The 93,566-nt window shown below is 67.4% G+C and carries 88 protein-coding genes, 1 tRNA gene, 1 other RNA gene and 1 pseudogene; 54 read left to right on the forward strand and 37 right to left on the reverse strand.

Annotation, left to right across the window (positions count from 1 at the left end):
* Positions 1 to 212: 212 nt before the first annotated feature.
* A complete protein-coding gene (gene aceE, locus A5756_RS09985) occupies positions 213 to 3,002 on the reverse strand; it encodes a pyruvate dehydrogenase (acetyl-transferring), homodimeric type (RefSeq protein WP_066951592.1) in 2,790 nt (929 codons plus the stop codon).
* Between the two features lie 185 nt (positions 3,003 to 3,187).
* Here aceE and A5756_RS09990 point away from each other — a divergent pair, with 185 nt between their 5' ends.
* The 5 genes from A5756_RS09990 to A5756_RS10010 all read left to right on the forward strand — a co-directional run bounded on the left by A5756_RS09990 (position 3,188) and on the right by A5756_RS10010 (position 6,428).
* Positions 3,188 to 3,769 carry a hypothetical protein gene (locus A5756_RS09990; RefSeq protein WP_082948295.1) on the forward strand — a complete coding sequence of 194 codons (582 nt, stop codon included), beginning with the start codon at positions 3,188 to 3,190 and terminating at the stop codon, positions 3,767 to 3,769.
* Between the two features lie 92 nt (positions 3,770 to 3,861).
* On the forward strand, positions 3,862 to 4,284 hold the full coding sequence (locus tag A5756_RS09995) for a DUF3052 domain-containing protein (RefSeq protein ID WP_066951594.1): 423 nt from the start codon (positions 3,862 to 3,864) through the stop codon (positions 4,282 to 4,284).
* A complete protein-coding gene (locus A5756_RS10000; protein WP_066951596.1) occupies positions 4,284 to 4,745 on the forward strand; it encodes a peroxiredoxin in 462 nt (153 codons plus the stop codon). The genes A5756_RS09995 and A5756_RS10000 overlap by 1 nt, the downstream gene beginning before the upstream one ends.
* A 46-nt stretch (positions 4,746 to 4,791) precedes the next feature.
* Positions 4,792 to 4,863, forward strand: a tRNA-Val gene (locus tag A5756_RS10005).
* Positions 4,864 to 5,003: 140 nt separating this feature from the next.
* Complete coding sequence (locus A5756_RS10010; protein ID WP_156659384.1) at positions 5,004 to 6,428, forward strand: HEPN domain-containing protein; 1,425 nt, start codon at positions 5,004 to 5,006, stop codon at positions 6,426 to 6,428.
* Position 6,429: 1 nt separating this feature from the next.
* On the opposite strand, the gene A5756_RS10015 is transcribed toward A5756_RS10010, so the two are convergent.
* Positions 6,430 to 7,836, reverse strand: coding sequence for a site-specific integrase (locus A5756_RS10015; RefSeq protein ID WP_066951603.1), 1,407 nt, complete (start codon positions 7,834 to 7,836; stop codon positions 6,430 to 6,432).
* On the reverse strand, positions 7,833 to 8,411 hold the full coding sequence (locus A5756_RS10020) for a hypothetical protein (RefSeq protein WP_156659387.1): 579 nt from the start codon (positions 8,409 to 8,411) through the stop codon (positions 7,833 to 7,835). The genes A5756_RS10015 and A5756_RS10020 overlap by 4 nt, the downstream gene beginning before the upstream one ends.
* A gap of 69 nt (positions 8,412 to 8,480) precedes the next feature.
* Here A5756_RS10020 and A5756_RS10025 point away from each other — a divergent pair, with 69 nt between their 5' ends.
* The 10 genes and pseudogenes from A5756_RS10025 (at position 8,481) to A5756_RS25855 (ending at position 14,531) form a co-directional block, all read left to right on the forward strand.
* On the forward strand, positions 8,481 to 8,711 hold the full coding sequence (locus A5756_RS10025; protein ID WP_066951609.1) for a helix-turn-helix domain-containing protein: 231 nt from the start codon (positions 8,481 to 8,483) through the stop codon (positions 8,709 to 8,711).
* A gap of 231 nt (positions 8,712 to 8,942) precedes the next feature.
* The gene (locus tag A5756_RS10030) at positions 8,943 to 9,215 is read left to right on the forward strand and encodes a hypothetical protein (protein WP_066951612.1); all 273 of its coding nucleotides are present in this window, start codon (positions 8,943 to 8,945) and stop codon (positions 9,213 to 9,215) included.
* 174 nt (positions 9,216 to 9,389) lie between these two features.
* Positions 9,390 to 9,614, forward strand: a complete 225-nt coding sequence (locus tag A5756_RS10035; protein ID WP_066951615.1) for an AlpA family transcriptional regulator — start codon at positions 9,390 to 9,392, stop codon at positions 9,612 to 9,614.
* Positions 9,615 to 9,702: 88 nt separating this feature from the next.
* Positions 9,703 to 11,640 carry an AAA family ATPase gene (locus tag A5756_RS10040; RefSeq protein ID WP_066951618.1) on the forward strand — a complete coding sequence of 646 codons (1,938 nt, stop codon included), beginning with the start codon at positions 9,703 to 9,705 and terminating at the stop codon, positions 11,638 to 11,640.
* 349 nt (positions 11,641 to 11,989) lie between these two features.
* On the forward strand, positions 11,990 to 12,481 hold the full coding sequence (locus A5756_RS10045) for a hypothetical protein (protein WP_066951621.1): 492 nt from the start codon (positions 11,990 to 11,992) through the stop codon (positions 12,479 to 12,481).
* On the forward strand, positions 12,478 to 12,936 hold the full coding sequence (locus tag A5756_RS10050) for a flagellar hook-length control protein (RefSeq protein WP_066951627.1): 459 nt from the start codon (positions 12,478 to 12,480) through the stop codon (positions 12,934 to 12,936). The genes A5756_RS10045 and A5756_RS10050 overlap by 4 nt, the downstream gene beginning before the upstream one ends.
* A 139-nt stretch (positions 12,937 to 13,075) precedes the next feature.
* Positions 13,076 to 13,624 (forward strand): annotated as a pseudogene (locus A5756_RS10055) (recombinase family protein); the annotation flags it as partial.
* Positions 13,625 to 13,863: 239 nt separating this feature from the next.
* Positions 13,864 to 14,025, forward strand: coding sequence for a hypothetical protein (locus tag A5756_RS25850; RefSeq protein ID WP_156659391.1), 162 nt, complete (start codon positions 13,864 to 13,866; stop codon positions 14,023 to 14,025).
* Positions 14,022 to 14,315 (forward strand): hypothetical protein, encoded by a 294-nt coding sequence (locus A5756_RS10060; RefSeq protein WP_156659393.1) that lies wholly within the window; start codon positions 14,022 to 14,024, stop codon positions 14,313 to 14,315. Before A5756_RS25850 ends, A5756_RS10060 begins: the two co-directional genes overlap by 4 nt.
* 45 nt (positions 14,316 to 14,360) lie before the next feature.
* Positions 14,361 to 14,531, forward strand: a complete 171-nt coding sequence (locus tag A5756_RS25855; RefSeq protein ID WP_156659395.1) for a hypothetical protein — start codon at positions 14,361 to 14,363, stop codon at positions 14,529 to 14,531.
* Here A5756_RS25855 and A5756_RS10065 read toward each other — a convergent pair.
* Positions 14,528 to 15,343: an HNH endonuclease gene (locus A5756_RS10065; protein ID WP_197505758.1), complete on the reverse strand. Its 816-nt coding sequence runs from the start codon at positions 15,341 to 15,343 to the stop codon at positions 14,528 to 14,530. The genes A5756_RS25855 and A5756_RS10065 overlap by 4 nt on opposite strands.
* Before the next feature lie 99 nt (positions 15,344 to 15,442).
* Here A5756_RS10065 and A5756_RS10070 point away from each other — a divergent pair, with 99 nt between their 5' ends.
* Positions 15,443 to 15,889 (forward strand): very short patch repair endonuclease, encoded by a 447-nt coding sequence (locus tag A5756_RS10070; protein WP_232005339.1) that lies wholly within the window; start codon positions 15,443 to 15,445, stop codon positions 15,887 to 15,889.
* On the opposite strand, the gene A5756_RS10075 is transcribed toward A5756_RS10070, so the two are convergent.
* Positions 15,878 to 16,840 (reverse strand): DNA cytosine methyltransferase, encoded by a 963-nt coding sequence (locus A5756_RS10075; protein ID WP_066951633.1) that lies wholly within the window; start codon positions 16,838 to 16,840, stop codon positions 15,878 to 15,880. The genes A5756_RS10070 and A5756_RS10075 overlap by 12 nt on opposite strands.
* A 428-nt stretch (positions 16,841 to 17,268) precedes the next feature.
* Between A5756_RS10075 and A5756_RS10080 the strand changes: the two genes are divergently transcribed.
* From A5756_RS10080 to A5756_RS10090, 3 genes are read left to right on the forward strand one after another with little or no spacing between them, the layout of a single operon-like run.
* Positions 17,269 to 20,268: a hypothetical protein gene (locus A5756_RS10080; RefSeq protein ID WP_066951634.1), complete on the forward strand. Its 3,000-nt coding sequence runs from the start codon at positions 17,269 to 17,271 to the stop codon at positions 20,266 to 20,268.
* Positions 20,269 to 20,286: 18 nt separating this feature from the next.
* Positions 20,287 to 25,551: a DEAD/DEAH box helicase gene (locus tag A5756_RS10085; protein WP_232005340.1), complete on the forward strand. Its 5,265-nt coding sequence runs from the start codon at positions 20,287 to 20,289 to the stop codon at positions 25,549 to 25,551.
* 47 nt (positions 25,552 to 25,598) lie between these two features.
* Complete coding sequence (locus A5756_RS10090) at positions 25,599 to 26,516, forward strand: hypothetical protein (protein ID WP_232005341.1); 918 nt, start codon at positions 25,599 to 25,601, stop codon at positions 26,514 to 26,516.
* A 189-nt stretch (positions 26,517 to 26,705) separates the two neighbouring features.
* Here the strand turns inward: A5756_RS10090 and A5756_RS10095 are convergent, their stop codons facing one another.
* The 3 genes from A5756_RS10095 to A5756_RS10105 all read right to left on the reverse strand — a co-directional run bounded on the left by A5756_RS10095 (position 26,706) and on the right by A5756_RS10105 (position 27,994).
* A complete protein-coding gene (locus tag A5756_RS10095) occupies positions 26,706 to 27,347 on the reverse strand; it encodes a hypothetical protein (protein WP_066951636.1) in 642 nt (213 codons plus the stop codon).
* An 84-nt stretch (positions 27,348 to 27,431) separates the two neighbouring features.
* A complete protein-coding gene (locus tag A5756_RS10100) occupies positions 27,432 to 27,728 on the reverse strand; it encodes a hypothetical protein (RefSeq protein ID WP_066951637.1) in 297 nt (98 codons plus the stop codon).
* Positions 27,725 to 27,994, reverse strand: a complete 270-nt coding sequence (locus tag A5756_RS10105; protein WP_156659398.1) for a hypothetical protein — start codon at positions 27,992 to 27,994, stop codon at positions 27,725 to 27,727. The genes A5756_RS10100 and A5756_RS10105 overlap by 4 nt, the downstream gene beginning before the upstream one ends.
* A 407-nt stretch (positions 27,995 to 28,401) precedes the next feature.
* Here A5756_RS10105 and A5756_RS10110 point away from each other — a divergent pair, with 407 nt between their 5' ends.
* A complete protein-coding gene (locus A5756_RS10110; protein WP_066951639.1) occupies positions 28,402 to 28,695 on the forward strand; it encodes a hypothetical protein in 294 nt (97 codons plus the stop codon).
* Positions 28,696 to 28,712: 17 nt separating this feature from the next.
* Entirely contained in the window at positions 28,713 to 30,200 is a 1,488-nt protein-coding gene (locus A5756_RS10115; RefSeq protein WP_066951642.1) for a terminase large subunit domain-containing protein, read from the forward strand.
* A 223-nt stretch (positions 30,201 to 30,423) separates the two neighbouring features.
* Here the strand turns inward: A5756_RS10115 and A5756_RS10120 are convergent, their stop codons facing one another.
* Positions 30,424 to 30,864: a DUF6884 domain-containing protein gene (locus A5756_RS10120; protein ID WP_066951644.1), complete on the reverse strand. Its 441-nt coding sequence runs from the start codon at positions 30,862 to 30,864 to the stop codon at positions 30,424 to 30,426.
* Between the two features lie 185 nt (positions 30,865 to 31,049).
* Here A5756_RS10120 and A5756_RS10125 point away from each other — a divergent pair, with 185 nt between their 5' ends.
* The 3 genes from A5756_RS10125 (at position 31,050) to A5756_RS10135 (ending at position 33,873) form a co-directional block, all read left to right on the forward strand.
* Complete coding sequence (locus tag A5756_RS10125; RefSeq protein ID WP_066951646.1) at positions 31,050 to 32,051, forward strand: HNH endonuclease; 1,002 nt, start codon at positions 31,050 to 31,052, stop codon at positions 32,049 to 32,051.
* Positions 32,052 to 32,244: 193 nt separating this feature from the next.
* Positions 32,245 to 33,063: a hypothetical protein gene (locus A5756_RS10130; RefSeq protein ID WP_066951648.1), complete on the forward strand. Its 819-nt coding sequence runs from the start codon at positions 32,245 to 32,247 to the stop codon at positions 33,061 to 33,063.
* 195 nt (positions 33,064 to 33,258) lie between these two features.
* Positions 33,259 to 33,873, forward strand: coding sequence for a hypothetical protein (locus A5756_RS10135; protein ID WP_156659400.1), 615 nt, complete (start codon positions 33,259 to 33,261; stop codon positions 33,871 to 33,873).
* A gap of 240 nt (positions 33,874 to 34,113) precedes the next feature.
* On the opposite strand, the gene A5756_RS10140 is transcribed toward A5756_RS10135, so the two are convergent.
* On the reverse strand, positions 34,114 to 35,394 hold the full coding sequence (locus A5756_RS10140; protein WP_197505759.1) for an NRAMP family divalent metal transporter: 1,281 nt from the start codon (positions 35,392 to 35,394) through the stop codon (positions 34,114 to 34,116).
* An 88-nt stretch (positions 35,395 to 35,482) separates the two neighbouring features.
* Here A5756_RS10140 and A5756_RS10145 point away from each other — a divergent pair, with 88 nt between their 5' ends.
* Entirely contained in the window at positions 35,483 to 36,604 is a 1,122-nt protein-coding gene (locus A5756_RS10145) for an epoxide hydrolase family protein (RefSeq protein ID WP_066951655.1), read from the forward strand.
* On the opposite strand, the gene A5756_RS10150 is transcribed toward A5756_RS10145, so the two are convergent.
* Positions 36,601 to 37,416: an oxygenase MpaB family protein gene (locus A5756_RS10150; protein WP_066951658.1), complete on the reverse strand. Its 816-nt coding sequence runs from the start codon at positions 37,414 to 37,416 to the stop codon at positions 36,601 to 36,603. The two genes, A5756_RS10145 and A5756_RS10150, sit on opposite strands and share 4 nt — an antisense overlap.
* Positions 37,417 to 37,499: 83 nt before the next feature.
* Here A5756_RS10150 and A5756_RS25860 point away from each other — a divergent pair, with 83 nt between their 5' ends.
* Positions 37,500 to 37,652, forward strand: coding sequence for a hypothetical protein (locus A5756_RS25860; RefSeq protein WP_156659402.1), 153 nt, complete (start codon positions 37,500 to 37,502; stop codon positions 37,650 to 37,652).
* A gap of 51 nt (positions 37,653 to 37,703) precedes the next feature.
* Positions 37,704 to 38,648, forward strand: coding sequence for a cobalamin biosynthesis protein (locus A5756_RS10155; protein ID WP_066951661.1), 945 nt, complete (start codon positions 37,704 to 37,706; stop codon positions 38,646 to 38,648).
* On the opposite strand, the gene A5756_RS10160 is transcribed toward A5756_RS10155, so the two are convergent.
* The 3 genes from A5756_RS10160 to A5756_RS10170 are packed head-to-tail and all read right to left on the reverse strand — an operon-like array spanning position 38,630 to position 40,642.
* Positions 38,630 to 39,463 carry an SURF1 family protein gene (locus A5756_RS10160; RefSeq protein ID WP_156659413.1) on the reverse strand — a complete coding sequence of 278 codons (834 nt, stop codon included), beginning with the start codon at positions 39,461 to 39,463 and terminating at the stop codon, positions 38,630 to 38,632. The genes A5756_RS10155 and A5756_RS10160 overlap by 19 nt on opposite strands.
* 11 nt (positions 39,464 to 39,474) lie before the next feature.
* A complete protein-coding gene (locus tag A5756_RS10165; protein ID WP_066951667.1) occupies positions 39,475 to 39,966 on the reverse strand; it encodes a low molecular weight protein-tyrosine-phosphatase in 492 nt (163 codons plus the stop codon).
* A complete protein-coding gene (locus tag A5756_RS10170) occupies positions 39,959 to 40,642 on the reverse strand; it encodes an HAD-IA family hydrolase (RefSeq protein ID WP_197505760.1) in 684 nt (227 codons plus the stop codon). The genes A5756_RS10165 and A5756_RS10170 overlap by 8 nt, the downstream gene beginning before the upstream one ends.
* A gap of 81 nt (positions 40,643 to 40,723) precedes the next feature.
* On the opposite strand from A5756_RS10170, the gene cobC reads away from it, so the two are divergent.
* Genes cobC through A5756_RS10200 form a run of 6 tightly spaced genes read left to right on the forward strand, consistent with a single transcriptional unit; the run spans position 40,724 to position 45,548 of the window.
* Complete coding sequence (gene cobC / locus A5756_RS10175) at positions 40,724 to 41,752, forward strand: Rv2231c family pyridoxal phosphate-dependent protein CobC (RefSeq protein WP_066951670.1); 1,029 nt, start codon at positions 40,724 to 40,726, stop codon at positions 41,750 to 41,752.
* Entirely contained in the window at positions 41,749 to 42,882 is a 1,134-nt protein-coding gene (locus A5756_RS10180; protein WP_066951673.1) for a Nif3-like dinuclear metal center hexameric protein, read from the forward strand. The genes cobC and A5756_RS10180 overlap by 4 nt, the downstream gene beginning before the upstream one ends.
* Positions 42,882 to 43,619 carry a zinc ribbon domain-containing protein gene (locus tag A5756_RS10185; protein ID WP_066951676.1) on the forward strand — a complete coding sequence of 246 codons (738 nt, stop codon included), beginning with the start codon at positions 42,882 to 42,884 and terminating at the stop codon, positions 43,617 to 43,619. The genes A5756_RS10180 and A5756_RS10185 overlap by 1 nt, the downstream gene beginning before the upstream one ends.
* The gene (locus A5756_RS10190) at positions 43,616 to 44,728 is read left to right on the forward strand and encodes a bifunctional RNase H/acid phosphatase (RefSeq protein ID WP_066951679.1); all 1,113 of its coding nucleotides are present in this window, start codon (positions 43,616 to 43,618) and stop codon (positions 44,726 to 44,728) included. The genes A5756_RS10185 and A5756_RS10190 overlap by 4 nt, the downstream gene beginning before the upstream one ends.
* 16 nt (positions 44,729 to 44,744) lie before the next feature.
* A complete protein-coding gene (locus tag A5756_RS10195) occupies positions 44,745 to 45,326 on the forward strand; it encodes a TetR-like C-terminal domain-containing protein (protein WP_066951686.1) in 582 nt (193 codons plus the stop codon).
* 21 nt (positions 45,327 to 45,347) lie between these two features.
* Entirely contained in the window at positions 45,348 to 45,548 is a 201-nt protein-coding gene (locus tag A5756_RS10200) for a hypothetical protein (RefSeq protein WP_066951689.1), read from the forward strand.
* Positions 45,549 to 45,552: 4 nt separating this feature from the next.
* Here A5756_RS10200 and A5756_RS10205 read toward each other — a convergent pair whose 3' ends face one another.
* From A5756_RS10205 to A5756_RS10220, 4 genes are all read right to left on the reverse strand, one after another.
* Complete coding sequence (locus tag A5756_RS10205) at positions 45,553 to 47,064, reverse strand: molybdopterin-dependent oxidoreductase (protein WP_066951811.1); 1,512 nt, start codon at positions 47,062 to 47,064, stop codon at positions 45,553 to 45,555.
* Between the two features lie 44 nt (positions 47,065 to 47,108).
* Entirely contained in the window at positions 47,109 to 47,303 is a 195-nt protein-coding gene (locus tag A5756_RS10210; RefSeq protein WP_066951691.1) for a ferredoxin, read from the reverse strand.
* Positions 47,300 to 48,469, reverse strand: coding sequence for a cytochrome P450 (locus tag A5756_RS10215; RefSeq protein ID WP_066951692.1), 1,170 nt, complete (start codon positions 48,467 to 48,469; stop codon positions 47,300 to 47,302). The genes A5756_RS10210 and A5756_RS10215 overlap by 4 nt, the downstream gene beginning before the upstream one ends.
* Before the next feature lie 78 nt (positions 48,470 to 48,547).
* Entirely contained in the window at positions 48,548 to 49,258 is a 711-nt protein-coding gene (locus A5756_RS10220; RefSeq protein WP_066951693.1) for a 2OG-Fe(II) oxygenase, read from the reverse strand.
* A 101-nt stretch (positions 49,259 to 49,359) separates the two neighbouring features.
* Here A5756_RS10220 and rnpB point away from each other — a divergent pair.
* Positions 49,360 to 49,760, forward strand: an RNA gene (gene rnpB / locus A5756_RS10225) — RNase P RNA component class A.
* A 6-nt stretch (positions 49,761 to 49,766) separates the two neighbouring features.
* Here the strand turns inward: rnpB and A5756_RS10230 are convergent.
* From A5756_RS10230 to panB, 3 genes are all read right to left on the reverse strand, one after another.
* A complete protein-coding gene (locus tag A5756_RS10230) occupies positions 49,767 to 51,299 on the reverse strand; it encodes a CYTH and CHAD domain-containing protein (protein WP_066951695.1) in 1,533 nt (510 codons plus the stop codon).
* 130 nt (positions 51,300 to 51,429) lie between these two features.
* Positions 51,430 to 52,617, reverse strand: a complete 1,188-nt coding sequence (locus tag A5756_RS10235) for a 1,4-beta-xylanase (RefSeq protein ID WP_082948293.1) — start codon at positions 52,615 to 52,617, stop codon at positions 51,430 to 51,432.
* A gap of 154 nt (positions 52,618 to 52,771) precedes the next feature.
* The gene (gene panB / locus A5756_RS10240) at positions 52,772 to 53,617 is read right to left on the reverse strand and encodes a 3-methyl-2-oxobutanoate hydroxymethyltransferase (RefSeq protein ID WP_066951816.1); all 846 of its coding nucleotides are present in this window, start codon (positions 53,615 to 53,617) and stop codon (positions 52,772 to 52,774) included.
* 131 nt (positions 53,618 to 53,748) lie between these two features.
* Between panB and A5756_RS10245 the strand changes: the two genes are divergently transcribed.
* The 8 genes from A5756_RS10245 to A5756_RS10280 all read left to right on the forward strand — a co-directional run bounded on the left by A5756_RS10245 (position 53,749) and on the right by A5756_RS10280 (position 65,049).
* Positions 53,749 to 55,143 carry a wax ester/triacylglycerol synthase family O-acyltransferase gene (locus tag A5756_RS10245; protein ID WP_066951696.1) on the forward strand — a complete coding sequence of 465 codons (1,395 nt, stop codon included), beginning with the start codon at positions 53,749 to 53,751 and terminating at the stop codon, positions 55,141 to 55,143.
* A gap of 56 nt (positions 55,144 to 55,199) precedes the next feature.
* On the forward strand, positions 55,200 to 56,756 hold the full coding sequence (locus A5756_RS10250) for an alpha/beta hydrolase (RefSeq protein ID WP_066951698.1): 1,557 nt from the start codon (positions 55,200 to 55,202) through the stop codon (positions 56,754 to 56,756).
* Between the two features lie 99 nt (positions 56,757 to 56,855).
* The gene (locus A5756_RS10255; protein ID WP_156659404.1) at positions 56,856 to 58,418 is read left to right on the forward strand and encodes an alpha/beta hydrolase; all 1,563 of its coding nucleotides are present in this window, start codon (positions 56,856 to 56,858) and stop codon (positions 58,416 to 58,418) included.
* Positions 58,419 to 58,509: 91 nt separating this feature from the next.
* Entirely contained in the window at positions 58,510 to 59,847 is a 1,338-nt protein-coding gene (locus A5756_RS10260) for a glutamine synthetase family protein (RefSeq protein WP_066951717.1), read from the forward strand.
* A gap of 64 nt (positions 59,848 to 59,911) precedes the next feature.
* Positions 59,912 to 62,896 carry a bifunctional [glutamine synthetase] adenylyltransferase/[glutamine synthetase]-adenylyl-L-tyrosine phosphorylase gene (locus tag A5756_RS10265; protein WP_066951729.1) on the forward strand — a complete coding sequence of 995 codons (2,985 nt, stop codon included), beginning with the start codon at positions 59,912 to 59,914 and terminating at the stop codon, positions 62,894 to 62,896.
* Positions 62,893 to 63,537, forward strand: a complete 645-nt coding sequence (locus A5756_RS10270) for a PaaI family thioesterase (RefSeq protein WP_066951742.1) — start codon at positions 62,893 to 62,895, stop codon at positions 63,535 to 63,537. The genes A5756_RS10265 and A5756_RS10270 overlap by 4 nt, the downstream gene beginning before the upstream one ends.
* Positions 63,534 to 64,394 carry a TIGR03619 family F420-dependent LLM class oxidoreductase gene (locus tag A5756_RS10275; RefSeq protein ID WP_066951744.1) on the forward strand — a complete coding sequence of 287 codons (861 nt, stop codon included), beginning with the start codon at positions 63,534 to 63,536 and terminating at the stop codon, positions 64,392 to 64,394. The genes A5756_RS10270 and A5756_RS10275 overlap by 4 nt, the downstream gene beginning before the upstream one ends.
* Positions 64,395 to 64,515: 121 nt before the next feature.
* Positions 64,516 to 65,049: a GNAT family N-acetyltransferase gene (locus tag A5756_RS10280; protein ID WP_066951818.1), complete on the forward strand. Its 534-nt coding sequence runs from the start codon at positions 64,516 to 64,518 to the stop codon at positions 65,047 to 65,049.
* 4 nt (positions 65,050 to 65,053) lie between these two features.
* Here the strand turns inward: A5756_RS10280 and A5756_RS25865 are convergent, their stop codons facing one another.
* Positions 65,054 to 65,212: a hypothetical protein gene (locus A5756_RS25865; RefSeq protein ID WP_156659406.1), complete on the reverse strand. Its 159-nt coding sequence runs from the start codon at positions 65,210 to 65,212 to the stop codon at positions 65,054 to 65,056.
* A 163-nt stretch (positions 65,213 to 65,375) separates the two neighbouring features.
* A complete protein-coding gene (gene glnA / locus A5756_RS10285; RefSeq protein WP_066951746.1) occupies positions 65,376 to 66,812 on the reverse strand; it encodes a type I glutamate--ammonia ligase in 1,437 nt (478 codons plus the stop codon).
* Between the two features lie 244 nt (positions 66,813 to 67,056).
* On the opposite strand from glnA, the gene A5756_RS10290 reads away from it, so the two are divergent.
* Complete coding sequence (locus tag A5756_RS10290) at positions 67,057 to 67,479, forward strand: RDD family protein (protein ID WP_066951748.1); 423 nt, start codon at positions 67,057 to 67,059, stop codon at positions 67,477 to 67,479.
* Between the two features lie 47 nt (positions 67,480 to 67,526).
* Here A5756_RS10290 and A5756_RS10295 read toward each other — a convergent pair whose 3' ends face one another.
* From A5756_RS10295 to sucB, 5 genes are all read right to left on the reverse strand, one after another.
* Positions 67,527 to 68,279: a DUF4191 domain-containing protein gene (locus A5756_RS10295; protein WP_066951750.1), complete on the reverse strand. Its 753-nt coding sequence runs from the start codon at positions 68,277 to 68,279 to the stop codon at positions 67,527 to 67,529.
* Positions 68,280 to 68,327: 48 nt separating this feature from the next.
* Complete coding sequence (gene lipA, locus A5756_RS10300; protein WP_066951753.1) at positions 68,328 to 69,251, reverse strand: lipoyl synthase; 924 nt, start codon at positions 69,249 to 69,251, stop codon at positions 68,328 to 68,330.
* Positions 69,248 to 69,946 carry a lipoyl(octanoyl) transferase LipB gene (lipB, locus tag A5756_RS10305; RefSeq protein WP_066951755.1) on the reverse strand — a complete coding sequence of 233 codons (699 nt, stop codon included), beginning with the start codon at positions 69,944 to 69,946 and terminating at the stop codon, positions 69,248 to 69,250. The genes lipA and lipB overlap by 4 nt, the downstream gene beginning before the upstream one ends.
* A gap of 105 nt (positions 69,947 to 70,051) precedes the next feature.
* Positions 70,052 to 70,963: a TIGR01777 family oxidoreductase gene (locus tag A5756_RS10310; protein WP_066951758.1), complete on the reverse strand. Its 912-nt coding sequence runs from the start codon at positions 70,961 to 70,963 to the stop codon at positions 70,052 to 70,054.
* Positions 70,964 to 70,977: 14 nt separating this feature from the next.
* Positions 70,978 to 72,801, reverse strand: coding sequence for a 2-oxoglutarate dehydrogenase, E2 component, dihydrolipoamide succinyltransferase (sucB, locus tag A5756_RS10315; protein WP_066951760.1), 1,824 nt, complete (start codon positions 72,799 to 72,801; stop codon positions 70,978 to 70,980).
* 197 nt (positions 72,802 to 72,998) lie between these two features.
* Between sucB and A5756_RS10320 the strand changes: the two genes are divergently transcribed.
* Positions 72,999 to 74,774, forward strand: coding sequence for an SDR family oxidoreductase (locus A5756_RS10320; protein WP_066951762.1), 1,776 nt, complete (start codon positions 72,999 to 73,001; stop codon positions 74,772 to 74,774).
* Between the two features lie 8 nt (positions 74,775 to 74,782).
* Here the strand turns inward: A5756_RS10320 and A5756_RS10325 are convergent, their stop codons facing one another.
* Complete coding sequence (locus A5756_RS10325; RefSeq protein WP_066951764.1) at positions 74,783 to 75,127, reverse strand: aminopeptidase; 345 nt, start codon at positions 75,125 to 75,127, stop codon at positions 74,783 to 74,785.
* 136 nt (positions 75,128 to 75,263) lie between these two features.
* Between A5756_RS10325 and A5756_RS10330 the strand changes: the two genes are divergently transcribed.
* Entirely contained in the window at positions 75,264 to 75,713 is a 450-nt protein-coding gene (locus A5756_RS10330; RefSeq protein ID WP_066951820.1) for an SRPBCC domain-containing protein, read from the forward strand.
* Entirely contained in the window at positions 75,710 to 77,305 is a 1,596-nt protein-coding gene (locus A5756_RS10335) for an NAD(P)/FAD-dependent oxidoreductase (RefSeq protein WP_066951766.1), read from the forward strand. Before A5756_RS10330 ends, A5756_RS10335 begins: the two co-directional genes overlap by 4 nt.
* Positions 77,306 to 77,396: 91 nt before the next feature.
* On the opposite strand, the gene A5756_RS10340 is transcribed toward A5756_RS10335, so the two are convergent.
* Complete coding sequence (locus A5756_RS10340; protein ID WP_197505761.1) at positions 77,397 to 78,944, reverse strand: leucyl aminopeptidase; 1,548 nt, start codon at positions 78,942 to 78,944, stop codon at positions 77,397 to 77,399.
* Between the two features lie 11 nt (positions 78,945 to 78,955).
* Positions 78,956 to 80,080 (reverse strand): adenylate/guanylate cyclase domain-containing protein, encoded by a 1,125-nt coding sequence (locus A5756_RS10345; RefSeq protein ID WP_066951771.1) that lies wholly within the window; start codon positions 80,078 to 80,080, stop codon positions 78,956 to 78,958.
* A 41-nt stretch (positions 80,081 to 80,121) separates the two neighbouring features.
* Between A5756_RS10345 and gcvT the strand changes: the two genes are divergently transcribed.
* Together gcvT and A5756_RS10355 are read left to right on the forward strand one after the other, a co-directional pair.
* Positions 80,122 to 81,219 (forward strand): glycine cleavage system aminomethyltransferase GcvT, encoded by a 1,098-nt coding sequence (gene gcvT / locus A5756_RS10350; protein ID WP_066951772.1) that lies wholly within the window; start codon positions 80,122 to 80,124, stop codon positions 81,217 to 81,219.
* Positions 81,220 to 81,272: 53 nt separating this feature from the next.
* The gene (locus A5756_RS10355; protein ID WP_066951822.1) at positions 81,273 to 82,379 is read left to right on the forward strand and encodes a branched-chain amino acid aminotransferase; all 1,107 of its coding nucleotides are present in this window, start codon (positions 81,273 to 81,275) and stop codon (positions 82,377 to 82,379) included.
* On the opposite strand, the gene A5756_RS10360 is transcribed toward A5756_RS10355, so the two are convergent.
* The 4 genes from A5756_RS10360 to A5756_RS10375 are packed head-to-tail and all read right to left on the reverse strand — an operon-like array spanning position 82,376 to position 85,430.
* The gene (locus tag A5756_RS10360) at positions 82,376 to 83,134 is read right to left on the reverse strand and encodes an adenosylcobinamide-GDP ribazoletransferase (protein ID WP_066951774.1); all 759 of its coding nucleotides are present in this window, start codon (positions 83,132 to 83,134) and stop codon (positions 82,376 to 82,378) included. The genes A5756_RS10355 and A5756_RS10360 overlap by 4 nt on opposite strands.
* Positions 83,131 to 84,186, reverse strand: coding sequence for a nicotinate-nucleotide--dimethylbenzimidazole phosphoribosyltransferase (gene cobT / locus A5756_RS10365; RefSeq protein WP_156659415.1), 1,056 nt, complete (start codon positions 84,184 to 84,186; stop codon positions 83,131 to 83,133). The genes A5756_RS10360 and cobT overlap by 4 nt, the downstream gene beginning before the upstream one ends.
* Entirely contained in the window at positions 84,183 to 84,731 is a 549-nt protein-coding gene (locus tag A5756_RS10370) for a bifunctional adenosylcobinamide kinase/adenosylcobinamide-phosphate guanylyltransferase (RefSeq protein WP_066951779.1), read from the reverse strand. Before A5756_RS10370 ends, cobT begins: the two co-directional genes overlap by 4 nt.
* A gap of 24 nt (positions 84,732 to 84,755) precedes the next feature.
* On the reverse strand, positions 84,756 to 85,430 hold the full coding sequence (locus tag A5756_RS10375) for a DUF3043 domain-containing protein (RefSeq protein ID WP_066951781.1): 675 nt from the start codon (positions 85,428 to 85,430) through the stop codon (positions 84,756 to 84,758).
* A 191-nt stretch (positions 85,431 to 85,621) separates the two neighbouring features.
* Between A5756_RS10375 and A5756_RS10380 the strand changes: the two genes are divergently transcribed.
* Together A5756_RS10380 and A5756_RS10385 are read left to right on the forward strand one after the other, a co-directional pair.
* A complete protein-coding gene (locus tag A5756_RS10380; protein ID WP_066951824.1) occupies positions 85,622 to 86,698 on the forward strand; it encodes a glycerate kinase in 1,077 nt (358 codons plus the stop codon).
* A 100-nt stretch (positions 86,699 to 86,798) separates the two neighbouring features.
* On the forward strand, positions 86,799 to 87,155 hold the full coding sequence (locus A5756_RS10385) for an iron-sulfur cluster assembly accessory protein (RefSeq protein ID WP_066951784.1): 357 nt from the start codon (positions 86,799 to 86,801) through the stop codon (positions 87,153 to 87,155).
* Positions 87,156 to 87,171: 16 nt separating this feature from the next.
* On the opposite strand, the gene A5756_RS10390 is transcribed toward A5756_RS10385, so the two are convergent.
* A complete protein-coding gene (locus A5756_RS10390) occupies positions 87,172 to 87,831 on the reverse strand; it encodes a hypothetical protein (protein ID WP_066951786.1) in 660 nt (219 codons plus the stop codon).
* A gap of 186 nt (positions 87,832 to 88,017) precedes the next feature.
* On the opposite strand from A5756_RS10390, the gene A5756_RS10395 reads away from it, so the two are divergent.
* Positions 88,018 to 88,992 carry a carbohydrate kinase family protein gene (locus A5756_RS10395; RefSeq protein WP_066951791.1) on the forward strand — a complete coding sequence of 325 codons (975 nt, stop codon included), beginning with the start codon at positions 88,018 to 88,020 and terminating at the stop codon, positions 88,990 to 88,992.
* Between the two features lie 80 nt (positions 88,993 to 89,072).
* Here A5756_RS10395 and asnB read toward each other — a convergent pair whose 3' ends face one another.
* Positions 89,073 to 91,016, reverse strand: coding sequence for an asparagine synthase (glutamine-hydrolyzing) (gene asnB, locus A5756_RS10400; protein ID WP_066951799.1), 1,944 nt, complete (start codon positions 91,014 to 91,016; stop codon positions 89,073 to 89,075).
* Between the two features lie 156 nt (positions 91,017 to 91,172).
* On the opposite strand from asnB, the gene A5756_RS10405 reads away from it, so the two are divergent.
* The 3 genes from A5756_RS10405 to A5756_RS10415 form a co-directional block, all read left to right on the forward strand.
* Positions 91,173 to 92,249 carry a cytochrome c oxidase subunit II gene (locus A5756_RS10405; protein WP_066951801.1) on the forward strand — a complete coding sequence of 359 codons (1,077 nt, stop codon included), beginning with the start codon at positions 91,173 to 91,175 and terminating at the stop codon, positions 92,247 to 92,249.
* A gap of 13 nt (positions 92,250 to 92,262) precedes the next feature.
* The gene (locus tag A5756_RS10410; protein WP_066951803.1) at positions 92,263 to 92,682 is read left to right on the forward strand and encodes a cytochrome c oxidase subunit 4; all 420 of its coding nucleotides are present in this window, start codon (positions 92,263 to 92,265) and stop codon (positions 92,680 to 92,682) included.
* A gap of 180 nt (positions 92,683 to 92,862) precedes the next feature.
* Positions 92,863 to 93,566: hypothetical protein (locus A5756_RS10415; RefSeq protein ID WP_369828610.1), on the forward strand; the 704-nt coding region annotated here is incomplete at its 3' end.

Here is a 93,566-nt window from a genome sequence, read left to right on the forward strand (position 1 = left end):
CTCCCCCGCCCGCCCCCCCCCGCGGCGCCCCGCCCCCCCGCCGCCCCGGCGCCGCCCCCCGCCCCCCCCCCCCGCCCCCCCCCCCCCCCCCCCCCCCCCCCCCCCGCCCGCGGCGGGGGCCCGGCGGGGGCGCCCCCCCCCCCCCCCACGCCCAATGTGCGGCTGGCCGCACGCTCGACGGGGAGCGGGGCTCGCGGGGGCGTGGGCAGCGCTCAGGCCACCCCGGGGTCGGACGTCTGCTCGGGCGCGGCCTGGACGTCGTCGATCCTGTACTGGCGGGCGGCCGCGACCGGCACCGAGGGGTCGATTTCGCCGTCGCGCGCCAACGCCTCCAGCACGGCGACCACCTGCGACTCGGCGTCGGTGTTGAAGTAGCGGCGCGCGGCGGGCCGGGTGTCCGAGAAACCGAAGCCGTCGGTGCCCAGGGTGACGAAGGTGCCGGGCACCCATGGCCGGATCTGCTCGGGCACGGCGCGCATCCAGTCCGACACCGCGATCACGGGGCCGCCGGCGCTCGACAGCGCCTGGGTCACGTAGGCGGTCCCGGCCGGCCGGTCCGGGTGACGCAGCTTTGCCTTTTCGACGGCCACGCCATCGCGGTTGAGCTCGCCCCAGCTGGTCACCGACCAGACGTCGGCGGCGACGTCCCACTCGGCCGCCAACATCTCGGCCGCCTGCAGTGCCGACGGCATCGCCACCCCGGAGGCCAGGATCTGGGCCGTGTTCGCGCGCTGCTCGGTCGCGGCGCGGTAGCGGTAGATGCCCCGCAGCACGCCCTCGGGATCGAAGTTCTCCGGCTCCGGCGGCTGCACGTACGGCTCGTTGTAGATGGTGATGTAGAAGTACACGTCCTCGGGGTTGTCCCCGAACATCCGCGCCAGCCCGCTTTCCACGATGTAGGCGATCTCGTAGGCGAACGCCGGGTCGTAGGCGACCACCGCCGAGTTGGTGCTGGCCAGCAGCAGCGAGTGGCCGTCGGCGTGCTGCAGGCCCTCGCCGGTCAGCGTGGTGCGCCCCGCGGTGGCCCCGAGCAGGAAGCCGCGGGTCATCTGGTCGGCGGCGGCCCACAACCCGTCGCCGGTGCGCTGGAACCCGAACATCGAATAGAAGATGTAGATCGGGATCATCGGCTCGTTGTGCGTCGCATACGACGTGCCCGCCGCGATGAACGAGCCCACCGAGCCCGCCTCGTTGATGCCCTCGTGCAGGATCTGCCCGACTTCGCTTTCCTTGTAGGCCAGCATCAGTTCGGCGTCGACGGCGGTGTACAGCTGGCCGAGGCGGTTGTAGATCTTCAGCGACGGGAACCACGAGTCCATGCCGAACGTGCGCGCCTCGTCGGGAATGATCGGCACGATTCGCGGGCCAACCTCCTTGTCCCGCAACACTTCCTTGAAGGTGCGCACGGTCGCCATGGTGGTGGCGACCTCCTGGGTGCCCGAGCCCTTCTTCAGCGCGGAGTAGATCTCGCGGCCGGGCAGCTTGAGCGCCTTGGCCTTGGTGCGGCGCTCGGGCAGGAAGCCGCCGAGGGTGCGGCGACGGTCGAGCATGTAGCGGATCTCCGGAGCGTCCGGGCCGGGGTGATAGTAGGGCGGCAGGTAGGGGTCCTCGTCCAGCTGCGCGTCGCTGATCGGTATTCGCATGGAGTCCCGGAACCACTTAAGGTCTGCCAGCGCAAGCTTTTTCATCTGGTGCGTGGCGTTGCGGCCCTGGAAGTGCGCACCCAGCGAGTAGCCCTTGATGGTCTTGGCCAGGATCACCGTCGGCTGGCCCTTGTGATCGACGGCGGCGCGGTAGGCGGCGTACACCTTGCGGTAGTCGTGACCGCCGCGCTTGAGATTCCAGATCTCGGAATCGGTCATGTTCTCGACGAGCGCCTTGGTGCGCGGGTCGCGGCCGAAGAAGTGGTCGCGCACGTAGGCGCCGTCGTTGGCCTTGTACGTCTGGTAGTCGCCGTCCGGGGTGGTGTTCATCAGGTTCACCAGCGCGCCGTCGCGGTCGGCGTGCAGCAGGGCGTCCCACTCGCGTCCCCAGACCACCTTGATGACGTTCCAGCCCGCCCCGCGGAAGAACGACTCCAGTTCCTGGATGATCTTGCCGTTCCCGCGCACCGGGCCGTCGAGGCGCTGCAGGTTGCAGTTGATGACGAACGTCAGGTTGTCCAGGCCCTCGAGCGCCCCGACGTGCGCCAGCCCGCGGCTCTCCGGCTCGTCCATCTCGCCGTCGCCCAAGAAGCACCACACGTGCTGGTCGGAGGTGTCCTTGATGCCCCGGTCATGCAGGTAGTGGTTGAACCGCGCCTGGTAGATGGCGTTGAGCGGGCCCAGGCCCATGGACACCGTGGGGAATTCCCAGAAGTCGGGCATCAGCCGCGGGTGCGGGTAGGACGGCAGCCCGCCGCCGGCATGGCTGTGTTCCTGGCGGAAGCCGTCGAGCCGATCCTCGCTGAGCCGGCCTTCGAGGAAGGCGCGCGCATAAATCCCCGGGGACGCGTGGCCCTGGATGAAAATCTGGTCGCCGCCGCCGGGATGCGATTTGCCGCGGAAGAAGTGGTTGAAGCCGACCTCGTACAGCGCGGCCGACGACGCGTAGGTCGAAATGTGGCCGCCGACGCCGACTCCCGGGCGCTGGGCGCGGTGCACCATGATGGCGGCGTTCCACCTGATCCACGCCCGGAAGCGCCGTTCGACGTCCTCGTCGCCGGGGAACCAGGGCTCCAGTTCCGTCGGGATCGTGTTGACGTAATCGGTTGACGTGAGCGACGGGATGGCGACGCGCTGCTCGCCGGCCCGTTCCAGCAGCCGCAGCATCAGGTACCGCGCCCGCGCCGGCCCGGAGCGCTCCAGCAGTTCGTCGAACGACTCCAGCCACTCCGAGGTCTCTTCGGGGTCGATGTCGGGCAGGTACGACGCCACGCCTTCCCGGATCACCCGAACGCGGTCGGGTTCGCTTGCGCTGCTAGGGGTTTTGGCCAGATCGTGGCGTGCGAACTCGGTTGTCAACGCACTGCTCCTGTAGTTGGCGGGGCTTGTGCCCTCGGGGTGCTGTGCACCGTCTCCCTCTATCGTGCCGCACCGGCGTCGGCCGGGGCCAGCCGACGTCGGATAGGTGGCGCGGGTTCACCCGGGGGACACGAACTCGCGCGTAGCGGGACGATCGGCAAAGCCAACCGGTAACGTCAGGAGCCGTGCTCATCGGATGGCGTGCCGTCCTTGCGGGGGGCTTTCCCAGGCGAGGCGCTCTGGCGCTCGGGTGTATTGCGGCGACGCTGATGGGGATCGTGGGGTGTACCACCGTCACCAACGGCACGGCCGCACCCGACACCCAGGTGGCCCCGGCCTATCGGCAGTCGGTGTCCGCGTCGGTGTCCGCGTCGTCGGCGACGTCGCGGGTCCGCGAGTCGCAGCGGCAGCAGTCGCTGACCACCCGGGCGGTGCGCACCTCGTGCGACACGCTGGCCACTACGAGCAAGGACGCGATCGACAAGGTGAACGTCTTCGTCGGCGCGTTCAACGCGGGCCGCGGCACCGGTCCCACGGAGGGCCCGGCCATCGACGCGCTGAACAACAGCGCCGACACGGTGAGCAACAGCTTCAACGATGCGCTGTCCCAGCAGCTGAAGGACGCGTTCAACTCGTATATCGACGCGGCACGCGGGGTGGCCAACGCGATCGGCACCCACGCGGCGACGGGGGAATTCAACCGGCGGGTGGACCGGCTCAACGACGCCAAGACGAAGGCACTCAAACTTTGCCTGGCGTCCTTCTGAGGTGCCTCGTGAGGCGCGAGTGTCGACGCGGTTGCGGCTGTGCGACGATAATCCCCATCGCACGGCGCTGGACGGATTAAGGAGGCTCCACGGTGGTCGCGGCGGATAACGCCTCGAGCTACGCTCGCAAACTGGGCATCCAACGAGACCAAGTTGTCCAGGAATGGGGCTGGGACGAGGACGCCGACGACGAAATCCGCGCTGACGTCGAGGAAGCGTGCGGCGCCGAGTTGCTCGACGAGGACACCGACGAGGTGGTCGACGTCGTCCTGCTGTGGTGGCGCGACGGGGACGGCGACCTGGTGGACACCCTGATGGACGCGATCGGCCCGCTGGCCGAGGACGGCGTGATCTGGGTGCTGACCCCCAAGACCGGCAAGCCCGGCCACGTGCTGCCCGCCGAGATCGCCGAGGCCGCCCCCACCGCCGGCCTGATGCCGACCTCCTCGGTCAACCTGGGCGACTGGAGCGCCAGCCGGCTGGTGCAGCCGAAGTCCCGAGCCGGGAAGCGTTGATGCTGCCCGTCGGCGCCACCGCCCCGGACTTCACACTGCGCGACCAGAACCAACAGCGTGTCAGCCTGAGCGCCTACCGCGGCGCCAAGAACGTGCTGTTGGTGTTCTTCCCGCTGGCCTTCACCGGCATCTGCCAGGGCGAGCTGGATCAGCTGCGCGATCACCTGCCGGACTTCGAGAACGACGACAGCGCGGCACTGGCCATCTCGGTGGGACCGCCGCCCACGCACCGGATCTGGTCGCTGGAGAGCGGATTCACGTTCCCGGTGCTGTCGGATTTCTGGCCGCACGGCGAGGTCAGCCAGGCTTACGGCGTATTCAACGACGAGGCCGGCTACCCCAACCGCGGCACCTTCGTCATCGACCGCTCCGGCGTGATCCGGTTCGCGGAGATGAAACAACCCGGCGAATCCCGCAACCAGCGGCTCTGGACCGACGCGCTGGCTGCTTTGCAGGGCTGAGAGTTTTGGGTACTCGGGCGTGGTGCGTGTAGCCTGCCTCGGGCACGGGCGCGTAGCTCAGTGGTAGAGCTCTGGTTTTACACACCAGCGGTCGGCGGTTCGATACCGTCCGCGCCCACTACCCAAAACACCTGCTAGAGGCTGGGTTCCGTCCTCGCGGTGCGGTCTTGCCGGAACCCCCGCTGGGCCACAAATGGGCCAACAGGGTCGCGTCAGCCGGGCCGACTCTTCGGGTGAGCACGCGCGATACTGAATCTCGTGGAAGCAAAACGGTATGTGGGCAAGTGGTGGTTGCCGGGTAACACGGCGCAGGCCGTCGGAGGAGTTCTTGAGGTGGATTCTCAATCGTCTCGACTGCGCCTGGAGCTGACCGATCAGCTTCTTCCGGAGGGCCGTGCAGCAGAGCCGACCATGTTGATCCACGGCGCGGCGGCAGGTCGTCACATCACACTCATTGAGTCCATGCCCGCCAATGGCGGGCGGACGACCATAGCGCAGGTGATTAGCACCACCCAGGTTGTTCGACCGCGAGTTGCGTTGATTGGCGTTCACCTCGACGACCCCAACCAGCCAGTCTTCGACGGCATGTTCGCGAGTTTGACCGGCCTGACCGCATGGGCTGACCGCACCGGGCTGGCTTTTGAACAGTGGATCGGAAACGTCCAGAACAACGACCGATGGCGGCTGACGGTCCGATGGACTGATCCGCTGGAAGCTGATTTAGACGATCCCCCGGAGAAGTTGGAACTGCATTGGAACCTGTCGTCGAAGGGGCCAAGGGCCACCCAGTCGGAGCGCGTTTACCAGACAACAGAACGAGTGGTCCTCAAGGTGGAAGCAAAGTCATCGCGGCGATGGAACGGATTCCTGGGCCGGAGCCGCGCCGTGCAGGATCTTCTAACCGTTGCTACTCAATCGCCCTCGCGCCCTATGGAATACAAGTTGTTGATCAACACCGACAGCCCGATACCGACGCCCTATGAAGTGGATCTATTTTTTCAGGGGATCCAGCTATCTGTTGATGACGACGACGAGGGACCCGACCTCTTGTTTACGCTGGCCGATTTCGACTTCGCCACGGTCATGCGTGACTGGCTACGGCTGCGTGAGTCCATCGGGTTGCCGCTTGACGTCCTCCTCGGCCTGGATTACGAGCGCGGTGGCTACTACCAAAATCGGCTATTCAACGCCGCATCAGCGGCGGAAGGCTTCCACACCGCTTTGTTTCCCGATTCAACGGGACTTCCTCCGGACGACCACGCATCCGTCGTGCGACAGGTGACGAGCGCCTTGTTCTACTTCCTCAAAAAGGACAAGGAATGGGCGCTGAGCCGGATCAAAGATAATCGGCCTGGGTTGAAGGACCGGTTGGTTGAACTCGTGACTAGGGCGGATGCCGGGGCGGTCGAGAGTTTGCTCACCGACGTTGAGACCTGGGCAAGGTGGTTGAAGAACGCACGAAACGCTATCGGACACTTGAATACCGGCGAGCTAGAGAAAAAGGTGCCGCTCGAAGACGCGCGTTTTCGGCTTGAGTATGTCACGCGAGCCTTGCTCCATTTGGTAATCCTGGCTGAACTCGGGCTGACCGCCGAGAGGCAGCGTCAAATTGTGAACGAACACTGGGACTATTCCGCTGAGCGGTTTGGTGAGGCCGTCAAGGCCTCGCAATCTCAGCAGTGATTCAACCTCGAACCGGCGCGGCGATCGAGTCTCCGCTGCTCCGTGACCGGCCAAGCAGCGCATCACCCGCTGAGGCCAGCGCGTCGTCGTAGACGTGGCCGTATACGCGCAGCGTGATGGCCGGGTCGTGGCCCAGCCACTTGGCCGTCGCCGATGGCGTGGTGCCGCCGTCGAGCAGCATTGTGGCGGCGGTGTGCCGGACGTCATGCAGCCGGATCAGCGGCACCCCCGCCGCCGCGCAGTGGGCGGCGAACGCCTTGGAGTACGTCTCGGGCCGGATGGGGGAGCCGTCGGCGTTGACGGCGACCAGGCCGGTGTCGGGCCAGCCGCCGCCGAGGGCCAGGTGCTCCTCTGCCTGGCGCGTCTTGAACGCTCGCAGCGCGGCCAGCACGTCGGGCGGCATCGGCAGCGTCCGCGCTGAGCGGGTGGACTTCGGCGCGCCGGTCACGGTGCCGCCGCCGACGACCACCCGGCCCTGGGACACGGTGATGGTTCCGGCGTCGTGGTCCACGTCGGCCCACCGCAGGCCCAGCACCTCCGAGCGCCGGAGCCCGGCCAGCGTCAGCAGCCAGCACGCCGCCAGACGGTCACTATTTATATGCACGCGGAATCGCACCGCCTCCTCCGGCGACCATGTGGCCATTTCGGCGGCGGTGATCTTGGGCCGCTTGACCAGCCGGGCGACGTTGCGGGCGACGAGGCCCTGGGCCATCGCGTCATCGAGCGCCGACGACAGCACCACCAGCATCGTGACGATCGTGCGCGCGCTGACGCCACCGGCCACCTTCGGGCGCTCGGGATCGGCTGACCGAGCGGCGGCGTAGCGTCCGCGCGCGGGCCGGATCACCTCACCGGCGACCATCAACCGGGCTAGCGCCTTGTCCCCGGCGTTGCCGAACTCGGCGTACAGCTCGCCGTAGCTGACATCCTCGGGGCGCGCCCGCAGCCAGGCCAGCACCTCGGCTGACCGACGACCGCGCTTGTCGCGCTGGGCGACCGGCTGGCCCGCCATCCGCAGCGTCACCAGGGCGTCGAGGTCGGCGGTTCGCAAGTGCTGCAAGGGGATAGCGCCCAGGTGCTCGATCACCGGCTTGAGGGCGAAGCGGTAACCGGCCAACGTCACCGGGCGCACATCGCGGCGTCCGTCCAGCCACTCGGCCAGGAACACCCCGACGGTCGTCTTGTCGCGCCTGACGAAGGTGCCCGCCGCCACCTCGGTGCTGATCCGGCGGTACTCGCGGCGCGCCTCGGCCAGCGTGCTGTAGGTGAACCATTGCCTCTCGCGGCTGCCGTCGGGCCGGGTGCCGACATCAACGCGGAACCGATAGCTGACCGCGCCGTTGCGGGCGATGTGCTTGGTAATCGGCTCGGCCCGGCGGGTGCGCTTGAGCTGTGCGTCGGTGCTCATCTGTCGGTCTCCTCGGTGTCGACGGTGATGGTGCTCCAGTCGCGGCGCAGAAACCCGCGCTTCTTGGCCTCGGCTATCCAGCGATCCAGGGTGGGCCGGGCCACCACGAAGTAGTCGGCCACGTAATCTCTTGGCGGAACCCCGATCTCGCGCGCCCAATTCAGCAGCGCGGCGACCTGGCGGTAATGCTCGTCGCCGAGGTTGCGGCGTCGGCGGCCTGGTGGGAGGTCGGGTCGGGCCGAGCCGGTCGGGTCGAACAGGTCACCAACGTCGGTCACACCGTGCTCGGTCATGGAGATGAACTGAGCCGCCGCCTTGGCCAGTCGGCGCACCGGCACGTTGCGCACGGCAGCGGGGTCGATATCCCCACCCTCGTCGGCGCAGACCATCCGTAGCTCGGTCAGGCGCGGCGCCCCCACGCTGCGGTCGATGCGGACCTGATAACGGAAATCGTGTCCGTACAGGGCAATTTCGATCAACCCGTTGTCGCTGCCGCGCCTGCCGCTCAGACGCCGAATTTCGCTGGCGATCACGTCGCCAACGATGGGCGTGAAAGCGGGGTTATCACTAGTCACAAAAAGATGATAGCCACAAAGATAGCTAACTGCCTAGACGGTTATCACTATTCACGCCAATCTAGACACATGGCTCAACTAACCGACACCAAAGACAACACCCCGTCTCTGGACCGCCTGCGCGAGGGTCCGCCAACGGTCAGCATCGACACCGCTGCCGAATACCTCGGCGTCTCGCGCGGATTCGCCTACAGGATGGTCAAGAGCGGCCATCTGCCGGTGATCCGGCTTAGCACCACGCGGATGCGTGTGCCCACCGCCAAGCTGCTGCGGCTGCTGGAGGGTGGTGGCGCGGCGTGAGCGCCTCGGCACAGCCCTTCATCACGCCACACCAGCAGGCTTGCGCCGCTTGTCCGCGTATGGAGGCTCCTCTGCTTGTCCGCGTATGGAGGCTCTTCTGCCCGGGACGGTCGCTGTGTGTGGGGTTCGATTCCCTACCCGGGTGCTGACAGCCGAAAACCTCGGCTGACAAAGGGAACGGGGCAGGTGGCTGTAGCCACCGAACCCCGACATCGAAAGGGTACCAACATCATGCTCAATCTGATCGCCGAGACCAACGGCACGCGCGCCGCCTACCAGGTCATGAATGAGGACTGCACGATCGACGACATGCACGACGACAACGTGATCACTCTGCCCGTCATCGCTTGGGATAAGGAGGGCTTCGCGCTCGTCGCCGACGCCGAGCTCGGCAGGCTCGTCCGTGCCGGGGACGCGATTGTGCACGAGGACGGTGTGACCAAGCCTTGCACGTTTGTCGGGTTCGAGAGACATTCCTCTGCCACTGGCCCCCTGGCCTGGTAGCGCGGTGATACCGGCCACCGGCACCTGCTGGCCTCGCGGGTGCCGGTGGTACCGGCATCGAAATCGCCACCGGGAGTAGCCCTCCCCACTTCGGGCAACTGCCGGCGACGCACCGGGCGTCTGCACCATGCCCGTCTAGCCTCCGATCTACCCGCATCACCCGAGAGGATCACCATGACAGTCGGCTCTCCGGCGCCCAGCGCCTCGGTCGAGTCCGCCGTGGCCGCGCCCATGATCGGTGTCGAGCCGCAGACGCTAAAGCTGTGGCGGCGCAAAGGCATCGGCCCGCGTTACGTCAAGTTCGGCAACCGCATTCGATACCGCGTAAGCGACATCGAGGCGTGGCTGGCCGCTCACACAGTCGAGCCCAACCGGCTGCAGCTCAACGAATTGACCTGACTTAGAACGGCGAACGCCGCCCGGTACTTGGCCTCGACCGGGCGGCGTTGCCACCGAATGAACAACCCCGAGAAGGGATGAACACCACATGTCCCCGAGAAAGGACAACCCGAATCATAGCGCCGAGGGCGGCAGCCGCGCCGCCGACGCTGAGGCCGCTGTCGAGGCCAGCGCCAACGGCCACAACGGGCACGATCTGTTCAACCCCGCCGACCCGAGGGGCGATGATCCGAGCGACGACGGCAAGACCGACCTGAACGGTCGGCGGCCTGGCGACGAGGGCTACAACCTGTTCAACACCAAGCGCGCCAACGCCAAACACGCCGAGGACGCGCAGTACGGCTCAGCGCAGGCAGCCACCGTCGTGGGCGGGCTGTATGCCGCCGAGCACGGCAGGAACCGGGGCAAATTCCGCGAGGACAAGGGCGGGTACGACGCGGTGGCTGGGCTGCGCTCGGTCTCGGTGGCTGACGCCAAGGCGCTCGGGCTGATCGACCAAAGTCCCTCGATGGCCGACGTGGCACGGTGGTACAGCGAGCGCGGCCAGACGTGGGAGCCCACAGAGGCCAGCGTCACTCGGGCCGGGCTGAAGGCCGCGACCAAGGGCCTGGAACCCCGTTGCGAGATCGCGCTGACGACCATCGACGCGCTCGCCGCCGAGGGCAAGCCGTGGGCGGAGCGCGCCGTCGCGAAGGCTGCCGCCGACAACCTGGACGCGGCGGTGGCGCTGAAGAACAAGCCTTACGCGTTCACCCTGAGCGAGCTGTACCGCGACCCCGACACGACAGTGGACGATCTGATCGGGCTACCGCCGATGACCACCGAGACGCGCCTGGCCAGCCTGCGCCTGCTACGGGAATGGGCGGCGGTCGAGAACCAGCGCGCCCAGGCCGACGCCCGCAAGCGTCTGGCTGCCACCGAGGCCGCCGAGATCACGCTGCCGCCGGTCATCGGCCTGGACGCCCTGCTGGCCACGCCAGACGACCCGGTGCGGATGCGCATCGAGGGCCTGTGGCCCTCGGGCGGCGCGAAGGTGTTGTGCGCCGCTCCGGCGGGCGCGGGCAAGACCACCTTGAGCGGCAACCTGGTCCGGTCGCTGGCCGACGGGGATCCGTTCCTCGGCGCGTTCGAGGTCCGCCAGCGCGCCGAGCGCATCGTAATCATCGACAACGAGATGACCACCGAGGTGCTGAAGCGGTGGCTTCGCCGCCAGGGCATCGACAACACCGCCGCCGTGGTGGACGTGGTATGCCTGCGCGGGCAGGCGGGACTGTTCGACCTCGGCAACGACCGGCTGCGCGACATGTGGACGCGGCGGCTGGCCGACCTGGGCTGCGACTTCGTGATCTTCGACTGCCTCAGCCCGGTCATCAACGCGATGGGCGTCAAGGAGAGCAACGAGATGGGCAAGCTCCTGTACCCGCTGACCGACATGCTGACGGCGGCGGGCGTGGCCGACGCACTGGTGCACCACCACATGGGCCATGAGAAGGAGCGCGCCCGAGGTGATTCGACGGCGCTCGGGTGGTCGGACGCCAACTGGAAGATCGTGCGGGAGGCCGGCAAAGAAGACCGCTACTTCGCCGCCGACAAGGTGCGTGACGCCGACAATCCGGTGCCCGAGGGCCTTCTGTCGTGGGATCAGGCCACCGGGCGGCTCACCTACGCCGGAGGCAACCGCGCCGACACCGGGAAGAGGGAGACCGTGGAGACGCGGGTCATCGAGGTTCGGAACGTGTTGGCCGACCGCCACGCCGAGTGCCGCAAAGACGACAAGGGAATGACCACGACCGACCTGAAGAAAGCGGTCGGCGGCAACAAGAGGATCACCGACGAGGCGATCCGCCTCGCCGAGAAGCGGGGTCTGGTGACCTTTACGAGGACTGGTGTCGCCAAGCTGTACCAGATCACGCCCGAGGCGATGGACCCGCTGTTCGACGGAGGTGACCCGCCTGACGCCGATAACGGCATTGCACCGGTCATCGACCCGCGCGCGCCGGGCGCTGAGGGGCCAAGTGGGCGGTGACGCGGAAAGTGTCTCTGACTCTGACCTGGGCTTTCTATTGGCCCCTTGCCGAGGGGCCAATGGCCAATTTCTATAGGCCCCGTGGCGCAGGGCCGGCCGGGGCCGATCGGCCTGAAAACAACCTTCTACCTGCGGTTTCTATTGGCCCCCTTCGAGGGGCCGATAGGGGCCTGTCACTAATCAGCCCTCGGCCCCTCCCTATAGAAGAGGGGCCGATGGGGGCCGGAAAGGGTCAAGGACCCACAGCCCACTCGACAGCTGACACCACTAGTCGAGCGCGAAGGAGAGTTGCGGCATCCCTCTCAGCTGGCGCGGCGGCGTCTGCACCCCATCAGGACACAATCAGGACATGCCGCCGACGATGAATCGCCAAGACTCCCGAGCCCGCGCCGAGGAGGCGTTCCGGCTGCGCGCGGTCGGGCGCACCTGGTCCGAGATCGCCAATACTTTGGGCTACCGTGGCCGCCAGTCAGCCCAGGACGCCGTGCGCCGACACCTGGACCGGACCGCGCCCGAGTCACCCGAGGCCGCCCGCCGGTCGGCCAGCGAGGGCCTGCGCATCACGAAGTCCGTGTTGTTCGCCGAGATGGCGTCGGCCAGGCAGCGCGGCGACTTCCAGGGCGTGGTGTCGGCGGCGAAGGCCATCGCCGACATGATTGAGAAGGACGCCCGGCTCAACGGGCTGCACGCACCCCAGCGGACCGAAGTGGACGTGAACGTGAGCACCGACCCGCGCGCCGTCATCGACCGGCTGGAAACCGAACTGTTGGCGCTTGTCGCTCAGCGTGAACCCCGAGCCGCCATTGGCGGCAACGTGATTGAAACGGAGGTAGTGGAGTGAGCATCACCGGTGAGGACGCCATCAGGGCGGCGGCGTCGGTCGCCCGCGACGTGGCCGACGGCAAGCTGAACCCAGCGGACCTGGAAGCCCAGACCGCCGCCGAGCTACGGCAGCTGTTCGGCGCCGTGATCGGTGAGGATGACGTGGCCTGGCCGGTACAGCTCGACGTCTGCCGCCAGGTGCTTGCCCTCGGCGGTGTGCCCGCCGACGAACTGAGCGAGTGGCTGGCCGTGGCCCGCCACCGTGCGGGGCAACCCGAACAACCGGGTGTTGCCGATGCCGAACAACACGTTGTTGCCGACGCCGAACAACACGTTGTTTCCGACGCCGAACAAGACGTTGTGTCCGAGCCTGAACAACCGGCTGTTGCCGAGCCGACGCCGCCGCGACGGGCCGACCGCTACGACCCGCTGGCGGCGTGGCCGCCGAGCCGGAGCCTGCGCCGACCGCTCTAGCTGGGCCGTCTATCTGGGCTAGAGCCATACGAGGCGGTCAGCCTGGCGGCATTCGCAGTCTAATTAGGGTCGGTGGCGGATTGATAGACAGTGGTCTAAGATGACTCTAGACATCACCTAGACACCCGAGAGGACCACCGTGACCAAGGGCCAAACCGTCGGCTACGTGCGCGTCAGCACCGTCGATCAGAACACTGAGCGCCAGCTAGACGGGCTTCAAGTGGACAAGGTATTCACGGACCACGCCAGCGGCAAAGACACCAACCGCCCCGCGCTGACCGAGTGCCTGGCCTACCTCCGCGACGGCGACGAGCTGGTCGTCCACAGCATGGACCGCCTGGCCCGGTCGCTGGTCGATCTTCGCCAGACCGTCGATCGGCTCACCGCCAAGGGCGTGCGCGTCCGATTCCTTAAGGAGGGCCTGACGTTTGGCGACACCAGCGACCCATGCGCGGTGCTGATGCTGTCGGTCATGGGTGCGGTGGCCGAGTTCGAGCGCTCGCTGCTGCTCGAACGCCAGCGCGAGGGCATCGCCATCGCCAAGGACAAGGGCGTCTATAAGGGCCGGGTGCCGTCGCTGTCGGCAGACCAGGCGTTTGAAGTCGACCGGCGGATGGCCGAGGGCGAGTCCGCGTCTGCGATCGCCAGCGAGTACAAAATAAGCCGCGCAACGGTGTACAACACGCGCTGGACCGAGGCCGACATCATTGCCGTTGACGACGTGTACCGCGAGCACGGCCTGCCAGCCGACGAGAAGCACCCCACGGTGCAGACGCTCGCCGCCGACCTCGGGCGCACACCGTCGGCGGTGTACATGAGGATGGTCCAGCTTGATTACGCACATAAGGAGCCGGGCGTTTACCCCGGGGTTGTCTGGCACTGGACCAAGCTGGATCGCAAGGTGGCCGACCGGGTGCTGGCCGACCGATGATCCCGGCGCAGCTGGTCGAGCAACTGTCCACCGCCCTGGCGCGGTGGGACGGGCGCGGCCCGACCGACGACGACACGCTCCACGCGCGCAAGGAACTGGCCAGTGCCGCGATGGCGGTGCTGACGTGGGACGCGCAACAGGGAGAGGCGGAGTGGTGACCGGCATCGACGGAATCGACTGGACGGGCGATAGCGTCCGCTCAGACATCGCGGGCGACCCTGACGCCTGGCTGCTCGCGGTGGGCTTCCTGGGTGATGTCCCGGTTGTCACGGCTGAGGCGTTCCGGCGCTACGTCGAGAACTGGACGATGGGACCGGGCACCGTCATCGAGGGCGACGGCGCGCTGATCCACGACTCCTACACCGAGCGGTTCATGTTTCCCGCCGTCGGCGTGGTCGGCGGCGTGGCCGTCTACGCCATCGAAAGTTTCGGGCACTTCTCGCGCTGACCGTGTATCTGCGCCGTGTCGGTGCTCCGGCGTAGCTTGAGCGGTATGGAGCTGCTCAAGGTCGGTGACCGCGTGATCACCGTCTCGGGCTCCCCAGGCAGCGTGGTGGAAGTCAACGACACCAATGCTCGGGTGGAGTTCGATGACGGCAAGCCATCGGGCTGGTACGGGCGCGACGAACACCACTTCGACGGCGGCGTACTCAAGCTGCTCTAGCCGGGCTGCGAGCCTCCCGTCGTTCCTCGCGACTGCTGCCCGCCCATGCCCTTAGTCGCAGACCGAAGGAACTCCATCACCTGTTCTTTCTCGGACACTGCCAGCTTGCGGGTGCGGTCATACGCGAAGTCAACCTTGCTCCGGTGCCGGTAGCCGCTCTCAAGCCATGCCAAGAGCGCCGCCTTGTCTGCCGCGCCAAGCTGCTTAACGGAAGCCATCACCTCACCGAGAACCTCTGGATTGGGCGGGGTGTCGCCGACGGGCTCGTTGCAGCGAGCGCACTCCGTCTGCAAATTGTCGACGCTTGCTCCGCCGTGCCGGGCTCCCGCCGTCCTATGGCCAACAGTTAACCGGGCTGCCGTACCAGGTTCTCCTGGGTACGGCTCGCCCGCACCCACACCGCAAATCACGCAACGGTTGAGGTCCCGTTCGTAGACCTGTCGCTTGAGAGCATTGGAGATAGTCGGGCGCTTTGTCCGTTCACCCAGCCACAGCTTGTTCCCCTTTTCCTGGAGCACATACTCATCCATCGCTTGGCCGTACTGGTCCTTATAGGACGTGAACCGCCAGCCCTGTGGCTTGAGATTCCGGAGACGGCGGTTCAGATGTTCCGCTTGCTCAGGCGTGTCTTCCTCGCCGAGGGCCTCTCGCAGTTGGCGCATCGTGAACGTCCCGCCGACGTCTACGTTGAAGTACAGATACGCCGCTAGCCGTTTCTCGCCTCCAAAGGGCCTGTTGGTTCCAGGTGCGATCCGCAGCTTCCACCAGGCGATGTCGCCATAGAAGCGAGACGGCTCTGCGTCGTCTGCCATGCCGGCGAGCGTAGCCATGCAGTTGGTAGCCGTTCGACGGAGGATGCGATTCCGGCAGCGCCGCTCCGGTTACCGGGGACGGTCGGGCAGACTCATGGCGTGGCAGACCATCTGTCGCCTAAGGGCCGGTCGCGGAACATGGCCGCGATCCGATCGAAGAACACTAAACCCGAACTCGCGCTGCGTAAGGCGCTCCGCGAGGCGGGAGCGACCGGCTACCGGCTTCACCGCAAGGACATCCCGGGTCGGCCTGACCTTGTCTTTATACGTTGGCGGGTCGCCGTCTTCGTTGACGGTGTGTTCTGGCATGGCCATCCTGACCACTGGAATCCGGACAAGGCATCCTCGGACTACTGGCGCATGAAGATCGCCCGGAACATCGAGCGCGACCGCGCGGCTGACGCGGCGTTGCGCAACTTGGGCTGGCGCGTCGTGCGGATGTGGGACCAAGACGTCAAGGCCGACATCGGTGCGTGCGTCGAGCGAGTGCAGCAGGCCCTCACCGCGAGCGGCTGGGAGTCGCCGCCCCGACTCTCACGCGACTGACGGTAGTCGCTTCTTCCTCGGTGCCCTGATCGCCTTTTTGATCTGCTCGCCGACAGTCTGAGCGACCGGCGGCGGAAACGCGTTGCCGACCTGCCGGTAGGTGTTGGTCTTCCGCCCTACGAACTCCCAGTCATCGGGGAAGCCCTGGAGCCGAGCGGCCATACGGACAGTCAGCCGGGGAACGCCCGTGTAGCCCGGCTCGGGAGCTTCCTCGGCGACGGTCTTCCCGTCAACACCGAGGGCGAGCCACGCCTGCCGGGCGCGGGTCGGTCCCAAATCCGGCCCGCCGTGTTTCTTCGAGCCGCCGACAAGTGTGGGCGCGACGGTGTTCGCTCTGCGCGCCCAGTCGTCGGCACCCTCCCAGCCGTTGGCTGCCATCAGGTCTTTGAGCGCCTCTCCGACCGTCGGCGCGGGCACTTTGGACGGCTCCGGCCACTCGAACGCCCGCAGCCCCTTCCGAATGGCCACCATGATCACGCGCGGGCGCAGCTGCGGGACGCCGTAGTCCGATGCGTTGAGCAGTCGCCAGTACGGCTCATAGTCCATGCCGCGCAGGCGCTGGTTGACGTCTTCCCTGTAGTCGGCGAACACCGGATCGAGCAGGCCGCGCACATTTTCGAGCATCACGGCTTTGGGCTGGAGGAACTCGGCGAGGTCGAGCGCGCGTGGGAATAGGTCGCGTTCGTCGTCGGCGCCCAGCTGGCGTCCGGCCTTGGAGAACGGCGGGCAAGGGACGCCTCCGGCCAGGAGATCAACACCAGCAAAATCCGAGGGGTCCCAATCCTCGAACAGATCCTGCTGAATTACGTTCCATTCTGAGCGATTAGCTCGCAGTGTTGCGCACGCGTGAGGGTCGATCTCTACGACAGCGCGGTGGGTAAACCCCGCGTTATGCAACCCCAGCGCCTGACCGCCCGCGCCCGTGCATATCTCGACCGAAGTCAGCGCCACACTTGTCCCTTCCACCACCCGGCACAATATCGGCGAGGTCCGACAGGCTGACTCTAACGTCGTGCTGCCGTGCTCCGACGCAACGACGCGCCTAGCCGAATCACCGCGCGATTGCGCGTAGCTGACGGACGTCGTCCGGCGGCCCGAATCGGTCCGAAGTCGCCGGTCGCACGACCGCTCCGCACGTCACTCTGGTTTAACGTCTGCCTTCCAGGCCGCAACCGCGTCGGGGGCAGGTTACTTGCCTCGTCACGCAGCCAAACGGCGTCGGCTGTCGGTCGGCTTGACTACTGTCGGTGACAGACGTCACGAATTGTTTGCCAGGGGGAGACGTGACCGACACCACTTTGCGAGGCGGGAACCGAGTGACCGGACTTGCCCCCGAACGATCCAATCGGTGGGTTGAGTACCGAGCGTGGAATCGTGCGGTGGCGGACGTCATCTATCCGATGAACGTGGACGCACTGCCTGCGTACATGGACCTTGAGGAGGAAGAACTCCAAAAGATAGCTACCGCGGCGGGCTACCACGGCTCTGACGCTGGGCGAGCTTTGGCCGATGCGGTACGCGGCGTGACGATCATGACGGATGGCCGGTTTGGTCTGTCTGCATTGTCCGCCGAAACCCGTCGCTGGGCCGCTCAGAAGAAAGCCGTGGATCCGCCGCCGTGCCTTGCGTTTCTTGCAGTCAGCGTCTTGGCGGCCGAGGAGATGGGCGATAACCAGGAAGACCTTGCTTCGAATGCCTACTATGCGCGTCTGGCGCGTCTGCTAAGGCTGCCCGACGATGACAGATCCCTGCGCCAGCAGTACCCGCGGAACGCGGAGTACCTCTGGCGTTGCCTTAACATTTGGCTGGAGAATCTCGATGGCCAGCGTGGGTTGCCGACCGCTTACGCGCTGACGTACCGCTTCGTCGGGTTGCCAATGTCGCAGGCGCTGGTCCGCGAAGGCGACCGGCGCAAGTTCCCCTTGATGTTTGCTCACTTCGGCCTGAGTCCCGGTATGCGATTGGCGCCGGAGGATCTTGTCAGGTATCTCGATACCTGGTTAACCACTGAAGGATCGTCGGCGACGGCGAATCTTCGCCGACTGTGGCGGCGATCCGACAGCCATGAGCGAATCGCGTCCGTCGCGGCAGTTGAACTCGCGAACTGGGACGGTGTCGTCGGGGACGAAACGCCAGGAACGGCAGCGGTTGAGTCGCGCGCCGTCGCAGTCGCCAACCTGCGCACCGGGTTCATGGGCTCATCACTTGACCTGTCGTTGGGATTGCGGCCCTTGACTGCCGAGATGGACGGCGCAATGGAAGTCTTGGCGACTGATGGCACTTGGTTATCGCTCGGCTTCTCCCCGGGAACCGCCGGCCTGTGGCGTACCGCGTACTCAGAGGCGATCGACTTCCGTTCGATGCTGGAAGGTGTTGTGCGTATCCGACACGCTGGCGTCGACGGCGCCCCGGTTTACAAGCATTTCCCGAGGATGGTGGTTCCGCTCATCTATGACGAACTGCAGTCGGCCTATCTCGAGTCGGAGCGTTTGCAGCTGGGGGTCGACGCGTTGGTCTTGGTTCGCAGTTCTGGTACGACGAAGGCTGCGGCCGGTGCGGTGGCCGAGGTCGAGCAAATACTGCAGGAGGCTGCGCGGCCCGGCTTTCAGAAGCTCGACAAACTCACCGGCCTGCCGGAAGGCTGGGTGTTGTTCACCGATGTCCAGCTGTTCGGGGCCCCGTCGACCAGCACCAAATACAACGAGCTGGTTCCGTTGGCCCGAAACCAGCTGACAATCGCTGGAGGCCTGCGAATCCCATCTCGGATCCGCAAGTGGTCGACGTCGAGCCGACCGGAGATCAGAGCAACGGTTCAAAGTGAGACGCACCTACGCGTGACGCTGAGCGGCTCCATGGAGGACGACACGCTCTTTGAGTGGGACTCTGATTCCGGTGCCCTAGTCGTATCGCTCGACGATGTTCCACTTGGTGACGGCGATTATCAGGTCGCGCTCTTCACCCGTGGTAAAACACCAATCCAGCAGGCGTCGCTGCGTTTACGGTCCAGCGACGACGTTGACATTGGGTGGCACGATGCGCCACGGCTAACCTATTCGCTCGACCGACCCCTCGGCGCACTGTCCGCCTCAGCCGACAGCGCAGACGCGGCGCTCATCGACGGCTTGCTAGCGGAGGGAGTATCCGGCGTCGCGCCGACCGAGAAGGCTACGGGCAAGGTCATCTGGGCAGGGCAAAAAACGGTGACAGTGCCCACGACGATCAAGATTGGCAACCCAGACCCGAAGTCGTGCGTCGTCACGGGCGCGCACCACATTCAACTGCCGCCCGCCCTCGGTGGACATGCGCCACGGTTCATTCAAGGAGAGTGCAAATCGTGCGGGCTGGTCAAACGGTATCCCGGCTGGTTGCCCCGTGGTGGTTGGCGACAGAACGCTGGCAAGCAAACGACCTCATCGGCCACCGCGTCGACCGTGACCGTTGAGGAGCTCACGGCGGTTCAGGAGCATGAAGTCAACTGGGATGCGGCCCTCGATGCCCTGATGCACCTGGGGGGAGGTTCCATCAGTTCGTTGGAGTCGATTGCGATGCAGTTGGAGGGATCGGCCCTCTTCGTTGACACCTTCATTCGGGCGCTGGAATCTTTGGGGCACTTGTCTATTGAGCGCGACGAATGCTGGCGGCCGATTCGGTGGGAGATTTCTCCTTCGTGCCTCGGCCAGGTCAGCGACGGCTATTTCAAGCTGGCTGGATTCTGGCCATCGTCGTTGCGGGAGGGCCTCGAGGGGATGGCGGCCGCGCATGGTGGCAAGCTTGCTGTCAAGAAGACAAACGCGGGTCCCACTGGCATCTTCGTCACTGGCGTCAGCGATGATGACGCCCTAATGCTTGGCGGTGATGATGAGGTTCCGATAGCCATTGCGCCTGAAGCCGGTTTGCGGATGCTTGAGGCACTTCCGCGACTCTCAGACATCGCGTTGGCGCTACCACGCACGCCAATGCTTGGATTTCAGACAGCCGAAAGGTTTGATCTGGCTTCGGCAAGCTGGGTATCGACTGGCGATCCAAACGCGCAGGGCGCGTACAAGATTCGGCGCGGTTTCGAAACAACCTACGTCTATCGCTCGAAGTCTGATGTTGCCGAAGGCTGCGCTGCCACGGCTACGGTTCACCTCGCGAAGCACCTTGCCGCAAACGGCCGTGGAAAGACCCTGGCCTGCTACCACAAAGAATCACACGCTGTCCTGCTACCTCAAGGATGCGACATGCCAGGGCTTTACGGACGGGCGGTCGTCGCCATGTCGGGCCAGCTTCCCGCGGTTAGGAAGATCGCGGTGAAGGGCTACAAACGAAAGTGTTTGTCCTATAGCGATATCGATCAGGACAGCGCCGACCTGCTGTTCACCCTTCTCACTACCTAGGATGCAGCCTTGGACACAATGACACCGCTGTCGCTCGCTGAAGGCTTGAGGGATGCGTACCTGCGGTACTTCGATACGGCATTTTGGCTCAGCGACGAGTCAATGATGGCCGAACGCCGATCGCTGCTGGAGAAGCCGGGAGCACTGATCGGACAGGTGATGATCGAGCCGGTTGTGCCGTATGCGAATACGGCCAAGTTGAGGGAGATCGCGGAGCAGGCGAGAGTCCTGCCAGCAATAGCCGATCGTGTTGGGGCTGCGCTATTTCCCGGCGTCGACCCGAAGCAGCTGGCCCTCCGCGAACATCAGGCCGAAGCAATTCTGAATCACTTCCGAGGAGGTTCAGCACCCGGCCGGAACGTCGTCGTGACGTCGGGGACGGGATCGGGTAAGACGGAGTCCTTCCTACTGCCCCTGTTGTTGCGGCTTTCAGAAGAAGCGGCAACGTGGCCAGCCCAACCGGAAGCCGACTGGTGGTGGGAAGGTGCCGACCCTAAGTGGCAACCGCTGCGCGGTCCAGAAACCCGCGAGCCTGGGGTCCGTGCGCTGGTTCTGTATCCCACGAACGCGCTCGTCGAGGATCAGATGACGCGCTTACGGCGCGCGGTCCGAGCGCTGCGTGAGAACGATCCGCAACACCCGATCTGGTTCGGTAGGTACACCGGCAACACCATGGGGTCGGGCAAGATGTCGGGTACCGCCGTCGCAGAAGTGGCGGCCGACCTGCTCGCGTATCAGCGTGAGTACGAAGCCCTGCAGAAAGCTCGCAACTCCGGTCGCCCGGATATCGATCTCAGCCAGTTTCCCGATCCCCGGTCCGGCGAGATGCTCACCCGCTGGGACATGATCGGCCACGCACCAGATCTGCTGGTGACAAACTACTCGATGCTGAACACGATGATGATGCGGCAGATCGAGGCGCCGATGTTCCAGCAGACCGCTAAGTGGCTGAATAGCAATCCCGGACATGTCTTTTCGCTTGTTGTCGACGAGTTGCATCTGTACCGCGGGACTCAGGGCAGCGAGGTAGCGATGATCCTGCGGGCCCTTCTCCGCAGGCTCGGCATATCGCCGGACAGCCCGCAGCTTCGGCTGATCGCGACGTCTGCGTCGTTGACTGACTCGGTCGACGGCAGGAAGTACCTTCAGGAGTTCTTCGGCGTTTCCGCCGATAGCTTCAGCATCCAGCCTGGACTGCAGATCCCTCTCGACCCACCAAACGCGCTTGACCCCAGCGATATTCGTAATAATGCGGTTAGTCCCGTAAAGGGATCCCATGCGATCGCGGCGGCATGTCAGGACCCCACCGAAGACCGCCTTCGCGCTACCGCCGTCGAGGTCATCGCCGATCGACTGTTCCCTGCCAACGATGACGCAGACGAGCTGATTGCAACGTTATTTGAGCAGCTTGCGAGTGCCGATACCAGCGCATCGTCAGAATCGATGATTCCGCTGCGGGCTCATTTGTTTGTACGGGTTCCGCGTGGCATGTGGGCATGCAGTAATCCGGAATGCTCCGGTGTGAGTGAGCGACCGCCGAATCGGCGTGTCGGCCGTATCTACAACACGCCGGTTGGCGCGTGCCTTGACTGCGGCGCGCGGGTCCTTGAGTTGCTGTACTGCTACGAGTGCGGCGATGTGAGCCTCGGCGGGTACGAGGTAGGCCGCATGGGCAATGAGGTCTTGCTGTCGCCGACTGCGGTGAACGAGGAACAAAGCGGAAAGCCCGTCTTTCTTCGTCCTGCCAAAGAGTTTGTTTGGTACCGGCCTGGTATGCCGACCGACCTTGCGAAGTGGTCAAAAGACAAGGTGGAGTTGGCATTCGCGCCCACCGAGTGGAACCCATTTCTAGGCAAGGCGGATGTCAACAACTATACAAGCCCCACTGGCGTGACCTTGGTCTACAAGGGAGCCGGCCCCGATGACCGCATTCCAGGATTACCTGATCGGTGTCCAGCGTGCGGCTACGCGCCAAGAAAGCCCCTACCCCAAGGAGCGTTCCGGGCAGGCCAAATCGCATCTGCGATTAGGGCACACACCTCGGGTGCCGCAGCGGCAACACAGCTTTACTTGTCGCAGCTGATCCGCGCGCTAGCACAAGGCGGATCGGGATCGGCAGGGGTTGCCGATGCGAAGACAATCGTGTTCACCGACAGTCGTGATGACGCCGCGCGTACCGCTGCTGGAGTCGCGCGGAACCATCATCGAGATCTGGTCCGTCAAGTCCTTCGCCGTGAAATCGCCGCAGGCACAGACGTCTACGACAAATTGGATGCGATCGTGTTCGATGCAGGCGGAGGTGCCGCCGCGAAAGGGTTCGGCGCAGCTGCCGTCGCAAGAATCAAACAAATCAACGGACTGCCCCTTGATCAAGCGGATGAGGCGGCCTTGGCGGATGCCCTCTCGAAGCTCGGGGGCGTCAAAGCGGTGGGCTTCACGGAGATGTGCCGCAGAATCACCGACGTCTTTGTGTCGCTCGGGTCCAACCCAGGTGGACCTGATCCCTTGAATCAGTACCTTGAAGACTCGGCTCAAGGAGAGACGCCGTGGTACCGGGCATTTGAGCCACCCGTGCCTGAATTGTGGCCAGTCCCGCCCCTTATCCAGGGGCAGACAAAGCTGGTGTCGGCGCTCCGTGACTCAGTGGTAGAGGCCACTTTCGACCGGGCACGGCGCGACCTCGAGTCGGTGGGTATTGCATTCGTTCACGTCGACGGATGGGAGCCGGTAGCCGGTCCCCTGAACGACACCGAGCAATTTCAACTCCTCGGCAGCGTGTTACGAATCCTCGGTCTGATGGGAAGAACGGACGGCAGTCGTCGCGCTGGCGTACAAGCGACCGCCGTGATTCCACCGCCGGTGCGAAAGTACGTCGAAGCGGTAGCCGCGAAGCGAGGGGTCAATCCGATTGTGCTGCAGCAGCAGCTCAACGGCCTCATGAGCGGCGGCGCGGTGGCCCGCGCTGTCGGGGGATGGCTGCTACGAACCGCGGCCGCCGACGCAACGCTGGTGTTCCAGCCGGGTGACGGAGAGGTGTGGCGATGCAATCGCTGCAACTTCGCCCATCTTCACCCGAGTCTCGGTATATGTGCCAACCGGCAGTGCTACAGCCCCGATCTCACCGACGCACTGGCGGTTGAAGAACTCGACTATTACGCGTGGCTCGCGTATCAGGAGCCACGCCGCCTATCGATAGCCGAGTTGACTGGCCAGACAAGACCGCTTGCCGTGCAACGCGATCGGCAACGGTGGTTCAAAGGAGCGTTCACCCCTGCAGAGAATTACTTGACCGACGAGCTCGATGTGCTGTCTGTGACGACCACCATGGAGGTCGGCGTCGACATTGGGTCGTTGCGCTCAACGATGATGGCCAACATGCCGCCCCAGCGCTTCAACTATCAACAGCGTGTCGGCCGTGCAGGCCGGACAGGACAAGCGTTGAGCTACGCCGTGACAATCTGCCGCGACCGGACACACGACGAGTACTACTTCAACCGGGCCGAACGCATCACGGGAGACATCCCACCGCAGCCTTTCCTGGATCTGGGTCGACGCCGAATTGTCGAGCGCGTCGCTGCAAGCGAATGCCTCTTCGAAGCGTTCGCCTCGCCTGGCGCAGGTCCGAGTTGGACACCGAACAGCAACCATGGGACTTTTGGCCAGACCTACGAATGGCAAGGGTTCCGTGACGAAATCAGCAATTGGCTCGCCAGCTCGAACCAGGTAGACGCGATCGTCGACCGATTAGCGGCAAATACTCCTCTTGCCGACTCTGAGGTGGCTGCGGTGAAGGCCGGCATCAGGGGGGCGTTGGCAGGCCGCATCGACGAGGTCGTCGCGAGTGAGGCCGATTCGCCCGATACCGAGCTCAGCGCCGCCTTGGCCCGGTATGGGATCGTTCCGATGTTCGGTTTCCCGACACGGGTGCGCAGTCTTTGGGGCCAACCAGTCAGCAGCAGAATCGGAATGCAGAAGGAGGCAGTCAGCGACCGGTCGCTCGAACTGGCCATCAGGAACTTTGCGCCCGCGGCGGAGGTCGTCAAAGACGGGCTGGTACACACCGTCGCGGGATTCGCAGCCTATGTGCCCAAGGGGAACCTCGCGAAGCCAATCGACCCGCTCGGTCAGCCGCGAACCGTCGGCCGCTGCGGTGACTGTGGCCGAACGGAATTGACGTCCGACCCGATTTGTTCCGCATGCGGGAATGCGGTCGAACGCATCGAAGTGTATGAACCGCGCGGGTTTAGGACCGACTACAAGCCACGGGCGTATGACGACGACCAAGAAGTCTTAAGCAGCGTATCGGTCCCGGCCCTTATTCCGGGGGCAGCACCTACCGGCAGCGATGAGGCAGGAAACCTGAAGCTTGACCTCTTCTCCCAAAGTAGGCTCGTCTCAATCAATGACAACTTTGGCCGTGGGTATCTGTTCCGGCCGCAGTCCGACAAAACGGTTCTGGCGGAAACCGCCCCTCCGGGATCGACTCCTCTAAAGACCATCGGCGAGGTTCGCGTAACCGACGCGCTGCTGATAACGCCGAAGCAGTTAGACGTGGGGACCGGAGCCGTAGCGCTGTACGACCTGCTGTCCGGTCGGGCCGCCTACACCTCGTTCGCGGAAATCCTGCGGCGGGCCGCTCAGGTATATCTGGACCTTGATCCGATTGAACTCACCGCGGGTGTTATGCCCTTGCAGGCGCCGGTTTTTGGGTCGGACGGACGTCAGGACGGCATGCAGGTCTGCGCGGCTGTATTCCTGGCCGATACGGCGGAGAATGGCGCCGGCTATGCGGTCGAACTTGGCCGCCGCGAGCTCTTCACCAGCATGCTGCAACAGGCACTAGCCGAATTGCGTTCAACTTGGGAAGCGGATGGGCACCGAGAAAAATGCGATACGTCGTGCCCGGACTGCCTTCGGTCGTACAACAACTCGCGCCGCCATGCTTTGCTCGACTGGCGGTTGGCGCTCGACATCCTTGAACTCGCCATAGGACAACCATTTGACGTGTCCCGGTCGCTGCCGACAGAAGGAGAATGGATGGATGCTGCGGCCGCTGCGTTGGGTGGCTCGTCAAGATCGGTAATCGAGGGCATTCCTGCGATCACTCGTGATGACAAGTGTGTCCTGCTCCGCCACCCGCTTTGGCGTCCGGAACCCTCGTACTTCACCGACCAGCAGAAAGCAGCGGTCCGCCAGGCCGAGAGCCGATTTCGTTACGTTTCAACGCAGGACATTCGTGAGTTCCGCCGGAACCCAATCTCTGTGTGGCAGTACCTTCAGTGACTTGGTAGCGGGATGACCAACCAACCGCCGCGATCGGAAATGACGCCGTGAACATCGGCGACGAGTGGATCTATCGGCAGCGACATTACAGCCCCTCTGAGCGGGTCAAAATTGTGGGCATTGAGAAGCGCAAGCAGACGACGCGCGTCGATATTGAGTTCCTCGACGGAGATAAGGCTGGCCAGCCCGACAACGTGCCCGCCACCCGCCTCCACGGACCATGGAGCGACGTCGCGCAGTACGACGAGCTGATAGCGAATTGGCAGCGGCTTGACCGAGGTCTGCTGGACGACGCAGAGGACTGGGCGGTCACCGAGGTATTTGATCTTCTGGTCCCGGAAGACGTTGCAGCGTATGACCGCTCGCTCATCAGGCACGGCACATCGGTGTATCGGCGCGACGCAGTTGACCAGCTCATGCGCAGGTCTCTCGGTGATGTACTCGAGGAGGTTGAGTGGTTCGAACATGACGGGGTTATCGAACTGTCTGCCGACGGCACGCTGCTGATCGCCGAGCAGGTTTGCCATGCCAATCCGCCTCCCGTGCTCGACAAAGTCATGGCGAGCGAAGCCGAGGCGCGGGAACACTGCAAACGCGGTAAAACGTACAAGTCTTTCGATGGTGAAGACCAAACAACTACACCTGAGTGGGAGTACGAGTGGTACCGGAAGCGACTGCGCCCTTACCACGAGCTGCTGCGCCAATGGTGCGGCCATCGGTCAATTTCGTTCTATGAGCGATTGACCGCTGCCGAGGCAGAGGTTCGGCGGTTGGACATTTTGATCGCCAGAGTGATTGATACAGTCAAGCAGCACAACGCGATTCACGCCGATATCTATGAGCGTGAGCACACTCATGAGCGCATCACGCCGGAAACCGTCCGACCGGTTGTTGACCGGCCCCTGGCGCCATGGGAGATGCCCGTTCGCGAAGTGCCGGCACGGCGCCGGGGTCGATGGTGGTAGCCAATTCGCGCTCGCGGCCAGCGCATCGGTCGGCCCAAGGCCTAGACACTGAGAAGGCGGATTTGGCGCGTCGGATGCACGCAAGTGCGAATCGGCCAGCGTCATCGCAACACTCTTGGCGTCAGCCGCGCCACCGTATACCGGATACTCACCGGATAGCCCGACCCCCCAGTAAGCACAGCTGGCTGCTTAGCTGAATGTCGGGTTTAGCTCGTATAGACACTGATTGATGATGTAGCGGTCGCCCGTCGATTGGTCATCGGCTGGGCGAAGCGCCCCAGGCTTGGCGATCCGACCTTCATTGACGTCCTCAATGACCTTCGTTGCAAGAGGACGGATTCTGAGCTCGTACATTGAGTCACGCATCATCTTGACGTGCTTTTGAAATGCACGCGCGAACTTGCTGCCAGCAGCTGGCCCGGCATCTACCGCCAACACGGAGTGCAACGAAGTCGGCGTCACTGAGTTCGCGTACGCGAACACGGTCTTGATCGCCTCAAACTCAGCTCGCTTTCGGTGCGCGACGTGACCGTGCCGCCAATCCATGATCCTTTCGTGTAAAACGACCCCGTCTTCGCCCGCTACCTCGCTAATCAGATCTTTGAAAGCGATCTCGCGCTTTTGGTCGCTGACGGCAAGACGTCCGTATGCGACGACTGCGGCTTCCCACAGTGATCGACGGTGAGTGATCGTCGATCCCTTGCCTAAGCTGCGGTGTTCTAGCAGTGCCATGTCGGCAAGCAGCAAGTCGGCCCAGGCTGAGCACCAGCGTTGAAGATAGGTGACGTTGAGCCCGGAAAGGGTTCCCCACAGTACGTTTTCCTTGACCATGTGGCCGACAGTACGCACGGATCGAGACATGCACCTGAACGGTTTGGCGTCCGCGCGTACGGCCAGCGCAGAGATGATTAAGCTTTACGGGCCGTCGTCGCTTTCCCGGCGGATGCCGTACTTCATTAGTCCTTGCGCCACCGCCTGCAGCTGTTCCGGAACGGGAAGACGCGTGATAATGGACAAGTCCCGCGCGAGTGCCGTGCAAAGCATCGCAAGGCCGGTGATAACCCTCCGGGGGTCAGTCTCGCTTAGTGCGTCTGCGACGACTGCGTCGAATGTTGGACGGTCTTCGGTGTCAAGCTCGCCGTAGAACGCGGTCACTATCGCTATTGCGTTGTACGTGTCCTCTGTACGACGGTTGATCTCGTCATCGTTCATCGTTTTCCGCCCTCGGGCGCAGCCTGCGCCTGGATGGCGTCCCAGAGTAGGTCCAGAGATGCTTGTCTCGGCACACCCTGGGTCGACTCAATATGGAGCAGCAACGTGCTTAGGAGAGTGGTCAAGCCGCTGAGTAGGCGGTAGGCGTCCTCGGTGTCGTCACCGACCATTTGCTTGGTGACGTAGTCAACGAGCGTTGTGTCGGGGTCGGAGACCAATTGGCCAGTCGCTTCCGCACGCTCGTATGCCTCGATGACTGCGTTCATCACTTCGATGGCATTCTTCGCATTGTCAACGTGTCGCTTTTCCAACATGTAGGGAGTCTTTCACGGTGGCGCGCCCAAAAAGGGTAGAGCCGCTGCTCGGCCTCACGAAGCTCTGCAAGCCACCGACTTTCGCGTCGCCGACCGCGACTAGGGGGCTAGAAGAACGTTCAATCCGGCGTCCGCAGTCCGTCCGCAGCAATCTCAACAACGGTCATCACTCGCCAACGTTACAACCGCATTGACCTCCTGGTTCCCAACGCAATCAGCAAAGTAAGCGTCGCCAAACGCCCAGTTCGACTCGTCCGCATCGAGTAGGTCAGAGCCTCGACCGCCGGTGCACCCTTCGCATCTAAGGTCGCCAGTGTGCAGAGCACACCGACCCAATGGCGACACCGCCGAGGAGAACCATGACCATCGCGAGCACAGCGACCGTTCGGACCGATGACGAGATCGGCCGCATGATTCTTGGCGCGCTAGCGGAGAGCGGCGAGCAACTCATGGCATGGGCCGCGCTCCGGCGGCGCATTCCCGGCGGCCATTGGCGCGCTGGGGAATCTCTGACTCGGCTCTGGCTGGCCGGATGCGTTTACCTCGTCAAAGTGAAGGGCCGCAACTACGTCGGCCTGGGCGACGAGCAGGACGCCCAGATCGCGGCGAAGACGAAGACCGAAGGCCGTGTGCCGGAACTGCGGTGCCTGTGACGATTGATCCGATAAGCATGGTTGCCTCCGCCCGCGGCATCCGCGCGGCCCGACGTCGGCAAAGACCCTGTACGCCCGCCGAGCTGGCGCGGCGGCTGGACCCCAACTTCGTTGTCACGCCGACCATTCGGCTGTTATCTGATCTGGCGGTAAGGTCGGTCACCGGTCAGGATCAGCGCGACGTCGTGACCACGCCGCCGCGTACCGGCAAGTCCCAGCTCCTGGCGGTATGGACGGTGGTCTGGGCGCTGGCCCGTAATCCCGACCTCCGGATTGTCCTGGTCAGCTACTCCGATGAGCTGGCCCAGGCGCACAGCCGGGAAGCCCGGCAGCTGATCGCCGAGCACCACGAATACCTCGGCATCCGCCTGTCCCAGGACAAGACGGCGGTGGGCCGATGGCGCGTGGACGGGCGCGCGGGCGGGCTGCTGGCGACTGGCATCAATTCCGGTGTAACCGGCTTCGGCGCGGACCTGTTAGTGATTGACGACCCGGTGAAGGACGCCCAGGAGGGCGATAGCGCCGCGCACCGCCGTCGGGTGATCACCGAGTACCGCTCCACCTTGGCGACCCGCGTGCATCCCGGCGGCAGCGTGCTGCTGGTAATGACCCGATGGCATCCCAACGACCTGGCCGGAGAGTTGCTCGACAGCGAGCCGGACATCTGGCGGCATACCAACATCCCCGCCGTCACCGAGGCTGGCGTGCCCGACGCTCTGGACCGGGAGCCTGGCGTAGCGATGACGTCGGCACTCGGGTTCACCGCCGAGCACTTCGCCGCCGCCCGCCGGGCCTCTGGCGAGCGGGTCTGGTACGCGCTCTACGAGGGTGTACCCGCCGCGCCGGAGGGTGGGCTGGTCAAGCGCGAATGGCTCGACCAGTGGCGGCTCCCCAGCGCCCCGCTGGGCGCCGTCAAGACCGTCGTCGGGGTAGATCCAGCCGACTCGGGCTCGGGTGACAGCTGCGGCGTAATTGCGGCGTCACTGACCTCCGAGGGCGTGGTGGCGGTGATCGCTGATGTGTCGGCACCGATGACCAGTGACCAATGGGCCAGGGCGGCGGTCGACCTAGCCGTAGACGTTGAAGCCTCGGAGATCGCCGTCGAGGGCTTCGCCGCCCGCGAGACGTACCGCAGGGTGGTCAACGACGCGCTCCGCCGGACCAAGATCAACCGGCCCGTCCGTGTCACCACCTGGCCGCCGAAGGGCAGCGGGCGCGGCGGCGGAGATGCATTGTCCCGGTCGGCGGCACTGCTTCAGGGCCTCGAAACTGGCACCACCCGCATCGCCGGGCACCTGCCCACCTTGGAAGGCGCGGCCGTCACCTGGCAGGTCGGTCAGCACCAGCCCGACGCCTTGGCAGCGCTGGTAGTAGCTCACGATGTTTTGATCCACTCAGCCGGGCAGCACATCCACTTCGTCAGCCCGCTCGACGTGGCGCGCCGCGCCCGCGAAGGCACGCTGCCCCCGCCACCCGACTGGATGACCCGCCGGATTGGCGGGTAGCCAACATCACGCCGAGGTTACGTCTCTAAGTTGCTTCCCTCATGCTGCTCTGCGAAGGCAGGAAGTCTGGAATCAAGCTGCGAGTATCTCGGGAGTATGACGCCGTTGCGTGAAACCCGGGGCCGTCCGGAGGGCATACAGCCCACGTCGCCTGTTGAATCGCCCGATCAGTTCTCGCACCTTAGAGGGTCTTCCGGCCACTTCTGCAGGATCGGAGGAACAGTCATCGCCTCGGCTCGTCGGCGCGCTGCTTGTAGAACGAAAGCTGCTTTCCAAGCGGAAGCCCAGCGACCGGGACCTCAACCTGGGCACCTTCTGCGATCAGCCCGTCGACGAGGCCGTAAGTGCGGTACTCATTCCCGGCGTGGATCTCAGCGACGGTGCCGTTGAGCGATCCGACGCGCTGCCGCAAAGCGCTGACTACCTGTCGGCTCCATTCCCGGCGGGCTTGGCGCGACACGCTCTTGAGCGTCTGCTCGTAGGGCTCGAGGATGCGGCCAGGCTCGACGAGGCCGTATTTAGCAGACAAGACGTACCAGGCATCACAGGTCCGTTCGACATATTCCCGCCGGCCTCGAAATAGCGCCGAGGTGTAGAGCTCCCACGCTGGTGCTGGTGTTGCGGATTTGCCCTTCACGCAGCCGACGAGGCCAATCCTTGTCATCGAACCATTATCGATGGCCCGGCTCGGCAGCTCGCAAAAACATCGGTAGCCAGCTGGTAGGGGCCCTCTGACGACCAAGGCAGTCGTGTAATCGACATGGCGGGTCAGCCGTAGTCGGCATTCTGATCGTCGGACGGCGGGCGACAGCTTATTGGCGGTCGGTCCTGAGCATTATCGTCAGCGACATGGGCCTGGGGGATCTGACCGCAGCAGCGGTGAACGCAGCCATCGATGAGTATGACCGCATTGACGGCGAGGCTTTCCGCGCCAAATACGGTTTCGGTTCAGCCAAGGACTATTTCGTGATCCGTAACGGCAAGGCGTATGACTCTAAGGCGATCGCAGGGGCGGCTCATGGCTACCTACCAGGTGGTCAACCGCTCCATCCAAATGAGTTCAGCGGTGGAGAAGCAACCGTCGTGCGCCGCCTCCGTCAACTCGGGTTTCACGTTCCGCCCAAACGCTCGCCGCCCTGGGTCCGGGACGAGGTCATCCTCGCGTGCGATCTCGTTGCTCGGAACGGCTGGCAATACATGACGGCCGAAGACCCGCGGGTTATCGAGTTATCGGCTCTTCTGCAACGGTTGCCGTTTCACCCGTTCGAGGTGCGGAGTGACACCTTCCGCAATCCCAACGGAGTCGCCAGGAAGACCGTTGATATTGCCACCCACCACCCCGACTACACCGGGCAACGGACCAAGGGCGGCGCTATTGACGAGGAAGTGCTCCAAGAGTTCCTTGAAGATCCGGATTACATGCATGAGGTCGCCGAGGAGCTGTGGCGGGCGATCGCCAACGACAGCATTGTTGAGCAGCTCGAAGTACCGATAGACGAGGAGGACGACGAGGCGCACGAGGGACGCTTGCTTCAGCGGCGGCACTTCGTCCGCGAGCGCGACAGGAAAATACGGCGCAAGAAGATCACCGACTTCCTGAAGACGCATCCGTGCGTCCACTGCGAAGTATGTGGATTCGACTTCGAGGCCACCTACGGTGAGCGCGGTCGCGAGTACATCGAGGTCCACCACACCTTGCCGCTGCATGCGTCAGGCGAGACGAAAACTAAGCTGAGCGATCTCATTCTGCTCTGCGCCAATTGCCACCGGATGATCCATCGCAGCGCGCCTTGGCTCACGCCCGACGGTCTACGCGAACTGCTGAAGAATCAGACTGCAGCCACGATCTAGCGCTGCCGTCCCCTTAACGCCGCCATCTGACTCAAGGTCGCCCCGTAGATGACCTTGCGTTGGTCACAAGGTGACACTTCAACCGGTCCCTCAGCTGGCGGTCGGGCGGCGGGTGGACAGCGCGTTGATCACCGTACTCTTCCATCAGTGACGCCTCGCGGCACTGTCGGTGGGCGGTCGTACAGTGCGGGTCATGGCCTCGACCCAGACACCTCAGACCGTCATCGAGGGGTTTCTGCTGCGAACCCGGCGCGTGATGGCGCATTCTCTGATTCGTGAGCAAGCGGCCCTGATGAGCAAGCTCCACACGGGCAAGGTGACCATCTGGGTCACCGTCAACACCAAGACCGGCGAGGAGAGCCACCGGTTGCAAGCCGAGTACCCGCCCGAGGAGGCGCTGGAGTCGCTGGCCAGCCGGGTCCGTCCGCTGATTCTCAGCTCCGAGCCGATCTACTACGCCAAGGCGCTCGACGCGCTGGAGCAGTTGGTAGGGACCGAGACGCTGAACGCGGAGATTGACCTGGGCTGGTGGCGCGACTATTGGCGCGCGGTCATCGACGCCAATCTGGCGGCACAGGCGTATTGGGTCGCCACGCCCAGCGGCACCACCACCGACCGCAAGCTGATGTATTCCTGGCTCTATGGCGACGTCATCCACGCCAAGTCGCCGAGGTCACGGGCCATTCGCGATCTGGACATCGACCAGCGGTACTACGCCGCCGCGCCGGGCATCGCCCGAATCTGCGACCGTGTGATCTACACCCAGATCATGCTCAAGGGCCTGATCGACAAGGGCCTGTTGACCGTGGACCCCGAGGTGCAGAGCGTTGCCGTGGTGGTCACCACCACAAGCATCGACAAGGCGGTGACCGTGCGCGTCTCGGACGTCGGCGCGCCGGTCCCCGATGACCTGACGACCGTCGGCCCGGCAGCACTTGATCCGGCAGTCTGGAGAACACCGCACCAAGACTTGGCCGCGCTGCATGGCGGCGCTGATAGGCAGGACACCTAGTTGCTGTCTTTCTCCGTCGATCGCGCTGCATCGGACCGGCGAAAGGAGTGCCTTAAGTCGTACCTGTCGGCCAATGTCTGGAACTCCCGTGACGGGTTCATCTGCACGTCGGCGTCTGTGTGTCGATCGTCTGCCGAACGGCGCGGAGCCGCCTTTTATGAGGCTCAAGGACACGTGGTCGGACCGTGCTATGACTTGCACGCCGACGGCAAGCCCTATCGCGTCGTAGTTCTGCCAATGGAAACGGGCGAACCGAAGCAACACCGGACGCTCGACCAGCGCACAAAGGACGTGCTCGATTCCGGCAAAGAAGCCTTCCGCCAGCGCAACCAGCACATGCAGGGCGTGACCTTCGGGCTGCGCCTGGCGTTTGGCTTAGCGGTGGACGCGAACATCGAGCGCATCCAGTTCGAGGACGGATCAAGCGCCCATCTGTTCGAGGCGTACGCGATGACCAACCTGCTGCTGTGCTCGGCGGTCGACGAGGGGACCTTCAAATCGCGCGCGACCGGACCGATGCGTAGGTCGTGCTCACGGCACACGCGCGCGACTCTCGGCATCCTCCAACCAACTCTTGTGATCTCGCAGGGCAAAGGCGAACTCGAAAAGTCGCTCGAAGCGAACCTGGGCGTCACCGAGTGGAAGTCGCCCGACATCGCGATGTGCGACCTAGACGGCAACCGATTCATATGGGTGTCGCTGCGGCACCCGTCGCGCGGGAACTGGCACTCACTCAAGTGCGCGTACTTGCATGACGTCGTGGTCCCGGCCATCACTCAGGGACGGGAGCTGGCGCTCAGCGGATTGTGACGCCTCGAACGCCTGATCGAAACGACCCCCCGCTGGGCCGAAAATAGGCCAAGATAGGAAATAACGGGCCGAGACAAGACGACACGACGACTCACGAAAAGCCTTGCGCGCCTGGGTACGTTAGGTCACAGCGCGACACAGGACGACACGCCCTAGACATACCGAGATAGATTTACACACCAGCGGTCGGCGGTTCGATACCGTCCGCGCCCACCATCGAACCCGTCGGCTTCCACCCGCTCACGGCCCGACGATCAGCGAAGCGAGCAGGGCCAGGGCGCACACGCCCATGATCGCGACGATCGCCCACCCCATGACGTTGGCGAACCAGTTGTTGGTGTGCCGGCCCATGATCGCCCGGTTGTTGCCGACCAGGGTGATCATCGCCATCAGGGGCGGGGCGAGCACGCCGTTGACCGCGGCCGCGTAGTAGAGCATCCGGAACGGCGGAATCCCGATGAAGTTCAGTCCCACGCCCACGAGCGTCGCCAGGGCGATCACCAAGTAAAAGGCGCGCGCCTCGCGGAATGTGTAACCCAGGCCCGCTTTCCAGCCCAGCGCTTCCGATAGCGCGTAGGAGGCCGAGCCGCTCAGCGTGGGCACGGCCAGGAAGCCGACGCCGATGATCCCGGCCGCGAAGAGCAGATAGGTCAGATCGCCGGCCAGCGGCCGCAGGGCCAGTGCCGCCTGGTCGGGGGTGTCCACCGACGTCACGCCCGCCGTGTGAAGTACGGACGCGCAGGTCAGGATGATGAAGAACTGCACGATGTTCGAGAAGCCCATTCCCACGGCGGTGTCGGCGCGCATGCCGCGGATGTCGCTTTCGAGCACGACCGGCACGCCCTTGCCGTAGAACTTCATCCGCCCGCGGGCGAAGTCCTCCTCGGCCTCCTGGTCAGCCTCCCAGAAAAAGCAGTAGGGCGTGATCGTGGTCCCCAGCACGGCCACGATATTCAGCGCGTAGTCGCGTGACCATTCGACGTGCGGGGTGAACGCGCTGAGCGCCACCGTGGGCCACCACGGATGGTGGACGACGAACGCTGCTACGACGTAGGCCAACAGGCTCAGGCACACATACTTGAGGAACCGCGCGTAAGCCGGGTAGGGCACTGAGATCTGTAGTGCCAGCGAAATCCCGACGATCACCGCCAACCAGGCCAACAACGGGGCGTGAACGAGCAACTGACCGGTTGCCGCCATCGCGCCGAGGTCAGCCCCGACATTGACGGTGTTGGCGACCAGCAGTAGCGACACGGCCACGTAGAGCACGCGGCGCGAATAGTGCTCGCGCAGCACCGCCGCCAGTCCGCGGCCGGTGACCATGCCGATCCGTCCGCAAATCTCTTGGATCGCACCCATGAACGGGTAGGTCCATGCGGCGACCCACAGCTGGGCATAGCCGAACTGGGCACCCGTTTGGCTGTAGGTCTGAATGCCCGAGGGGTCATCGTCAGACGATCCGGTGACGAACCCCGGCCCGAGAATGTGCCAGGCGGCCGCGGCGCGGGCACGAAGGGACACGCCCGAATGATGGCACATGGCTCGGCTGTCGATGGACTTCTGTGGCCCGCGCCGGTGTGGCAGCCTCAGGGGCGTGAATAGCGAACCCGTGGAACCGTTTCGCATCGACGTCCCCGACGACGTCCTGGAAGACCTGCAATCGCGGCTGGCCCGCACCCGCTGGCCGGAAGCCGAATGCGTGGACGACTGGAGCCAGGGCATACCGCTGGCCTACACCCGCGACCTGGCCGGGTATTGGGCCGACGAATACGACTGGCGGTCACGCGAGGCGGCGCTGAACCGCTTCGACCAGTTCATCACCGAAATCGACGGGCTCGACATCCATTTCATCCACCAGCGCTCCCCGCACGACGACGCGTTCCCGCTGCTGATCACCCACGGCTGGCCCGGCTCGATCGTGGAGTTCCACAAGGTGATCGAGCCGCTGACCAACCCGGCGTCCGGGCGCGCCGAGGACGCCTTCCACGTGGTCTGCCCGTCGCTGCCCGGATATGGGTTCTCCGGCAAGCCGACGCGCACGGGCTGGGGCGTGGAGAAGATCGCCGAGGCCTGGGAGACGTTGATGCTGCGCCTGGGCTATGACCGCTACGGCGCGCAGGGCGGCGACTGGGGCGCCGCCGTGACCACGCAGATCGGCCGAAACGGCGGCCACTGCGCGGGCATCCACCTCAACATGCCGATCGGTCGGCCCACGCCGGAGTCGCTGAAGAACCCGACCGAAGAGGAGCAGCGGGCCATGGCCGCACTGGCCGACCACCGCAAGTGGGGCACCGGCTATTCCAAGCAGCAGTCCACCCGGCCGCAGACGCTGGGTTACGGGTTGGCCGATTCGCCGGTGGGGCAGTTGGCGTGGATCGTCGAGAAGTTCTGGGCGTGGGCCGATTGCGGCGGCCATCCGGAGAATGTGTTCACCCGTGACGAGCTGCTGGACAACGTGATGGTCTATTGGGTGACCGATACCGGCGCGTCATCGGCCCGTCTGTACTGGGAGAGCTTCCGGGTGTGGGGGCAGCTGGATCGCGTCGAAATGCCCACGGGCGTAGCGGCTTTCCCGGGCGAGCTGCTGAAGGCGCCTAGAAGCTGGTGCGAGCCGGTCTACAACATCACGCACTGGACGACGATGGAGCGCGGCGGGCACTTCGCCGCGTTCGAACAACCGGAGCTGTTCGTCGACGACGTCCGCGCGTTCTTCGCGACGGTGCGGGCTTAGACGATCCGCCAACCCCGCCGCACACGAAATCGCATGTCCCACAGGTAGATCTGGTATTCGAGGAGCCAGACCCCGTGCGGCAGGAAGAGGTCTGCCAGCCGCAGTGCGGACAGCAGCCACTCGAACCGGCGCTGCCGGCCCCGCGACCAGTCCAGCCGCATCAGCGCGCGAAACTCCGGAGCCAGAAACCCCGTCGTCGCAAACAGGTTGAACGGGCCGGCCAAGACGCGCAACGGCCACGGCAGGAACGCCAGCGCCGCCACGCCGCGCAGATGCTCTCGTACCGGAGGGTCGATGCGCAGCTCGTCGAGCGAGCGCTTCCAGTACTCGTCAAACGCCGCCCGGTCCGGCGGCCACATGCGCTCGGGCACCTGCAGCGTGGTGCCCAGACGCTTGGCGTCGAGGTAGACCGCGTCGGCGGCGTCGTCGTCGAGCGGGCCGTGCAGAAACTCGTGCTGATCGACGAAATAGCGGTACAGGCACGACGCCACCCACAACTGCAGCTTGGGGTCGAAAGCGTTGTAGGACACCGGGCTTGACGACTTGGATCGGACCTGTCGGTGTGCGATGTCCACGGCGCCGCGGATCAAGGCGCGGTCGGACTCGGTTCCGATGGTGGCGACCGCGAGGTAGGTGCCGGTGGTGCGGGCCCGCTTGAACGGATGCTTGTAGACGTTGCCGCTGTCCACCGGGCTTTCCAGCACGCCGTACCCGACGCCGGGCAGGGACAACTGCATGATCACGTTCGCGGCCGGGAGCAACAGTGCCGCCGGGTTCAACAGGTCGGCGACCCGGGTCGCGGGCCGCTTCATCGCGGACGATGCCATGTCGTCGAGTGAACCACGTACCGCGGCCGGGGCGTTAGAACCGGCGGAAAACGGGCACGCCTGAGCAGATGAGTACCCAATTCGGCGTCCCGGCTTCCGGGCCGCCGCGCCACCGGGCGGCCCTGCCGACGGGCGCCCTCGAATCATCCCTACTGATGTGGTGGGTGATCGGCCTGCTGATCGCCGTCGTGATCGTCGCGGCCATCTTCGCGATGGCGTAGGCCGCGCTGAGGCTCGTCTAGCCGGCGCGCGCCGTGTGAGACGCTGCCAGGGTGTTGGCGAGGCGGACCCGGCTAGCCGGCGTGCTGGCCGGCTATCTGGCCGACGTCGCGCTGGGCGACCCGGCGCGGGGGCATCCGGTCGCCGCCTTCGGGCGGGCCGCCGCCGGGTTGGAGCGGGTGACCTACCGCGACAGCAGGGTCGCGGGGGTGGTGCACGTCGGTGTGCTGGTCGGGGCCGTCAGCTTGCTCGGCGCCGCGCTGCAACGGACCGCGGACCGCGGCGGCCCGCCCTGGTCGATCGCGGCCACCGCAGCGGCCACCTGGGTATCGGTGGGCGGAACCTCGTTGGCGCGCACCGGCTTGGCGATGTCGGAACTGCTGGAGCGCGGGGACATCGAGGCCGCGCGCCGGCTGCTGCCGTCGCTGTGCGGGCGCGATCCGGCCTGGCTGGACGGCGCCGGCCTGACGCGGGCGTCGCTGGAATCGGTTGCGGAAAACACGTCCGACGCCCAGGTGGCGCCGCTGCTGTGCGCGGCGATGGGCGGGGTGCCCGCGGTGCTGGCGTACCGCGCCGTCAACACGCTGGACTCGATGGTCGGCTACCGATCGGCTCGCTACGCCCGATTCGGTTGGGCCGCAGCGAGATTGGATGATGCGGCCAACTACGTCGGCGCGCGGGCGACGGCGGCGTTGGTGGTGATGTTCGCGCCTTTCGTCAGCGGGTCACCCGCGGGCGCGGTGCGGGCCTGGCGCCGTGATGCCGCCCGTCACCCCAGCCCCAACGCCGGTGTTGTCGAGGCGGCCTTCGCCGGGGCGCTGGGGGTGCGACTCGGCGGGCCCACCCAGTACCGCCACGAGCTGCAAATCCGGCCGACCCTGGGCGACGGCCACCAGCCGACGGTGGCCGACCTGCGCCGGGCGGTGGCGCTGTCGCGGACGGTGCAAGCGGGCGCCGCGCTGCTGGCGGTGCTGCTGTGTTACCGGCGGCGGCCGTAGCGGTCGGCGAGTTTCGCCTCCACGGTCTGCGGCGCCTCCGGGGCCGGCGCGGCCTCGGCCGCGGGTTGCTGTTGTTTTTCCCGGCGGCGCGCGCGGATCTCGGAAAAGATGAAGTAGCCCAACCCGAGTGGCGCGACGATGCCGAAGGAAATCCACTGGATGCCGTAGGACAGGAAGGGCCCGGCGTCCAGGTGGGGCACGTCGATCACGCCGAGCCCGCCGGGCTGGTCCTCGGTCAACTGAAGATACGAGCCCGCCAGCGGGATCTTCGTCAGCGCCGCGACCTGTTGGGTGCTGATCGAGTACACCTGCTGCACGCCGTCTTGGGTGAAAGGGTCTTTGCCCGGCGCGACGGCCTCGGAGTCGCGCAGCCGCGCGGTGATGGTGACGGTGTCCCGGGGCGGGCGGGGGATCGGCGGGACATGGGATCCCTGTTCGGGCCGCACGTAGCCCCGGTCGACGAGCACGGTGGGTCCGGCGTCGACGACGAACGGCGCCAGCACCTCGAACGCCGGCTTGCCCTCGATCACCCGCAACCGGGCGAGCACCTGGACGTCGGGCAGGTAGTGCCCGGTGGCCGTCACGCGGCGCCATTGCGCGTTCGGTGCCGACGAATCCTGTTGCGGTAACAGCGTTTTGAGAGGAACGGGTTCGGTGTTGAGGGAATACTCGATCTGACGGTTCTCCCGCGACGTCCGGTTGTGCTTGCCCAGCTGCCAGGGCGCCAGCACCGTGAAGCACAGGTAAGTGAAGGCGATGACCACCAGCGCCAGCGCGATCCAGCCGGGTCGCAGCAGGAACGCCAGTCGGCGCAACACCCTGGACATCAGGGCGATCCGTTCCCGCCGAGCCGGTCGTCCACCCAGGCGTGCAGGCCGGGCAGTGCGGCCTCGATGACGGCGAAGACATCCTCGAAGTCCTGCGCGTCGCCGTAGTAGGGGTCCTCGACGTCGGGGGCGTGGGCACTCGAACGCGGGTCGAAGGACCGCAACATCCGCACCCGCTCGTCGTCGACACCCAGCTCGCGCAACATCCGGAGATGGTTGCGGCCCAGCGCCACCACCAGGTCGGCGGCCAGATGGTCGGCGTCGACCTGAGCGGCGCGATGGTCGGTGGAGTAACCGTGCGCGCGCAGCACATCGGTCGCCCGGTCGTCGGCGCACTGGCCGACATGCCAGTTGCCGGTGCCCGCGCTGGTCACCCGAACGGCGTCGGCCAGGCCGCGGCGGCGCAGCTGGTCGGCGAACATCTTCTCGGCCATTACCGACCGGCAGATGTTCCCCGTGCAGACGAAGGTGACGTGCAGCGGCTCAGACACCGAGCGCCGCCCGCAGTTCGTCGATGGTCGCGGCGTGCGTCACGCCGGTGAGGCTGAACCCGTCGGCGAAATCGTCTCGCCCGTAGCCCCAGCCGACCACCACCGTGTCGATGCCGTGCGCGGCCGCGCCGTGCACGTCGTGGCTGCGGTCGCCGACCATGAGCACCCGCTCGGGCAGGGGCTGCAGCTGCTCCAACGCGTGCGCCAGGACGTCGACCTTGGTCTTGCGGGAGCCGTCGGGGCTCGCCCCGGCGATCACCTCGAAATGCCGGTCAAGCCCGAAATGGGCGAGGATGCGCCGCGCCGTCGTTTCCAGCTTCGAGGTGGCCACGGCGAGCCGGATACCGGCGGCGCTCAGATCGGCCAACAGCGGCTCGATGCCCTCGAACAGCGTGTTCATCGCCCAGCCCCGGCTGCCGTATTCGGCGCGGAAGGCGGTGATCGCCCGCTCGGCGTCCTCGCCCAGCATGGACCGGAAGGTGTCGTCCATCGGGGGGCCCACGATCTGCGCCACCAGGTCGCCGTCGGGCACCGCGACGCCGACGTGCTCGAGCGCATGCAGAAAGCTGGCCACGATGCCCTCCGCGGAGTCGGTGAGGGTGCCGTCGAGGTCGAAGATCACCAGCTCGGTGGTGCGGCCCGGCGAGGGGCGATCGGTGGACGTTGTGCCTGTCACCTCACCATTGTCCTCGATCGTCTCCTCCGGGTGTGACGGTGTCGGTGCCACCCGCCCAAGCGGCCCACTAGTGTTTCTCGGATGGCGAGTCTGAACTTGAGCCCGCCTGCGACGCGCTATCACGGTGATCAGGCCGTCGCACCCGGGATGCTGGATTTCGCCGTCAACGTCCGTCACGCCCAACCGCCCGACTGGCTGGTGCGGCGGCTGGCTGCGCGGCTGCCCGATCTTGGGCGCTACCCGAGCGCCCAGGACGTGCGCTCGGCGCAGGACGCGGTCGCGGAGCGGCACGGCCGACCACGCGACGAGGTGCTGCCGCTGGCCGGGGCCGCGGAGGGGTTCGCGTTGCTGAGCAACCTGCGTCCGGCGCGGGCGGCGATCGTCGCGCCCTCGTTCACCGAGCCGGCGGACGCGCTCGGCGCGGCCGGGGTGCCCGTGCACCACGTGGTGCTCGAGCCGCCCTTCGGCCTGGACGCGGTGACCGTTCCCGACGACGCCGACCTGGTCGTGGTGGGCAATCCGACCAACCCAACCTCGGTGCTGCACACCCGCGAGCAGCTCCTCGCGTTGCGCCGGCCCGGCCGGATCCTGGTGGTCGACGAGGCGTTCGCCGATTCGATCCCGGGCGAACCGGAGTCGCTGGCCGCCGATTCGCTGCCCGATGTCCTGGTGTTGCGCAGCCTGACCAAGACGTGGGCGCTGGCGGGATTGCGGGTGGGCTACGCCCTGGGCTCCCCGGAAGTGTTGGCCCGGTTGGCCTCTCGGCGTGCCCACTGGCCGGTGGGGACGCTGCAGCTGGCGGCCATCGCGGCATGTTGCGGCCGGCAGGCCGTCGCAGAGGCGGCGGCCGGCGCCGCGCGCCTGGCGGAGTTGCGCGCCGAGATGGTGGCCGGCCTGACGTCGGTGGGCGCCGAGGTGGTCGACGGCCGCGCGCCGTTCGTGCTGTTCCGCGGGGCGGACGCCGTTGATATTCGAAAGAAGTTGCAGGACAGGGGGATTGCCATCCGTCGCTGTGATACGTTCGTCGGCTTGGACGAGCGTTACCTGCGGGCCACGGTGCGCCGGGAGTGGCCGCTGCTGGTTGCGGCCATCGCGGAGGTGCGCCGGTGAGCGTGCGGCTGGCCGACGTCATCGACGTGCTGGACGAGGCCTACCCGCCGCGGCTCGCCGAATCGTGGGACTCGGTGGGCCTGGTGTGCGGCGACCCCGACGATGCGATCGAGTCGGTGACCGTCGCGGTGGACGCGACGGCCGCGGTCGTCGACGAAGTTCCGGCGGGCGACCTGCTGCTGGCCCATCACCCCTTGCTGCTGCGCGGGGTCGACACCGTGGCGGCCAGCACGCCCAAGGGCGCGCTGGTACACCGCCTGATCCGAACGGGGCGTTCGCTGTTCACCGCGCACACCAACGCCGACTCGGCCTCACCGGGCGTGTCCGATGCGCTGGCCCAGGCCCTCGGCCTCACCGTCGAAGCTGCCCTGGAGCCGCGAACGGCCGCTCCCGACCTGGACAAGTGGGTCATCTATGTGCCGCGTGACAACGCGGAGGCGGTGCGGGCGGCGGTGTTCGAGGCGGGCGCCGGGCACATCGGCGACTATTCGCACTGCAGCTGGAGCGTCAGCGGCATCGGGCAGTTCCTGCCGCACGAAGGGGCGTCGCCGGCGGTGGGCAGCGTCGGAGCCGTCGAGAAGGTGGCCGAGGACCGGTTCGAGGTCGTCGCGCCCGCTGGGATCCGGGCCGCCGTGCTGGCGGCCATGCGCGCCGCCCACCCCTACGAGGAGCCCGCGTTCGACGTCTTCGCGTTGCTGCCCCCGCCCGGTGACGCCGGGTTGGGCCGCATCGGCGCCCTGCCCCGGGCCGAACCGCTGCGCGACTTCGTGGCCCGCGTCGAAGCCGCCCTGCCGCGCACGGCGTGGGGCGTGCGCGCGGCCGGCGATCCCGACCTGCCGGTATCCCGGGTCGCCGTTTGCGGCGGCGCCGGGGACTCGCTGCTCGATGCCGCGGCCGGCGCGCGTGTGCAGGCCTACGTGACGGCCGACCTGCGGCACCATCCGGCCGACGAGCATCGCCGGGCCTCCGGCGTGGCGCTGATCGACGTGGCGCACTGGGCGAGTGAATTTCCGTGGTGCCACCAGGCCGCCGACCTGTTGCGGTCCCGTTTCGGTGCCGCGCTGCCGGTGCGGGTATGCACCATTCGCACCGACCCATGGAATATGGGGCAAATGGAGGGTGACCACTGATGAAGGCCGAAGTCGCTCAGCAGCGTTCGCTGCTCGAGCTGTCGAAGCTGGACGCCGAGCTGTCCCGCATCACGCACCGGGCCAGCCATCTGGCGGAGCAACAGGCCTGCGAGCGGCTGCAGGAGGAACTCAGCGCCGCCGGTGACCGCGTGGGCGCCATTCGGATCGCGTTGGAGGACATTGACGTTCAGGTGTCGCGGTTCGAGTCCGAAATCGAGGCGGTCCGGCAGCGCGAGGACCGCGATCGGTCGTTGCTGCAGTCCGGTGCCACCGACGCGAAGCAACTGTCGGATCTACAGCACGAGCTGGAGACCCTGACGCGCCGCCAGGCCAGTCTGGAAGATTCGCTGCTCGATGTGATGGAGCGCCGCGAGGAGCTGCAGTCCCAGCTGGATGACGGGCAGGGCAAGGTCGAAGCGCTGGAGGCCGAATTGGCCGAAGCCCAGCGGGCTCTCGACGCCGCGCTCGCCGAAATCAGCGAGACCCGACAGACGCATTCGTCGCGGCGCGAAACGCTGAGCGCGACGCTGGACCCCGCCCTGTCCGCGTTGTACGAACGCCAGCGCGCCGGGGGAGGCCCGGGCGCCGGGCCGCTGCTCGGGCGCCGGTGCGGCGCCTGCCGCCTCGAGATCGACCGCGGCGAGATGTCGCGGATCTCCGCCGCCGCCGAAGACGAGGTGGTGCGGTGCCCGGAGTGTGGCGCGATCCTGTTGCGGGTCAACGGGTTCGACCAGTGAAGGTGGTGATCGAGGCCGACGGCGGGTCGCGCGGCAATCCCGGCCCGGCCGGATACGGCGCCGTGGTGTGGACCCAGGACCGCTCCACGGTGCTCGCGGAGAACAAGCAGGCCATCGGCAGGGCCACGAACAACGTGGCCGAATACCGTGGCCTGCTAGCCGGTTTGGACGACGCCTTGCGGGTCGGCGCGACCGAGGCCGCCGTCTTCCTGGATTCCAAGCTGCTGGTGGAGCAGATGTCGGGGCGCTGGAAGGTCAAGCATCCCGACCTGATCGAGCTGCACGGCCAGGCCCGAGAGCTGGCGGCGCGGTTCGATCGGGTCAGCTACACCTGGATTCCGCGGGACCGCAACTCGTACGCAGATCGGCTGGCCAACGAGGCGATGGATGCGGCCGCCGCCGGCGGCCCCGGGGAAGATCCCGGGCAGGCCGAGGCCGAGCCCGCGAAAACCGCTGCGCCGCAATCCCCGCAGGCGCCCGGATGGACCGGTGCGCGCGGTACGCCGACCAGGCTGCTGTTGCTCCGACACGGCCAGACCGAATTGTCGGCGCAGCGCCGTTACTCGGGGCGCGGCAACCCGGCCCTGACCGAAGTGGGGCGCCGGCAGGCCGACGCCGCGGCCCGTTATCTGGCGCAGCGCGGCGGAATCTCGGCCGTGTTCGCCTCACCGCTGCAGCGGGCCTACGACACGGCGGCCAGGGCCGCCAAGGCGCTCGGCCTGGACGTGACCGTCGACGACGACCTGATCGAGACCGACTTCGGCGCCTGGGAGGGGTTGACGTTCGCCGAGGCCGCCGAGCGTGACCCGGAGCTGCACGGGCGCTGGCTGCGGGATACCGGCACCACCCCGCCGGGCGGTGAAAGCTTCGACGACGTGCTCGACCGGGTGCTGAAGGCCCGCGGACGCATCATCGCAGCGCACCAGGGCACAACGGTGCTGGTGGTGTCCCACGTGACGCCGATCAAGATGCTGCTGCGGCTCGCGCTGGAGGCCGGTCCGGGCATCCTGTACCGGCTGCATCTCGATCTGGCATCGCTGAGCATTGCGGAGTTCTATTCTGACGGGGCGTCTTCCGTGCGTTTGGTGAACCAGACGGGCTACCTGTAGGCGCCAAGGAGAACTCATGCGGCCGCCCCAACCATCAGGAGATCCGATTCCGGCGGACATTCGGGCGCTGGTGATGCCGGCCGTGCTCGACGAGTTGACCCGATGGGGCGTCGAGCGGTTCAGCATCGAGGCGTTGGCCGAGCGGCATCACTTCGACCCCGCGATGGTGTACCGGTATTGGGCGGATCGGCGCCAACTCATCGTCGACGCGGTTCTTTCCGACGTCGAGACGGTGAGCTCGGGAACCGACACCGGCTCATTGCGGGGAGACCTGGAGGCCCTGGCCCGCAATGTGACCAATCGGATCAACACCGAAGTCGGCTGCACACTATTGCGCGCGCTGGTGATGGACGGCCGTCGGGGGCACGATGAAGTCACCCGCGTGCGGTTCTGGCGGGCACATTTCAGTGCGATGCGCGCGGTCGTGGACCGGGCCAGGGAGCGGGGCGAATTGCGCGACGGCGTCAACACCCTGGCCGCGGTTCAGATCCTGCTGGCGCCGCTCAACATTCGGGCCCTGTACTCCGACGTTCCCGTCGACGACGACTACCGCGCCGCCATCGTCGACATGGCCTGGCACGCGCTCGCCCGCCGGTGAGCCTGGTCGTACCATCCGCCTATGAGAAGGACATTCGTCGCGACCTTAGCCCTCGGTTTGATCGTCGCCTTGTTCGGTCTGATCTGGGCACTTCAGGGATTCGGGGTGCTCGGCGGTAGCCCGATGAGCAACACCACCACCTGGTCGGTCATCGGTCCGATCACGGCGGTGATCGGCATCGTGATCGCGGTAGTCAGCTGGCGGAAACTCTCGTCGAAATAGGGCCTCACGTCCCCGTCACGGTGAAGTCCACCGTGTGCCAGCCGGTGGCGCCGTCGGGGACCGTAGCGACCCGATCCGCAGTCTGGGTGGCCCCGGTGTTGTCGGTGGCACGCACCGTGATGCTGTGCCGCCCAGGACTCTTCGCCTGCCAGGGAAAGCTCCACAGCCGCCAGGTCTCGTTGGAGTAGCTGGCGCCCTGTTCGGCGGCCTGCCACGCGCCGTCGTCGATGCGGACTTCCACGGACCGCACGCCGCGATTCTGCGCCCAAGCGACACCACCGAAAACCACGGGGCCCGCCGGCACCCGCTGACCGCTTTTCGGCACGTCGATCCGCGACTCGGTCTTGACGGGTGCGCGCGGTGCCCAGCCCTGCCGCGTCCAGTACGCCTCCGCCTTGTCGAAGCGGGTCAGCTCCATGTCGACCACCCATTTGGTGGCCGACACATACCCGTAGAGCCCGGGCACCACCAGCCGGGCCGGATAGCCGTGCTCGATCGGCAGGGGCTCACCGTTGAGGGCGACCGCCAGCAGCGCGTCGCGGCCATCGGTGAGCGCATCCACCGGAGTGCCGGCAGTGAAGCCGTCGATCGACGTCGACAGCACCATGTCGGCCTCCGGACGCACACCGGCCGCGGCCAACAGATCGGCCACTCGATAGCCCGTCCAAAGCCCGGTCGAAACGAGCTTGCCGCCAACGGGATTGGACACGCAGGTAAGCGTCGCCACCTTTTCGACGACGTCAAAACCGGCGAGGTCGGCGAAGGTGTAGGTGGCTTCCCGGTTCACCATGCCGTGAATGCGCAGCCGCCAGTCGGAGTGGCTGAGTTGGGGAACGGTGAGCGCGGTGTCCACCCGGTAGAAGTCGGCGCTGGGGGTGACGAAGCTGGGCAGCGCAATGCCTTTCGGCTGCACATCGGCGGGTATCGGGGGCGCCGGGGTGCGCGGTGTGGGCAGCGTGAAGCTGGTGCGGTCGGCGGCCACCGAATGCACCAACCGCGTGATGATCGCGCCCGCCACGCCGCTCACGACTCCGAATCCGAGCACGCCGAGCACCACCAACCTGCGCCTGCCGGCATCGGGCTCGTCGTGGTCGCCGGTGTCTTCGGGGACCGGCCGAAAACGACGGGTGAGCAGGCGCAGGGCGGCGACGCCGCAGGCCGCGCCCGCGATGGTCGGGATCGTGTCGAGCGCCGTCGCGCCCGGCCGCGTCAACACCGCGACGCATCCGAGCGCGCCCGCCGCGGCGATAACGGCGCTACCGATTGGGCGGCGGAGGGTCTCGAACGTCCCGGCAATGGCGGCGATTGCGGCGATCACCACCAGTACGGCCACGGTTAGGAAGAGTTTGTCCAGCGAGCCCAGGGTCTGAATCGCCCACTCTTTGACCGGGCCCGGTGTCAGGTCGACGACGGCCGCGCCGATCGCGGCCCGCGAGTCGGCCCGCGCACCGAACGGTATGCCCACCAGCTGGGCCACCCCGAGCGCGACGGCCGCGGCGGCGACCCCGGCGATCATCCGCTCGTTCGACGGTGCGGCAGCCACCGGAGTCACGTTCTGCTTCAACGGGTTAGGGAGATGGCGCCTTCGGGGCAATTCTGCTCCGCGGTGACGGCCTGCGCCTCGAGCTCGCCGGACACCTCATCGACGAGCACGACGGAGTGGCCGACCTCGTCGGCGTCGAAGACGTCGGGCGCCAGGGTGTAGCAGCGCCCGTGCCCGGTGCAAAGGTCGGCGTCGACGACTATCCCGGTCATGGTGCCGAGAACACCAGCGGCAGCGACTCCACCGAACGCAGCGCGGCGGTGTAGGTCAGCTGGGTGCCGGGCTTGATCTCGTAATCCGGTATGCGCCGGTGGAATTCGCGTAACGCCACCCGCAACTCCATGCGGGCGAGGTGCGAGCCGAGGCAGCGGTGCGGGCCGCCGCCGAAGGCGCGGTGCCGATTCGGGTTGCGGGTGAAGTCCACCAGCTCCGGGTCGGCGAACTCGGCGGGGTCGGTGTTGGCGGCGCCCAATAGCGGGCTGACCCGTTCGCCCTTGCTGATCGGACACCCGCCCACCTCGACGTCTTGAATGGCGACCCGAGCGACGCCGGGCACCGGTGTCTCCCAGCGCAGCAACTCCTCGACGGCCCCGGGCAACACGTCGGGCTGCTCGACCAGCTGACGGCGGTGGTCGGGGTGGCGCGCGAGGTACACGAAGAAACAGTCGAGCGAGTCGGTCACCGTGTCCAGCCCGGCGATCAGGAACAGGAAGCAGATGTCCAGGAGTTCTTCGCGCGACAGCGGCTGCCCGGCGATGTCGGCGGCGATCATCGCCGACAGCACGTCGTCGCGGGGGTTGGCGATGTGCTCGTCGATGGCACGGTCGAAGTAGTCGTAGATCTGTTGTGCCACTGCTGCGGAGCTGTCGTGGCGGCGGTCGAAGCCGGAATCCCCCTCCGGGCGGATCACGCCGTCCTTCCACTCCAGGAACTTGTCGAGGTCCTCCAGCGGCAGCCCGAGCACCTGTAGGAAGACGGTGCACGGCAGGGGCACCGCGAACTCGGCGTGAAAGTCGCAATGGCCCCGATCGGCGAAGCGGTCGATCATCTCGTTCACCAATTCGGCGACGCGCGGCTCGCGCCTGGCCATCTCCCGCGGAGTGAACAGCGGGTCGAGGACCCGGCGGTACTTCGCGTGTTCGGGCGGGTCGATCTGCAGGGGGATCAGCGGCCGCACGTTGCCCAGGTCGACGGCGTCCATGTTCGATGAGAACAGCTCGGTGTGTTTGAGCGCCATCTCGATGTCGGCCAGGCGACTGAGAACCACCGCCTGCGGCGACCGGAACACCGGACTCGTTTCGCGCAGCGCCTTATACATCGGCTGCGGCTCCGCGAGACCAGTCATGGTCTGGTCGACGAACCCTTCGGTTTCTGTCATCTGGTCAGACTGGCACCAACATCCCCGCTGGGCAATGGTCAATGCTAAGCGGTCGCACAATCGGTGTGCGGCGAGCTTTCAGGCCGCGTCGTGAAAGATCAGCCCCATCGCGTAACGCTCACCGGAGCGCACCACCGACACCCCGTGCCGCACCGGTGCCACGGACCAGCCGCGGCTGGAGGGCACCGGCCGCTCCCGCGTGGTGAACACGAATCCATGGCCCTGCGGCAATTGCGTTGCGGTGCCGCGGGACTGTGCGCGCGGCCGCTGTTCGACGAGCAGGAACTCGCCGCCGGTGTAATCGGTGTCGGGTTCGCTCAGGTTGATCACCACCTGTAGCGGAAAAACCAAGTCGCCGTAGAGGTCTCGGTGCAAGGCGTTCCAGTCGCCCGGGCCGTACCTGAGCATCAGCGCGGTGGATCGGGTCTGGCCCGCCGCGTGGCAGGTGGCCAGCCAATCGTCGAGGCTGTCCGGCCAGGGCGCATCGCGGCCCAGCCTTGCCCACCAGTCGCGGGCGATCGGCAACAGGCGGGGGTACAGCGCCTGTTTGAGCTCCTCGATCGGGTCGGGATAGGGCGCGTGGAAGTAGCGGTACTGCCCGGCGCCGTACCGCTTGGGCGCCATGTCGATGGTCGAGCGGAACAGGTCGTCGTCGCCGTAGAGCTTGCGGAGCCGGGCCGCCTCGCTGGTGGTGACCAGCCGCGGCAGCAGCGCCCCGCCGTACTCGTCGACCGCGCTGGCGATGGCGTCCCAGTCGCCGGAGTCGACGCGCTTCGTCCACCGGGACATTCGCGTCCTTCCCGTGTTCCTGCCTGCGAGGTCCACGATAGAGCCGAGCCGATAGTTGCTGGCCCCGGCATCACGAAGGTAGTACCGTGAATCGTCGCGGACGAGTTGGCCGGGCGGCCGCGGACCGTCGCAAGGCGGTTCGAGGAAAGTCCGGACTTCACAGAGCAGGGTGATTGCTAACGGCAATCCGAGGTGACTCGCGGGACAGTGCCACAGAAAACAGACCGCCACCCTCGCGGTGGTAAGGGTGAAACGGTGCGGTAAGAGCGCACCAGCATCCCGGGTGACCGGGGTGGCTAGGCAAACCCCACCCGAAGCAAGGCCAAGAAGGCCGCACCGAAAGGTGCGGCCGCGCAGGCGTCCAAGGGTTGCTCGCCCGAGCCTGCGGGTAGGCCGCTCGAGGCACCCGGCGACGGTGTGCCCAGATGGATGGTCGCCGCTGTGCGTCTCCGGCTGCCGGAGGTGCACAGAACAGAATCCGGCTTACAGGCCAACTCGTCCGCCCCGCTCAGTGCCGGGCCTTGCGCACCGCCTTGGCGAGTTTGCGCAGCGCGTCGTCGAGCTGCTGTTCGCACCGCTCGGCCAAGTCGGCCTCCTGCTGGTACAGCAGGCCGTAGGTGAAGGTGTCCTCGCCGGCGGTGTGCGCGGCTTCGGATTCGTGTCGCAGGTGTTCGCGGCTGACCACGCTGTCCTGGTGGTCACCGAGCAGCGACTGGACGGCCTTCGACTGCTCGGAAACCTTGTCCTCGCCGGTGGCCGCCGCGGTGTAGCGAAGTCGCTTGGCCCGCTTGCGGATCCGGTGCACTGCCTCGTCGCGCTGATGCTGGTCGTCCGGGTGGTCCCGGTAAACCTGGGCGGCGGCCTTGGCGGCCTTGCGGACCTTCTTGTAGGCGGCGTCGATGGTGACCGGCGCGTGTTCCTCGTCCGAGGCGCTGCCCGGCGGTTGGACCGCTATCGCGTCGAGGGCGTTGAGCAGGCGGAAATAGCGCTGCGAACGCATGGCCATCAAGGACCGGCGCAGCCCGGTCTGGTAACGGCGCTGGGCGCCCCCGACCAGCCGCTCGTGCACCGGCCCGCGCACCAAATCCGGTGTCAGCCTGTCCAATTGACGCTCGTAACGTTCCGCGAGGACCTCGGCGTCGCGCGCGATGCCGAGGATGCCGGCCAGCTCGCGCAGCTCGTCGAGAACCCAGCCGTCGTCGGGCAATCCGAACGATTCCTGGTAGTCGCGCAGCAGGCTGCGCAGCTTGCGGGTGGTGACACGCATCTGGTGGATGGAATCGAAGGCATCGGCCCGCACGGCGCGATCCCACACCAACAGTTCGCGAATCTGCTCGGCCACCGCGCGCTGCAAAGGGTGCTCGGCGGGCTGCGCGCTGTCAGGCTGTGGCGTGGTGCCGAGTACGCGTGCCAACTTGGAGGCATGACCGGCGGGTGCGGCGCCGGCGTCGAGCAGCCGATTACCCAAGCGGTTCAACAGCTCGGTGTCCGGGGCCCCGTTCTTCTCGGCAAGTTCGAGCTCCCATTCGCGCCACTCCTGCTGCGTGGGCTCCAGGTCGGCGTCCTCGGACGTACGGGCCGACCACGCGGTGACGTGGTCATTGCTGAACTCCGCCAGCGGCGCGCCGTCGGCGGAGTACAACACCTGGCTTTCGCGTTGCGTGGTGATCCGCGCGACCGGTACGAGGGGGCTGTCGCGGACGATCGCCAGCACGACGTCCACCAACTCCTCCGGCACGGTGTCGGTGCCCGACGCGTCCAGCGGCACCCGGACCTCGGTGCGGGCCTCGGGACCGGTCGGCAGCTTGAGATGCCACCCGGCATCCGAGCCGCCCGTACGGCGGCGCAAGGTGATCTTGTTGCGCGCGAGGTCTTGTGCCGGGGTGTCGAAGTACGTCGCGTCCAATGTCTGGGTCGGTGACTTGTCGACGTGCGCCACGGCGGCGATGCCTTCGAACGAAGGTGACACGGTGGATTCGCCAACGTCGAACTTGCGCTCCACCTCTCGATGGCGCGAAGCTTGCGGCGCTTTTGCAGGCATGTTCGGCTCCGTTGCGGCGCGTCGCCGCGGCCTTGAACGTCGTGGACGGTGGTGCTGGGCTCTCATAGCCTGCCATACCGCGGTGACGCGGATCGCGGCGATGGCCCGCGGGTTGTTGCCCGCCTCGGCGCTACGGCGGTGGCGGCGGGGGATCTTCGCGGAGATGCATCGCCAGGCCGCCCACCTCGCGGATCGTCTGAATCTCGGGATCGCGGAACGGCCGCCCGTCGGGCGCGAGCAGGTCGTGAAACCATTCAGCCGGCATAGCTGGGTTGGGGTGTTCCCATGAGTCCCAGGGGAAGAAGGTCTGCGTTTTCCCGGCGACCAGGCCCCAGTTGAATGCGCCGACGTTGTAGCGCTTCGCGATGGGCAGCACACCCTGGACCGTGCTGCCCAAGGGCCGGGCCATGTATTCGGTGCACAGGATCGGTCGCCCCATGGGTGTGAGCTCGGCGATCCGGCTCTCGAACTTCGCGGGCGGGTCATAGGAATGGAAGGTGATCACGTCGGAGTTGTCCAGCTGAATGCCGCTGATCGCGCTGCGGCGGCCGGGGTCCGCCCACTCGCCGTCCCAGACGGCGCTCGTCAGCGGTTGGCATGGATCGACCGAACGGGCCCAGCCGAACACCTGCGGCAGCAGGTCGGCGACCAGATCCAGCTTGTCGGGCCGCTCGACCGAGCGGTAGTACTTCGACGGATTGTCGGGTTCGTTCCACAGATCCCAGCCCAAAACGCGCTCGTCGGTGCGGAACTGAGCCAGCACCCCGGTGACGTAGTCGCGCAGCGTCGGGATGTAGGTATGCTCCCCGAGGCGTTGCGCGCCCGGGCTCTGCACCCAGCCCGAATTGTGCACGCCGGGCGTCGGCGCGCGCTGCGGACCGGATTGGGGGTGAGGATCCCAACAGGAGTCGAACAAGACGAACAGCGGCTTGATGTCGTGGCGCGCCGCGATGTCGACGAACTGGGCGAGGCGGACTTGGAACTCCCGAGGGCCCTGCTCCCACAGCAGATCGTGCAGGAAGACGCGCACGGCGTTGAGCCCGCTGGCGCGGGCCCAGCCCAGTTCGGTGTCGATCCGCCGGGGATCGAACGTATCGGCCTGAAACATCTCCAGCTGGTTGATGGCGTTCGAGGTGATGTAGTTCACCCCAACCGGCCATTGCTGCGTCTGATACCACCGGTTGGCGCGCTCGGGCGACCAGCGGCTTGCCTGCGGCGAGGTGCCAGGCGCGGGTTCCGCGGCCGCGCGAGGTGCTCGGGTCAGTGCAGCCCCTCCTGCCAGTAGCAGCGGAAGCTTGAGCACCGTTCGACGGTGCACGAAGTCACCGCAAATTCCCCGGTCGATGTGTTCACCCTTGCTCTCGGAGTAGAGAATTTGTCCAAGAGCAATCGTACCCGCCTGCCACACAAGGATTTTCGGTAATTGACAGGATCGGGGGGTTGCGGTGGGCGGAAACCCCTGGTGGCGTCCGTCAGAAGCAGTGCTCGTCGGCCGGGAAGGCTCCCTCGGCCACTTCTTGCGCATATTGCGTTGCGGCCCGGCGCAATTCCCCGCCGATGTCGGCGAACCGCTTGACGAAGCGGGCGGCCTTGCCGCTGCTGACGCCGGCCATGTCCTGCCACACCAGGACCTGGCCGTCGCAGTTCGGGCCGGCTCCGATGCCGATGGTCGGGATGGTCAGCTTGCCGGTGATCTGGGTGGCCAGGTCGGCCGGCACCATCTCCATGACGACGGAGAAGGCCCCGGCTTCGGCGACGGCGATCGCGTCGGCGACGGTCTGTTCCGCGGCGTCGCCGCGGCCCTGGACACGGAAGCCGCCCAAGCTGTTCACGCTCTGCGGCGTGAACCCGATGTGCGCCATCACGGGGATGCCGGCCGCGGTCAGGCAGGCGATCTGCTCGGCGACCCGCTCGCCACCCTCAAGCTTGACGGCGTGTGCGCCGCCCTCCTTCATGAATCGGGTGGCCGACGTCAGGGCCGCGGCCGGTCCCGCCTCGTAGCTGCCGAACGGCAGGTCCGCGACGACCAGTGCGTGGCGGGCGCCCCGCACGACCCCGCGCACCAGCGGGATCATCTCGTCGATCGAGACGGGCACCGTGGTGTCGTAGCCGTACACGACGTTGGCGGCCGAGTCGCCGACCAGCAGGACCGGAATGCCCGCCTCGTCGAAAATGCGGGCGGTCGAATAGTCATAGGCCGTGAGCATGGCCCACTTGTGCCCTTCGGCCTTCATCTTCTGCAGGTGGTGCGTGCGAATTTTGGTGAGCGGCTGCGCGTGCTCGGACGTGCCTGCACCGTAAACGTTTTGCTCAGACATCATTGTCCCTATAGGTGGTCGGTTCGATCCTCGTGGCCGGATAAGGTCCCCGGGTTCGTCTGACGGTGCCATTCTGCCATTTCTTCTGCGCGGTTGCACCGTCACTGTGATGTGAGACATACCATGCTCGGATGCAGCGGCTCAGCGGACTCGACGCCAGCTTCCTCTACCTGGAGACCTCGTCGCAGCCCATGCACGTGTGCTCGATCATGGAGTTGGACACCTCGACGATGCCCGGCGGCTACACCTTCGACCGGCTGCGCGACGCGTTGTCACTGCGCATCAAAGCGATCCCGGAATTCCGCGAGAAGCTGGCCGACAACCTGCTGAATCTCGATCATCCGGTCTGGGTGGACGACGAGAACTTCGAGCTCGACCGTCATCTGCACCGGATCGCGCTACCCGCGCCGGGTGGCCGCGCCGAGCTCGCCGAGATCTGCGGGCATATCGCGGAGTCGCCGTTGGACCGGCGCCGGCCGCTGTGGGAGATGTGGGTTGTCGAGGGCGTGGCGGGCACCGATTGCCATCGTGACGGGAGGCTGGCGGTGATGACCAAGGTGCATCACGCCGGAGTCGACGGCGTGACCGGCGCCAACCTGATGTCACAGCTTTGCGGCACCGAGCCCGACGCCCCGCCCCCGGACCCGGCCCGCGGGGTGGGCGGGGCCAGTGGGTGGCAGATCGCCGCGGGCGGGCTCGTCCGATTCGCCGCCCGGCCGCTGCAGCTGGCCAATGTGGTGCCCGACACCGTCTCCTCGGTGGTCGCCACGCTGCGGCGGGCGCGCGAGGGCCAAGCGATGGCGCGACCGTTCGCCGCGCCGGCCACCGCATTCAACGCCCGGATCACGGACCGCCGAAACATCGCGTACGCCGAATTGAATCTCGACGACATCACAGCGGTTAAGAATCGATTCGACGGCGTCAAAGTCAACGACGTGGTGATGGCATTGGTGTCCGCTGTGCTGCGCCAATACCTGGCCGACCGAAACGCTTTGCCGGACTCGCCGTTGGTGGCGTCGGTGCCGGTTTCCGTGCACGGAAAATCCGACCGGCCCGGCCGCAACCAGGTGTCGGCGATGTTCTCCAGCCTGCATACCGAAATCGCGGATCCGGTGGAGCGCCTGAAGGTCATCGCCCATGCGAATTCGGTTGCCAAGGAACACAGTTCCGCCATCGGCGCGTCGCTGTTACAGGATTGGACACAGTTCGCCGCGCCGGCGGTTTTCGGTATCGCGATGCGGCTCTATGCCAGGACGCGGTTCACCGACACCATGCCGGTGCACAACCTGGTGGTGTCCAATGTGCCGGGTCCGCAGGTGCCGCTGTACATGCTGGGCTGCGAGGTCAAAGCGATGTATCCGCTGGGGCCGATCTTCCACGGGTCGGGACTCAACATCACCGCGATGTCGCTGCGGGGCAAGTTGGACGTCGGGCTGCTCTCATGCCCCGATCTGTTGCCGGACTTGTGGGAGATGGCCGACGAGTTCGCGGTGGCGATGGAGGAGTTGCTCGCGGCCACCCGATAGCCGGCGGTGGTGCCGCTCATGAGGATCTCAGGTTTCCTCTGGCAGCATATGTTGGCATGGGTCTGTCTCGCCGCGACAAGATTGCGCGCACGCTGCTGGTTTCGACAACGGTCGCGGCCGTGGCGCTCCTTCTCGCGGGCTGCGTGCGCGTCGTCGGCGGCCGCGCCCTGCTGGCGGAGCCGAAGCTCGGACAGGCGGTGGAGTGGACACCCTGTCGGACGGCGAACCCGAAGGTCAAGATTCCCGCCGGAGCGCTGTGCGGCAAGCTGGCGGTGCCCGTCGACTACGACCACCTCGACGGTGACGTGGCGACGCTGGCGATGATTCGCTTCCCCGCCACCGGGGACAAGATCGGCTCGCTGGTGATCAACCCCGGCGGTCCCGGCGAGTCAGGTATGGAGGCCGCGCTGGGTGTCGTTCAGTCGCTGCCGAAACGCGTCCGCGAACGGTTCGATCTGGTGGGCTTCGACCCCCGTGGAGTGGGGTCGTCGCGGCCGTCCATCTGGTGCAATTCCGACGCCGACAACGACCGGCTGCGCACGGAGCCGAACGTCGACTACAGCCCGGCCGGCGTGGCCCACATCGAGGACGAAACCAAGGACTTCGTCGGCCGCTGCGTCGGCAAGATGGGCAAGAACTTTCTGGCCAACGTCGGCACGGTCAACGTGGCCAGAGACCTGGACGCGATCCGCGCGGCGCTGGGCGACGACAAGCTGACCTACCTCGGCTACTCCTACGGCACCCGGATCGGCTCCGCCTACGCCGAGGCCTACCCCGACAAAGTGCGGGCGATGATCCTCGACGGCGCCGTCGACCCCAACGCCGACCCCATCGAAGCAGACCTGCGTCAGGCCAAGGGTTTTCAGGACGCGTTCAACGACTTCGCCACCGATTGCGCGAAGCAATCCAGCTGCCCGCTGGGGACCGACCCGGCCAAGGCCGTCGACGTCTACCACAGCCTGGTCGACCCGTTGGTCGACCCCAACAACCCGATGGTCGGCAGGCCCGTCCCCACCAACGACCCGCGCGGACTGAGCTATAGCGACGCCATCGTCGGCACGATCATGGCGCTGTACTCGCCGACGTTGTGGCACCACCTGACCGACGGACTGGGCGAACTGGTCAACCACCGCGGCGACACCCTGCTCGCCCTTGCCGACATGTACATGCGTCGCGACGCGCACGGTCACTACACCAACGCCACCGACGCGCGGGTGGCGATCAACTGCGTCGACCAGCCGCCAATCACCGACCGCGCCAAGGTGATTGACGAGGACCGTCGCTCGCGGGAGATCGCGCCGTTCATGAGCTACGGCACTTTTACCGGTGACGCCCCGCTGGGCACCTGCGCGTTCTGGCCGGTGCCGCCGACGAGCAAGCCGCACACCATCTCCGCGCCCGGCCTGGCGCCGACCGTGGTGGTGTCGACCACCCATGATCCGGCGACCCCTTACAAGGCCGGCGTCGACCTGGCCAACCAGCTGCGCAGTTCGCTGCTGACCTACGACGGAACCCAGCACACGGTGGTGTTCCAGGGCGACGGTTGCGTCGACAACTACGTCACGGCGTATCTGGTCGGCGGCGCCACGCCGCCCAGCGGCGCGAAGTGCTAGTGCGCGTGGAGGTCTGACGCGCCCGCACGCTCGGACGGCCGCCAGACGAGACCAAGGCGTAACCGTTTCGCGCCACTTCGGGTACCCGGGGCTGACACGATGACTGCCATGTCGCGCCTGAGATCATTGAGCTCGGCGCTGCTGTCATTCGGGCTGTTGGTCGGGCAATCGGCGGTGGGACTGCCGGTGGCCGGCGCCACCCCGGAACCCGGTGCGGGGCAGACCCCCGCCCCGAAGCCGGCGGTCGCGACGCCGCAGCCGTGGGGGAGTTGCGGTCAATTCGCCACGGATACAAGCGAACTCCCCACCGCGCAATGCACCACCGTCGCCGTCCCGGTCGACTACGACAACCCGGGAGCCGGCCAAGCGAACCTGGCGGTGATCCGGGTGCCGGCGACCGGCCAACGGATCGGCGCGCTGCTGGTCAACCCGGGCGGTCCCGGCGGGTCCGCCGTGGACATGGTGACCGCAATGGCCCCGGATCTGGAGGGCACGCCGATCAGGCAGCACTTCGACCTGGTCGGCTTCGACCCGCGGGGAGTGGGCCACTCGACCCCGGCGCTGCGCTGCCGCTCGGACGCCGAGTTCGACGCCTACCGGCGCGAGCCGCTGGTCGACTACAGCCAGGCCGGCGTGGCCCACATCGAACAGCTCTATCAGCAGTTGGCCCAGCAGTGCGCTTCCCGGATGGGAAACGGGTTCCTGGCCAACGTCGGCACCGCGTCCGTGGCGCGCGACATGGACATGGTCCGTCAGGCGCTCGGCGATGATCAGATCAGCTACCTCGGTTACAGCTACGGCACCGAGTTGGGCACGGCCTACCTGGAGAAGTTCGGTGCCCACGTCCGGACGATGGTGCTCGACGGCGCGATCGACCCGACCGTCGGACCGGTCGACGAAAACGTTCAGCAGATGGCGGGATTCCAAACCGCTTTCAACGACTACGCCGCCGACTGCGCCCGCTCGGCGGGCTGCCCGTTGGGCACCGACCCCACCCAATTCATCAACCGTTACCACGCGCTGGTCGACCCGTTGGTCGCCAAGCCAGGCCGCACGTCGGACCCGCGCGGCCTGAGCTACGCCGACGCCACCACCGGCACCATCAACGCGCTTTACACCCCGGCGCACTGGAAGTACCTGACCAGCGGCCTGCTCGGGCTGCAGCGCGGCACCGACGCGGGCGACCTGTTGCTGCTCGCCGACGACTACGAGGGCCGGGACCGCAGCGGGCACTACACCAACGATCAGGACGCCTTCAACGCGATCCGGTGCGTCGACGCGCCCACCCCGCGGGATTCGGCGAGCTGGGTTTCCGCCGATCAGCGCATCCGCCAGGCCGCCCCCTTCCTCAGCTACGGGCCGTTCACCGGCAACGCGCCTCGCGATCTGTGCGCGCTGTGGCCGGTCCCGGCGACATCGACGCCGCACGCCGCGTCGCCCGCGGCGTCGGGCAAGGTCGTCGTGGTCTCCACCACGCACGACCCGGCCACCCCATATCAGGCCGGGGTGAACCTGGCGCGCCAGTTGGGCGGCCCGTTGATCACCTACGACGGCACGCAGCACACCGCGGTGTTCAACGGCGATCAGTGTGTGGACGCAGCGGTCACGCGTTATCTCGTCGCGGGCACGTTGCCGCCCGCGTCCTACCGCTGCAAGTCGTGACCGCACTGAGCAGCCTGTTTGCAATGTTCGCAATTGTTGTGATCGCGCGTCGGTAACACAGAATTAACAGCTGTTGCCTACTGTTTCGGTTATGGATCGCCAGAAGGAATTCGTCCTCCGCACCCTGGAGGAACGGGATATCCGCTTTGTTCGGCTGTGGTTCACCGATGTGCTCGGTTTCCTCAAGTCGGTTGCCATCGCCCCGGCCGAACTCGAAGGCGCCTTCGAGGAGGGGATCGGCTTCGACGGCTCCTCGATCGAGGGCTTCTCGCGGGTCTCCGAATCCGACACCGTGGCCAATCCGGACCCGTCGACCTTCCAGGTGCTGCCGTGGGCTTCCGGCGGCCACCACCACTCGGCGCGGATGTTCTGCGACATCACCATGCCGGACGGCTCGCCGTCCTGGGCCGACCCGCGGCACGTGCTGCGCCGCCAGCTACAGAAGGCCAACGACCTCGGATTCTCCTGCTACGTCCACCCCGAGATCGAGTTCTTCCTGCTCAAGCCGGGCCCGGACGACGGGTCGGTGCCCGTCCCGGTCGACAACGCCGGCTACTTCGACCAGGCGGTGCACGACTCCGCCTCGAACTTCCGCCGCCACGCGATCGAGTCGCTGGAATTCATGGGCATCTCGGTGGAGTTCAGCCACCACGAAGGCGCGCCCGGCCAGCAGGAGATCGACCTGCGATTCGCCGACGCGCTGTCGATGGCCGACAACGTGATGACGTTCCGCTACGTCATCAAGGAGGTCGCGATCGAGAACGGCGCCCGGGCGTCCTTCATGCCCAAGCCGTTCGGGCAGCACCCCGGCTCGGCGATGCACACCCACATGAGCCTGTTCGAGGGTGACGTCAACGCCTTCCACAGCCCCGACGACCCGCTGCAGCTCTCCGACGTGGGCAAGTCCTTCATCGCCGGCATCCTCGAGCACGCCTCCGAGATCAGCGCGGTCACCAACCAATGGGTCAACTCCTACAAGCGGCTGGTGCAGGGTGGTGAGGCGCCCACTGCGGCGTCGTGGGGGGCGGCCAACCGGTCGGCGCTGGTGCGGGTGCCGATGTACACCCCGCACAAGACGTCGTCGCGCCGCATCGAGGTGCGCAGTCCCGACTCGGCCTGCAACCCGTACCTGACGTTCGCCGTGCTGCTGGCCGCCGGACTGCGCGGGGTGGAGAAGGGCTACGTGCTGGGGCCGCAGGCCGAGGACAACGTGTGGGACCTGACGCCCGAGGAGCGGATCGCGATGGGCTACCGCGAGCTGCCGACCAGCCTGGACAGCGCGCTGCGCGCCATGGAGTCCTCCGAGCTGGTCGCGGAAACTTTGGGAGAGCACGTTTTTGACTTCTTCCTGCGCAACAAGCGGACGGAGTGGGCGAACTACCGCAGCCATGTCACGCAGTACGAGCTGAGCACCTATCTGTCGCTGTAGCCCGCGTCACCGTTAACAGGGCGTCCGCCTTAACCCTGCAACGCAGGGCGGTTGCGATACCGTCGTGGGCGTGACCAAACCCGCGACGCAGCGCCCCCGGCTGCCCAGCGTGGGCCGGCTTGGCCTGGTCGATCCTTCCGCGGGCGATCGCCTGGCGCAGCTGGGTTGGTACGACCACGACGACCAGGCCCACGTCGACCTGCTGTGGGCACTGTCGCGCGCGCCCGACCCCGACGCCGCGCTGCGCGCCCTGATCCGGCTGGCGGAGAATCCCGACACCGACTGGGACGAGCTCAACGCCGCGCTGCTCGCCGAACGGCCCTTGCGCGGGCGGCTGTTCGCGGTGCTCGGCGCGTCGCTGGCCCTCGGGGACCACCTGGTCGTGCATCCCGAGTCATGGAAACTGTTGCGGGGCAAGGCCAAACTGTCCACGCGCGACGAGCTGCGGGCGGCGTTCACCGAGTGTGTCGACCGGGCGTCGGATGCGCCGGGTTCGGTTGTGACGCGCCTGCAGACGCTGTACCGCGACCAGCTGCTGGTGCTGGCCGCGCTCGACCTGGCCGCGACGGTGGAAGACGAGCCGGTGCTGCCGTTCACCGTGGTGGGTGCCCAGCTGTCGGACTTGGCGGACGCCGCGCTGGCCGCCGCGCTTCGGGCCGCCGAGGCCGGCGTGTGCGGCGACCGCCCGGCCCCACGGCTGGCCGTCATCGCGATGGGCAAATGCGGTGCCCGCGAACTGAACTACGTCAGCGACGTCGACGTCATTTTCGTCGGTGAGCGCGCCGACGCGCTCACCACCCGGCTGGCCGGCGAGATGATGCGGATCGCATCGGAGGCCTTCTTCCAGGTCGATGCCGGGCGGCGGCCGGCGGGCCGCAGCGGCGAGCTGGTCCGCACCGTCGAATCGCACATCGCCTATTACCAGCGCTGGGCGAAGACCTGGGAATTCCAGGCGCTGTTGAAAGCCCGCGCGGCCGTGGGCGATCAGGAGCTCGCCGAGCGCTACCTGACCGCGTTGATGCCGATGGTGTGGGTCGCCTGCGAGCGCGAGGACTTCGTCGGTGAGGTGCAGGCCATGCGCCGTCGGGTCGAGCAGCTGGTGCCCGCCGACGTGCGTGGGCGTGAGATCAAACTCGGCAGCGGCGGCCTGCGGGACGTTGAGTTCGCGGTGCAGCTGCTGCAGCTGGTGCACGGCCGCAGCGACGAGTCGCTGCACGTCGCGTCCACGGTGGCCGCGCTCGACGCGTTGGGTCAGGGCGGCTACATCGGCCGCGAGGACGCAGCGAACCTGACCGCCTCCTACGAATTCCTCCGGCTCCTCGAGCACCGCCTGCAGCTGCAGCGGCTCAAACGCACCCACCTGCTGCCCGAGGCCGAGGACGAGGAGGCGGTGCGCTGGCTGGCCCGCGCCGCGCATATCCGGCCCGACGGACGGCACGACGCCGCGGGCGTGCTGCGCGAGGAGCTGCGGCACCAGAACCTGCGGGTTTCGCAGCTGCACGCCAAGCTCTTCTACCAGCCGCTGCTGGAATCGATCGGCCCGACCGGCCTGGAGATCGGGCACGGCATGACGTCGGAGGCCGCCGAACGGCAGCTCGCCGCGCTCGGCTACGAGGGACCGCAGACGGCGTTGAAGCACATGTCGGCGCTGGTAAACCAGAGCGGCCGGCGCGGTCGCGTCCAGTCGGTGTTGCTGCCCCGACTGCTGAACTGGATGTCGTACGCCCCCGACCCCGACGGCGGGCTGCTGGCCTACCGCCGCCTGTCCGAGGCGCTCGCCGCCGAGAACTGGTACCTGGCCACCCTGCGTGACAAGCCCGCGGTCGCCAGGCGGCTCATGCACGTGCTCGGCACCTCCGCCTACGTGCCGGACCTGTTGATGCGCGCGCCCCGGGTGATCGAGGACTACAGCGACGGCGTGGCCGGCCCCAAGCTGCTCGAAACGGATCCCGCCGCGGTGGCCAGGGCGCTGGTCGCCTCGGCCAGCCGACACCCCGACGCGGTGCGCGCGATCGCGGCCGCCCGCACGCTGCGCCGCCGCGAACTGGCCCGCATCGGCTCGGCCGATCTGCTCGGCTTCCTCGAGGTCACCGAGGTGTGCCGGGGGCTTACCTCGGTGTGGGTGGCCGTGCTGCAGGCCGCGCTGGACGCGATCATGCGTGCCAACCTCCCCAAGGACGGCAAGGCGCCGGCGGTTATCGCGGTGATCGGTATGGGCAGGCTGGGCGGCATGGAGCTGGGCTACGGGTCCGATGCCGACGTGATGTTCGTGTGCGAGGCGGCGGCCGGCGTCGAGGACTCGGTGGCGATCCGGTGGTCGACGACGGTCGCCGAGCAGGTTCGCACGCTGCTGGGCACGCCCAGCGTCGATCCGCCGCTGGAGGTCGACATCAACCTGCGGCCCGAGGGCCGCCAGGGTCCCTTGGTGCGCACGCTGGGTTCCTACGCCGCCTACTACCAGCAGTGGGCGCAGCCGTGGGAGGTTCAGGCCCTGCTGCGGGCGCACGCGGTCGCCGGCGACGCGGACCTGGGTGAGCGGTTCTTGTTGATGGCCGACGAGACGCGCTACCCGCCCGCCGGGGTGTCCGCCGAGGCGGTGCGGGAGATCCGCCGCATCAAGGCCCGCGTCGAGTCCGAACGGTTGCCGCGCGGCGCCGACCCCAACACGCACACCAAGCTGGGCCGCGGGGGACTGGCCGACATCGAATGGACCGTGCAGCTGATGCAGCTGCGGCACGCGCACCAGATTCCCGCCCTGCACAACACCTCGACGCTGGCGTGCCTGGACGCGATCGCCGCGGCCGACCTGGTGCCCGCCGAGGAGGTCGATCTGCTGCGGCAGGCGTGGCTGACCGCCACCCGGGCCCGCAACGCGCTGGTGCTGGTGCGCGGCAAGCCGACCGATCAGCTGCCGGGACCGGGACGCCAGCTCAACGCTGTCGCGGTGGCCGCGGGCTGGCCGACCGACGAGGGCGGGGAGTTCCTGGACAACTATCTGCGGGTGACGCGGCGGGCGAAAGCGGTGGTACGGAAGGTGTTTGGCGGTTGAGTCAGGAGGCCGGCGCGTTGGACGCCATATTCGAGGTGCTCGACGCGGCGGAGGCGCAGCGAGTGACAGCGCTCTACGCCCCGTTGGCCGACGCCGTGCGCGACCTAGTCGACGCCACCATCCGGACCGAGGTGGACGACGACGTCGTCGCCCAGGCGCGGTCGGCGATCGAGGCCGTCACAGCGTCGTTGCGGCAACGGACCCGGCCGGTCGGGGTGACTTACCGCGTCGACGGCCGCCCGCTGCCGCTGGGCAACGCCGCGATCGGCGTGTGCAACCCGATCGCGCCGCCGATCGTCGTCCACCACGACGGCGGCGGGCGCTGCTGGAGCGAGTTCGTCCTCGGTTCGGCCTACGAGGGGCCACCGAAACTGGTGCACGGTGGCGTCAGCGCCCTGGTGCTCGACCACATGCTCGGCGAGGCGGCCAGCGAGGGGCTGTCCAAGGCGCGCTTCACCGGAACGATCACCGTGAAGTACCTGCGCGGCACCCCGCTCGGGCCGCTGCGCTGCGAGGCGTGGGTCGACGGCAAGGAGGGCCGCAAAGTCTTTGCCCGCGGCACGATTTCGGACGCCGCGGGGGTCACCGTCGAGGCCGAGGGCGTCTTCATCGAGCCGGCGTGGGCCCGGGAAGCCGAATGAAGTTCTACGTCAGCAGTGCCTTCCTGAACACCCGGGAGATCATCGAACTCGCCAAGGCGGCCGACGAACTCGGCTACGACGGCATCGGGATTCCCGATCACGTCGTCAACCTGGAAACGCTGGACACCCCGTACCCGTACACCAAGGACGGGCAACGGCGTTGGCAGCCGTTCACCGACTGGCCCGACCCGTGGGTCCTCATCGGCGCGCTGGCCCAGGTCACCACGCGCCTGCGGTTCGTCAACACCGTCTACATCCCCGCGATGCGCAACCCCTATTCGGCCGCCAAAGCGATTGGCACCGCGGCGCTTTTGGCGTCGGGCCGGGTCGAGCTCGGCATCGGCGTCGGCTGGTGCCGCGAGGAATTCGCATTGATGGGCGAGCGGTTCGAAGCCCGCGGGAAACGGACCGACGAGATCATCGACCTGATGCGCGCGCTGTGGCGGCCGGGCTGGACGGAGTTCGAGGGCGCGTTCTATCGCAACCCGCGGCTGGAAATGGAGCCGACGCCGCCGCCGATACCGGTGTACGTCGGCGGGCTCAGCGACATCGCGCTGCGCCGTGCCGCGCGCAACGATGGCTGGATCGGCGATCTGATCAAGACCGAACGCGCCATCGAGGCGGTGGGCCGGCTGCGGGAGTTGCGTGCCGAAAACGGTTTGTCGATGGACGATTTCACCATCCTGACACCGCTGACCGACGCCTTCACCACCGCCGACTACCAACGCGCCGCCGCCGCCGGCATCACGGGCATCATCACCATGCCGTGGATGTTCTACGCGGGACCGGACGCGTCGTTGGCCGACAAGATCGACGGCATGCAGCGCTTTCGCAAGGACCTGGCGCTCGACGGCTAGTTCTCGGGTTCGCGGCCGCGACAGATACCCTACGGCGAAGACACGCCGCAGACCTTCGCCATAGTTTATGTTTCGCGAGCTTGCCGGCGAAAGCCCTTGCAAGCCTGGAAGGATGCCGGGCATGCCAGGAAAAGTGGGCCGGCTGCGTCCGGCGTCCGCAGAGGATGCCGCGGCATGCCTTGCGATCTATCGCCCGTATGTCGAGGAAACGACGGTCAGCTGGGAGATCGAAGTCCCGAGCGCCGGCGAGATGGCGGCCCGCATTCGAGACGCCTACGAGTGGCTCATCCTGGAACGCGACGCTCGGGCCATCGGATTCGCCTACGGCCACGCGCTACTGCGCCTGCCCAGCTTCCAATGGTCGGTCGAGACCGGCATCTACGTCGACCTCGACCATCACCGCACCGGCGGCGGCCGACAGCTGTACACGCGGTTGCTCCGCCGGCTCACGGAGCGCGGCTATCGGAGAGCCTTCGCCGGCATCACCCAACCGAACGAGGCCAGCAACGGATTTCACCGATCGTTCGGGTTCCAGGACGCCGGCCTATATCGGCGCGTGGAATGGAAACACGGCCGCTGGCACGACGTCGCGTGGATGCAACTCGACCTGGGCGGCACGGCCGACGCCGACGAGCCGCCCAGCCCGATCGTGTGATTGGTTAGCGGCCGCCGCCGGCACCGCCACCGACGAAGCCGCCGCCGGCACCGCCACCGACGAAGCCGCCGCCGGCTCCGCCACCGAACCGTCCGCCGCCGGCGCCTCCGCCGATGCGGCCTCGGCCGTGCCCAACCATTACCTGTGCGGTGCTGATAGTCATGGTCCAGAAGCTAACGCCGAATCCGTTGCCGCCGCAAGACTTCGAATCTGAACTTTCCGCCACATGCTCGGTATGGGCCACAAAAGCGAAGGGTCCACCCGCTCGCTGAACTGATCGCGGAGCGGGTGGACCCTTCTGGGAGCTACTGCGGACGGACGTCGACTTAGACGTCGTAGTACAGCGCGAACTCGTACGGGTGCGGCCGGATCTGCACCGGCAGGATCTCGTTCTCGCGCTTGAAGCTGATCCACGTCTCGATCAGGTCGGGCGTGAAAACGCCGCCCTCAGTGAGGTATTCGTGGTCCTCTTCCAGCCGGTCGATCACCGCGGACAGTTGGGTGGGCGCCTGCGGGATGTTGGCGGCCTCCTCCGGCGGCAATTCGTACAGGTCCTTGTCCACCGGGGCCTGCGGTTCGATCTTGTTCTTGATGCCGTCGAGCCCGGCCATCAGCATCGCCGAGAACGCTAGGTACGGGTTGCCCGACGAGTCGGGGCAACGGAACTCGAGCCGCTTGGCCTTCGGGTTGCTGCCGGTGATCGGGATGCGGACACAGGCCGAGCGGTTGCGCTGGCTGTAGACCAGGTTGATCGGCGCCTCGTAACCCGGGACCAGTCGCTTGTAGGAGTTGACGGTCGGGTTGGTGAAGGCCAGCAGCGACGGGGCGTGGTGCAACAGGCCGCCGATGTAGTGCCGCGCGGTGTCCGACAGGCCGGCGTAACCGGTCTCGTCGTACATCAGCGGGCTGCCGTCCTTCCACAGCGACTGGTGGGTGTGCATGCCGGAGCCGTTGTCGCCGAACAGCGGCTTGGGCATGAACGTGACGGTCTTGCCGTTCTGCCATGCCGTGTTCTTGACGATGTACTTGTACAACTGCATGTCGTCGGCGGCGTGCAGCAGCGTGTTGAACTTGTAGTTGATCTCGGCCTGCCCACCGGTGCCCACCTCGTGGTGGCCCTTCTCCAGGCTGAAGCCGGCCTTGATCAGATTCGACAGCATGTCGGCGCGCAGGTCGACGTAGTGGTCGACGGGTGCGACCGGGAAGTACCCACCCTTGGGGCGGACCTTGTAACCGCGGTTGGGAGTGCCGTCGTTCTCGGTCGGCTCGCCGGTGTTCCACCACCCCGAGATCGCGTCGACCTCGTAGAAGGACCCGTTGGTGCGCGAGTCGAAGCTCACCGAGTCGAAGATGTAGAACTCGGCCTCGGCGCCGAAGTACGCGGTGTCCGCGACGCCGGTGCTGATCAGGTAGTTCTCCGCCTTGCGGGCGATGTTGCGCGGGTCGCGCGAGTAGGGCTCGAGGGTGAACGGGTCGTGCACGAAGAAGTTCAGGTTCAGCGTCTTGTGCGCGGTGAACAGGTCGATCTGCGCCGTCGCGGGGTCGGGCAGGAGCAGCATGTCGGATTCATGGATGGACTGGAATCCGCGAATCGACGAACCGTCGAAGGCCAGGCCGTCCTCGAAGACGCTCTCATCGAAAAACGAAACCGGAATCGTGAAGTGCTGCATGATGCCTGGCAAGTCACAGAACCGGACGTCGACATACTCGACGTTCTCGTCCTTGACGAGTTTGAAGACGTCGTCGGGCGTCGTTTCCGTCACAGAAATGCTCCTTTACTTGGTGAGATCCGCGGCCTGACGCTATGGAGCAGATGTTGCCCGCCAGTCAACCCCGTGTTGCGCGCACGTTACGCGACCCATGTCATCCACAAAAGAGCGGCATCGGCGGCGGGTTCTATTGTGGGGCCATGGATCGCAAGATCGTATCTGCTCCGGCCCCCGAGCGCAGCGTTCGCTTACGGGCCCGGGCCGTGCAGGTCAGGCAGCCGAACCCGGGTTTCGGCCGATGACGTCGGAATCGCGATCCGCATACCCCGGCGAGAAGCTGGGCCTGCCGGAAACCGGACCGGGGTCCCTGGCCCCGATGGGCCGTCGGCTGGGCGCGTTGATGGTCGACTGGCTGATCTCCTACGGCCTGGCCGCGCTGGCCCTGCGCTTCGGTGTTTTCTCCGAACACACGTTGGCGACGGCGGTGCTGGCCATCTGGTTCGTGCTCGGCGTGGTCTCGGTGCGGCTGTTCGGCTTCACGCCCGGGCAGTTGGTGCTGGGCCTGCGGGTGGTGACGGTCGACCGGCAGGCGGCGGTCGGCATCGGCCGCGCGGTGATACGGGGCGTGCTGGTGGGAACTGTCGTCCCGGCGTTGTTCACCGACTGGGACGGCCGGGGGCTGCAGGATCGGCTGACCGCAACGGCGGTCGTGCGGCGCTGACCATTAGCGGCGACCCGCCGCGCTTGCGATCGCCGCTGACTTAAGGGCTACTTGCGGCGCACGGTGCGCTGCACGCCGCGCATCTTGCCGGCGTTGGGGAGCGGCCCCTTCGGCAGGACGGCGGCGCCGGCCCGCGTCCCCAGCGCGGCCAACCGCGACTCCAGTGTGTCCATCTGCTTGGCGGTGATGTTGGCCGGCAGGCGGTTGAGGTGGCGCTCCAGCTTGGACAGCGGAACCTCGTCGTCCCCGTTGCCGACGATGATGTCGTAGATCGGCACGTCGCCGATGAGCCGCGCGGTGCGCTTCTTCTCCTGGGCCAGCAGCGGCCGGACCCGGGCCGACGACCCTTCCCCGACCAAGATGACGCCGGGCCGGCCGATGACCCGGTGCACCGCGTCGAGGTGGCCGGTCGCGGCCACCCCCGGCGTCACCCGCCACTTGCCGCGCAAATTGTCCAAAGCCCATGCGGCCGCACCGGTTTGGCCCTCGGCCTTGCTGTAGACGCTCTTCTGGGCGCGGCGGCCGAAGATGATGAAGGTGACCAGCCCGCCCAGCAGCACGCCGAACGGGATCAGCGTGAACATCGTCAGCCCGCCGGCCCACACGCCGACCGCCACGGAGATTGCCACGATCAGCACGAAGGCGCCGATCATGTAGGGCAGCAGCCGCTTGTCCTCCTGACGCTGCAGGTTGAACGCCTGCCACAGCTGGGCGCGCCGCTCCTTCGCGGCGGCCTTACGCGCGGCTTGCGCCTGCGCGCGGGCGGCCTTGTTCTCAGCGGCGGTGCGGGGTTTAGCCATAGTCAAAGAATACGTACCGCCGCCGCTGACTGGCGCGGCGCTACATGTTCAGCTGCGGGTGCGCGCGGCTTGCTCGTAGAGCCGGCCCGCCCGGTAGGACGACCGCACCAGCGGGCCGGCCAGCACCCCGGCGAAGCCCAGCCCCTCGGCGTGCTGGGCGAACTCGACGAACTCGTCGGGATGCACCCAGCGTTCGACCGGATGGTGCCGCGTCGACGGCCGCAGGTACTGGGTGATGGTGACGATGTCGCAGCCGGCGCCCCGCAGGTCGGCCAGGGCGGTGCGCACCTCGTCGGCGGTTTCGCCCAGCCCGAGGATGAGATTGCTCTTGGTGACCAGCCCGGCGCCGCGCGCCGCGGTGATGACGTCGAGGCTGCGCTGGTAGGTGAAGGCGGGCCGGATCCGCTTGAAGATGCGGGGCACGGTTTCGACGTTGTGCGCCAACACTTCTGGGCGTGATTCGAACACCTCGGCCAGCCGGGCGGGCTCACCGTTGAAGTCGGGGATCAACAGTTCGACGCCGGTCGACGGGTTGAGTTCCTTGATGGCGCGCACCGTCTCGGCGTAGAGCCAGGCCCCGCCGTCGGGCAGGTCGTCGCGGGCCACCCCGGTGATGGTGGCGTAACGCAGTCCCATGCTGCGCACGCTGTCGGCGACGCGCCTCGGCTCGTCGCGGTCCAGGGCGGCGGGCTTTCCGGTATCGATCTGGCAGAAGTCGCAGCGCCGGGTGCACTGGTCACCACCGATCAGGAAGGTGGCTTCCCGGTCCTCCCAGCACTCGAAGATGTTGGGGCAGCCGGCCTCTTCGCAGACCGTGTGCAGCCCCTCGCGGCGGACCAGGCCCTTCAACTGAGTGTATTCGGGCCCCATCCGTGCCCGAACCTTGATCCACGGCGGCTTGCGTTCGATCGGGGTTTGCGCGTTGCGGACCTCGAGGCGCAACAATTTGCGGCCTTCGGGTGCGACAGTCACATGCCTGATGCTACGCGCGTACCCGGGTGTTCTTGGACCGGTAGGGCGCCGTCGAGGGCGGCGCAGACGGCGGCGGCGACGGCCGCGCGGACGTCGTCGACGACCACCGGACGTCCCAGCTCTTCGGCCAACGACGTCACGCCGGCGTCGCTGATGCCACAGGGCACGATCGTGCCGAACGCGCCGAGGTCGCAGTCGCAGTTGAGCGCGAACCCGTGCAGGGTGGTCGCGCGCGACACCCGGACGCCGATGGCTGCCACCTTGCGGTCGGGCCGGCCGGCGCCGCCGGGCACCCAGACCCCGGAGCGGCCATGCACCCGACCGGTCTCCAAGCCCAGATCGCCGCACACCTTGATCAACGCCTCCTCGAGGCGCCGCACGTAATTCACCACGTCGAGCGGTTCAGCTAGGCCGATGATCGGATACCCGACCAGTTGCCCCGGGCCGTGCCAGGTGATCTTGCCGCCGCGGTCGGTGTCGACGACGGGGGTGCCGTTGACCGGCCGTTCGTGCGGCTCGGTGCGCCGCCCCGCGGTGTAGACGGGTGGGTGCTCCAGCAGCAATAGGGTGTCGCTGCCGCCGGCGACCCTGGCGTCGGCCAGCTCGCGCTGCAGCTGCCAGGCGGTGCGGTAGTCGACAGTTCCGAGCTGGCGAACGTCGATCGCGGCCGGGCTGGACCGGATGGAATCGATCACGTTCGCGACGGTACTCGCCGGACAACCACCCCGCGACGCGGTGTCACGCTGGCGTGACGTTGGGCGGCGTCGGCCACGCCTGCGTGAGACTCGCCGGCGTAGTGGCTAGTCCTGGTCGCGCCGCGCGGTGGCGTAGCCGAGGGCCTCGCCAATCGTGTTGTGGTGGAACTGGAAACCGGCCCGCTCCAGCGCGGACGGAATGGCACGCTGGCCGATCAGCACGCCCTCGTCGGCGAACTCACCGAGCGCGGCGCGCACCGCGAAACCGGGCATCATCAGCGGCGTCGGCCGGTTGACCGCCCGACCGAACGCGGTGGTGAACTCGGCATTGGTCACCGGCGCGGGCCCGGTCATGTTGACCGGGCCGGACAGCGCGGTGTTGGAGATCGCGAACAGCAGCGCCCGCACCTCGTCCTCCAGGGTGATCCAGGACATGTATTGACGGCCGCTGCCCAACCGGGCCCCGAGGCCGGTCCGGAACAACGGCCGCAACCGCCCCAACGCGCCGCCCGCGGGCGAGAACACCAGCCCGGTGCGGGCGAGCACCACCCTTGCGCCACCGTATTGCGCCGGCAGCGTGGCGGCCTCCCAGTCTTCGCATAGCTGGGCCAGGAAACCCTTTCCCGCCCGGTCGTTTTCGTCGACCACGCGGTCCTTGGTGTTCCCGTAGTAGCCCACGGCGCTGGCGTTGACCAGCGTTCCCACCCCGGCCTCGGCGACGGCATGCGCCAAGACTTCGGTGGGAGCGATGCGGCTGTCCCGCAGGCCCTGCTTGAAGGCGCCCGACCAGCGACGCTGGCCGACGTTGACACCGCATAGGTTGACGACGGCATCGACGTCGCTGATCGCGTCGACGTCGATCTCGCCGCTCTCGGGATTCCAGTGCAATTCATCGGAATTCGACGGCGCCCGCCTCACGATGCGCAACACCCGGTGGTCGGCCGCACGCAGCGCCGCGGTGAGAGCGGATCCGATCAGTCCGGACGAACCCGCTATCGCGATGACGAGCTTGACCACCCTTCGCCCGCCCCCTAAAGACCCAAGTCGGCCTCGAACGCTCCCTCTTCGAGCCGGTTCTTGATCGTGGTGAGGAAGCGTCCGGCATCGGCGCCGTCGATGAGCCGATGGTCATAGGTGAGCGGGAGATAGCAGATGGAGCGGACGCCGATGGACTCGTTGCCGAATTCGTCGACGATCACCCGGGGCCGCTTCACGATGGCCCCGGTGCCCAGCATGGCGGCCTGCGGCGGAACCAGGATGGGGGTGTCGAACAACGCGCCCTGACTGCCGATGTTGGTGATGGTGAAGGTCCCGCCGGACAGTTCGTCGGGTTTGAGGTCACCCGAGCGGGCGCGCGCCGCGATGTCGGCGATGGCCCGGGCCAGTCCGGCCAGCGAGAGGTCGCCGGCGTTGTGGATGACGGGGGAGAGCAGGCCCTGTTCGGTGTCGACGGCGAAGCCGAGATGCTCGGCGTCGTAGTAGGTGATCTCCTTGGTCTGCTCGTTGTAGCTCGCGTTGATGTTCGGGTGGACCTTCAACGCGTCGATCACCGCCCTGGCGATGAACGGCAGGAACGTCAGGTTCACCCCTTCGCGTTCGGCGAACGCGGATTTCGCCCTGGCCCGCAACCCAACGATCCTGGTCATGTCGACCTCGTGGGTCTGGGTGAGCTGCGCCGTGGCCTGCAGCGATTCCCGAGTTTTGTTCGCCGTGAGCTGTCGGATCCGGCTGGCCTTCTGCGTGGTGCCACGCAGGTGCGCCAGCGCCGGCGCAGGGGAGGGGGCAGCCGCCGGAGCCGCCTTGCCGTCCGCGGCCGGCGCGGTGGCGGGTGCCTGCGCCGGCGCGGGCGCCTTCTGGGCCTGTTGTTTCTTTTCCGCCGCGGCGAGCACGTCTTGCTTGCGGATGCGGCCGCCGACGCCGGTGCCGGTGATCTCGCCGAGGTCGATGTTGTGCTCGGTGGCCAGTTTGCGCACCAGCGGGGTCACGTACGGCGCGCCGTTCGGACTCGAGCCACTGGGCTGGACCGCCGGTTGCGCCTGCGCCGGTTGGGCTTTCGGCGCCGGCTCGGGCTGCGAAACCGGCTGCGGTTCGGGCTTCGCCTCGGCCTTGGGTGGTTCGGGTGCCGGCTCGGGCTTGGGTTCCGGTTTGGGGGCGGGCGGCGGGGTGGGAGCGGAAGCGGCTTCCGAACCGCTGCCGATGCGCGCCAGCTCGCCGCCGACCGGCACGGTGGTGTCCTCTTCGGCGGTGATGCTGATCAGGACGCCGGCCACCGGGGACGGGATCTCGGTGTCCACCTTGTCGGTCGACACCTCGACCAGCGCATCGTCCACCTGGACCGAGTCGCCGACCTTTTTCAGCCAGCGGGTAACCGTGCCCTCGGCCACCGACTCGCCGAGTTCCGGCATCAACACCGGGGTCGCGTCGCCGCCGCCGGAGCTCTGCGCGGCGGGCTGAGGCTCGGGCTCCGGCTGGGCCGGGGCTTCGGGTTCGGGCTCGGATTGGGCCGGCGGGGCGGATTCGGCCTGTGGTTCCGGCTCTGCGGATTCGGCCTGCGCCTCCGGCTGGCTGGGCGCCTGGGGGGCCGCCTGGGAACCGCCGCCCTCCGAACCACCCTCCGCCGAGTCGCCGATCACGGCCAGCTCGCCGCCCACCTCGACGGTGTCGTCCTCCTGGGCGACGATCTTGGTCAGCACACCGGCGGCGGGCGACGGGATTTCGGTGTCGACCTTGTCGGTGGACACCTCGACGAGGGGTTCGTCGAGCTCGACCGTGTCGCCTTCCTGCTTGAGCCAGCGGGTCACCGTCCCTTCGGTGACGCTCTCACCGAGTGCCGGCATCTGGACGGAGAAGGCCATCGTTTTTGACTCCTCGATCGCTCGTGGGTCGGGGTGGGTCGAACATGTCGCTAGCCGCTGGAAAGTAACTATCCAAAACTATCCTGTCACTGCGTCCGCACCGGCACACATCCAGGGCGGACCGCGCGCGGCTGCCGGAACGCCCCGAACGCCCTTGCTACGGTGTGGCCACTGCAGTTGAAGCGGGGAGGTCGGAGATGCCGGCAACACAACAGCTAACCCAGCATTTCGTCGACAGCGCCGACGGCGCGCGAATCGCTGTCTACGAAGAGGGCAATCCCGAGGGGCCCACCGTCGTGCTGGTGCACGGCTTCCCCGACTCGCATGTGCTCTGGGACGGGGTCGTGCCGCTGCTGGCCGACCGGTTCCGCATCCTGCGGTACGACAACCGTGGCGTCGGTGAGTCCTCGGCGCCCAAGCCGGTGTCCGCATACCGCATGGACCGGTTCGCCGACGACTTCGCCGCGGTGACCGGCGAGCTCAGCCCTGGCCGGCCCGTGCACGTGCTCGCCCACGACTGGGGCTCGGTGGGCGTGTGGCACTACCTCAAGCGGCCCGGTGCCGGTGACCGGGTCGCCACGTTCACGTCGGTGTCCGGGCCCAGCCAGGACCAACTGGTCGACTACATCTTCAGCGGGTTGCGGTCGCCCTGGCGCCCGCGCACCTTCGTCCGGGCGATCAGCCAGGCGCTGCGGCTGACCTACATGATCTTCTTCTCGATCCCGGTGCTCGCGCCGCTGTTCCTCCGGCTGACGCTGTCGATCCCGGCGCTTCGGCGCAACGCGGTGGACAACATCTCGGTCGAAAAGATCCACCACTCGCCCGACCTGGCCCGCGACGCCGCCCGGTCGGTAAAAACCTATCCCGCCAACTACTTTCGCTCGTTCTCCGGCAGCGGGCAGGGCGTCGAAATCGTCGACGTGCCGGTGCAGCTGATCGTCAACACCAAGGACAAGTACGTGCGGCCGTACGGCTACGACCACACGCCCCGCTTCGTGCCGCGGCTGTGGCGGCGCGACATCAAGGCCGGCCACTTCTCGCCGATGTCTCACCCGCAGGTGATGGCCGCGGCGGTGCGCGAGTTCGCCGATCTGGCCGAGGGCAAACCGCCCAGCCGCGCGCTGCTGCGCGCGCAGGTCGGGCGGCCGCGCGGATCCTTCGGCGACACCCTGGTGTCGGTCACCGGCGCCGGCAGCGGAATCGGCCGCGAGACGGCGTTCGCGTTCGCGCGGGAGGGCGCCGAGCTGGTCATCAGCGACATCGACGAAGCGGCCGTCAAGGCCACGGCCGCCGAGATCGCCACCCGCGGTGGCGTCGCGCACGCCTACGTCTTGGACGTGTCCGACGCGGCGGCCGTGGAGGCGTTCGCCGAGCGGGTGAGCGCCGAACACGGCGTGCCCGACATCGTGGTCAACAACGCCGGCATCGGCCAGGCCGGGGGATTCCTGGACACCCCGGCGGAGCAGTTCGACCGGGTGCTCGACGTCAACCTGGGCGGCGTGGTCAACGGGTGCCGGTCGTTCGCGCGGCGGCTGGTCGAGCGTGGCACCGGCGGGTACATCGTCAACGTGTCATCAATGGCCGCCTACGCGCCGTTGCAGTCGCTGAACGCCTACTGCACCTCGAAGGCGGCGACCTACATGTTCTCCGATTGCCTGCGCGCCGAACTCGACGCCGCGGACGTGGGGCTGACCACCATCTGCCCGGGCGTCATCGACACCAACATCATCAACACCACCCGGTTCGACGCGCCCGCCGGAAAGGGCGAACAGGTCGACGGCCGGCGCGGCCAGCTCGGCAAGATGTTCGCGCTGCGGCATTACGGCCCCGACAAGGTCGCCAACGCGATCCTGTCGTCGGTCAAGAAGAAGAAACCGATTCGCCCCGTGGCTCCGGAAGCCTATGCGCTGTACGGTCTTTCGCGCGTCGCGCCGCAGGGCTTGCGTAACTTCGCGCGGATGCGGGTGATCTGACTCGCGGTTTAGGTGCCCGCCCGCGCCGCGCCCTGACGGCCCGTCAGCAACACCCCGCCGATCGCGAGCAGCCCGATGACGGCCAGCGGAATGGACCACATGCGCCGGCCGCCCACCGACGACTGGCACTGCGCCACGTAGTCGGTGTGCGGAACAACCTGGTTGAGGATCGGGATGTTCGCCACGCTGTTGTTGTTCGCGCTTCGGGCCGCGGACAGGTCCGTCGCAACGGCGTTCCCGCACCCGATCGAATGGCCGTTGCCGTCGGAAATCGACACCGGCGCCAACAGCCCGATCACACCGGCCAGCAAAAGTACCGCGCCCACACCGAGAATCAATCGTCGCACCGTCACGATCTCACCTTTCGCCGTCCGGATTTCGACCGCTAGGAGATTAACCACTGCTGGGGCCCGGTAAACCCGAATTTGGCCGGTACGACGGCCGCTACGTGGGTATTCCGCCGCGGTAGCCGAAAGGGGAATGGTTGTGGTGCTGAGTGCGACGCGGGACGTAGCCGCGCCTTGCGAGCGGGTGTGGGAAGTGCTGGCCCAAGGGTGGACCTACACCCAGTGGGTGGTGGGCAACAGCCGCATGCGGGCCGTCGATCCGAACTGGCCGGAGCCCGGCTCATCGATCAGGCACTCGATCGGGATCTGGCCGCTGGTGATCAACGACGCGACGGTGGTCGAAGAGTGCGAACCGCCGCACAAGCTGGTGCTCTGCGCCCGCCTCGGGCCGCTCGGCGCCGCGCGGATAACAATGCTGCTGCACGAGACCCCGACGGGCTGCCGGGTGGAGATGATCGAAGTGCCGGTCGAGGGCCCGATGGGGGCTATGCCCAATTCCCTTGCGCTGGCCGCGGCTTACCCGCGCAACAAGGAATGCCTGTGGCGACTGGGGGCTCTGGCGGAGCGCAAGGAGCCGAGCCAGGTGAAGTGATCGTGGGGGACACCGCGGACGCCGTCGTTATCGGGGCCGGACACCACGGGCTGGTTGCCGCCTCGATGCTGGCCGACGCCGGATGGGATGTGCTGGTGCTCGAAGCCCAGCCGGAGCCGGGCGGCGCGGTCCGCAGCGCGGAGCTGACGCCCGGCTACATCACCGACCTGTTCAGCTCGTATTACCCGATGACGGTGGCCTCGCCGGCGATGGCGGCGCTGCAGCTCGAAGACCACGGGCTGCGGTGGTCGCACGCGCCGGCGGTGGTCGGGCACCCGCGCAGCGCGGCCGATGACGACCCGCCCGTCGTCTATCGCGACGCTGCCCGCACGGCAACGGAATTCGCGCGGCGGGAACCCGCCGACGGCGATAATTGGTGGCGGCTGGTGGACTTGTGGCAGCGGATCAAGACTCCGCTGCTCGACGCCATGCTGGCGCCCTTCCCGCCCGTGCGCCCGCTGATGCGGCTGCTGGCCAAACTCGGTACGGCCGAGGCGATTCGGGTGGCGCGCCTGCTGGTGCAGCCGGCCAACACCATGGCGAGTGAGCTGTTCGCCGGCGAGGCGCCCCGAGTATTGTTGTTGGGCAACGCGATGCACGCCGACGTCCCGCCGGACGCGCCGATCAGCGGCGCCATGGGGTTCTTGATGACGATGCTGGCCCAGGACGGCGGCTGGCCCGTGCCGGTCGGGGGTTCCGGTCAGCTGACGGCCGCCCTGGTCAACCGTGCCCGCTCCGCGGGCGCGCGAATCGAGTGCAACCAGAACGTTTCCCGCATCCAGGTGCGGGGCGGTCGCGCGGTCGGCGTGACGACGGCCGGGGGGCGCACCGTTGCGGCCCGGCGGGCGATCGTCGCCGACGTTACGGCGCCGCGCCTGTTCCACGACATGCTTCCCCCGGATGCGCTGCCGCCCAAGCTGTTACGCGACCTCGAGCACTTCGTGTGGGATCCGCCGGTGGTGAAGGTCAACTACGCGCTGGCCGGGCCCGTTCCCTGGCGCGCCCAGAACCTGCACGGCGTCGGCACCGTCCACCTGGGGGCCGACGGCGACGGGCTGGTCCGCTGGATGGCCGACCTGAACACCCGGGTGGTGCCCGAGCATCCGTTCATGTTGTTCGGGCAGACCACCACCGCGGATCCGAGCAGGTCTCCCGCGGGCACCGAAAGTGTCTGGGCCTATACGCATTTGCCGCGCAACGTCGCCGACGACGCGTCTGCCGACCGGCTCGCGGCGGGGATGGACCGGGTCATCGAGGAACACGCGCCGGGCTTCGGTTCGGCGGTCATCGACCGATTCGTGCAGCGGCCGTCGGACCTGGAGGCCAGCGACGCCAACCTGCACATGGGGGCGCTCAACGGTGGCACAGCGCAATTGCAGCAGATGCTGATCTTTCGCCCGGCGCCCGGCATGGGCCGGGCCGAAACCCCGGTGCAGGGGCTGTATCTGGGCAGCGCGTCGGCAACCCCGGGCGGCTCCGTGCACGGCGCCTGCGGGCGCAACGCGGCCAACGCCGCGTTGGCCGCCGCCGGCGTGACGGGCTGGCCACGCCGCAAGGTGAAGCGGGCCGTCTTCTCGTTGCTGACGAAGTGAGGCGCTAGCGCCGAACGTCACGGTGGCGTGACGTTCGCACGCCGGCGCCACGCTGGCGTGACGCTCACGCCAGCCGTGCGCTAGCCGTTTGCTAGCCCTTTTCGCAGATGTCCTCGAGCACCGCGAACATGGTGCGGGTCGGCACACCGGTGCCGCCCTTTGGGGTGTACCCCCAAGGGCCGCCGGTGTTGTACGCCGGGCCGGCCACGTCGATGTGCGCCCAGCTCACGCCGTCGGCGACGAATTCGCGCAAGAACACCCCGGCCACCAGCATGCCGGCGAAGCGCTGGCCGCTGATGTTGGACAGGTCGGCCACTCCTGACTTCAGGTCTTCCTTGAGTTCGTCGGGCAGCGGCATCGGCCAACCGTTCTCGCCCACCCGCTGCGAGATCGCGGCGACCCGGTCGCGGAACTCGTCGCTGCCCATCACCCCGGGGATCCGGGCGCCCAACGCCACCGTCTGCGCGCCGGTCAACGTGGACGTCTCGATCAGGTAGTCGGGGTTGTCCTCGCAGGCCCGCACGATGGCGTCGGCCAGGATGAGCCGGCCCTCGGCGTCGGTGTTCTGCACCTCGACGGTGATGCCGCCGTATTGGGTCAACACGTCGCCCGGGCGCTGCGCGGTACCTGAGGGCATGTTCTCGGCCATCGGCACCGTGGCGATCACGTCGATCGGCAACCGCAACTGCGCGGCCAGCGCCACCGTGGCGATGACCGCGGCCGCGCCGCCCATGTCCGAGGTCATGTGGTGCATCGAGGCCGCCGGCTTGATCGAGATGCCACCGGTGTCGAAAGTGATGCCCTTGCCGACCAGCGCCACTCGCTTGGCCTGCTTGGACTTCTTGGCCAGCTTCGCACCCCGGTGGGTCAGCCGCACCAGCCGCGGCGGCCGCGACGAGCCTTGGCCGACGCCGATCACGCCGCCGTAGCCGGCCTTCTGGAGTGCCTTGTCGTCGAGCACCTCCACCTCGAGGCCCACGGATTCGCCCAAAGCCCTTGCGCGCTTGGCGAATTCGGCTGGGAAGAGGTGACTCGGCGGCGTGTTGACGAAGTCGCGGGCGGTGGCCACTGCGGTCGCCACGGCCGCGCCGTGCGCGCTGGCCGCTTTGGCGTCCTTCGCGGCGGACAGCACGGTGATCTTTTGCAGCCCTTTGTCTTTCGGCGCGGTCTTGCCGCTGCGGAATTCGGTGAACCGGTAGCTGCCCAGGATGAGCCCCTCGACGACCGCCGAGCAGACGTCGGCGTCGAAGTCACCGGGCAGCGTGAGGATCACCGCCTCGGCGGTGCCCAGCGACCGGGCGGCCACACCCGCGGCGCGCCGGACGGTGTCGGCCGGCCACTCGGGACGCGGTTTACCCAGGCCGATCGTCAGCACGCTCGACAGCGGCAGCGACGGCACCACCAGGCGGTGGACCTGCTCACTGCCGCCGGTGGCGTCGAGCGCCCGCAGGCCGGATTCGATCTCGGCGACGGCATCGGCCGCCAGCAGCGACTCGCCGGCCGCAACCGTCGCTCCGGGCCGGTCCTCGTCGCCGGTCGAGACGACCGGCAGGATCAATACCGAAGAACCCGCCCCGCGTTTCGGCAGCGACGTGGCGACGTTGACGGATGGGCTTGCGTAGCTCAATTCGGTGGTCACGGGCATTTACCCTAATCGCCGGAGCCCGCGCCGAGGTCGGCGGCGCCCGCGCCGTGCAGCTCGAAGGCGACGACGGGGGCGTCAAAACCCTTGAGGTCAAAGGGGCCGCGGGCCCTCGCCGGCCAATCCGGCAGTTGCTCGTGCAGGGCCGAATCGGCCAGGATCTGGCACGGGGCGGCGGCCCCGACCAGGCGCGCCGCCAGGTTGACCGGGCTGCCGAAGTAGTCCCCGTTGATCGCCAGGACGCTGCCGTAGGCAAGGCCGGCGCGGACCTGCAGACCCTCCTCGCGCGCCCGCGGATGGCCGACGAGGTCGACCGCCGCCCTGGCCAGACGTTCGGGCGACGCGCTCACCCACATCACCTCGTCACCGATGAACTTCACCACCCGGCCGCCATCGCGGTGCACCACATCCGCGACGGTCCCGGCGAACTCGTTGAGCAGATCCGAAAGCTGCGCCGGGGTCAGCGCGCGGGTGAGCACGGTGAAACCGGACAGATCCGCAAAACCGATGCCGCACACCACGCTTGCCGAGGTGTCGCGCAGGACGCCTTCGAAGTGGGTTCGGGCGCCGGTCAGATGGTGGCGATGAACGACGTCGATCAGCGCCGAAATCCGGGGGACGAACTCCGCGACCGCGCGGTAGGCCTGCGCCGTGGCGAGCTCGTCGTTGGTGTAGGTCATCTGGATGTCCGGCGTGCCGGCCCGGATCGCGGTCGACTCGGCCTCCGCGAGCCGGGCCATCGTGGCACCGAGCACCCGCAACAGCCCGAACGCGCCGTCCTCGCCCACCACCGTCTTCAAGGCGACCCAGGTCGCGAGCGCGTCGACGTCGGCCTGGCTCAGCGCGGGAATGTCGGGGCCGGCGACGGTCAGGCCGAGCAAACCCCACGCGTGGGTGACTTCCTCGGGCGACAGGCCGAGCTGCTCGGCGGCGGTCGCCATCGTGTGGACCGGGCGCCCCGACCATTGCAGAACGTCACCCGCAAGGCCGAACAGCCGCCCGCGCTGCTCGGCCTCCACCATTTCGTCGACGCTGAAACCGAGTTCGCTGAGGTATTTGATGAGGTCGGCCCGTTCGCGCGGACGAGCGATTCCGGCAGCCTCAAGCGCTTCGAAGTCCGGGGAATCGACCACCCACCCAAGTGTGCCAGCAGCCGCGATTAGGGTGAACCGTCGTGACCGATGACTTACAGCATGGCCCGCTGGAAGACCGCCACCGCAAGTTGGGGGCCAGTTTCGCCGAGTTCAGCGGGTGGCTGATGCCGGTCTCGTACGCCGGCACCGTCAGCGAACACAACGCCACCCGCAACGCGGTGGGCCTGTTCGACGTCAGCCACCTGGGCAAGGCGTTGATCCGCGGGCCGGGTGCCGCCGAATTCGTCAACTCGACGCTCACCAACGACCTGAGCCGCATCGGGCCCGGCAAGGCGCAATACACGTTGTGCTGCACCGAATCCGGCGGCGTCGTCGACGACCTGATCGCCTACTACGTCGACGACGACGAGATCTTTCTGGTGCCCAACGCGGCCAACACCGCCGCGGTGGTCGAGGCGCTGCGGGCCGCCGCCCCGGCGAGCCTGACGATCACCAACGAGCATCGCTCCTACGCGGTGCTGGCGGTGCAGGGCCCGCGCTCGGCGGACGTGCTCGGCGAGCTGGGCCTGCCGACGGGCATGGATTACATGGGCTATGCCGACGCCTCCTACGCGGGGGTGCCGGTGCGGGTGTGCCGGACCGGATACACCGGAGAGCACGGCTACGAGCTGCTGCCGCCGTGGGAATCCTCTGGTGTGGTGTTCGACGCGCTGGCCGCGGCGGTCGGTGCCGCCGGGGGCGAGCCCGCCGGGCTGGGCGCCCGGGACACGCTGCGCACCGAGATGGGCTACCCGCTGCACGGGCACGAACTGGCGCTGGACATTTCGCCGCTGCAGGCCCGGTGCGGCTGGGCGATCGGCTGGAAGAAGGACGCGTTCTTCGGCCGCGACGCGCTGCTGGCGGAGAAGGCGGCGGGGCCGCGGCGGCTGCTGCGCGGCCTGCGGTTGGTCGGCCGCGGTGTGCTGCGGCCCGGACTGACGGTGCTCGCCGGTGAGACGCCGGTGGGGGTCACCACGTCGGGGACGTTCTCGCCGACGCTGCAAGTCGGCATCGGGCTGGCGCTGCTCGACACCGACGCCGGCGTCGAGGACGGGCAGCGGATCATCGTCGACATTCGCGGACGCGCCGCCGAGTGCGAGGTCGTGCGGCCGCCCTTCGTCGAAGCGAAAACACGTTAGTGCCGCCGGTTCAGGTGAAAAGCCCGGTCGCAGGCGGATATACAATCAGCCGCATGACCAGCGGCTCCCTCGAGTTCACGGTTTCGCGTTCGGCCAACCCCGCGACCGACGCCGAACGTGGATCCATCCTGGCCGAGCCCGGTTTCGGCAAATATTTCACCGACCACATGGTGTCGATCGACTACGACGACGAACGGGGTTGGCACAACGCGCGGGTCATCCCGTACGGCCCGATCGAGCTGGACCCGTCGGCGATCGTGCTGCACTATGCGCAGGAGATCTTCGAAGGGCTCAAGGCGTACCGCTGGGCGGACGACTCGGTCGTGTCGTTTCGCGCCGAGGCCAACGCAGCGCGGTTGCGGTCGTCGGCGCGGCGGCTGGCGATGCCCGAACTGCCCGACGAGCTGTTCATGGGTTCGCTGTGTCAGCTCATCGCGGTCGACAAGCCCTGGGTGCCCGCCGCCGGAGGCGAAGACGCGCTGTATCTGCGCCCGTTCGTCATCGCCACCGAGCCCGGTTTGGGTGTGCGGCCGTCGAAGCGCTACCGGTATCTGCTGATCGCCTCACCGGCCGGGGCGTACTTCAAGGGCGGCATCAACCCCGTCGCCGTGTGGGTATCGACGGAGTACGTGCGGGCCAGCCCGGGCGGCACCGGCGCGGCCAAGTTCGGCGGCAACTACGCAGCCTCCCTGCTGGCCCAGGCCGAGGCCGCCGCCCACGAGTGCGACCAGGTGGTGTGGCTGGACGCCGTCGAACGGCGCTTCGTCGAGGAGATGGGCGGCATGAACATCTTCTTCGTGTTCGGCAGCGGCGGGTCGGCGCGGTTGGTCACCCCGGAGCTGTCCGGTTCGCTGTTGCCTGGGATCACTCGGGATTCGTTGCTGCAGTTGGCTATTGACGCCGGATTCGCCGTCGAGGAACGCAAGATCGACATCGACGAATGGCAGAAGAAGGCCGCCGCCGGCGAGATCACCGAGGTGTTCGCCTGCGGCACCGCCGCCGTCATCACCCCGGTCTCGCGCGTGAAGTACGGCGACAGCGACTTCACCGTCGCCGACGGTCAACCCGGCGAAGTGACGATGGCGCTGCGCGACACGCTGACCGGAATCCAGCGGGGGACCTTCGCCGACACCCACGGCTGGATGGCGCGGCTCGGCTAGAACCGCACCAGTGCGGCGAGCGCGACGGCGCTCACCGTCGTGGTCAACTCGATGGCGGCACCCAGCACGTCGCCGGTGATGCCGCCGAAGCGGCGCACGCAATGCCGCACCAGCACCGCACCGCAGCACAGCGCCGCCAGCACCGCGACCGGCCCCTGCCACGGCCGAGGTCCCGCCGCCAGGGCAACGACGAGCAGCGCCGCGACCCAGGCCGCCGCCACGACCACCGGCTGGCTGCCGGCGACCCGCACGCCCAGCGCGCTGCCCGCGGCCGCCGGCACCGACCGCCGACTCGCCAGCACCGCGGCGACCCGGCCCGCGAAGACCGCCACGGCGATGCCGATGAACCCCGGCCGGCCCGCCGCCCCCAGCGCCGCGAAGGCCAGCCCCTGCAGCGCGATCAGCAAAACGACGGCCGCCACGCCGAACGGCCCGGTCGACCCGTCGCGCATCACCGCCAGCGCGCGCTCCGGCGGCCCGTAACAGCCCAGCCCGTCGGCCGTGTCGGCGACACCATCGAGATGCAGGCCGCGGGTGGCCAACAGCAGCGCCACCACCGCGAGCAGGCCGGACAGCGGGCTGGACGCGCCGAACGCGTGAGCACCGCCCCACGTCACCGCCGCGGCCAGCGCACCCAGGACGGCGCCCACCACCGGCAGCGCCGTCATGGCGCCACGGCCCATCGGCGCGTGCCATGAACGCGGGACGGGAAGCACCGTACCGAACGCGAAAGCCGTTGCCAGCCAACGCATCACAGCGGGGGAGAGGCCTGGTCGGACACGCCGGCCTGCGTGAACGTGGCCATCGACGACAGCGTGGCCACCGCGGCCCGGAGCAGCGGCAGCGCCAGCGCGGCGCCGCTTCCCTCACCCAGCCGCATCCGCATATCCAGAATCGGCTCGAGGCCCAGCTCGGTAAGCGCCAGGGCATGACCGGGTTCGGTGGACCGATGACCGGCCTGCCACCACAGGCGGGCGCCGGGAGCCAGCCGCTCGGCGACCAGCGCGGCGGCCGTCACCGCCATCCCGTCCAGCAGCAGCGGAGTGCGTCGCACCGCGGCCTGCGCGCAAAAGCCCGCCATCGCGGCCAAATCCGCCCCGCCGCCGCAGCGCAGCAACGCCACCGGGTCGGGCAGCACGCGGCGCGCCCGGAACAGGGCGTCGCGCACCGCGGCCGTCTTTCGCGCCCATCCGGCGTCGTCGATCCCGGTGCCGAAGCCCACCACCGCAACCGGTTCGGCGTTCGTGAGCGCCGCCACCAACACCGCGGCAGGGGTGGTGTTTCCGATCCCCATGTCGCCGGCGATGAGCAGGTCGGCGCCCGCGTCGACCTCCTCATCGGCGATGGCCCGACCCGCGGCGATCGCGGCGGCGGCCTCGTCGTCGGTCAGCGCGTCCTCGACGGCGATGTCGCCGCTGCCGCGCCGCACCTTGTGGGCGCCGATCCGGTCGGTCAGCGCATCGCCCGCCACCGCCAGGTCGGCGACCCGCACCGTCGCGCCGGCGATGTCGGCCAGCACATTGATCGCCGCCCCGCCGGCATCGAAGTTGGCGACCATCTGAGCGGTCACCTCCGGCGGATAGGCCGACACCCCGGAGCGGGCGACGCCGTGGTCACCGGCGAACACCACCACCCGTGCGCGCTCGAATTGCCTTGGCGGGCAATGCCCTTGGCATGACGCGAGCCACACCGAAAGGTCCTCGAGGCGGCCCAGCGCGCCCCTCGGCTTGGTCAGCGTGTCCTGGCGGGCGCGGGCGGCCGCGGCGACGCCCGCATCGGGCGGCGATACCGGGGCGAATTCCATCAGGTCCCCGGAGGTTTGATCGGCACCGCTTGCCCGGCCACCACGAGCACCACCCGGTCGCACAGCTGCGCGACGCGCTGGTTGAGGCTGCCTAGTTCGTCGGCGAACCGGCGGCCGGACGCGGTGGCCGGGACGACGGCCAACCCCACCTCCGGGCTGACCAGCACCAGCGTGGAAGGGAAGTCGCTGACCGCGGCGAGCATCGCTTCGATCGTTTCGCGCACCGGAGACGACACCGATCCGCCGTCCCATCCGTCATGGCGATCCAGCGTGCCGGTCAGCCAGCTGCCCAGATCGTCGACGAGCGTCGGAGTGTCCGGCGAGTTCCGCAATTGCGTTGCGACGTCGTGGGATTCGACCGTCGACCAATGCGCCGGCCGACGGTTGCGGTGCTCGGCGACCCGGTGCGCCCAGTCCGCGTCGCCCGAACCGGTGGGGCCGGGGGCCAGGTAACAGACCGGCTGGCCGGCCGGCAGCGCCTCGGTGATGGCGCCCTCCGCCCACCGGGATTTGCCAGACCGGATCCCGCCGAGCACCAGAGTGCGCACCGTGCTCAGGCGGCTTTCCCGCGGCTAACCGGCATCGCTGCCGCGCTCGACCTGGGGTCGCGGTGTGCGCATCCGTCGCATCTGCGAGGCCCGGCCGGCCGCGTACAGGCCCAGCTTCCAGCGGCTTTCGGTGTTGTCGGGGAACTTGGCGTCCACCCGCTTGCTCACTTTGCGGCCCAACAGGACCCCGTCGATACCCATCACGGCCATCAGCGCCAGCATCGCCGGCGAAACCCAGAGCTGCAGCTGCGGGGTGGTGAACATGACGAACATCAGGAACAGCGTCGCCGGCATGAACAGGCCGAGCAGGTTGCGCCGGGAGTCCACCACGTCCCGCGCGTAGCGCCGTATCGGGCCCTGGTCACGCGGCAACAGGTAAGCCTCTTCGCCGGCCATCATGCGCTGTCGGCGATCCGTCATCCGGGCGCGGTTGGCGGTCCGGTCGGCCTTGCGCTCCTCGCGGCTGAGCTTGGGACCGGCCAGCGTTTTGCGCCGGGCGCGCGCCTCCGACGCGGTCATCGGCGCGGGCGCCACCGGCCCCTTGCGCCGCGCTTGACTGCGCTTGGGCGTCGGCCGGCCCTTGGGGCTCGTCCCACGCGACCCGCTAGCGGTTGTCTCGGGGGCGCCGGCGGCATCCACTGCAGCCGCGCCCTCGTCGACGTCCTCGTACTGGCCCTTCTTACGGCCCATCAACTTCACAGAGGCCAGGTTACTTCGCCGATGGCTCGTCCCGGAATTGGCTTGGAATGCCTTGCTATTAGACCTGCGTCAGCCCCTCACTTGGCCCTACTCTTACCAGTGATGGACGGCTGCCTCTGATGGACGACGGGTCGATGGCCTCGGACGATGCTGCCTTTGGCCTCGCTCCCGGCCGTCTGCAACTTCCCGCCATGCTCGTCCTGGTGGCTCCGGATTGCTATGGCGACAGCATGACGGCCGTGGAGGCGGCCGCGGCCATCGCGACCGGGTGGACCCGATGCCGCCCCGGCGACCGGTTCATCGTCGCCCCGCAGTCCGACGGCGGCCCCGGCTTCGTCGAGGTGCTCGCCAGCCGGCTGGGCAAGACGCGGCGTCTGCGGGTGTCCGGGCCGCTGTCCACCATGGTCGAGGCCAAATGGGTCTTCGACCCCACCACGACCACGGCTTACCTGGAGTGCGCGCAGGCGTGCGGCCTGGCCCTGCTGGGCGGTCCGCCCACCCCGGAGACCGCGATGGCGGCCCACAGCAGGGGAGTGGGGCAGCTGATCGCCGAGGCGATGCGGGCCGGGGCGACGCGGATCGTGGTCGGCCTCGGCGGCAGCGCCTGCACCGACGGCGGGCAGGGGATGATCGCCGAGCTCGGCGGTTTGGACTCCGCCCGCCGCCAGCTGGGCAACGTGGAGCTCATCGCCGCCTCCGACACCGAATATCCCCTGCTCGGGCCGTGGGGAGCGGCCAGGGTGTTCGGGCCGCAGAAAGGCGCGGACACGGTCACCGTCGCGGCCCTGGAAGTCCGCCTCCAGGCGTGGGCGCTGATCCTGGAAGCCGTGGCCGGACGCGACGTCAGCGCCGAACCGGGGGCGGCCGCCGCCGGCGGTATCGGCGCCGGGCTGCTGGCCCTCGGCGGCCGGTGCGAGTCGGGCGCGGCGATCATCGCCCATCACACCCGCCTGGCCGACGATCTGGACATGGCGGAGCTCATCGTCACCGGTGAAGGTCGCTTCGACGAGCAGTCGCTGCACGGCAAGGTGGTGGGCTATCTCGCGGACGCCGCCCGGCCGCGCGGAGTGCCGGTGATCGTGCTGGCCGGCCAGGTCGACCTGGACAACGCCACCGTCCGCTCGGCGGGCATCATGTCCGCCTTATCCATCGCCGAGCACGCCGGATCGGCGCGGCTGGCGCAGGCCGACGCGGCCAATCAGCTGATGGGTCTGGCGTCCGTGGTGGCGGCGCGACTCGGGAATAGCGGTCCTGCAAGGTACCGTTGACCTAGTGGGCTTTTTCCGGGCGGATCTGGCCGCCTAACGCGAGACCAGCGGGCTCGAACCTGAACGAACCCACCCAACGATGAGGCATGTAGGAGAAGCAATGACGGTGCAGAACGAGTCGACCGCCAAGACGCACGGCGTGATCCTGACCGAGGCCGCCGCCACCAAGGCAAAGTCCCTGCTCGACCAGGAGGGCCGGGACGACCTGGCGCTGCGTATCGCGGTCCAGCCGGGCGGGTGCGCGGGCCTGCGCTACAACCTTTTCTTCGACGACCGGACGCTGGACGGCGACCTGACCGCGGACTTCGGCGGTGTGACGCTGACGGTGGACCGGATGAGCGCGCCCTACGTGGAAGGCGCGTCCATCGATTTCGTCGACACCATCGAGAAGCAGGGCTTCACGATCGACAACCCCAACGCCACCGGCTCGTGCGCCTGCGGCGACTCGTTCAACTGACCGGGTAGCCCCGGGCTCAGTACGAGCCCCCGGTGCGCAGCACGTACGAGCAGACCATGATCTGGCCGCGCTGGAACAGCAGCTGGGCGATGCCCTGCAATTGGCCGCGCAGCGGTCCGCCGGTCGCGGGTGACACCTTCATGGTGAACAGCGCCTGGGCCTGGTACTGCGACAGATAGACGATCTTGTCGATCGAGGTGACCTCGACCTCGGAGAACTGCTTGCGGAACGCGTCGCTGCTCAGCTTGGCCAACGCCTGGTCGGAGCGTTTGTCGCGCACACCGTCGTACATGCCGCACAGCGCGTTGCGCACGATCTCCTCGGTGTCGCGGTGGTCGAGCGCGTCCAGGTACCCCTGGATGGCCGTCTTGGCGGCGCCCTCCGAGAACGTGGCCCCGGTGTTGGCCCCGTTGGTGCGGACGCCGTAGACGATCGCCACGATCAGCGCGGCCACCAGCGCGACGGCCAACAGCACGCCGACGACCAGCCGCCGCTTGGAGCGGGGCCGCGGCGGGTAGGGCATCGGCGGGGGCGGCTGCCCGGCATAATTGGCCGGCGCCGGGTCGCCGGCACGCGGGTGGTCGGGAAAATCGAGCGGCTGAGATCCGGCCGGGGGCTCGGGTCCGCTGGGTCCGCTGCCGCCGACGGTGTGGTTCGGCGAGTGCGGACCTGCCATCCTGGTTCTCCTACGGTGGTAGACGGGAGTACGGGCGGGATACCCCGGCGGAGCATCGTGGTCCCGGCGACTTGAGCGAGTTCCCTAGGGAGGCTAGCGCACCGCTTCGTGCCGACCGTGGACACAGCGACGGTCCGGAGGCGTGCGTAAGCTAGATAACCTTACTAACGAAGGGCGGAGACATTCGTGACGATCGCGGTGACAGGTTCGATTGCGACCGACAATCTGATGCGGTTCCCGGGCAAGTTTTCCGAGCACCTGCTGGCTGAGCACCTGCAGAAGGTGTCGCTCAGTTTTCTGGTCGACGACCTGGTGATCCACCGCGGCGGCGTGGCGGGCAACATCGCCTTCGCGATCGGCGTGCTCGGCGGTGACGTGGCGCTGGTGGGCGCGGCCGGCGACGACTTCGACGACTACCGGCAGTGGCTGCAGTCGCACGGTGTCAACTGCGACAACGTGCTGATCTCTAAGACCGCGCACACGGCGCGATTCACCTGCACCACCGACATCGACATGGCCCAGATCGCGTCGTTCTATCCCGGCGCCATGTCGGAGGCCCGCAACATCAAGCTCGCCGACGTGGTGTCGTCCATCGGCGAGCCGGAGCTGGTGATCGTCGGGGCCAACGACCCGGACGCGATGGTGGTGCACACCGAGGAGTGCCGCAAGCTGGGCCTGCCCTTCGCCGCGGACCCCTCCCAACAGCTGCCCCGCCTGTCCGGCGAAGAGATCGACAAGCTCGTCGACGGCGCCGCCTATTTGTTCACCAACGACTACGAGTGGGAGCTGCTGCTCAACAAGACCGGCTGGTCGGAGTCCGACGTGCAAAGCAAGGTCGGCCTGCGGGTGACCACGCTGGGCCCCAAGGGGGTGGACATCGTCGAGCCCGACGGCACGACGACCCACGTGGGCGTCGTGCCCGAGACCAGCCAGACCGACCCCACCGGCGTCGGCGACGCGTTCCGGGCCGGTTTCCTCACCGGGCGCAGCGCCGGCCTGAACCTCGAGCGCTCCGCGCAGCTGGGCTCGCTGGTGGCCGTGCTGGTGCTGGAATCGACCGGGACCCAGAACTGGGAGTGGAACCGCGAGACCGCGGTGAGCCGGTTGGCCGGCGCCTACGGCGACGACGCGGCCAACGAGATCGCCGCGGTGCTGGCCTGACGGCGTCGAGCGTGAGCTGAGGGCGGCGACACGCCGAAAATCCCCGCCCTGGGCGCACACTCGACGCCTGCCGTGTCGACCTAGAGCTGGACGGGATACACCGGCTCGCTGATCTGCGGCACCACGCTGTGCTCGACGAAGATCGCGTGCCAGAGCATGAAGATCAGCAGCGTCCACAGCCGGCGGCTGTGATCGCCGGCGCCGTTGCGGTGCTCGTCGAGCATCCGCCGGACGGCGGCCAGGTCGACGAGGTGACCGGCCTGCGAGGTCGCCACCAGCCCGTAGGCCCAGTCCAGCAATTCGCCCGCGCGCAACCAATGCCGGATGGGCACGGGAAACCCGAGCTTGGGCCGGTGCAGCACGTGCGCGGGCACGATCGGCTCCAGGGCCCGCCGCAGCGCGTACTTGGTGGTGGTGCGGGTGATCTTGGCCTCGACGGGCAGTCGCGAGGCGACGGCGAACACCTCGGGATCCAGGAACGGCACCCGCAGCTCCAGCGAGTTGGCCATCGTCATCTTGTCCGCCTTGACCAGGATGTCGCCGCGCAGCCAGGTGAACAGGTCGATGTGCTGCATGCGGGCCACCGGGTCCCAGCCGGCCGACTGGGCGTACACCGAGGCGGTGACGTCGGTGTGGGTCCATTCCTCGCGGAAGCCCGGCAGCACGTCGCGCAGTTGCGCGTCGGAGAAGCTGCGGGCGTTGCCGTAGTAGCGCTCCTCGAGCGTCAGCGAGCCGCGGTGCAGCAGGCTCTTGCCCCGCATGCCCTCCGGCAGCGGCTTGGACACCTTGCCCATCGACCGGCGCAGCGGCCGCGGTAGGTAGTCGAAGGGCTTGAGCGACAACGGCTCCCGGTAGATGGTGTAGCCGCCGAAGAGTTCGTCAGCGCCCTCCCCGGACAGCACCACCTTGACGTGCTTGCGCGCCTCCCGGGCGACGAAGAACAGCGGCACCAGGGCGGGGTCGGCCACCGGTTCGTCCAGGTACCACACGATTTCGGGCAGGGCGGCGACGAACTCCTCCGGGTGGACCACCTTGGCGATGTGGCGGGCACCGATCGCCTCGGCCGAGGCGACCGCGACGTCGATCTCGGAGAACCCCTCCCGCTCGAAGCCGGTGGTGAAGGTGATCAGGTTGGGGTTGTGCCGGATGGCCAGCGCCGCGATGGCGGTGGAGTCGATGCCCCCGGACAGAAACGCCCCGACGGTGACGTCGGCGCGCATGTGCTTGGCCACCGAGTCCTCGAGCACCGCGGTGATCTCGTCGTAGCGGGCCTGTTCGGTGTCGCGCGTCAACGGCACCGCGGCGAACCGTGGCACGAAATAGCGGGTGACCTCCGGCTGCTGCCCGGGCCGGATTCGCGCGTAACAGCCCGATTCGAGACGGCGCACCCCGCGGTGCAGCGTCTCGGGCTCGGGCACGTACTGCAGCACGGTGTAGTGCTGCACGGCGCGGTCATCGATCCCGGTGTCGAATCCGCCCAGCTCCGCCAGGTCCAGCAGGCATTTCTTTTCGCTGGCCACCGCCGTGCCGCCGGCGCCGGTCGCCATGAAGAGCGGCTTGATGCCGAAAGGGTCTCGGGCACAAAACAATTCGAGGATGGCTGTGTCCCACAGGGCGAAGGCGAACATGCCGCGCAGCCGGGTGAGCACGTCGGCGCCCCAGTAGTGATAGCCGGCGACGATGGCCTCGCCGTCGCCGTCGGTGGTGAACACCGCCCCGTGCGCGGCGGCCAGCTCGTCGCGCAGCTCGAGGTAGTTGTAGATCTCCCCGTTGAACACCAGCACGTAGCGGTTGGGCTCCTCCGGCGGTCCCCACCGCAGCGGCTGGTGCGAATGCGCGATGTCGATGATCGACAGCCGGTTGAAGCCGAACACGACCGATCCGTCGGCTCCCGGATCGGTCCAGGTGCCGGGCTCGTCGGGGCCGCGATGGCGCATCAAGTGCGACGCGCGCGCGATGGCATCGTCGGCCCGGGCGGGGTCGGCACTGTCCGGGGCAGCGACGAACGCCAGCAGACCACACACGGCGCCCCAGTATGCCGCACGTTGGGCACGCCGTCGCGGTCCCACCCGGCACGTCCGCAAATGGCCGGGCGGTCCAGCGGGCCGGGGTTTCGTCGCTCGGGTCGGCGGCGTGGTCTACGCTGCGTAGTATTCGATATCCGAGCAGGAGGCGCCAACGTGACACCTCGCGAGCAGGTCCGTTCGCAACGTATGTCGCAGGGCAGGTTTCGGCAGGGTCTGTCCCGTCGTCTGCGGCCGCTGGCGCTGGCCGCGACGTTCGGCGTGTTGGCGCTCACCCTGAGCGGATGCAGCTGGTCGGACGTGCTGGGACTGGGCTGGCCCAAGGGCATCACCCCGCAGGCCCAGCTCAACCGGGAACTGTGGGTCGGCGCGACGATCGCCTCGCTGGTGGTCGGGGTCATCGTCTGGGGCCTGATCTTCTGGGCGTCGGCCTTCCACCGGAAGAAGGCAGGAGACACCGAGCTGCCGCGCCAGTTCGGCTACAACATGCCTCTGGAGCTGGTACTCACCGTGACGCCGTTCCTGATCATCTCGGTGTTGTTCTACTTCACCGTGGTGGTGCAGGAGAAGATGCTGCACGTCGACAAGGACCCCGAGGTGGTGGTCGACGTCACCGCCTTCCAGTGGAACTGGAAGTTCGGGTACCAGCGCGTTGACTTCAAGGACGGCACGCTGACCTACGACGGCGTGGACCAGGCACGCAAGAACGCCATGGTTTCCAAGCCCGAGGGCAAGGACGCGCACGGCGAGGAGCTCGTCGGGCCGGTCCGCGGGCTCAACACCGCGGACCGCACGTACCTGAACTTCGACAAGGTCGAAATCCTGGGCACCAGCGACGAAATCCCGGTGCTCGTGCTGCCCACCGGCAAGCGCATCCAGTTCCGGTTGGCGTCCGCGGACGTCATCCACACGTTCTGGGTGCCCGAGTTCCTGTTCAAGCGCGATGTGATCCCCAACGCCGAGGCGAACAACTCGGTGAACGTCTTCCAGGTCGACGACATCAGCAAGCCCGGGGCATTCGTCGGGCACTGCGCCGAGTTCTGTGGCACGTATCACTCGATGATGAACTTCGAGGTTCGGGTGGTGCCGCCCAACGACTTCAAGGCTTACCTGCAGCAGCGGATCGACGGCAAGAGCAATGCCCAGGCATTGCAGGCGATCGGCCAGACGCCGCTCGCGGTGACCACTCACCCGTTCGACACCAAGCGCGGTCAGTTGGCCGGAAGCCAGTAGGTTAGGACACCAAATGCATATCGAAGCCAGGCTTTTCGAATTCATCGCCGGGTTCTTCATTGTGGTTGCGGTGCTTTATGCCGTGCTGACGGCGCTTTTCGCCACCGGCGGCGAGGAGTGGGCCGGGACGACCGCGCTGGCGCTGACGGGCGGACTGGCGTTGATCGTGGCCACCTTCTTTCGGTTCGTGGCGCGCCGCATCGATACTCGGCCCGAAGACTACGAGGGCGCCGAGATCAGCGACGGAGCAGGTGAATTGGGCTTCTTCAGCCCGCACAGCTGGTGGCCGATCCTGATCGCGCTGTCGGCGTCGGTGAGCGCGGTGGGTATCGCACTGTGGCTGCCGTGGCTGATCGCCGCGGGGGTGATGTTCGTCCTTGCGTCGGTCGGGGGACTGGTCTTCGAGTATTACATCGGGCCCGAGAAGCACTGATCCCAGCCGTTAAGGTCACAATCCGATCACGTGATCTGTGGCCGGTTCGCCAAGACTTCTTTGCCCCTCTCGGTTCGGTAGTGTTTTGCCCAGGCAAATGACAATTTCTCAAGCGCGCGCGCAACGATATGGCCCCGGGGCCCCGCGCGCTGGTGAGGCAGTCGGACAGGGCAGGCAGAGATGAGCGGGCCGAAACCACCGGAATGGGATCCTGAGGAACCCGATTCGGTGAACGAGGCTCCCCACCAACCGGATTCCGACATCGAGCCCGCGGACGTCCCCGAACCCGGGCACGTCGAAGAGATCGAACCCTTTGACGACGGCGCCGAGCCGGCGGCCGGCGATACGGGCCAGACCGACGCCTATTCGCGGGCCTATTCGGCCCCGGAGTCCGAGCATTTCATGAGCGGCCCGTACCTGCCGGCCGACCTCAGGCTCTATGACTACGACACCTTCGACGAGTCGGCCGAGGCCGAGGACGAACACGGCGCTCCGCGCTGGCCATGGGTGGTCGGGGTCGCCGCCATCGTGGCCGCCATCGCGCTCGTGGTGTCGGTGTCCCTGCTGTTCGCGCGCACCGACACCACCAAGCTGGCCAACCCCAACACCACTACCGTCCCGTCGACGCCGCCGATGCAAGACGAGATCACGACCACCAAACCGCCTCCGCCGCCGCCCCCTCCACCGCCGCCGACGACCGAACCGCCGCCCCCGCCACCGACGGAGACACAGACCGTGACGGTCACGCCTGCCCCGGCGCCCCCGCCGGCGCCCGCTCCGGCGCCGCCCCCGGCCACCTCCACCGCGGCGCCGCCGACCGGACGCATCGACGTAGGTCACGGAGATGATGTCGCCGGGCGCCTTCGTGCCGGTCACCGAGCCAG

It is taken from the genome of Mycobacterium sp. 852002-53434_SCH5985345 (genome assembly GCF_001667155.1).
GTDB lineage: Bacteria > Actinomycetota > Actinomycetes > Mycobacteriales > Mycobacteriaceae > Mycobacterium.

Bases quoted from the DNA above. Each gene is read 5' to 3' on its own strand.
- A5756_RS10000 (WP_066951596.1), top strand. From the start codon at position 4,284: ATGCTGCCCGTCGGCGCCACCGCCCCGGACTTCACACTGCGCGACCAG.
- A5756_RS10015 (WP_066951603.1), bottom strand. From the start codon at position 7,836: ATGAGCACCGACGCACAGCTCAAGCGCACCCGCCGGGCCGAGCCGATT.
- A5756_RS10025 (WP_066951609.1), top strand. From the start codon at position 8,481: ATGGCTCAACTAACCGACACCAAAGACAACACCCCGTCTCTGGACCGC.
- A5756_RS10030 (WP_066951612.1), top strand. From the start codon at position 8,943: ATGCTCAATCTGATCGCCGAGACCAACGGCACGCGCGCCGCCTACCAG.
- A5756_RS10035 (WP_066951615.1), top strand. From the start codon at position 9,390: ATGACAGTCGGCTCTCCGGCGCCCAGCGCCTCGGTCGAGTCCGCCGTG.
- A5756_RS10040 (WP_066951618.1), top strand. From the start codon at position 9,703: ATGTCCCCGAGAAAGGACAACCCGAATCATAGCGCCGAGGGCGGCAGC.
- A5756_RS10045 (WP_066951621.1), top strand. From the start codon at position 11,990: ATGCCGCCGACGATGAATCGCCAAGACTCCCGAGCCCGCGCCGAGGAG.
- A5756_RS25850 (WP_156659391.1), top strand. From the start codon at position 13,864: ATGATCCCGGCGCAGCTGGTCGAGCAACTGTCCACCGCCCTGGCGCGG.
- A5756_RS25855 (WP_156659395.1), top strand. From the start codon at position 14,361: ATGGAGCTGCTCAAGGTCGGTGACCGCGTGATCACCGTCTCGGGCTCC.
- A5756_RS10065 (WP_197505758.1), bottom strand. From the start codon at position 15,343: ATGGCAGACGACGCAGAGCCGTCTCGCTTCTATGGCGACATCGCCTGG.
- A5756_RS10085 (WP_232005340.1), top strand. From the start codon at position 20,287: ATGACACCGCTGTCGCTCGCTGAAGGCTTGAGGGATGCGTACCTGCGG.
- A5756_RS10095 (WP_066951636.1), bottom strand. From the start codon at position 27,347: ATGGTCAAGGAAAACGTACTGTGGGGAACCCTTTCCGGGCTCAACGTC.
- A5756_RS10100 (WP_066951637.1), bottom strand. From the start codon at position 27,728: ATGAACGATGACGAGATCAACCGTCGTACAGAGGACACGTACAACGCA.
- A5756_RS10105 (WP_156659398.1), bottom strand. From the start codon at position 27,994: ATGAACGCAGTCATCGAGGCATACGAGCGTGCGGAAGCGACTGGCCAA.
- A5756_RS10110 (WP_066951639.1), top strand. From the start codon at position 28,402: ATGACCATCGCGAGCACAGCGACCGTTCGGACCGATGACGAGATCGGC.
- A5756_RS10115 (WP_066951642.1), top strand. From the start codon at position 28,713: ATGGTTGCCTCCGCCCGCGGCATCCGCGCGGCCCGACGTCGGCAAAGA.
- A5756_RS10120 (WP_066951644.1), bottom strand. From the start codon at position 30,864: ATGACAAGGATTGGCCTCGTCGGCTGCGTGAAGGGCAAATCCGCAACA.
- A5756_RS10125 (WP_066951646.1), top strand. From the start codon at position 31,050: ATGGGCCTGGGGGATCTGACCGCAGCAGCGGTGAACGCAGCCATCGAT.
- A5756_RS10130 (WP_066951648.1), top strand. From the start codon at position 32,245: ATGGCCTCGACCCAGACACCTCAGACCGTCATCGAGGGGTTTCTGCTG.
- A5756_RS10150 (WP_066951658.1), bottom strand. From the start codon at position 37,416: ATGAAGCGGCCCGCGACCCGGGTCGCCGACCTGTTGAACCCGGCGGCA.
- A5756_RS25860 (WP_156659402.1), top strand. From the start codon at position 37,500: ATGAGTACCCAATTCGGCGTCCCGGCTTCCGGGCCGCCGCGCCACCGG.
- cobC (WP_066951670.1), top strand. From the start codon at position 40,724: ATGGCGAGTCTGAACTTGAGCCCGCCTGCGACGCGCTATCACGGTGAT.
- A5756_RS10185 (WP_066951676.1), top strand. From the start codon at position 42,882: ATGAAGGCCGAAGTCGCTCAGCAGCGTTCGCTGCTCGAGCTGTCGAAG.
- A5756_RS10195 (WP_066951686.1), top strand. From the start codon at position 44,745: ATGCGGCCGCCCCAACCATCAGGAGATCCGATTCCGGCGGACATTCGG.
- A5756_RS10200 (WP_066951689.1), top strand. From the start codon at position 45,348: ATGAGAAGGACATTCGTCGCGACCTTAGCCCTCGGTTTGATCGTCGCC.
- A5756_RS10205 (WP_066951811.1), bottom strand. From the start codon at position 47,064: ATGATCGCCGGGGTCGCCGCCGCGGCCGTCGCGCTCGGGGTGGCCCAG.
- A5756_RS10210 (WP_066951691.1), bottom strand. From the start codon at position 47,303: ATGACCGGGATAGTCGTCGACGCCGACCTTTGCACCGGGCACGGGCGC.
- A5756_RS10215 (WP_066951692.1), bottom strand. From the start codon at position 48,469: ATGACAGAAACCGAAGGGTTCGTCGACCAGACCATGACTGGTCTCGCG.
- A5756_RS10220 (WP_066951693.1), bottom strand. From the start codon at position 49,258: ATGTCCCGGTGGACGAAGCGCGTCGACTCCGGCGACTGGGACGCCATC.
- A5756_RS10230 (WP_066951695.1), bottom strand. From the start codon at position 51,299: ATGCCTGCAAAAGCGCCGCAAGCTTCGCGCCATCGAGAGGTGGAGCGC.
- panB (WP_066951816.1), bottom strand. From the start codon at position 53,617: ATGTCTGAGCAAAACGTTTACGGTGCAGGCACGTCCGAGCACGCGCAG.
- A5756_RS10245 (WP_066951696.1), top strand. From the start codon at position 53,749: ATGCAGCGGCTCAGCGGACTCGACGCCAGCTTCCTCTACCTGGAGACC.
- A5756_RS10250 (WP_066951698.1), top strand. From the start codon at position 55,200: ATGGGTCTGTCTCGCCGCGACAAGATTGCGCGCACGCTGCTGGTTTCG.
- A5756_RS10255 (WP_156659404.1), top strand. From the start codon at position 56,856: ATGACTGCCATGTCGCGCCTGAGATCATTGAGCTCGGCGCTGCTGTCA.
- A5756_RS10260 (WP_066951717.1), top strand. From the start codon at position 58,510: ATGGATCGCCAGAAGGAATTCGTCCTCCGCACCCTGGAGGAACGGGAT.
- A5756_RS10275 (WP_066951744.1), top strand. From the start codon at position 63,534: ATGAAGTTCTACGTCAGCAGTGCCTTCCTGAACACCCGGGAGATCATC.
- A5756_RS10280 (WP_066951818.1), top strand. From the start codon at position 64,516: ATGCCAGGAAAAGTGGGCCGGCTGCGTCCGGCGTCCGCAGAGGATGCC.
- A5756_RS25865 (WP_156659406.1), bottom strand. From the start codon at position 65,212: ATGACTATCAGCACCGCACAGGTAATGGTTGGGCACGGCCGAGGCCGC.
- A5756_RS10290 (WP_066951748.1), top strand. From the start codon at position 67,057: ATGACGTCGGAATCGCGATCCGCATACCCCGGCGAGAAGCTGGGCCTG.
- A5756_RS10295 (WP_066951750.1), bottom strand. From the start codon at position 68,279: ATGGCTAAACCCCGCACCGCCGCTGAGAACAAGGCCGCCCGCGCGCAG.
- sucB (WP_066951760.1), bottom strand. From the start codon at position 72,801: ATGGCCTTCTCCGTCCAGATGCCGGCACTCGGTGAGAGCGTCACCGAA.
- A5756_RS10320 (WP_066951762.1), top strand. From the start codon at position 72,999: ATGCCGGCAACACAACAGCTAACCCAGCATTTCGTCGACAGCGCCGAC.
- A5756_RS10355 (WP_066951822.1), top strand. From the start codon at position 81,273: ATGACCAGCGGCTCCCTCGAGTTCACGGTTTCGCGTTCGGCCAACCCC.
- A5756_RS10380 (WP_066951824.1), top strand. From the start codon at position 85,622: ATGCTCGTCCTGGTGGCTCCGGATTGCTATGGCGACAGCATGACGGCC.
- A5756_RS10385 (WP_066951784.1), top strand. From the start codon at position 86,799: ATGACGGTGCAGAACGAGTCGACCGCCAAGACGCACGGCGTGATCCTG.
- A5756_RS10390 (WP_066951786.1), bottom strand. From the start codon at position 87,831: ATGGCAGGTCCGCACTCGCCGAACCACACCGTCGGCGGCAGCGGACCC.
- A5756_RS10410 (WP_066951803.1), top strand. From the start codon at position 92,263: ATGCATATCGAAGCCAGGCTTTTCGAATTCATCGCCGGGTTCTTCATT.